Below are 115,035 nucleotides of genomic sequence, written 5' to 3' on the forward strand. Positions count from 1 at the left end.
CGACCGCTTGGACGGCGCCGCCGATGCCGTGGAGACCCCGATCGGGTTCGTCCCCACCGCCGAGGCTCTCGACTTGTCCGGCCTCTCGGAGGGCGCCCGGGAACTGGCGACCGCGGCGCTGGCCGTCGATATCGACGAGTGGGTGCTCGAGACCGCGTCGATCGACGAGTGGTACGCCACCATCGGCGGCAACCGGCTGCCCGATCAACTGCGTGCGCAATTGGCCGCGCTGAAGTCGCGTCTGGCCCGAGCCCTGTGAACGCGTTCGCGCTGTTGCCGCGCTGGTCGGACTGGAAACCCGCGCTCCGCGCGCCCGGAGCCGACCTGCTCTCGGGTCTGATCGTGGCCTTGGTGGCGCTGCCGCTGGCACTCGGCTTCGGCATCTCCTCAGGGCTGGGCGCGGCCGCCGGACTCGCCACCGCTGTCGTCGCGGGCGCGATCGCGGCGGTGTTCGGCGGCTCCCGCTTCCAGGTATCCGGGCCGACCGGCGCGATGACGGTGGTCTTGGTGCCCATCGTCGGCCGGCACGGCGCGAGCGGGGTGCTGGCCGTGGGGCTGCTGGCCGGATTGGCGCTGGTGGTACTGGCCTTCGCGGGGGTCGGGCGGGCTGTGCGCTACATGCCCGCCCCGGTGATCGAAGGTTTCACCGCGGGCATCGCGGTCGTCATCGCGCTGCAACAGGTTCCGTCCGCACTGCATGTCGCGCACGCCGAGGGCGAGAAGGTGTGGCAGTCGGCATTCGACGCGGCAGGGCAATACATCGCGCACCCGCACCCCTTGACGCCTGCGACCACACTGGCGGTGGCCGCGGTGGTCCTGGCCGGTGGCCGGTATTTCCCGAAACTGCCGTTCGCGTTGATCGCGGTGGCCGCCGCGACCCTCGCAGCGCGGGCGTTCGATCTGGACCTGACTCCCATCGGAACCATTCCCTCTGGATTGCCCGCACCGACAACAGGATTCGTACGCCTCGACCAACTCGGGTCGCTGATCGCACCGGCACTGGCAGTGGCGGCACTGGCCGCGCTCGAGTCCCTGTTGTCGGCGACCGCCGCCGACGCGATGGCCGTTGGCACTCGCCACGACCCCGACCGCGAACTGCTCGGCCAGGGTATGGCGAACATCGCCGCTCCCCTGTTCGGCGGCGTGCCCGCCACCGGCGCGATCGCTCGCACCGCGGTCAACGTCCGTTCCGGCGCGCGCACCCGCCTGGCCGCGCTGACCCACGCCGTCGTGCTGGCCGCGATCATCTACCTCGCCGCACCCCTGGTGGCGGAGATCCCATTGGCAGCTTTGGCGGGCGTGCTGCTGGCGACGACCGTGCGGATGGTGGAGACCGCGTCGCTGGCCGCGATCGCCCGCGCCTCACGCGGGGATGCGATCATCATGGCGATCACCTTCGGCGTCACCGTCGCCTTGGACCTGGTGACTGCGGTCGCGGTCGGCGTCGGTATCGCCACGGTGCTCGCCTTGCGGTCGGTCGCCAAAGAAGCTCGGTTGCAGCAGGTTCCGCTGACGAATCCGGCCGACGAGACCGGGTACTCGGCCGAGGAGACCGGCCTGCTGCACGATCACATCGTCGCCTACCGCATCGAGGGGCCCCTGTTCTTCGCCGCTGCCCACCGGTTCCTGCTCGAACTGGCCGACGTATCGGATGTGCGCGTGGTCATCCTGCGCATGTCCGGAATCACCGCCCTGGACACCACCGGCGCGCTCGTGCTGAAGGATGCCATCGGCAAACTCGAGCACCGCCACATCACCGTCCTGATGTCCGGTCTGCGCCAGGATCACCGACGCCGCCTAGCCGCGATCGGCGCCCTGCCCACTGGTGGGGACGCGCACATCTTCGCCCACACCCCCGACGCCATCCACCACGCCCGGGGACCCGCAATTCATCGATAGAGGGCGTCGATGCTGTCGGCGAGGTTCTCGACGACGATCTTGCGGCGCAGTTTCATACTCGGCGTGAGATCACCGGCCTCGACGGACAGTTCGTGGTCGATGATGTCGAATCTCTTGATCTGTTCCCAGCGATCGAGTTGGGTGTTCAGGCGATCGACGTAGCCGGCGATCACCTCGTGGGTTCTTTCGTCCCGCGCGATGTCGGGGAGCGGTTTGCCCGCTAGACCGTGCTTACCGGCCCATTCGGTGATGCTCTGGGCGTCGAGGCCGACCAATGCGACACAATAGGGCCGCGTCTCTCCGTAGACGATGAATTCCGCCGCGTACGGACATATGCCTTTGAACGTGGCGGCGATCGCGGACGGCGCGACGTACTTGCCCTGTGAGGTCTTGAACAAGTCTTTCTTGCGGTCGGTGATGTGCAGGAATCCGTCTGCGTCGATCTCGCCGATGTCGCCGGTGTGGAACCAGCCGTCCGCGTCCAAAGCCTCGGCGGTGGCTTCGGGGCGGTCGTGATAACCACTCATCACACCGGGACTGCGCAGCAGGATCTCGCCGTCCTCGGCGATCTCGGCCTCGGTGCCGGGAAACGGCTTGCCCACGGTTCCGAACCGGTATGCACCCGGGCGATTGATGAACGAGGCGGCGGCGGTCTCGGTCAAACCGTACCCTTCGAGAACGACGAGGCCGATCGCGTCGAACCACTGCGCGACATCACGGTCCAAGGGGGCGGCCGCCGAAACGAAATACCGCAGCCGACCACCGAAGCGTGCGCGGATTTTCGAGAGCACCAGCTTGTCGGCGACTCTGTACCGCCACAAGACCGGCAACGACGGATCTTTGCCGGCCTGCCTCGCCCGCGAAACCTCCAGACCGACGCCGACCGCCCAATCGAAGACCTTCTTCTTGATCCCGCCTTCTTCGGCCATTGCGCTCTCGATCCTGGCATGCGCCTTCTCGAAGATGCGCGGGGCGGCCGCCACGATGGTGGGGTGCAATACCGCCAGGTTCTCCACGATCTTGTCCACCCGGCCGTCGATCGCCGTGGGAAAGCCGATCAGCGGCGCGAGCGCCAGCATCACCTTGCCGAACGCGTGGGACAGCGGCAGCCATAAGAAGTTCAGGTCGTCCGGGCGGAGAACGTTCACGGCATCGATCGCCGCGGCGCTGTACGTCCATGCGGAATGCGGCAGCCGAACCCCTTTCGGAGTGCCGGTCGTCCCGGAGGTGTACATGATGCTGCCCAGGTGCTCGGGCCGGATGCCGCGGATGCGATCGACCACCGCGCCGGGGGACGCGGCGAGCAGTCCGCGTCCGCGCTGCTCGAGCTCATCGAGCGTGATCACCCAGTTTCCGTCGCCTTCGCCGTCGAAGATCACCACCTGTCGCACGTCGGGCAACTCGGCACGGTGCTCGATCAGTTTGCCGACCTGCGACCGATCCTCGGCGAGGACGACACGGCTGCCCGAGTTGGCCACGATGAACGCGACGCCAGGGGCGTTGGTGGTGGGGTACACGGTGGTGGTGGCCGCACCAGCGCACATCACGGCGAAGTCGGCGAGCACCCATTCGTATCGCGTGGACGATATGAGGGCGACCCGGTCCTCGGCTCGAATTCCGAGCGCGATCAGCCCGGCGGCGATGATGTCGACGCGCTCACCGAACTGTTTCCAGGACACGCTCGCCCAGCGACCATCGGAAAGGAATCGGAATGCCTCCGTGGCGGGAGTCTCCGCGATGCGGTCGACCAGGAGCTGCGCAACCGAGGTTGCCCGGTGCTCGATCTTGCTGAGATCGGGAGGTTCCTCGGCATTCCAGAGGAACTTCATCGCCTCATTTTACAAACTCTTTCCGGGACCCAGAGCCGAGACTGCCTCCCGAACCTCTGATCGCGCAGCACCCGGCCGGGCGCGGCGACGCCGGGTCCGATGCCGTCGGCAATCGCGATTCGGGACCTTCGTCCCTCGCGGTGCACCGTCCAGCTCACGAGACTCGAAAACGGACGTCTCTATCCGACCGAACAGAGGTCTCGACAATGCCTGACGACCCCATGGTGATCGATCGTGCCGGTCTGGATCGTCTGGTGGACGTGCTGCGGGAGCGGGGATACCGCGTGATCGGGCCACAGGTGCGCGGTGGCGCGATCGTCCTGGACGAACTGGACTGCGGCGGGCGACTCCCCGCCGGGTGGGGTGTGGAAACCGCGCCCGGACGGTATCGGCTGCGTCGCCGCGACGACGTGGCGGTCTTCGCCCATTCGGCCGGACCCGGCTCCTGGAAACAGTTCCTGCATCCGCCGCGTCGCAAGATAGCCCAGTTGGGGCCGGACCTCGAGCCGGAACCCGTGGCGGACGCACCGGTCCGGTCCGCGTTCCTGGGCGTCCGCGGGTGCGACCTCACCTCGATCGCGATCCTCGGGCGCGTGCTCGGCGGCGGGACGTACTCCGATGCTTCGTTCGTCGACCGCAGGAAAGATCTCTTCATCGTCGCGGTGAACTGCACAGAACCCGGTGGGGTGTGTTTCTGCGCGTCGATGGGTACGGGCCCTGGGGTCTCGGCCGGATACGATCTGGCTCTCACCGAGCGAATCGATGTCGATGGCCACCGGTTCCTCGTCGACGTGGGCAGTGCGGACGGAGCCGAAATCCTCGCCGAGATCACCGCACGCAGTGCCGACGCCACGGAGGTCACCGACGCCCGTGCGGAGGTGTCCGCGGCGGCCGACCGGATGGGCCGGACGATGCCCGAGGTCGACATCCGCGCTCTGCTGCGCGACTCGCGGGAGTCCCCGCACTGGCAGGATGTCGCGAGTCGCTGCTTCACTTGCGGGAACTGCACCATGGTGTGTCCCACCTGTTTCTGCACCACCACCGAGGACGTCACCGATCTCACCGGAGACCACGCCGAACGCTGGGAGCACTGGTCGTCGTGCTTCGAACTGGACTTCTCCTACCTGCACGGCGGCAGCGTGCGGCAATCCGGCGAGAGCCGCTACCGGCAGTGGATCACCCACAAGCTCAGCACCTGGCACGACCAGTTCGGCAGTTCGGGGTGCGTCGGCTGCGGACGGTGCATCGCCTGGTGTCCCGCCGAGATCGATCTGACCGCCGAGGTGGCCCGGCTGGCCGAACTGGCCGAGGAAACCGACCATGCCGACCGGTGAGGAATTGTCCGGGTTCGGGCAGTTGGCGGCGCTGAGCGAGAACGAGCTGCGCACACTGGCCCGCGCCGGGCGTGACGTGGCCTTCCCCGTCGGCCACCGGATGATCACCGAAGGCGGGCAGGCCGACCGATGCTGGCTGATCGGACACGGCCGAATACTGCTGGACGCCCAGGTGCCGGGGCGCGGAGCCGTTGTCCTCCAGACACTCGGCGGCGGCGATCTGCTCGGCTGGTCCTGGCTCGTACCACCGTATCGGTGGCATTTCGGCGCGGTGACCGCCGAACCGGTCGAGGCCGTCGAATTCGACGCGCGAATATTGTCCGAACTGGCCGATCAGGACCCGCGATTCGGCCGCGCGCTGGCCATGATGCTCTTCGAGGCGCTGCTGGAACGACTACAGGCTACCCGGGCGCGGCTGCTCGACCTCTACCGCAACCCTACCGAAACGTGCGCCGCCGCCGCAGCGCGCGGCACGGCCGGACGAGGCGCCCGATGAGCGTCGACACGCAGACCCGCACGGTGCCGTACGGCGACACGATGCTGCCTTACCGCGTGATAGACCGTGTCATACAGACCCCGGACACCGTGACACTGCGCCTGGAGCCGGTGCGGGATGCCGCGCGACGTTTCGGGGCGGGGCAGTTCATGATGCTCTACAGCTTCGGTGTGGGCGAGATCGCGATCTCGATCAGCGGGAATCCCGCCGCCGACGACGGCATCCTCGAACACACAATCCGCGCGGTCGGAGCGGTCAGCGCGGCGTTGCACGACACCGAGATCGGCGGCCGGATCGGCGTCCGCGGTCCGTTCGGCACCGGGTGGGACCTGGCGTCAGCGATCGGAGGAGATCTGGTCATCGTGGGCGGCGGCGTCGGGCTCGCGCCGCTGCGATCAGCGGTGCTCACCGCGCTCGCCGCCCGGTCGGACTACCGGCGGATCGTGCTGATCAGCGGAGCCCGCACCCCGGCGGACATGTTGTTCCGTGACGACCAGCGACGGTGGCCGACGGCGGGTTCGGTCGAACTCGAGCAGACCGTCGATCGCCCCGCGCCGGGCTGGCGAGGCCGCGTCGGCTTCGTCACCGAGCCCCTGGCCCGCCTGACCGTGGACCCCGGCAACACCACGGCCCTCCTCTGCGGCCCGGAGACGATGATGCGCTTCTGTGCGCAGACTCTCCTGCGCAGAGGGATCTCCGCCGCCGACATCCAAGTGTCCTTGGAGCGCAACATGCAGTGCGGTGTCGCGCGATGCGGTCACTGCCAACTCGGCCCGCTGCTGTTGTGCCGGGACGGACCCGTGGTCGACTACGCGACCGCCGAGCCACTCCTGGCGGTGGGTGAACTATGACCGAGACACCGACCCTCGCGGTGTGGAAGTTCACTTCCTGTGATGGGTGCCAGCTCACCCTGCTCGACTGCGAGGACGAACTGCTCGCCCTGGCGAGCCGGGTGCGCATCATCCATTTCGTGGAAGCTTCCAGCACCATGGAGCCAGGCCCTTACGATGTGTCGCTGGTCGAGGGCTCGATCACGACCGAGGAACAGCGCCGCCGCATCGTGGAGATCCGCGAGCAGTCCAGGATTCTGGTGGCGATCGGGGCATGCGCTACTCATGGCGGGATCCAGGCGCTGCGCAATTTCGCTGACGTCACCGAGTTCACCTCGGTGGTGTACGCCAGCCCGGAGTACATCGCCACCTTGGGCGCCTCCACCCCGATCTCCGCGCACGTACCGGTGGACTTCGAGCTCCGTGGCTGCCCGATCGACCGGCGTCAGCTTCTCGACACCCTGTGCGCGTTCCTGGCCGGCCGCGCACCCGACATCCCGAACACCAGCGTGTGCACCGAGTGCAAACGCCGCGGCACCACCTGTGTGATGGTCGCCGAGGGAATTCCCTGCCTCGGCCCGGTCACGCAGGCGGGATGCGGCGCCCTGTGCCCGGCCTATCACCGCGGGTGTTTCGGTTGTTTCGGTCCGATGGCGAAACCCAATATCCACGCGCTACTTCCCATACTGCGCGTCAACGGCATGGAACCCGCCGACATCGACCGCGTTTTCGCCACTTACGCCGCAGCCGCTCCGGAGTTCGCGAACAGGGACGGCGATGATTCAGCGTAGGCAGCTGAAGGTCGGCTCGCTGGCTCGAGTCGAAGGAGAAGGCGCGCTGCGCGTCGTCATCGCGGACGGGCAGGTGGAAAGCGCCGAGCTGAACATCTATGAGCCACCGCGATTCTTCGAAGCATTTCTGCGCGGACGCGCCTACACCGAGCCCCCGGACATCACCTCCCGCATCTGCGGGATCTGCCCGGTCGCCTACCAGACCAGCGCATGCAACGCGCTCGAACAGCTTTGCGGCGTGGAGCTGGACCGCCCACTGGCCGACCTGCGCAGACTTCTGTATTGCGGCGAATGGATCTCCAGCCACGCCCTGCACATTCACCTACTGCACACTCCGGACTTCCTCGGCTACCCGGACGCCATCGCGCTCGCCACCGACCACCGCGAACTCGTCGAACAAGGACTGGCGACGAAGAAGGCGGGCAACGCGCTGCTGGAACTCCTCGGTGGCCGGGCCATCCATCCGGTCAACGTCCGGCTCGGCGGCTTCTACTCGGTCCCGGAACCAGCCGATTTCGGTCCCGTGATCGAGTTACTCCGCAACGCGCGCGACTGCGCGGAGCGAACGGGACGTCGAGCGGCTGCCTTCGAGTTTCCCGAGCTTGAACTAGATTCCGCCTTTCTCGCCGCCACGGTACCGGACCGATACGCCATCGACACCGGGACTGTGCACACCAGCACCGGGCTCCGGCTCTCCGCGGCGGAAGTTCCCGTGCACGTGCACGAGCACCAGGTACCGCACTCCACGGCCTTGCACGCCATGCTCGACGGCGAACCCTATCTCACCGGACCACTGGCCCGGTACACGCTCAACTACCACCAGCTGTCCCCGAGCGCCCGCCAGGTCGCGGCCGAGATCGGCCTCGGCACCGAATGCCGTAATCCGTTCCGCAGCATCCTGGTTCGCGTGGTCGAGGTCGTCTACGCCATCGAGGAGGCGCTGAGTCTCATCGCCGCCTACGAACGCCCCTCCCGTGCGGCGGTGCCCGTAGCGCCCCGCGCCGGAACCGGCCACGGGGTGAGCGAAGCCCCCCGTGGACTGCTCTACCACCGCTACGAGATCGACGATCGCGGCATCGTGCGCGCGGCCACGATCATCCCACCGACGTCCCAGAACCAAGCCGTCATGGAGGACGACCTGCGGCGCGCGGTCGCGGACAATCTCGATCTCGACGATGCCGCGCTCGCAGCGGTATGCGAGCGCGAGATCCGCAACTACGATCCGTGTATCTCCTGCTCGGCGCATTTCCTGGACATCGACGTGGTGCGCCGATGACCGAGCATTGGGCCGTGGTCATCGGCGTGGGCAACGCCTACCGCAGTGACGACGGAGTCGGTTCGGCCGTCGCACTCCAGATCGAAAGATTGGACATTCCAGGAGTTCTGGTAACCCTGTCGGACGGTGAACCCATGAGCGTCGCCGATCTCTGGGCCGGTATGGACCTCGCCGTGGTGATCGACGCTGTGCGCTGTGAGCCGTCGGCTCCCGGCCGGGTACGTCGCGGTGGTATCGATCTGCTCCGGCACACCCGCACCGTCGCGTCCTCTCACACGCTGGGGATCCAGGACGCGTTACCGTTGAGTCGCGCGATCGGCCGCGTGCCCGGCCGGATCGTCGTCATCGCGGTGGACGCGGCATGCCTGGACCTTGGGATCGGCTTGTCGGAGCCGGTCGCCGCCGCCGTTCCACACGCGGTCGAAGCCGTCCGCGCGGAACTGCGCAGAGCCGCGCCGGCGAATCACCCGCACCGGTAACTCGGATCAGTGTGCTGGGCGCCGGACCGACCTCGATTCGGCGATGCTCGGTCCGGTCGTCATCTCGAACGGACCACGATCATCGGCACGTCGATCGAGTGCAGCAGCGCATTGCTGGTCGACCCCAGTACCGTGCTCGCGAAGCCGCCTCGCCCGTGCGTGCCCACTACCACCAATTGCGCGGTCGCCGACGTGTCCAGCAGGGATCGCGCCGGGCGATCCGCGGTGACGATACGCCGCACGGGAACATCGGGGTAGCGTTCGCTCCAGCCGGCGAGGCTCTCCGCCAGCACCGCCTCCGCCGATTCGCGGGCTTCGTCCCATGCTCGGATCGGCACGTCGGGACCGCTGGTGTCGCTCCATGCGTGCAGCGCCACCAGCTCCACTTTCCGCCGCGATGCCTCCTCGAAGGCGAGTTCGACGGCGGGCACGCTGTTATCGGTGCCGTCGACGCCGACGAGCACGGGTTGACGGGCCGATACCGGGTCGATCGCCGACATTCCATGGATCACCGCGACCGGGCACAGCGCGTGATGAGTGGTCGCGGTACTCACCGAACCGAGCAGTCCGCGCTGGAACGCGCCGAGCCCGCGGCTACCGACCACCAGCATCCGTGCCTGCGCGGAGCGCTCGATGAGCAGCGGAATGACCAGTTCGAAGCTCACCTCGGTGGTGATCGCGGGCTCATCCCCGGGCGCGGCTGTGCGCGCGACCCGCGCGGCCTCGGCGAGGATGCGTTCGCCGTCCCTGCGCATCCACTCCAGGTCTGCCTCTCCCAGCGAGATACCCGGCCCGAAACCGGTCGGTATGGCCATGGACGTGATGATGCGCAGCGGGCAACGGTGCAAAGCCGCTTCGGCGGCCGCCCAGGCCACCGCTTGATACGAACTGGCCGAGCCGTCCACCGCCGCCAGGATCGACGAGTTCGGTGGGGCGAGGCGCGAGGACTCTTCAGTGGACATGCCGAGTTCCTTTCAGGGCCGGGTTCACTGCCTTACGCGGTGGCCGGGTGGCGGGCGGGAGATTCGTTCCGATATCGCCGCCCACCTCTTCCGACGACCGGCGCCATCAGCTTCGAGGATCGCGCTTCGGGCGGATCGTCGACAGAGACAAAGGTCATGCGTCGGACGGGACATCAGACCCCGCCTCGACCGCCGCGCGAAGCCGCCACCTCGATCGGCAGCGTGCGCGAACACGGCGCTGGCCGGTACTCGAGGTGAGCCAGGAAGACCACCGCCCGGCCCGCCATGGCGAAAGTCCCACGGGAATGGTCGATTCGCCTCTGTTGCCGTCTCTCTCCGCCGCCCTACCGTCGGAGACCTCACCCGGTAGAGCGCAGAGGAGAACATCGTCATGCGCGCGCGAATAGTCTACGAATCGATGTTCGGGAACACCGCCGCGATCGCGGAAGCCATCGCCCAGGGACTGCGTGAGCATGTCGAAGTGGAAGTCGTGAACGTGGTGGCGGCGGCGGAAGTGTGCGCGACGGTGAACCTGCTCGTGGTCGGCGGCCCTACTCACGCGTTCGGGCTCAGCCGCCCGCAGACCCGCCGCGACGCCGCCAAGCTCACCAATGCTCCGGTCGCGACCGCCATCGGTGTCCGGGAATGGCTCGCGGCCGCACTGCCGGTATCGGCCGGCCACCGCGCGCTGGCTTTCGGCACGAAAATCGCCGAACCGCCCTGGCTGGCGGGCTCGGCCGCACGCGGTATCGGGAAACGACTGTCCCGCTTGGGCTATTCGCTCGCCGATCAGCCGGTGGATTTCCTCGTCGCCGATACGACCGGCCCGCTCATACCGGGCGAGCTGGACCGCGCTCGGGTGTGGGCGGCCCGAATCGCCCACACCGAACTCGACCGAAGGATGCACCACACCTGACGGTGTGTCGATGCGATTCAGTGTTCGCGGTGACCATCCCGACTATTCACCCCGCGAGTCCGGGTACCGAGTCCATCAGCCGGACCGTCTCCCCTGGCGTCAGGCGTGTGGTCTGATCCCGGCAAGTGATCTCGATAGGCGGTGACGGGCCGGGATCGGAGCTGATCTCGACGCCTTCACCGCTGACCCGGACGGTCAGCCGATGACCGCGATAGATTACCGGGAAACACAGGGCGCCGAGGGACTCCGGCCAGTAAGGGCAGAACACCAGCCGGTCGCGGCGCAGCTCCATGCCGGTGAAGCACCGTTGCAGCAAGTCGACGCTGCCCGCCATCGCCGCGAGGTGAATTCCCTCCGCGGTGGTGCCGCCCTGGATATCGGCGACGTCGGAGCCGAGCACCTGATCGAAGAACTCCACGGCGCGATCCCGGTTGGCCCGCGCCAGCACCCACGCGTGCACCAGCGCGCTGAGTGTCGAGCCGTGCGACGTGCGCGACAGGTAGTAGTCGATGGTCCGCGGGATCATCTCGCCGGGCAGGTCGTATCCGAGATGGGCCAGCAGTTCTCGGAGTTCGTCGGCGGACAGCAAGTAGAAAAGCATCAGCACATCCGCCTGTTTGGCGGCCCGGTAGCGGTTGACGTCGTCGCCCTCGGCGTCGAGTATCCGGTCCAGCCGCTGGATGTTCCCGTAGCGCCGCCGGTAGTGGTCCCAATCCAGCTCGGCCAGTCGCTCGTATCCCTCGAACTGGCTGATCACTCCGTCATGGAACGGCATATACATCCGCCGAGCCACGACCGGCCAGTGCTCCGCTTCCGACGGCTGCACCGACAACTTCTCCAGCAACTCCGACCGCTCGCGCGGAGCCAGCAGGGCGAGCGCGTCGATCGCGCGCAGGATCACCCAAGCCGCCATCACGTTGGTGTAGGCGTTGTTGTCGATACCGGCCTCGGGCGCGTCCGGATAGCCGGAATGAAACTCGTCGGGGCCGATCACGCCGCGGATGGTGTAGCGGTCGCGCCCGGCGTCGTAGGCGGCCAGGCTTGACCAGAAACGGGCGATCTCCACCAGTAGCTCCGCGCCGCACTCGACGAGGAACTCACCGTCTGCGGTGGCTTGGTAGTACTGCCAGACGTTGTAGGCGATCGCGATACCGATGTGGTGGGCGCGGCGGCTCGGATCCGGATTCCACGCGCCGGACAGCGGATTCAAGTGCAGCCGCTGGCTCTCCTCGCGGCCGTCGCTGCCGGACTGCCACGGAAACATCGCACCTACCAGCCCCGCTTCCGCGGCTGCCCGCCGGGCCTCGGGCAGGCGGCGATAGCGGTAGCGCAACAGGGAGCGGGTCAAACCGGGGAAGCGCGGATTCAACACCGGGAAGACGAACAGCTCGTCCCAGAACACGTGCCCGCGATACGCCTCGCCGTGCAAGCCGCGCGCGGGCACACCCACATCCATGTCCGTCGTGTTCGGCGACAGCGTCTGCGCCAGATGCAGCAAGTGCAGACGCACGGTCCGCGTCGCGTCTCGCGCACCGTCCAGATCGATGCGCAGCCGCGCCCACAAGTGCTCCCACGCCACGACATGGCCCTCGAACAGATCCGCGTAACCGCCTGCGCCGGTGATCGTCCGGGCAGCTTCTTCCTCGGGACCCGCGGCCGCGTTGTCGCGGCCGGTGAACACCGCCACGATCTTCTCCACCGTCACCGGCTCGCCGGCTGCGATGTCGACGGTGTACTCGTGACCGATTGATCCGTCTCGATCGATCAGTTCCCTCGCAACGCAGGCCGGTTCCCCGCCGCGTCGCAGCGTGCTGCGCGTCGCGATCGCCACCGGTATGGCGGATGAGTTGGTCCGCACCGCGAGCAGCACCGAATCGCCGGACAGGGCTACCGCGTCCTCGACGGTCAGGTGCGTGCCGGAGAGGGCGCTGTAACGCTGCACCAGATGATTGCGTACCCTTCCTTCGATCGCCGAGCGGATTCGAACGGTGCCCGACCAATTCTCGGGGGTGATCGTCACTTCCAAGGCCCCCAGATGCGGGCAGTGCATGGCGACGAAGCGGCGTTGCGATACCACGGTGATCCGCCCCGAGACGTCGCGAAAGCGGAACCGGCGTACCAGTTCGGCGCGGCGCAGATCCAGTTCCTGGCGGTATGACACCAATTCGGCGGTATCGAGGTCGAACCAGTCGCCGCCATCGATCTGAAAGGTCACCGGAAGCCAGTTCGGCAGATTCACCAGACTCTCGTTGTCGATGACGTGCCCGGCGATCTCGTCGGAGAGCCGGTTGTACACCCCGGCGACATAAGTACCCGGATAGTGGACCGCCCCCGCGACGGTTTCCGGCGCAGCCCCACGGGTGGCGAAGTAGCCGTTTCCGAGCGTGCACAGCGCCTCGCGCAACTTCTCCTCGGTCGCGTCGTACCCGTCGAAGGTGAGCGTCCACGACTCCGGCACGACGGCATCCGGTTCGGCCCGCGACAATTCCGCCAGCCGTTCGAGAAAAGCGCGCACCTGTTGTGGTCCGCCGACCGAGTAGCGGGCAGCGGTGTGCCGGTCGCCGGTCTCTTCGGCGCGCACCACGATGGCGATGCCGTCGGCTTCGACGGCATCGAAGGCGTCCTCGTCGGTCAGGTCGTCGCCGAGATAGATCGGCAACACCGGGACGGTGAGACGATCGAGGATCCACCGCAACACACTACCCTTGTCCCAGTCCACATCCGGTCGCAATTCGGTGACCCGACGGCCGTGCGTCACACGCAGGCCCGCCGCGTGCCCGGCCTCGTGTACCGCGGCGATCACCCGCCCGACGTTCTCGGTCGCCACATTGCGGTGATGAACCGCGACCGCGAAGCGCTTGTGCTCGACCAGCGCTCCCGTGATGTCGGCCGATCTCCGGCGTAGTTCACCCGCGGCTTCGGCGAGGGCCCGCTCCGCTCCCGGCATGGCGTCGTGGACATGCCGGGTACCGTCGGGGGCCATCAGTTCGAAACCGTGGCTACCGGCATACCAGATGCCGTCGACACCGACGCGGTCGCGCAGGTCGTCCAGATCACGGCCGCTGATGACCGCGACCGGGCACTGCGTGGCAAGCGTCGTCAGCGCCGCGGCCACGCCGTCGACGGGTTCGGCGGCGGCGGGATCGGTGACGATCTCGGCCACCGTGCCATCGAAGTCCAGTACGACGGCCGGCTTCTCGCCACCCAGCAGATCCACGATGCGCGACCAGTACGCCATGGCGTCGGGGATTTCCGATATCCGCCGGAAGCCGCCACGCAACCGCACCTGCGCCAGGTCGGCGACGACGAAGTCCGCCCCATGCGCCAGGAGACGATCGACGCCCGCGTGCCGGTCGAGGCCGACAACCAGTGCGAAACCTCCACTGCGGCCGGCTGCCACCCCCGCCTCGGCGTCCTCGACGACCACCGTCCGGTCCGGTTCGGCACCGAGCCGCCTGGCTGCCTCGAGCAGCATCGACGGATCGGGCTTCCCCGGCAGGCCCAGCTTCTCGGCATCGATGCCGTCCACTCGCACGGTGAACAAGTCGGCGACGCCGGCTGCCGTGAGCACTTCGGCGCAGTTACGACTGGCGGAGAACACCCCGGTACGAATGCCCGCGTCGCCGAGGCGCCGCACCAGTGTGACGGTCGATTCGAATACCCGTACTCCCTCCCGCGCGACTTGCGCCAGAAAAAGGTGATCTTTCCGGTTGCCCAGCCCGCATACCGTCTCAGCCGTTTCCGGATCGGAGGGTCTTCCCCAGGGCAGTGCGATTCCACGTGCGGCGAGGAAATCGGCGACACCCCGATAACGCGGTTTGCCGTCCACGAAGCGTAGATAGTCGTCCTCGGTGAACGGTGAGCGGTCCTGTCCGGCGCCCGCGGGGCGTTGGTTCAGGAAGGAATCGAACAATTCCGTCCAAGCCGCGGCGTGCATCGATGCGCTATCGGTGACCACCCCGTCCATATCGAAGATCACCGCGTCGTGTCTGCGTGCGTCGATCGGCGGGTCCGCCGTGGCACCTTTTCCCACGCATCCAGCCTGGACGGACCGAAGCCTCCCGTCTAGGGGCCGAGGTCCCATGGCACTCGACCGACCGGGGACCACCTGCGACGAGATTCGGGACCTACGACTCCTCCGGACGCCACCTCTCGATCCCTACCGTGGCGGTATGAACGTGCCACCGTCCGGGGAAACCATCGAGAAGGCCGTATCGCTGGCCGGGCGGGCGCCGTCGCTGCACAACAGCCAACCCTGGCACTGGACATTCGACGGCCGAACCTTGCGTCTGTTCGCGGTACCCGAACGCATGCTTCCGGCGACGGACACCTCCGGCAGGCAAATGCTGATCAGCTGTGGAATCGCTCTGGATCATCTGCGCGCGGCGATGGCCGCGGCGGGCTGGCGCGTTCATGTTGCCCGCTTCCCCGATCCGAACCGCCGCCAACACCTGGCCAACATCACCTTCCAACCGGCTCCCATCATCACTGACGGCGACCGTGCTCGCGCCCACGCCATCCTGCGACGACACACCGACCGGCTGCCGTTGCAGGCGCCTGTCGGATGGCCCGACTTCGAAACCGTTCTACGCTCGACCTTCGATCCCTCCGACGCCACACTCGACGTGCTGGGTGACGACTGCCGCCCCGATCTCGCCCGCGCCTCGGAGATGAGCGCCGCGCTCCGCCGCTACGACGCCGGATACCACGCCGAATTGCAATGGTGGACCGGGCACACGATCGGCGACGCCGGTGTGCCCAGCGACGCGCTGATCTCCCAGGAGGAACGGCGGCGAGTCGGCGTGGGGCGTGAGTTCCCGACCACCACCACCGGCGACCGGCGCGGCGAGATCACCGAGGACCATTCGAGGATCCTGGTGCTTTCCACCGACGGCGACACACCCGCGGACCTGGTTCGCTGCGGTGAGGTGCTGTCGACCGTGTTACTGGAATGCACGCTCGCCGGCTTCGCGACCTGCCCGTTGACCCACCTGACCGAAGTGCCGAGCAGCCGTGCCGTGGTCCGGGAGTTGACCGGACACTCCGGCCTGCCCCAGGTGTTGGTCCGCGTCGGTATCGCACCCGAATCGCAGCCGAACGCTCCGGCGACTGCGCGCCGACCGCTCAGTGAGATCCTGGACATGCCCGAACCCGCCCGATAACCGGATCGAGTTCATCCACCGCCGTGCTCCATCCCATCCCGTTGGACCAATGTCGTCGCTGGGCACCGTGCGCCATGCGCACGCCTTGAATTCGACCCCGAGGTTTCTCGTCCGATGCCCTGGGTACAGCCGGCGTTGCCGAGTAGCGATCACGTGTTCGCAGTGAATGGAGGCCGGGTCAATACCCGACGTCGCGGCGCCGGAAACCGGCGACAGCGATCAGCAGCCCGGCCGAAGCGGTCAGGAGGATCACGACTATGGGCGTGGCGGTGACGGGGAGCAGCGGGGCTTTCGGAAGATGGGTGAACGGCGAGGCGTCGTCGAACCAGTCGGGCAGATCGAAAGCGGCCGTGAAGAGCAAGGCGACGGCGCAGTAGGCGAAGGCGGCCCAGGCCACCGCTACAGCCGCTCTCGGAGCCCAGCCGACGCCCAGCACCGCGACCGCGATCACCGACCAGACCGCTGGTAGGTACACCAACGCCACACCGGACATGCGCAGCGCCTGCCCGAAATCGGAGATCGTCAACCCATAGGTCAGACCGACGGCGAAACCGCCGACGGCCAGTATGAGTGCGCCGCCCCCCAAAGCGATGGCGAGATGGCTCGCCAGCCAGCGATACCGGCTGACCGGAGCGGCCAGCAGCGACTCGGCTCGTCCCGCGATCTCCTCCCCACGCGCGCGCAGCACACTGGCGACGCCGAACGCGGCGGTGAGCAGCGCGACGATCGACACCGTCAGGGACAGATACGAATTCACCGCGTCGGCCGCACCGCCGGGAAGGTAGGCGGCGATCTCGGGGTTGTCGGCGAGATAGTCCTCGATGCTCTCGGTGAACGAGCCGTAGGCGGCCCCCAGCGCGAATACGCCCAGGGCCCATCCGGCCAGCGAACCGCGCTGCAATCGCCAGGCCAGACCCAGCGGCGAGCCCAACGCCCAAGACGCCGTCGCGCGCCCTGTGCCGTAGGGAAGGAGCCCGGCGCCGAAGTCGCGTCGGTCCAGCAGAGCCAACGCCGAAGCGGTCAGCGCGACAGACGCGGCGGCGAACAACAGCACCGTCCACCAGCGGTCGCCGGCGTAGGGGTAGCTGCGCTGGGCCCACCCGATCGGCGATAACCAGGCGACTGCTCCGCTGCCCACATCGCCGATCGCCCGCGCCACGTAGGCGGCCGCCACAGCCAGCCCGACCGCCCCGTAGACGCTGCGCGGATTCTCGAAGATCTGCGCGGCGACGGCGGTGACAGCGGCGAACGTGACACCCACGCCACCGGTGACCACGCCCAGCAGCAGCGAGCCGCCCGCCGGAAGCCCGGTTGCGACGGCGGCGGCGAAGAGGACCAGAACGACGGCGATATCGGCCAGCCCCGCCAGTGTCAGCGCGGCGACGGCGGGTGCCCGGCGCCCCACCCGCGCCGAGCGGAGCAGTTCCGCTCGCCCGGTCTCCTCGTCCGAGCGAGTATGCCTGCCGACCAGGAACATGTTCATCAACGCGACCACGACCGCCAGATACGCGAGTATCTCGAACACGATCTCTCCGCCGATGGTCGTCAGCAATCGCGTGGGTCCGCCCATAGCGACGGCAGCCGCGCTGGCGCTCACCGTCTCGCGCAGCTGCGCGAGTTTCCGCGGTGTGTCATAGAAGCGCTGACTACCGACCGACTGGAAGGCGAGCAGCGCGGCGGCGCCGAGCAGCCAGCACGGTAGCGAGAACCGCTCGCGCCATAGCGCGAAGCGCAGCAGCGTACCTGTCCCGGCAAGCTCTCCTCGCGGTATCGGTCGCGAAATCAAAGTCGAGCTCACCGGTTCTCCTGCCCTGCAGGGGCCGAAGCGGCGCCGTAGTGGCGCAGGAAGATGTCCTCGAGTGTGGGCGGCGTGCTGGTGAGGCTGCGCACGCCGAGATCGGCGAGTACGCGCGTCACGGCGTCGAGGTGCGCGGTATCGACGTCGAACCTGGCCCGAGTACCGTCGCGGACGAGGTCGTGCACGCCCGTCACCGCGTCCAGAGCCGTCAAAGGCCGGATGGTCTCGACGGTGATCGTGGTGCGAGTCAGATGCCGCAGCTCGGACAGGGTGCCGCTCTCCACGGTGCGCCCACGCCGGATGATGCTCACCCGATCGCACAGTGCCTCCACCTCGGACAGGATGTGACTGGACAGCAGGACGGTCCTGCCCTCGTTCTTGGATTCCGCGATACAGCACTGGAATTCGGCTTCTTTGAGTGGATCGAGCCCAACGGTCGGTTCATCGAGCAACAGCAGTTCCGCGTCCGACGCCAGCGCCGCGACGAGCGCGACCTTCTGCCGGTTGCCCTTCGAGTAGGCACGCGCCTTCTGGTGCGGATCGAGATCGAAGCGCTCCAGCAATTCGGCGCGGCGGCGCTGGTCGATGCCGCCGCGCAGCCGGCCCATCAAGTCGATGACCTCGCCGCCGGTGATTCCGGGCCAGAGGAGGACTTCACCGGGCACGTAAGCCAATCGCGCGTGCAGGGCGACCGCGTCCGACCACGCATCACCGCCGAGCAGCCGCACCGTCCCGGAATCCGCACGCAGCAGGCCGAGAAGAATACGGATCGTCGTCGTCTTGCCCGAACCGTTCGGCCCCAGGAAGCCATGGATCTCACCGGTGCCCACGGTCAGATCCAGTCCGTCCAGCGCCGTTGCGGGACCGAACGATTTCCTCAGGCCGGCGATGGATATCGCAGACCCGGTCATCGCGGCGACCCCTCCCGCAACTGGGTAGCTCCAGGCCGGGCCACGTCGTCGACGTCGGCTGCGTGATCGCTGTCGCGCGGTTGTTGTCGGTACAGCTGCGCGATGTGCTCGTGGCGGCCGGGCCCGGTACCGGTGGTGGCGAGCGCCGCGGTGGCGGCGGCGATGCCCAGACGCACCGCCTCGGACAACTCGTACCCCCGAGCCAGGCCCACCACGACGCCCCCGACCATCGCATCGCCGGCCCCGATACCGCTGCGCACCCGCGCCTGGATCGGCGCGAACCATTCGTGCGATTCCCGAGTCACCACAAGCGCGCCCGCGGCGCCGAGGGACAGCAGCACCATCTCCGTCATTCCGGCGGTGATGAGGCTGCGGGCCTGCGCCAACTGTTCGGCGCGGTCGCTCAACGGATGCCCGGCGTAGTCGCCGAGTTCCCGCACGCTCGGCTTGATCAGGTGGACACCGCGGCGCACGCTGCGCAACGCGTTGCCTGAGGTATCCAGCACCATCCGCACACCGAGGTCGGCGACGAGATCGGTGAGGATCTGGTAGAAGTCCGCGGAAGCGCCCGGCGGGAGGGTGCCGCTGGCCACGAGATAGTCCGCGCCGAGCGCCGCACGTTCGACTGCGGCCAGGCAGCGGTGCTGTTCCGGATCGGTGAGCCGAGGGCCGGGAAAGACGAACCGATACTGCTCGCCGCCGGCGGTCTCGGTGACCGAGAGACTCTCCCGGGTGGATTCGGCTATCTGCACCGGTACCGGCGGCACTCCGGTGTCGCGCACCAGCTGTTCCAGCAGTCGGCCGTGCGGGCCGCCGGTGGGGAACACCGCTCTCACCTCGACACCGAGTTCCGCCACGGTACGCGCGACGTTGATGCCGCCGCCACCCGGGTCGTAACGCGGTGTCGCGCAACGCATCTTGTCCGTCGGTACCACCTTGTCCACCCGTGTCGCGAGATCGATCGCTGGGTTCATCGTCAATGTCACGATCCGGCTCACCGAAGCCTCCTCGCTGCCGCCCCATTCCCATTCCCGACGATTCGATCCCGTCCCGGACGCCTGCCGTCGGGTTACTCGTCGCGGCCCGGTACCGAATACTCTGCGCACTCATCGACGACCGGAGCAGAGTCGACCGCCCTTCGGACGCTGGGACCTAGGTCATCAGGCCGAACTCGGCACCGGATTGTCGACCGAGGGCGCCAGAGTGAACAGAGCTTCGTCTTCCTGCGCGAAATGCAGGGTGAGTACGGCGTCCAATCCATAGAGCGTGGCACGCAGATCATCGATCTGGTCCGCGCGGATTCCTTGTGGCGCGTCGTCGAGATGACGGCCGATGCGCCGGATGAGGCGTTCGATCTCGGTGTGCTCCCTACTCATGGTCACCATCGCCTCCGGATCGCGCAGATAGCCGGTCAACGCTGGATACAGTTCCGATTCCTCGGCGTGCTCATGCGGCAGTATGTCGTCCACCAGGAGTTCGAACGCGCGGCGGACCGCGGCGTCGGCGGTCGGCCCTGGACCGCTCGACAGTGCGTCGGCGGCCTGCCGCACGGACGCGCGTGCGGCCCGCAGTCTGCCGTGCTCACGCGCGAAACGGGTGACCAACGGCTCGATCGCCGCGGTCGGCCGACCGCGATGTACCCGCAGAGCGCGTAACGCGTTCAGGATCACCGCGACATCGATGCCCTCCTGCAAGAGCGCGCCTGCCGCGGGCATCAGCAGTCCGAACGCCGCGGCGATCATCGCCGCCAGTGACATCGCCATCCCGGCCGTCGCGCTCTGTACCGCCAAACGATGTGATCGCTGAGCGATCTCCACCGCGTCGGCGAGCCGGTCGATGCGGTCGTCCACGATCACCGCGTCGGCGGCCTGCACCGCCGCCGTCGACCCGCGCGAGCCGAGGGCGACGCCGACGTCGGCGGCCGCCAGCGCGGGCGCGTCGTTCACTCCGTCGCCGACCATCACCGTCACACCGTTGTGGCGTTCGGCCCCGATGGCCGCGATCTTGTCGGCGGGGTCGGCGTCCGCGACGACTTCGGTGAGACCGAGCAGGTGAGCGACCTCGGCCGCGTTGTCCACTCGGTCGCCGGTGAGCATGAGCAGTCGTCGAAGACCCGCCGAGCGCAGTCTGCGCATCGTTCGCTCCGCGTCGACGCGAATGCGGTCGCGCACCATCAGCGCGGCCATCGGCTGTTGATCGACGCACACCCACACCACGGCGGCCAGATCCAGCCGCGCCCGCCGCATCGCCGCCAGTGCCCACGGCGCCGGCTGCGCCTGCGCCGGAAGCCGGCCGACCCGCACCTCGCGGCCCTCGACCGTCCCGCTCGCCCCCTGCCCCGGTTCTTCCGACACCCCTTGCGCGACCGCCCGCTCTATACCGCGTTCCGCCGCCGCGGCGACCACCGCACGCGCGAGCACATGCGGCGAGAACTCTTCCACCGCCGCTGCCTGGCGTAGCACCTGCTCGGCGCGGACGCCGGGCGCGGTGACGATGTCGAGCACCTCCGGCCGTCCGACGGTCACGGTGCCGGTCTTGTCCATCGCCAGGCATCGCGCCTGCCCCAGAGTCTCCAACGCCGCACCGTCTTTCACCACCACACCGGCCCGCGCTGTCCGCGACATCCCGGCCGTGATCGCGACCGGCACCGCCAGCAGCAGCGGACAAGGGGTCGCCGTGACGACCACCGCGACCGCCCGTACCGGATCCCCCGTGAACAGCCAGGCGGCGCCCGCGACCGCGAGAGCCAGCGGTAGAAACCACACCGCGACGCGATCGGCGAGCCGCACGGTAGGAGCTGCCGCAGCGGCGGCCTGTCGCGCCAGTGTCACGATGCCGGCATAGGTGCTGGCCTCGACCGTCGCAGCGGCTCGGATGTCCACGGCTGTGCCCGCGTTGACCACACCGCTGCGCACCTCGGTATTCGCCCGTCGGACCACGGGTACCGACTCCCCCGTCAGCGCCGATTCGTCGAAGACTCCCGCGGTGCTGAGGACGCCGTCGACCGGCACCGTCTCACCGGGCAGTACCACCACGAGATCCCCGGGCGAAATCGCTGTCGCGGCGATGGTCTCGATGCCGTCGCGGCGACGGCGATGCGCCTGGGCCGGGGCTCGGCGCAACAAGGCGGACAGGTCGCGTCCGGCGCGGCGGCCCGCGTACGCCTCCAGCACCTGCCCCGTGGCCACCATGAGCGCGATCAGAGCACCGGCGAAGTACTCACCGACGACCACCGCGCCGACCAACGCCACCAAGGCGAGCAGGTCCGCGCCGTAGCGCCGTTTCAGGAGATCCGACAGCACCCATGCGGTCGCGGGAACGAGCGCGGCCACCGTGGCCACCAGCCACATCAGTTCAGCGACCTGCGCGCTCGACAGATATATCGCGAGGCCTGCGGTGACCAGCACAGCTATCACGCAGACCAACACGAGCGCACCGACCATCCGGCGACGCGCGGCACGCGATTCGCCGTCGGGCGTCGCAGCGGCGGCCGGTGCATCCGCGTGGTCAGGCAGACGCGGCATGAACTCTCCGATCATCTCGTGCCGGTGCTACGCCCGGCCGCCGTGAGCTACGGAAGGCGCCGCTCCGGCTCGGGCAATGTGACTCCAGTCTGTCCCCCTGCGGCGGATCACGGCAGGTCCACGGGTCGACGATCGTAGGGGAGATGGTCCCGGCCTGATCGGACGAACGACCTTCGCGCCCGGCGCTCACAGACGACATCGCACGGCACGGTATGCCAGGGCGGGGCAGGCCATTGGACCCTAGGCAGCGCAGGCCGGCCCCGGCCACCCTGTAGATCAACTCGTCTACCAGAGGGAGTCGTCATGCTCGATGCCTCGGCCCTGCGCACCGCCCTCCACGCCACCCACGAATCCTTCGCGCAGCTGCGCGAGACGCATACCGGGCTTGTGGTGCTGTGCGGAGACCGCGCCTACAAGGCCAAGAAGCCGGTCGTCACGGACTTCCTCGATTTCGGCACGCCCGAGAAGCGCGAGCGAGCCTGCGTTCGCGAGGTCGAGTTGAATCAGCGCCTGGCACCCGACGTCTATCTCGGCTTGGCCCACCTGACCGACCCCGAAGGCGGCGCCCCGGAACCCGTCATCGTGATGCGCCGGATGCCGGACGCACTGCGCTTGTCCACCATGCTCACCGACTCCGCCCGGCCGGCACCCGGTCTGTCCGCGCTGGCGGAGACTGTCGCGCGTTTCCACGCGGCGGCGCGGCGCGGCGCGGACATCGACCGCGCGGGCACACCGGCGCGGCTGCGACGACGCTGGGACACGCTGTTGCGGCCCCTGCGCGAACGCCCTCCAGCGGCGAGCGATCCAGCACTCCTCCCCTGCACCGAGCACTTGGCGATGCGCTTCATCGACGGCCGCACCCCCTTGCTGGCGCAGCGCATCGCCGAGGGCCGCGTCGTCGACGGCCACGGCGATCTGCTCGCGGAAGACATCTTCGTCCTGCCCGACGGCTTCCGCATCCTCGACTGCCTCGATTTCGACGACGAGTTGCGCTGCCTCGACGGCCTCGACGACGCCGCGTTCCTCGCGATGGACCTGGAATTCCTCGGGCATACGGAAGAATCCACCTTGTTCTTGAACGAATACCTGCGCGCGGCGGGCGATTCGCCTCCGCCATCGCTTCGGCATCATTACATCGCCTACCGGGCGACGGTCCGAGCGAAGACCGACAGCATCCGCGCCGAGCAAGGCGATCCGGAAGCCGCGGCACGCGCCGGGCGGCATCTCGCACTCGCCGTGGAGCACCTGGAACAGGGTGCCGTGCGTCTCGCGCTGGTCGGCGGCCTGCCCGGCACCGGGAAGTCCACCGTGGCGGCCCGTTTGTCAGCGGCGACCGGCGCCGTCGCGATCTCCAGCGACAGCGTCCGCGCCGGTCTGCGCGCCACGGGAGCCATCGAGGGCGCCGCGGGTGCATTCGGCGCGGGTGCCTATCGACGCACGGCGAAGGAAGTGGTGTACACGCGTATGCTGGCGCGGGCCAGAGACCTGCTCGAGCACGGCGTCTCGGTCGTCCTCGACGCCAGCTGGACCGACGCCGACCAGCGCACCCGCGCCGCCGCTGTGGCCGACGAGACACGCAGCGATCTGGTATCGCTGCGGTGCGCCTGTCCACGCGCCATCGCCGCCGAACGACTCCACGCCAGGCCCCGAGGTGACTCGGACGCGACTCCCGCTATAGCGGATGCCCTAGCGGCTGAGGCAACGCCGTGGCCCGAGGCCATCGAGCTCGACACCACCCGAGCGATCGAGCACTCGGTCGCCTTGGCGCTCAACGCCTGGCGCGGCGCGCCATATCCGGCCCCGGTCGCTGTCAGCCGTAGGTGAGCGAATTCAGCAGCAGGCGCCTGCTTGCCGGATGGTGAACCCCGTGGCGGCCCAGCTGCGCGCCGGCGGAGGACAAAGGACCTTCACATAAGGGTCTTCGTCACCGTCCGCCGACCGAACCGTATCCAGCAGACTGAGTGTTATGGATACCGCGGAGTCCGCTGGTCCGGCGACAATGCGCAGCATCTTCGCCGCGCGGCTCTCGCCCCAGCACACCCACATGTCACAGTCGGATCTGTTCTCCTGGAACATGGAGCGCGATCCGGTCCTGCGCTCGACGATCGTCTCGGTGCTGGTGCTCGACACCGAGCCGAATCAAGACCGCCTGCTGCGGACGATCGACCTCGGCACCCGGATCGTCCCCAGGCTGCGACACCTGCTCGTCGCCGCGCCGCTCGGCCTCGCCCCGCCACGGTGGGCGCTCGACCTGGATTTCGATCTGTCCTGGCACGTGCGACGATCCGTGTTACCGGAACCGGCGGACATGAGCGCGGTGCTCGAATTCGCGCGAACCGAGGCCATGACCGGGTTCGACCAGGCCCGCCCGCTGTGGCGCGCGACGGTGCTCTGCGGTTTGGACGGCACGCGATGCGCCTTGGTGCTGACGGTGCACCATAGTCTCACCGATGGCATCGGCGGCATCCAGATCGCCACGGCTCTGCTCGACTTCGATCGTATGGGCACCGACCATGGTCATCCGCCGGAGCCGAAGGCCGACTACCCGAACACGCTGCGCGACATCATGGCGTGGAACTTCGCCGTCGGCTCGGAACTCGTTGTGAGCGGCGTTCGTTCGACACCGCCGACGGTACGGCGAGTGCTGCGCGATCCGGTCCGGGCGGTGCGCGACGGCGCCGCTCTGGCTGGTTCGCTCGTCCGCTTGGCGCGGCCGATCACCACGACGCTGTCACCTGTGATGACCAGGCGGGGTCTCGGTCGGCGGGTCTCGGTGCTCGACGTGCCCCTCGAAGGACTGCGCGGCGCGGCGCGTGCCGCGGGCTGCACCTTGAACGACGCCTTCCTGACCGCCGTGATAATTGGATTGCGCACATATCACGCCAGGCACGGGGCTACGCTCGACCAGCTGCGGGTCACGATGCCGATCAGTCTGCGCACCCCCGGCGAGCCGCTCGGCGGCAACCGCATCACCCTCGCTCGTTTCGCCTTGCCGGCCGGCATCGCCGCGACCGCTGACCTCATGCGTGCCGTCGACTCCGCGGTTTCGGGTTGGCGGCGGGAACCGGCGATTCCGTTGTCCGGTGTCGTCGCGGCCACGCTGAACCGACTGCCCGCGAGGGTGCTCACCGAGATGCTCAAACACGTGGACTTCGTCGCCTCCAACGTCCCCGGCTCCCCGGTGCCGCTCTACATCGCCGGGGCGCGCATCGATCGCATGTACTCCTTCGGCCCCACCATCGGGACCGCCGTCAACGTGACGCTGACCTCGCACGCGGGAACCTGCAACATCGGAGTCAACGCCGACACCGCGGCCGTCCCCGACACCGAAACGCTGACCGAGTGTCTCGCCGAAGGCTTCGCCACCGTGCTCCGACTCGGCAGCGAGCACGCATCGGAAGCCGCGGGCGTAGCCCGGTCGTCGTACACACCCCGAACGACCGGTGTCTAGTGGGTCCGGTGACCACCGCGAAGCGCACGCTCGAGAGGTGGCTTCGATGAAATACGTGGCGGCGTCGCGGTGACCGGCCTGGTCGAAGCGGAGACCGGTCTGCGGATCGATCCCACCGAGCGGATCGATCTGCTGCTTCGCGATCTGCGTGGCAGCCGCCGCGGCCTAACCACGCGCGAGGCCGAACGGCGACTGATCCATTATGGGCCCAACATCCTGCGGCGACGCGGCCGCCGAAGCCCGCTGCGTGAGCTGGCACGCCAGTTCACCCACCCGCTGGCGCTGTTGCTGTGGGCGGCGGCCGTGCTCGCGGCGGCGGTCGGCATCGTCCCGGTCGCGATCGCGATCGTGGTCGTCATCATGATCAACGCGGGCTTCGCGTTCGCGCAGGAGCGGCACGCCGAGCAGGCGGTGGAGGCGCTGGCCGCCTTTCTGCCGCCGCGAGCGAAGGTCGTGCGGGACGGGCAGGTCGCCGAGGTGGGGGCGATCGGTGTCGTACCCGGCGATGTCCTGGTCATCGCGGAAGGTGACCGGATCTGTGCGGACGCACGGCTGCTCGACGGCGGCATCGAGCTGGATCTGTCCGAGCTGACCGGGGAATCGGTGCCGGCCTACCGCAGCGCCGACGCCGTCGACGCCGGAGTTCCGCTGGCGCAGGCCCGTGAACTGGTCTTCAGCGGCACCTCGTGCACCGAGGGTGAAGCTCGCGCGATCGTCTTCGCCACGGGCATGCACACCGAACTCGGACGCATCGCGGCGTTGTCCGAACGCGTCGAACGCGACGAGAGCCCTCTGGAACTTCAGGTGCGCCGCGTGGCCTGGTTGATCGCGCTGATCTCCGTGCTGCTCGCCGCGGCGTTCATTCCGGTCGCGATGCTCGGCGCCGGACTGTCCCCGGTCAATTCCGTGGTCTTCGCCGTGGGGCTCTTGGTGGGTAACGTCCCGGAGGGTCTGCTACCGGTGATCACCCTCGCGTTGGCGATCGGCGTGCGCGACCTGGCCCGCCGCGGGGCGGTGGTCAAGCGCCTCAGCGCTGTGGAAACCCTCGGCTCCACCGACGTGATCTGCACCGACAAGACCGGCACCCTCACCGAGAACCGCATGCGCGTCGTCGTGATCGATACCGCGACCGGGTCCCACACCCCTGAGGCCACCTCCGGAAAGCGCGACCCCACCTTGGCCCGGGTGACCGAAGCGATGGTCGCCTGCAACAATGCGCGTCGCACCGAAACCGGATCCCTCGTCGGTGATCCCACCGAACTTGCACTGCTGGCCGCGGCGTCAGCACTGGGCGAGCAGGTCCTCATCGAACTACGAGAGCGCTCCCGGCAGCGGCTGTTCCATTTCGACCCGATACGCAAAAGGATGTCGACCGTCGACGCGGACGAGACCGGTCGGCTGCGCGTGCACGTCAAAGGAGCCCCGGAGTCGCTGCTGCCGCTGTGCACCGCGGAACTCGGTTCCGACGGCCGCATCCGATCACTGAGCGAGCAACGCCGCGCGCAACTCGCCGAGCGCGTCGATTCCCGCGCCGAGCAGGGGCTGCGGATGCTGGCCGTCGCCGACCGCGATGTCGCCGCTCCCGCTGCGCCGCAAGACCGGGACCAAGCCGAGCGGGACCTGGTCCTGCTCGGCCTGGTTGCGATGGAGGACCCACCCCGGCCCGAGGTCGCCGACGCGGTAGGGCAGTGCCACACTGCGGGCATCCGGATCATCGTCATCACCGGCGACCACGGATTGACCGCGGCGGCGGTCGCCGGACAGATCGGTATCACCCGCGGACCGCCGACAGTGATCACCGGTGCCGAACTCGACCGGATGAGCGAGGACGACCTCGACCGGTTGCTGGCGGGACCGGCGGAACTCGTCTTCGCGCGGTCCTCACCCGAGGCCAAACTGCGCATCGCCGACGCGCTGCGCGCCGCAGGCCACGTCGTCGCCATGACCGGCGACGGCGTCAACGACGCGCCGGCACTACGCCGCGCGGACATCGGGGTGGCGATGGGCCGCTCCGGTACCGACGTGGCCCGCGAGGCCGCCACGATGGTGCTCACCGACGACAACTTCGCCACCATCACCGCCGCCATCCAGGCCGGTCGGCGGGTCTACGACAACATTCGCAAGTTCATCTGCTACATCTTCGCCCACACCACACCCGAGGTGACACCACTGCTGGTGTTCGCGCTCTCCGGTGGCGCGATCCCGCTGCCGCTGACCGTGATGCAACTGCTGGCCTTCGACATCGGCACCGAGACACTTCCGGCACTGGCGCTCGGACGAGAAGCGGCCGAACCCGGCCTGATGCGCCGGCCGCCCCGCAAGCGCAGCGAATCGGTGATCCGCACACCGATGCTGCTGCGCGCCTGGCTGTTCCTCGGAGTGATCGCGGCGGTGCTGGCCATGGGGGGCTTCTTCTTCGTGCTGCTGCGGGGTGGCTGGCACCTCGGAGATCCCACCGGCCCGGGAACGCCACTGCACCACACCTACCAGCAGGCGACCACGATGACCTTCTTCGGCATGGTCGCGGGTCAGATCGGCACCGCGTTCGCCGCGCGGACCGACCGCGCCTCGCTCCGCTCGATCGGCGTCCTGTCCAATCGCCTGCTGCTGTGGGGCATCGCCTTCGAACTCGCCCTCGCCGCGACGATCATCTACGTCCCCGTGCTGCAGAGCCTGCTCGGCACGGCCGCCCTGACCCCTGCCATGCTCGCTTTCACACTGCCCTACCCGTTCATCGTGTGGGGCGCCGACGAACTACGCCGCTGGCTGCTGCGCCGCCACCGGCGGTGACGATGGTCCCCCGGGCGGGGGCACGAGTCCTCTCATCGGAGACCGCGCCGGCGAGGAAGATTCTCGGCATGGACCAGGACAAACATCACGTCGCTGTCGTCTACGCGACCGAACAGGGATCGACCCGCGATATCGCCGAATTCATCGGCACCGAGCTGTCGGGCCGCGACGCCATCGTCGAACTCGCCGATATCGACCACGCGCCCGAGCTGTCCAACTTCGACACCCTCGTGCTCGGCAGCGCGGTGCACAACATGAAACTCCTCCCTTCCGTCGCCGACTACGTGCACGCCCACCAGGACGAGTTGGTGGAAAAGGACGTGTGGCTGTTCAGCGTCGGCCTCGCCCCGGCACTGCGCGGCCCGATCGGCAGCCGCCTCGGGCGATTGGTCCCGAAGAAGATCGCCGCACTGCGCGATTCGGTCAAGGCGCACGACTACCGCGCGTTCGCCGGACGGTACGACAGCGACGGCATCTCCCTACGGACCCGCATGCTCTACCGACTGCTCGGCAAAGGCCGCTACGGTGATCTGCGTGACTGGGCAGCGGTCCGCTCGTGGACCGACACCATCGCCCGCAGTCTGCGGCTGCCGTCGGCCCGTTCCACCACCATCACCCCATGACGAACGCGTCCGGCGACTCGGCCCCCACCGAGCCGGATGGCACCTGGTGATCCGGCTTGCGCGGCCGTGGTGGACGCGCATCACGTCGCCGGACCCACGCACGCACGTTGATATTCCGATTGATCGGAGCCGTTATGGGCGACTATGTGGCCGACCTCGCCGATCTGCGGCTGGCGGACGCCGACCGCGCAGGAGGCAAAGGCGCGAATCTCGGTGAGCTGGTGGCGGCACATCTGCCGGTGCCGCCGGGGTACGTGATCCTCAAATCGTGTTACGAGCAGGTGATCATCCACGGACCGCACGGCGCCGAACTCGACGCCTTGCACGACGAGGCGCTGCGAGCCGCCGCGCAGAGCGCTCGCTCCGACGACGCGGAACTCGACGACCTGTGCGCCCGGATGCGCAAGCTCGTGCACCAGACCCCGATGGCGGCAGCCGTGCGCGACGCCGTGCTGGCCGCCTACCACCGGCTCGGCGAATCCGTTCCGGTCGCGGTGCGCTCGTCCGCGGTCGGCGAGGACAGTGCGACCGCCTCCTTCGCGGGAATGAACCTGTCGCGCACCAATATCCACGGTGACGACCGGCTCATGGAGGCGGTCGTCGACTGCTGGGCATCCCTGTTCACCCCGCGCGTACTCACCTATCGCGCCCGCCGTGAGATGCACGAGCGTCCGGATATCGCGGTGGTGGTGCAGCGCATGGTCGCCGCGCGCAGGTCGGGCGTGGCGTTCACCGCGGACCCGGCGACCGGCCGCCGCGATCGCGTGGTGATCGAGGCGGCGCGCGGGCAAGGCGAGGTGGTGGTCTCCGGCGCCACCGAGCCCGACACCTACATGCTCGACGCCAAGGGGCCCACTCTGATCGCCGCTCGCGCGGGCCACCAGGAATACGCCATCGTGCCCGGACCCGACGGCGACCAGCGGATCCGGCTGAGCGACGACCAAGCGGCGGGCCAAGTGCTCAGCGAGGACGAAGCCATGTCGGTGACCCGAACGGCTCTACAGGTACAGCAGTTGCACGGGGGCCGCCCGCAGGATGTCGAATGGGCCTTCGACGACGAGCGCCTGTGGCTGGTGCAGGCCCGGCCCATCACCACGCTGGCCGCGCGACCCGAGGGAAAGCCCGAGGCGCGTGCGGCGGCCACGGCTGAGGTTCTACTGCGCGGCCTCGCCGCCGCACCGGGGCGAGCCAGCGGCGCCGTACGCATCCTGCGGTCGCCGTCGGAGGGCTCGACACTGCGCGCCGGCGAGGTCCTCGTCGCGACCATGACCAACCCCGACTGGCTGCCCACCATCTCGCGAGCATCCGCCCTGGTCACCGACAGCGGCGGAATGACATGCCACGCCGCGATCGTGGCACGCGAACTGGGCGTGCCATGCGTGGTCGGCACCCGCACGGCGACCACAACGCTGACCGAGGGCGCCGTCGTGACCGTCGACGGCTCCGCGGGCCAGATCCGGGCGGGGCGCTCGCAGCCGGCACAGACCGAACCTCGCCCGTCGGCGCCGACCGCCGCGACGGAACCGACCGCGACCCGCATCTACGTCAATCTCGCGCTACCGGATGCCGCCGAACGCGTCGCGGCCACCGACGTCGACGGCGTCGGATTGCTGCGCGCGGAAACGCTGATCACGCAGGCGCTCGACGGACGTCATCCCCGGGATCTGATAGCTAGGGGTGAGAAGGAACTTTTCGTCGAACGTCTGTCGGAGCCCTTGCACCGGATCGCTATGGCGTTCGCCCCCCGGCCGGTGATCTACCGGGCGACCGATCTACGCAGCAACGAATTCCGTGATCTCGCCGGTGGAGCAGTCTACGAACCGGACGAGCGCAATCCGATGATCGGGTACCGCGGCTGTTATCGCTACATCCGCGAACCGGAGGTGTTCGCGCTCGAACTCACCGCGCTCGCTCTTGTCCGCGAGAAGACGCCGAATCTGCACCTGATGATCCCGTTCGTGCGCACCCGATGGGAACTGGCGGCCTGCCTCGACCTCATCGACGGCAGTCCGCTGGGCCACCAACGCGGATTGCACCGCTGGGTGATGGCGGAAGTCCCCTCGGTGGTGCACTGGCTGCCCGAATACGTCGGTCTGGGCATCGACGGCGTCTCCATCGGCAGCAACGACCTCACGCAGTTGATGCTCGGCGTCGACCGTGACTCCAGCACATGCGCCGAGTTGTTCGACGAATCCGACCCCGCCGTGCTCGACGCTATCGGCAAGATCGTCCAAACGGCGCGGCGGCTGAAGATCACGGCCTCGCTGTGCGGGCAGGCCCCCTCGACACGCCCCGAATTCGCCGAACACCTGGTACGAATGGGCATCACCTCGATATCGGTGACGCCGGATGCCGTTCCCGCGGCTCGTCGGGCGATCGCCTCCGCCGAGCGGCGAGTTCTGCTCGAACGGGCGCTCGCCACGCGGGAGGCTCGTCCTCACAACCCCCGTCACCGCTGACGCACGACGATGATCGGGCACTCCACCGAATGCAGCAACGCCGCGCTGGTGGAACCGAGCAGCATACCGGTGAACCCACCGCGGCCATGGCTACCCACCACGAGCAGCTGAGCCTCGTCCGATTGATCGAGCAGGGACCTAACCGGCCGGTCACGGACCAGGACACGTCGCACGGCGACATCCGGGTACCGTTCGCCGCATCCGGCGAGATTCTCCGCCAGCAACGCGTCCTCGCGTTCCCGCACAGCGTCCCACCCTGGCACGAGGTCGATGCCACTCGAATCGCTCCACGCGTGCAGCGCGATCAGACCGACCTTGCGTCGCGATGCCTCATCGAAGGCGAGTTCGACGGCGGGCACGCTGTTGGTGGTCCCGTCCACCCCCACCAGAACGGGTTTGCCCGAGGAAAAGGCATCGGTCGCCGACGTCGAGCGCACGACCGCGACCGGACAGTGCGCGTGCCGGGTCATCGCCGTACTCACCGACCCGAGCAACTCACGCCGGAACGCACCGAGGCCGCGGCTGCCGACGACCAGCATCCGCGCGCTCCGGGACCGGTCGATCAAGTCGGGGATGATCGGTGCGACGGTCAACTCGGTGCTGATCGTCAGCGCCTCGCCCGCCGCGGTCGTCCTGGCTACGCGAGCGGCTTCCGTGAGCACCCTTTCGCCGTCCTTGCGCAGCCACTCCACATCGGCTTCGGTGAGCGTGGCCCCCGGACCGTATCCCGGCCGCACAGGGACGGAGGTGACGATGTGCAGCCGGGCGCGATGCAGGGCGGCGTCGGCCGCCGCCCACGCCGCCGCGTGGTATGAGGTGGCCGAACCGTCGACAGCCACCACGAGCGGCGGGTCGATCGGACCGGCGGTTTCCGTCGAGTGCTCCGTCATCGCGTTCTCCTCGGTCCCAGGTCGGACGTGCCGCATCCGTGGCGATCGGTTCCTCCGATCATGTCTCCGGCGAACCCAGCGGCTGCACCACCTCGGCGAGCGGGCGGCGTGGCGTGGGCGGAACCGGGTCGGCGCTGGTGACCGCGTAACCGGCACGGATGATGATCTGCGGATATCCGGCGTCGTCCAGAACCTCGGCGCGAATGCGTCTCCTCGTGTCGGCCAACTCCATCGGCTCGCTCAGCGGACAGGTCGCAAGGCCGAGTGCCGTGGCGGTCAAAAGCACCGCGCTCGCGGCCTCCCCGGCGCGCAGCTGGGACAATCGGTCGTCACTGGTGGTGCTCAGCAGCAGCATCCGATCGGCGGCATCGATGTCGCGCACCACAGCCTGTGGCAATCCCGGGTTCGAGAAGGGACGCACCGTGGGATCGGCTTCGGTCAACACCGCGTTGCGCGCGGGCACCCCTTGCGGCGCCGCGTGCCTGCCGCTCCACTGCGCCAACTCGGCGCCATAGGAGACGTCACGGGCGTGTTGCCAGGCCGCTTGTTCGAACGCGCGCAGCAACTGGGTCCGCGCCGGTTCGGCGTCGACATCGTGCACGAGTACCCCGGTGGCCAGTCCGGCGTCGATCATGGCCGCGATATGCGCCGCCGGTACCTCCCACGAGCTGAAGCGGCGGCGATCCGTGCCGCGCCTGCTGATGGCGCGGGCCAACTCGACGTCCTCGGGACCGCAAGTGGTGCGACGGAACTCGATCGACGCGAGGTGTTCGGGCGCGGCCGGATTCGGTAGCCGATGGATCATCGTCTCCCAACCCTCCGCACGAGCGGCGACTCGGAAATGATGCAAGGCCGCACCACAACTGAGCAGCAGATCGCGTCCGTCGGGATCGGTGTGCGGCAGTCTCCGGCTGTCGTCGGCGTACAGATGCACCGACTCGTGTCCGACCCTCCACAGCCACGGCTGGGTGTTGTGCACCGATGGCGCCCGAGACGCCAGCGCCAACGCGGATCGGAGTGTCTCGGGGTCTGGGTGTGTTCGCGGCATCGCTCGCCCTCTCATCGGGAGCCGTCCGGCAGGCCCGGAACCTGCTCGGCGGTGCGCCACCGCCGAGCAGGCTGGTTCGCGGCAGCGGATTCGTCCAGCGCTGCGGGCAACCATGAGGGTCGATCACCGTTCGGCCGTGCTGTCCGTTTTTGTCGGCTGTGATTCAGCATCGCGCGAACCAGCAGCACAGGTGACGGGCCGAAGGTCATCGAATATCAGGTCCTCTGACCACGATCGGCCCGGCGGTGTATCGGCATCGTGTGTCCTGGGGAACGGCCGGAACCGGCCCTCGGCGAACCCGAGATTCGGCCGGTCACGGCCCGGTCGGAGCACACTCTCGACGAAGGTCATCGGACGTTCCCGCGGGGCCATCGGACCCTAGACCGCTCGACGACATCGGGACGACCCTGGTGTCGCATCGATGCCGGGATGCGCCGGCCGAGGCAGGAAAGGGCGAACAGATGTCTACCAGCAGCAATCCTCCCGTCCTCGTCGGCGTCGACGGCTCGCCTGTCGCGCTTGCGGCGCTACGCTGGGCAGCTGTCGACGCTGCCCGGCACAACGTACCGCTGCACCTCGTCTACGCGATCGGCGTTCTCGGTGTATTCGGATCGGGCTTCGAGCTGGAACAGTTCGACTTCGACGGTTATCGGCGAGGCGGGCTGGAAGCGCTCGAAACCGCCCGCGCGACCGCCGTGTCCGAATCCGCGTCGATCGCCGAACTCGAGATCACCACCGAACTGGTGGACGCGCCTCCGATCCCGCTGCTGCGCGATCGGTCGAAGACCGCGCGACTGCTCGTGCTCGGCACCCACGGGCTCGGCACCGTCAACCGCAGGCTCCTGGGCTCGGTGAGCACCGCACTGGCGCGGCACGCCGCATGCCCAGTCGCGGTGATTCCGGAAACAATCGCGCCGCCCGACGGGCCGGTGGTGGTCGGCGTCGACGGCTCACGCAGCAGCGCGCACGCCGTCGAGATCGCTTTCGACGAGGCCGCTTTCCGCGGTGCCGAACTCGTCGCGGTGCACACTTGGTCGGATTTCCTGCACTTCGGATCATCCGAACAGAGGCAGGAGGAGGGTGAAGAACTGCTCTCGCGGAGTATCGCCGGATTCGGTGAAAAGTATCCGGAGGTCCCGGTGCACCGCATCGTGACCGTGGACCGACCCGCAGAGCGGCTTCTCATGGTCGGCGAGAAAGCTCAGCTGATCGTCGTCGGCAGCCACGGTCGCGGTGGTTTCCCCGGGATGACGCTCGGCTCCGTCGGTCAAGCCGTCCTGCACGCGGCCGACGTTCCCGTGATCATCGCCAGATCGGCGAGTTGACGAAGACGGAGCCGGGGCGAGCCACTCTGCGGCCAGCCCATCGGTCCCAGGAACACCCTGGTCGGCAACTCGTGGGCGATCCGGGTGTCAGAGCGGAATGTCGCCGTGCTTCTTCGGGGGCATGGCGACCATCTTGCGCTCGAGCAGTCGCAGGGCGGAGACGATCTGGTCGCGGGTGTGCGAGGGCGGAATGACCCGCGTCCACGTAGCCGCGCTCGGCGGCGACGTACGGGTTCACGAGCGTGTCCTCGTACTCGTTCTGGAGCGCGAGCCGCAGCGCATCGACGTCCGCGCCGTCTTCGGCGGCCTGCTGCAGCTGCTTGCGAGGTCTTCTTCGGTGAGCGAGTCCTCGATCGGGTCGGTGGCCGGGAACCGCGGCGCCTCGGCCCGGTTGTTGCTGGGCAGGTAGGACAGCAGGTCCTTGACGTGATCCAGGGCGTCTTACTCGCCGGAGGCGACGTAGTGCTCCACGCCGGACCGATGAGTTCCGAGCGCGTAGGAGGTCTACCCGGTCATGAGGAAACTGATCTACGGCTTCGGCGTGTCCCTGGACGGCTACATCAACGACCGGGACGGCAGCATCGACTGGACCGACCCGGACGAGGAACTGCACCAGTTCCACAACGACCGCTACCGCGAGATCGAGATCTCGCTGCACGGCCGTCGCCTGTACGAGCTGATGGCCGAGTACTGGCCGCACGTGCCCGAGGACGCGCCGCGCATCGAGCGCGAGTTCGGCAGGCTCTGGATGGACAAGCCGAAGGTCGTCTTCTCCCGCACGCTCACCGATGTCCACTGGAACAGCACGCTGGTCAGCGAGAACGCGGTCGAGGAAGTCCGCAGGCTCAAGGCTGGAGGCGATGGCGTCATGGAGGTCGGTGGCGCGAGCCTGGCGGCCTCGCTGATGCCACACGGGCTGATCGACGAGTACCAGCTGTTCGTCTTGCCCGTGGCGCTCGGCGGCGGCACACCGATGTTCCCGTCGCTGGACACGCGCATCCGGCTCCGACTGGTCGAGACGAGGCACTTCGACACCGCGGTGATGCTGCGCTACCTCGCTGAGTGAGGTTCGTTCGACCGCAGCAGCTCTCGCTGTGCAAGCGAGTCGGCTCGGTGGGCCCACGGGCTCCGCAAAATCCGTTGGCGAGCCACCGAGACCCTGCTAGCCTTCCGGAAGCCGTGCCAGAGAACGAGGAGGTGGTACCCGTGAACACAGTATTCACATGGGTGCTCCCCTCTGGGGTCACGGTCGGGCGATAGGTCGTCCGGGAGCGCCGCTCGAGAGCACTCCCGAAAGGCACGACCATGCACTTCACTTCCGAACAGCGCTTCGACGACGGCGTCCTCGAACGCGAATTCACCCTCGGCGAGATTCCCGGCATCCTGTGGACGCCTGGATCCGCATCCGCACCGGCGCCGCTGATCCTGATCGGCCACCCCGGCGGACTGCGTCAGATGTATCCGCGACTGGTGGCCCGTGCCAGGCACTCCGCGGCGGAGGGCTTCGCCGCGGCCACCATCGAGCTCCCCGGCAGCGGTGACCGGCCCCGGTCGGCCGCCGCCGAGCAGGCCCGCGCCGACCTGCGTAGGGCGGTGGAGGCGGGCGGACCGGTCGACGACGAGATCGTCGACCGGCTCGTCCTCCCACTGGTCGAAAAGGCGGTTCCGGAATGGCGGGCCGCCCTGGACGCCCTCCTTTCGCTGCCCGAGATCGGCGGCCCGGTCGGGTATTCGGGAGGGGTGATCTCCATCGGCATCCGGCTGGCGGTGGTCGAGCCGCGAATCTCGGCCGCCGTCCTGTTCGCCGGCAGTTTCGTGCCCCGCAGCATGTTCGAGGAAGCCCGGCAGATCACCATTCCGCTGCACGTCCTGCTGCAGTGGGACGACGAAGGAAACGACCGGCAGATGGCCCTTGACCTGTTCGACGCCTTCGGCTCGAAGGAGAAGACGCTGCACGCCAATATGGGCGGGCACACCGGCGTCCCGCAGTTCGAGGGGGACAACGCAAACCGGTTCTTCGCCCGGCACCTGAGGTGAGACCGGACCGTCAGGCCGCCCAGCAGACGATAGGAGCTGTCGGCCTGGCGCCGCTCATCTAGGGCAGGTCCCCGGCTCTTCTCGATGGCGGTGGCCGACAGATGCACAGCCGGCCCCGACCGCGCCAGTACCGGTCATCAGCGGTACCGGCCGGTCGGGGCGCGCTGCACAGGTATCGGCGTCGGGACGGTCCAGCCGATGGGGTCGTATGTTCAACGGTCGACGACGTGACCGGGAGACGAGTACCGCGGACAACGATTCATGGTGTTCGCAGCAGTGTGCGCCTCGATCTCGACCGCACCGATGAACTCCGGGTGGATTCGTCGTCGATGTCTTTGGATGGGCCGAATGATCTCATGGCCTCCCATGGGGGCCTGCAGGTGATCGCGCAGAAACGGAGAGGAATCCAAGCATGACGAGACCGTTTCGATTCGGGGTCGTTGCCCCGTTCAGAACCGACCTGCCGACGTGGCCGGCCCGCGTGCGTCGCATCGCCGACAGCGGCTACTCGACACTGTTGATGCCCGACGTCCCGCAATGGCAACCGGCACCCGGCCCCGCGCTGGCCACCGCCGCGGCCCTTACCGACCTGCGCGTGGGCACCTGGGTTTACGCCTCCCCGCTACGCCCGGCCTGGATGACGGCGTGGGAGGCCCACTCGCTGTCCGAGCTCACCGGCGGCCGCTTCGAGCTGGGCATCGGCACCGGCAGACCAGGGATCGAAAACGAACTCCGGGAGAGAGGACTGCCAGCCGTCCCGCCGAACGAGCGGCTGGCCCAAGTGCGTGAGACCATCATGGCGCTGCGAGACCTCGACGGCCCCGACTGTCACACGCCCGTCGTGATGGCCGTACGCGGTCCGAAAGCCCGTGCATTGGCAGCCGAGGTCGCGGACACCGTCACCTTCGCACTGATGCCGGATGAGTCCCGGGCCGAAGTCACACGGCTGGCACACGACGTCCGCGCGCTCGCAGACCTCGAACTCGCCCTGCACGTGCCGATCATCGGCGACACGGTCGCGCCGTTCATGGCGCCTCCCGACACCGATCCTGCCGCCCTTCCACCGGACTCGCTGGCCGTGCTTCCGGCGGACCCGGCGGCCGCCGCCGAGGAAATCCAGCGGCGACGGGAGGAGATCGGCTTCTCCTATTTCGTCTTCGGCGCCGACTCCGCCGAGAAGTTCGCTCCGCTCGTCGCCGAACTCGCCGGGCGTTAGTCGGGCGAGGAATGACTCCCGAGATCGACCACACCGCAGTCGCGGCCGTATCGAGTGTGTTCTGTAGGGTGGCGATCCAATGGTGACCGAAGCCGGGGGATGTGATGGCACGCAGACGTTTACGACGATTCGCGATCATCACGACGGTGGCGTGGGCGGCCGCCATGGTCCCAGCGGCGCCGGGCGGGGCCGCCCCTGGTTTGGTCTCAGCCGACGCTGTGGTCGTGTCTGTGCCTGCACCTACCGGCGGCAACCCTGTCGGCGTGGCCGAGCTTCATCTCACCGACCCCGGCCGGTCCGACCCGTGGGACGAAGGCCGCCGGGAGGTCCTGGTTCAGATCTGGTATCCGGCACAGGACTCGGGTACTTCCGCGACGGCGGCCTGGATGTCACCTGGCGGGCGGGAGGAACAAGCCGACTACCTCGCCGAACTCGGCGTCCCACGACAACGCTGGTCGCTGGGCGCGAGTCACAGCTACCCGGATCGACCGGCACGCGAAGGAGCCGGCAGGTTCCCGATCCTGTTGAACTCCCCTGGAATGGGCGATGCCACTGGCTGGAGTACCGCCCAGGCCGAGGACCTGGCCAGCCACGGGTATGTCGTGGTCGCGATCAACCATACGCACGAGGCGTTCTCCGTCCATTTCCCCGACGGGCGGGTCGAACATACAGTTGTCCCGCTGGATTCGCCGCTAGAGGTTCTGCGGGATGTCCTGCTTCCGACGCGGGTGGCTGACACCCGCTTCGTGCTCGATGAACTCTCGGCGGCCGCCACCGGACAGGGATCGCGGGCCGGTGGGCCCCTGCCTACCGGATTGGCCGAGCGCATGGACATGACAAAGGTAGGGATGTTCGGGCATTCGCTCGGTGGCTCGACCACGGTGCAGGCTTTAGCCGACGAACCCAGAATCCGCGCCGGCATCAATTTGGATGGACCGATCCTGGGATCGGTCGCCGCGGAAGGGACCGACAAGCCCCTGCTCATGCTCGCCGGTGGCGCCTCTCCCTGGTACGGCCATCCGGGCTGGGAGCCGTACTGGCGCAACAACACCGGCGTGAAGCTGCCCCTTCAGGTGTCGGGCACCGAGCACATGTCGTTCTGCGACCAGCAGACGATCCTGCCGCAACTGACCGCTGCCGGGCTGCTCTCGGCAGAAACAACGACGAAAGCAGTCGGCAAGATCGACTCCCAGCGGTCGATCGACTTGCAACGGATCTATCTGCGGACCTTCTTCGACGCAGTCTTCGGCCAGAACAACGTCAGCGTCGTCGACGCGATCACCGCCCTGGCCCAACCCGAAGTCCTCCCCCACCTGTAGCGGCCGCGTCCCAGCGAACCAGGAGCTGTCGACGCGGACGCGGATGCCATCGGTGCCGCGCAGCGATCGGCGAACCTCAGTCGGTGACCACTTTGATGATTGTTCTGCCTCGAGTGCGGCCATCGGGGCTGAAGGCTTTGGGGGCCTCGGTCAGGGAGCGGACTGTGGTGACGAGAGGGACGAGCCTGCCCTGGTGGAGGCGGGTGGCCAGTTGGGCGAGTTGGTCGCGGTTGGGTTCCACGACGAAGAAGATGGCTCGGCCGTCCTGGGGGTGGATGGTGGGTGGACCGGCGATGGTGACGAGGGTGCCGCCAGGGCGTAGGAGCGCGGTGGACCGGTCGCGGATGTCACCGCCGATCACGTCGAGTACCACGTCGACCGCGCCGGCGTCCTCCCAGGCTCCGCCGTCCAGGTCGATGAACTCGTGGACACCCAGATCGCGGGCCGTGCCCTCGTCGGAGGCTCGGCCGGTGCCGATGATGCGGGCTCCTGCCTCATGGGCCAGTTGTGCGGCGACGGAGCCGACTGCGCCGCCGACTCCGTGGATGAGGACCGTTTGGCCTGCTTTCAGGTGAGCGTGGTCGAACAGGGCCTGCCAAGCCGTCAAGCCGGAGATCGGTAGAGCGGCCGCGGCGACGTGGTCGACGTCGGCCGGGAGCGGGGCCAGGTTGCGGGCCTCCACGGCGGTGCACTCCGCGAGCGCACCGTCGCGGGCCCAGTCGGTCACGCCGAAGACGCGCTGCCCTACCGTGAGACCAGTGGTTCCGTAGCCGAGCTCGGCGACGACGCCTGAGAGTTCGTGACCGGGGACGCTGGGGGTGCGGTCGCGGCCGGCGCGGTCGGTCCACGTGCCCGGCCAGTCCAGCTCGCCGCGGGTGAAGCCGGCCGCGTGGACTCGCACGATGACATCGTTCTCGGCGGCGTGAGGGTGGGGCAGATCGGTCAGGGTCAATCCGGCGACGCCGGCTTCGCGGTCGCGGACTGTGATGGCTCGCATGGCGATCCTTCCGGGAGTCGTAGGACTGATCGGTTTCGACGGTACGCACTCCGGTCCGCCGGCGGCGGGCCACTGGCGGGACTCTCTGGGTCGGCAATGAATGTCCACGCCCGTGCCGTCGCAACGGACCAGGGCCTCCACGCCGTACTGTCGAAGCATGAGCGATCTGGACGACCTCGTGATTCCCGAGACGGCCACCTCATCGGCCGCCTTGGAGGTGGCCTCCGCTTACCACTGCGCCGCCTTGCTGAACCACTCGCACCGCGTCTATGTCTGGGCGGCTGCCTACGGCAGACAGCAGGGCATCCGGTACGACTCCGAGCTGCTGTTCACGGCTGCGATGCTCCACGACATCGGCTTGGCGCCGGAGTTCGACAGCCACACGGTCTCCTTCGAGGAGGCAGGCGGCCATGTCGCCCGGGTGTTCGCCGCCGGGGCCGGTTGGCCGAGCGAGCGCCGCGAACACCTCGGCGAAGTCATCGCCAGGCATATGGGGCCCGACGTGGACGTGGCCGACGACCCGGAAGGCCACATGCTGTCGCGGGCGGCGGCGTTGGACGTCGTGGGACAGAACATCGACGATTTCAGCCCCGCCTTCCGTGCCGAAGTACTCCGGCGGTACCCCCGGCTCGGGTTCGCCGACGAGTTCCTCGCCCGCTTCCAGGTCCAGGCCGACCGGAAGACCGGCAGCTCCGCCGCGCGTGCCGTTCAATCGGGCCTCGCCATGAGGATGGCCGCGAATCCTTTGGACGCCGATTCCGGGCATACGCACGATGAACGGTAGGGCAACGTCCGCGTATCTCAGTCGTTTCGAGAATGACTCGTCGTCGACGCCGTAGAAGTGGATTGTCACCATTCCGAGCACGGAACGCGCACTGTACGCAACGACGGAATATCGAACATCCAATAGGTGAAGCAACCCCGGCAGTTCGACTTTCCACGTACGGAGTAACACGGCATGGCGGAGTGCCGTGCCTGCTAAACTGACCGCGTAGGCACCGCCGCGAGGCGGTCGGTATATATGCCAGATCCGCGGCGGTCGCCGCTGGCGGCGGTACGCTCCGCGCGGAACTTCGTTGCGCCTCGCGTCGACTGCGATTCTGATGAAGAAGCCCGCCATCTCGGAGTCTTGACAGTGCCACTGGAGCCATCCTGCTGGAGACGGAGGCGACATGACGACAGGTGATCGGGATTGGTCCGAGCCGGCGGCGGTGGCCATTCCGAAAGAAGGATACTTCGAGCTGGAAAATGGCCGGTACGGACCGATATTTCCCCGTACACCCGCCAATTACGGATTCTCGATCATCGCGAAGGTCAAACCCGGCCGTGAGGCGGCGATCCGGGAGTACGGTAAACAGCTCGAGGCCGCGGTCGAGGAAGACCCCACGGTGCTGGCGCCGCTGCGGCTGCACTACCTGCGGTGGTTGCTGTTCGACATCGGTGACGGGCTGTACTTCCAGTATCAGGGGATCTTCGACACCGACTTCGACAAGTACGTCGAGGACGCTGTCGCTCTGTTCTCGTCGACAGGTATCACAACAGTATTCGTCAACCTCGAAGGCTTCCCCGAGGACTGGAGGACCGATATCGACGCCGTCGTCGAATTCTTCCGTGAGCATCAATGCCCGAGCTTCCTGGAGTACGGCGAGTACCCGTATGTGACCGGGGAAGAGATCAAGAAGGCACTGCGGATGAAGGCGGCGTTCTCCGACATGCTCGACCAAATGCAGTAGCACCACGAGGTCCTCGATGCTCGAAGTCGACGATATCCAGCACATCGTGCTGACCCGCGTCCCCGCGCTGACCGGTCGCTACGAGTTCTTGTCGTTCGCCGGTGGCGACGGTGCGCGGGCGTGGTTGTCGGCCATGGTCGATCAGGTCGCCTCGGCGGCAGACGCGCAGCGGGGTGCGAGCACCGACCGCCGATGGGTGACACTCGCGTTCACCTGGACCGGGCTGCGCGCACTCGGTGTGCCCGAACCATCGCTGGCGACGTTTCCCGAGGAGTTCCGGCAGGGCATGGCAGCCCGGGCGGACATCCTCGGTGACGTCGGGCTCGACCACCCCGACCACTGGGTCGGTGGATTGGCCGGTGACCAGCTACATGCGATCGCCATCCTGTTCGCCCACGACGACGCCGAACGCGCTCGCTGTATTCGAGCGCACGACGAACTCCTCACCCGCTGTGCGGGAGTGACGGTGCTCTCGTCGCTGGATGTGGCGGCCGTTCCGCCGTTGGAGTACGCGCACGACCATTTCGGCTACCGCGACCGGTTGTCGCAGCCGGTGATCGAAGGCTCCGGTGAACAGCCGACGCCGGGCACGGGCGCTCCGATCAGAGCCGGCGAGTTCCTCTTGGGATATCCCGACGAGGCAGGCCCTCCCGTCGGATTGCCGCAACCGCAGCGGTTGTCGCGCAACGGCAGCTACATGGCCTACCGGCGCCTGCAGGAACATGTCGGGCGCTTTCGCGATTTCCTCGCCGAGCACAGCGACACCCCGGATGAGCAGGAGTTGCTGGCCGCGAAACTGATGGGTCGCTGGCGAAGCGGCGCCCCGTTGGTGCTCGCACCCGAGAAGGACGACCCCGAACTCGGGGCCGACATGCAGCGCAACAACGATTTCAACTACAAAGAGATGGACCCCTACGGGTACGCGGCACCCCTGGGTTCGCATATCCGCAGGCTCAATCCCCGCGATACCGCGGTGAACATGCAACGTCGGCGTCTGATCCGCCGGGGCGCCACCTACGGACCGCACCTGCCGGAAGACGTTCCCGAGGACGGCGCCGAACGTGGCATCGCGGCCTTCGTCCTGTGCGCGAGCTTGGTGCGCCAATTCGAGTTCGCCCAGAACGTGTGGATCAACGACAAAACGTTCCACGAACTCGGCAACGAGCGCGACCCGATCATCGGCAATCAAGACGGCACTCTGGAATACAAGATTCCGCAACGTCCGATTCGCAGAACCATCAAGGGATTACCGGCGTTCACCACTCTCCGAGGCGGCGCGTACTTCTTCCTGCCCGGTCTCCGCGCACTGCGTTACCTCTGTACCGACGGCGAGGTAGCACCATGAGCACCATCTCTCCGGCGCGCACCTACAACCAGTGGCAGCTGCCGCGCCCCCACACGTCCGGCAGACGCCGATTGAGTATCTACTGGACCTGGAGCTATCCCTGGGAAGCCCAGCGCGACCCCGCCGGGCTGGACAATCGTTTCTCCACCATGACCGAAGTGCGCCAAGCCACCTGGCCGGCCTACGAGACACCCGAATACGACACCGCCCACTTCCTGCAAGGCATCGCGGGAACGCTGGAGCTGTTCCACCGTTCCACGCTTACCTTTCAGCAGGTCGCCGCGGAGGCCACCGGCCATCCCGTCGCGGTCTACCAGCGCATCGATCAGGCCGGGTTCGAACTGCCCATCGACGAACGCGTTTTGAGCGACACCGACACTTTGATGATCTTCGGCCTCGACCACGTGGCCGGCCAGGCAGCAGCCTCCCCGGCCGAGATCGCGGCCATCGACGAGTGGCTGCAACGCGAAGACACCTGCCTGCTGCTGGCACCCCACCACGACGTCGGCTGCACCGACGACCTCCGGCAACGCCGCGTCGAGCACGAGCACCACCGCGACCCACTGGTGCCACGGCAGCAACGCTTCAGCGCCTACACCCGCTCACTCATGAAAGCCTTCGACGTTCCGGTGCACAACATGTACGGACTGCGTCCCGCCGTCGTCGAGGACACGAAATCCATTGCCCCGCTGACCACATTCCGCGACCTCGATGCCCTGCATCTGCTCGACGACGTCACCACGTTGAACTTCCATCCCCACCTCCCGCACTATCACCTGACCGCACCTGCCAGCGAGTCCGTGCGGCTGCTCGCCCGCCAGCCCGTCGACCGCGAACGACCCCATCCGTTCACCGCCGAGGGCAATACCGAGTTCAACGCCCTGATCTGGCTGCCGCCCACCGAACGACGCGCCGGCGACATCGTGATCGTCGACTCGACCAATTTCACCACGTTGTTCGGAGGGACCGAGAGCCTCGTCAACTTCTGGCGCAATGTCGCACTCATGAAGTGACACCGCATCAAACCCCGCACCGCCCACAGAACCGATCAGAAGAGGTGAACGGCAATGTCAGCAACCGATGAGCATTCCGTCAAGCAGGCAGTCGCCGCCACGACGTCGATCGGCGCAGCGGTTCTTCTGCTCGCGGCCGGCGTCCTGTCGATCTTCCAGGGCATTTCCGCACTCGACAAGGACGACATTCTCGTGTCCGGGCCCAATTACACCTATGAGTTCAGTGCCGCCGGCTGGGGCTGGATCCATCTCGTTCTCGGGATCTTGATCGTGATCGCCGCAGTCGGGCTGATCGCGGGAGCCATGTGGGCGAGGGTGATAGCGGTGTTTCTCGCCGCGTTGTCGATCCTGGCCAACTTCCTCTGGCTGCCGTACTACCCGTGGTGGTCGACCGTCGTGATCGCCTTGGACGTCGTAGTGATCTGGGCGGTGACGACCTGGCGGCCCGGCCGGATCTGACCTGGATGGGATCGAGCACTTCAGCCGGCCACGGTCGGCGCCCGCATCCCGTCTCCTTTCCGCGGAGGAACACGACGCCTCTGGCCGCGCCGGTTGTCCGTCGGCTCACACTCGGGCTGCGGCATCGTCGTCCGTTCCGGGCTCTCCCTGTTGCCGGACGCGGGCGGGACGAATCAGCAGTTCCAACGCGAGTAACGCCAGCAGTGCGCCGAGGATGATCCACACCACTACGAGCCCGGTGGGGTAGCGCCAGAACACCAGCAAGAGCGCGGCAACGCCGAGGATCGTCCAACGCAGCGCCGAGCGGGCTCGGAAAGCCCACTTCTCCACCCGGTTCGGCGGACGAGATCGCCGCAGCCGCTGCACCGCGTCCATGCCTCGACCGAATCCGCGGCGCACCGCGCCGGCCGAGGCCGAGTTTCCGCCCAGGTATGCGCCCAATGCGATCGCCAGGCCGAGCACGGCGATGCCGCGCAGCGCCGTCCGCAGCGGCACGAGGACCGTGTCGATGATCGCGGTGGCTGCCTGCGGCGACAGGACGTCGGCCGGGATCTCGTCCAGATACAGTGCGCGGGCCACGGCCAAGGCGATGGCGAGGATCAACATTCCTGCCGCCAGCGCGAGCCCGACGAACGCCGAGGCGAGCTTGCGACGACCGGGAGGAGCCGCGGCGATCGCGGCCACGGCGGCCGCGATCGTCACCCACGGCAGCACGGCAGAGGCTTTGTCGAGATTGTCGACCGCCCGCTGCGCTCGGACCAGTTCCGGGGATCGGAACAACACGAATTGCTTGTCGACCGCGGGGATCTTCTCGGCGAAGGTAAAGCCGCGGGCGAGCAGCCTGGCTTTGACGTTCTCGATCACCGTGCGCAGGGAGATGGCGACCGTGCCGTTCTCGTCCACCGTCACCGACTCGGGGCCGACGTGCCCGGTGGCCACCGCCACCAAGGCGGTGTGCGCGGCGCGGTTGGCTTGTAGCCACAGGTCTTCGAATTGGTCGCTGCGCACGAAGGACAGCGCGGTGTCGTGGACGAACTCGCGGGCCTGCTGCGTGATCACCGGCGCGAGCCCCTCGACCGCGCGGTCCACCCGTGGCCGGTCCGCTGTCGCAGGGGCGGCGTCGGTGATGGCGGCGAGCGCCTGTGCGGTGAGACCCTCGATGTCAACGCGGGCGAAGATCTCCTCGGTGATCGTATCGGAGACCTCGGTCTGCAGTACCGGATCCGAGGCCAGCGGCGCCACTGTGCTCAGATATCGATCGGTGTCGAGGACCTCTCCGCGCACGAACCGCGACACCACCGTGGTCATCGCCAGAACAGCGACCAGCACCGTCAAGATCGTCACCGCAGTCCAGCGCCACCCATGCCGCGGCGACCGGCGCACGCCGCCGCGCCCTTTCACCCGCAGTGTCGCCACCTCGGCACGCAGCCGCTCGAGCTCCGCGCGTTCGTCGGCGGTCAACTTGCCGCCGGGTGCGTCCTCTCGCGCATCCGAAGCCATCGGTACCCCTTACTCCGAGAACGGACACGGGCAGTTCGCCTGCGTCACCGAGCCGACGGTCTCGGTGCCTGCGCACCTGCTCTTCGTCGGTTGCGTCCACCGCGGCAACCGTCGTCGCGGGGCGGGTTGGCGGCGCCGCCCCGTCTCGGGCGAGGGCGGCGCCGCCCGGTCTCGGCGGAGCGATCCGCCGAGGGCATGGTGAGCTGAACGTTCCAGGGTCCGATGGCTCCACGACCACGGTGCCGAGGACGGCCGGAGTCGGCGACAGCGGATGGTGCGGCGGTTTAAAACTTTCGAGGCAAGATATTCGAATAAGAGGATGCGCTGATTCACGCCGGGGCGGATCCCGTCAGGCGTCCGCCTCCAGTAAAGAAACAGCGACCCGGTGACGATCAGGGGCGTACGCTGGGACCGACATTAGCACCACTCAGCCGATGAGTCCGAGGTTCTTCTCCAACGGCAAGCAATTGATATGCGAAGCAATTCATGCCGGTTCGGTAAGAGAGCCGGATCGATTCGGCTCCCTTTCTCGTGACAGGAAGAGGGCTATTGTGACCGGAACCGATATCGATGCGTTAGGTCCCATCGATTATCTCGTGATCGAATTCCCTGCCGACCGGCCTCCGGACGGGTCGGCCCTGCCGTTGCTGCGCGACCTCGTCGATCGGGGCATCATCCGGGTGTTGGACTTGGCGTTCGTCCGCAAGGACGCCGACGGCGCACTTTTCGGAGTCGACATAGCCGACCTCGGTCTCGAAGGGGACGTCGATATCACCCTCTTCGCGGAGGCGGGTTCGGGCTTGCTCGACGACGCCGACCGCAAGGAGGCGGGCAAGGCGCTCGAGCCGGGATGCTCCGCCGCGATCCTCGTCTACGAGAACAGGTGGGCGGCGCCCTTCGCGTCCGCGCTGCGCCGCAACGGCGCCGAACTGGTGGCCACCGGACGTATCCCGGTGGAGAGCATCCTGTCGTCCCTCGAAGTCGCCGAAGCGGGGAACCGATGATGGCACGATCATCGTCACCGGCCCGACAGTAAGGAGAGTGTCATGCCCGGACTGCTGCGTGGCGTAGCCCGCACCGCCATGGTCGCCGGCACCGCCACCGCCGTCTCCAATCGCGTCTCCCGCCGACAGGGACAACGCTGGGCCGTGCAGGATGCCCAGTACGCCGCTGACGTGCAGTCGGCGCCACCACAACCGGCGCAGGCGCCGCGATCCGGCGAGGGTGTGCCGATGGACCGGATCACCGCTTTGAAGGAACTCGCCGAACTCAAAGCGCAGGGTGTGCTCACGGATGCCGAATTCGAAGCCGAGAAGGCCAGAATCCTCCAGTCCTGAGGAAACTTCTTACACGGCAGCGGAAGCGTGCCGGGGCAGCAACGCCCCGGCGACGAATCCTGCCGCTCCGATCGCGGCCAAGACGATCATCGCAGCGGCGTAGGCGTGGCTCGTGAGCCCGGCTACGAGGATGGTTCCCGCGATGGCGGTGCCGAGCGAGGAGCCGAGATTGGACACGCTGCGCGACAGCCCGGAGATCTCGCCCTGCTGGTCCTCGCCGAAACTGGACTGGACGACATTGACCGCCGGGGTCAGCATGACACCGAGTCCGAGGCCGATCAGCAGCAGGCCGGGCGCGAACGCCCACGGATGCACCAGCGTCCCGGCCAGCGCGAGCAGGACGCCGATGCCGGCGATGGTCACGAGAAATCCCGCCATGATGAGGGTGCGCTGCGCGCGCCGCCGCGCCAGCCGTGCGGCGGCCAAGGACGACACCAGCAACCCCAGGGTGGCCGCCGTGAAGATCACACCGGTCTGAATCGCGTTGTATCCCCGGACGACCTGCAGGTAGGCCGCCACGACGAATGATGTTCCCATCAGCAGCAGCCACTGGATGTGTTCGGTGATCAAACCCAGGTTGGAGGTGCGGTTGTGGAACAGGCCGGTCGAGATGAGGGGTTCGCGTCCGGATCGCTCCCGGGCACGGATGTGGAGAAAGAAGCACCCCAGCGCCACCACGCCGAGCAAGAGCAGGAGCAGCATGACCCAGCCGTTGTCGTCGGCCGCCAGGATGCCGGTCACGAGCAGGACCAGACCGGCCGCCGACAGAACCGCGCCACCGATATCGAAGACCCGGGTCGGATCCGGCGGCAACGGGTCGGCGATGCGCCGGCCGAGCAGCACGATCAACGCGACCACCAACGCTTGGAACGCGAACGCCGCCCGCCAGCCGAACGCTGAGGTGATGACTCCGCCGAGCAAGGGGCCGGCCGCCGCACCGATCCCACCCAGCGCCATGATCGCGCCGAAGGCCCGCGCCCGCGAGGTGGTTTCGGTGAACAACAGGGTGGTGAGGATATAGACGGGCGGGATCAGCATCGCGGTGCCGAGGCCCTCCAGAATCGAGTTGCCGAGAATCAGCACACCCAGCCCGGGAGCGAGCGCACTCATCACGGCGCCGACACCGTAGATCGTCAGGCCCAGTTCGAAACAGCGTTTGCGGCCGTAGCGGTCGGTGAGCTTGCCGCCCGGAATCATCAGCGCCGCCATGACGAGCAGGAAGATCGTGATGACGATCTGCACGCCCTGCGCGGTGGTGTTCAAGTCGGCGCTGATGTCGTTGATCATCACGTTCATGTTCGAACCGGCGAAGCTGCAGATGAATTGCGCGAGCGCCAGCGGAACGAGCGCACCGCGGGGAGGGCTGGCCGCACCGGGACCGGGCATCCGCGTGTTCGGCCTATCCGGATGTCGTCGCGGGCCGGGCTTCGGCGCGGTCGAGTTGTTCATCCAGGGCCATGGCGGCCGCGACAAGTGCCAGGTGGGTGAACGCTTGCGGAAAATTGCCCAGCTGCTCGCCGGAAGGACCGATCTCCTCGGCGAAAAGACCCACGTGGTTGGCGTAGGTGAGCATCTTGTCGAAGGCATACCGGGCTTGACCCACCCGTCCGGCACGGGCGAGTGCTTCTACGTACAGGAAGCTGCAGAGATTGAAGGTGCCTTCGACACCACGCAGACCGTCCGGAGATGCTTCCGGGTCGTAGCGGTAGACCAGGCTGTCTCTGACCAGTTCGTCGTCCATCGCGTCGAGAGTGCTCAGCCATACCGGATCCCGCGGCGAAAGAAATCCCATTCGCGGCATCAGCAGCAGTGACGCATCCAGCACATCGGTGGCGTAATGCTGTACGAACGCCTGCCGCTTCGCGCTCCAGCCGCGTTCGACGATCTGGGCGAACACCGCGTCCCGCGCCTGCGACCACCGGGCCACATCGGCCGGCCGCGAGTAGTCGGTGGCCATACGGATACCTCGATCGAACGCCACCCACGTCATCAGGCGGCTGTAGGTGAATTCCTGCTGCCCGCCGCGCGTTTCCCAGATTCCCTCGTCGGGCCGGTCCCAGTGCTCGGTCAGCCAGTCCATGAGGTTCGCGAACGACCGCCAACCCCAGATCCCACCGATGTCCGAGGACTGGGCCAGGGCATCGGCGGCCTCACCGTAGATATCGAGCTGGATCTGGTCGGCCGCCCCGTTCCCGACCCGCACCGGCGCGGACCGGCGATAGCCCTCCAGATGGTCGAGCACCTCCTCTTCGAGGCGGGGGTCGCCGTCGATCCGGTACATGATCTGCAGCGGCTCGCCGGATGCCGTGTCGTCGGCCTCGAGGCGATCGCGCAGCCAGCGCCGGAACGCCAACGCCTCTTCGGTGAAGCCGAGATCGATCAACGCCCGGACCGACAAGGAGGCATCGCGGACCCAGGTGTAGCGGTAGTCCCAGTTGCGCTCGCCGCCGATCTGCTCGGGCAGACCCATCGTGGCCGCGGCGATCGGCGCGCCGGTGGGGTGATAGGTGAGCAGCTTCAAGGTGATCGCCGATCGATTCACCATATCCCGCCACCGGCCCCGGTAGGTGGACGAACGCAGCCACGACTGCCAGAAATCCCGGCACTGCCCGAAGGCGGTGGAGATGTCCTCCCGCGATGGATGCGGCGGAGCCGTACCGTCGCTCGCCATGCTCGTCAACACCAGCACGGCGGTCTCCCCCTCGGAAAGCGTGAAACGAGCCGTGATGTCGCCGTCCTCGGCTTGCAGCAGTACCGGGTCGGTGGCCTGCAGATGCAAGTCCGTGCCCGGGCCGTGGAAGACCGCAGCCCGATCGCCGAGTCGTTCGAGGGTGTGCGCGGCGCGCCCGTAGTCGAATCGCGGGCGGCAGGTCAGCGTGAGCGGCAAGCTACCACGCACCACCCGTGCCACCCGCACCAACCGATGCCGGTCGGTGGGTGCGGAATCGAGGATCGGCACCATGAAATCGGCGACCTCACCGACCCCTTCGGGAGCCATGAACCGAGTGACCAGGATCGCCGTGTCCGGCAGGTACAACTGGCGGATCGCCATTTCCTCGGTCCCGACATCGGCGGCCAGCCCGCAATGTCCGCCCCGCTCACTGTCGAGCAGCGACGCGAAGACGCTCGGCGAATCGAACCGCGGCGTGCACCACCAGTCGATCGTGCCCGCGGAGGAGACCAGGGCCGCAGTCTGCAGATCGCCGACGATGCCGTGCTCGGCGATCGGTGGGTAGGCGTTCACATCCACTCCTTCGTACCGGGAATCGGGCATGACCGAACGGCCCAGAGTGGCTCGCCCAGCGTGCGCACCTCCCTCTCCGGGAGCCACTGTCTCTCACAGTGTGCGCCGCGCCACCGCCGAATGCGTGCGGACCGACGAAAGTAGATCGGTTCGCAAGCGAATCTGCGGCGAATCGAATGATGGTCTCCATCGACACAGAAAAGCCGTCTCGACCAGGATTCGAATCCGAGCGTGGTGAGCGTCGCGCGACAATCAACTGGATCAGCAACCATCCAACGAACTCGGTCCCTTCGATAAGACACCGGTGTGGCCGCTGAACCCTGTGAGGGCTGATGGAAGGCAACAGACACGAACTCTTGCACGGACCCTTGTTCTCCCGCAGCGTTCCACTCGACCGCGGGAACGCGGCCAGCAGGATCAGCGCGTACATCTACGGGAACGTCCTGATCCTCGCGGCCTTGATCCCGGTCACACCGTCCGCCGAGGATGTCGGCATCCTGGTCGTCCTCGGGATCGCCCTCTCCACCTTCATCGCGCATTCCTTCGCCGAAGGCGTCGGTCGATCGGTGCGCCAGAGCCATGCGCTGTCTCCCCAGGAACGATGGGCGGACCTGCGCGACTCCTTGCCCATTCTCAGCTCGGCAGTGCTGCCGTGTGTGATCCTCGCGGCCGCGGCGATCGGATGGATCGAACCACGCACCGCGCAGCTGCTCGCGGAGTCGGCCATACTGGTGCGAATCGGCGGGATCGTCTTCGTCATAGGCCGACTGCACGGCGAGCGGCCGCACCGTTCGACGCTGATCGGCTCGGTGCTCTTGGTCTGCGCCGCCACCGCCGTCGTGGCGGTGAAGGTCATCCTGACCCACTGATCCGCACACCCTCTTATTCGCGCGAGACTCGCAAGAATGGGCCGAAGTCATGACAGAGCGAAACGATCCCGCTGTCGCGGAGTCCGACGAGCACACCGACGCGGCCGACCGATCGACCAGCGCCGAGCGTGCCGAATACGGCAGATCCGTACAGCGCCGGGCGCCGTCCGGCCTGCTGGCCGAATTCGAGCCCAGCATCGATCGGGATCCGCTCGGGCTGCTCGAAACACAGGCCGCGACACGAATCCCCGAACTCGTCCCGGTGCGGTACGGGCGAATGGGCACAGCTCCTTTCGCGTTCTATCGCGGTGCGGCCGTGGTCATGGCCGCGGATCTCGCACATGCCCCCACTACGGGTTTGATCACTCAACTCTGCGGCGACGCCCATCTGAGCAACTTCGGACTGTTCGCGACGCCGGAACGCAATCTCGCCTTCGACCTCGACGACTTCGACGAGACCTATCCCGGCCCGTTCGAATGGGACGTCAAACGACTGGTCACCAGCCTCGCGGTCGCCGGGCGCGACAACAACCACAGCGGCAGACAACGCAGAAAGTATCTCCGTGCCTGCGCCGCCGAGTACCGCGAAGTCATGATTCGCCAGTCAGCCCGCGGAGAACTCGCGGTCTGGTACTCCCATATCGACGCCGTGACCCGATTCGACGAATTACGCGAAGTCCTCGATCCACCGACGAGGAAACGCATAAAGAAGACGATCGACAAGTCCTGGGGCCGAGACAGCGTCCAGGCCCTGTCCAAGCTGACCACCATCGTGGAAGGGCAGCCCCGGATCACGAGTACGCCGCCGCTGATCGTTCCGGTCGAGGAGATCTTCACCGGCGCCGACGCCGAGCAGTTGAACCGTGCGCTGATCCAACGGCTCGATCAGTACCGCGACACGCTACAGTCCGACCGGCGCGCCCTGTTCGACCGATTCGAGTACGTGCAGGCGGCGCGCAAGGTGGTCGGGGTGGGCAGCGTGGGCACCCGGGCATGGATCATCCTCCTTCGCGGGCCGGGCAACGACCCGCTGTTCCTGCAGGCCAAGGAGGCCCAGCCGTCGGTCCTCGCGCAGCATCTCGACGGACCGTCGTTCACCAACCAGGGCGAACGTGTCGTGGCAGGGCAGCGGCTGCTGCAAGCCGCCAGCGACATCTTCCTCGGCTGGCAGCAAGGCGCGGGCGAAGACGGAGTGGTGCGGGACTTCTACGTTCGTCAACTGCGGGACGGCAAAGGATCCGCCGACATCCAGACCATGTCCCCCGAACTGATGACTCGCTACGGCCGACTGTGCGCGTGCGTGCTGGCCTACGCCCACGCCCGCTCCGGCGACCGGTTCTCGATCGCCGGTTACCTCGACGCGGACGACGACTTCGCGGACGCGATGGCCGTGTTCGCCGAAAGTTACGCCGACCGGAACGCACGCGATCACGCCGCGCTGCGCGAGGCGATCGGGAACGGCACGATCACCGCGTGGCGGGAGGTGTGAGGATGAACGGCAGAGCATCGGCCGCCCGATCGAGTTCGCTCGTGCTGGTCGTGTTGGCGTCGGGGCAGTTCTTGATGACGCTCGACAGCTCCGTGATGAATGTTTCCATGGCCACGGTCGCCCAGGATCTCGGTACCACGATCACCGGCATCCAGACCGCCATCACCCTGTACACGCTGGTGATGGCCGCGCTGATGATCACAGGCGGCAAGGTGGGCGCCATCCTCGGCCGCCGCCGGACGTTCGGATTCGGCCTCGTCGTCTACGGTGCAGGCTCGTTCATCACCGGGCTCGCCCCGAACCTGCCGATTCTGCTGCTGGGGTGGTCTCTGCTGGAGGGAATCGGAGCCGCCCTGATCATGCCCGCGATCGTCGCTCTCGTCGCTGGGAATTTCGCACCCGAACGCCGGTCCGCGGCCTACGGCCTGGTGGCGGCGGCGGGAGCGATGGCAGTCGCCGTCGGCCCACTGCTCGGTGGCGCCGTGACCACGTTCGCGTCGTGGCGGTATGTCTTCTTCGGCGAAGTGGTCATCGTCGTGTTGATCCTGCTGGTGCTGCGCCGGATCGAGGACGCTCCCGCCGAGCGTGTCCGGCTGGATGTCATCGGGTCGCTGCTGTCGGTGATCGGCCTCGGCACAGTCGTCTACGGGGTGTTGCGGTCGAGCGAATGGGGCTGGGTGCGGGCCAAGGCCGGCGGACCCGCCGTGCTCGGTCTGTCGCCGGTCATCTGGCTGCTGATCGGTGGCCTGCTCACGCTGTACCTGTTCCTGCGGAGACAGACGTATCTGGTGGATCGGGGCCGCGACCCGCTGGTGGATCCGGGACTGTTGCGGAATCGGCAACTCGTCGGCGGGTCGGGCATGTTCTTCGCGCAGTTCGCGGTTCAAGCCGGGGTGTTCTTCTCGGTGCCGCTGTTCCTGTCGGTGGTGCTCGAACTCAACGCGCTCGAGACCGGGGTACGCATCCTTCCGTTGTCGATCGCGCTTGTCCTGGCCGCGGCGGGCATCCCCCGGTTCCGACCGCGGGCCGACCCCCGCCGGGTCGTTCGGCTGGGTCTGGGCGCGATGATCGTCGGCGTTCTGATCCTCGCCGCCGGGATGGACCCGGGCGCGAATGCGGGCGTGGTGTCGATCCCGATGCTGTTGATGGGTCTGGGGCTGGGCGCGTTGGCCTCCCAGTTGGGCGCCGTCACCGTATCGGCGGTGCCTGATTCGCGCAGCTCCGAGGTCGGCGGACTACAGAACACCGCCAGCACCCTCGGTGCGTCGCTGGGCACCGCGCTGATCGGTTCGATCCTGATCGCCGCGCTCACCTCGACCGTCGTCGCCGGCATCGAGAACAACCCGGCGGTTCCGGCGTCCGTGCGAGAGCAAGCAACCACGGAACTCGCCGCCGGGGTGCCGTTCCTGTCCGACAGCCAGCTGGCGGGCGCGCTCGACAGCTCCGGTGTCGACGACGCCACCGCGGACGCCATTTTGGCGGTCAACTCAGACGCCCGTCTCGAGGCGCTGCAAGTGGCATTCGCCGTGACCGCTGTGCTGGCGGTCGCGGCATTGTTCGGTACCGGTCTGTTGCCTCGCCGACCGGCCGCTCCGCGCGGCGGAGAGGATGGACGCCCGTCAGGAAAAGCCGAGTCCGGCGCGGAGCGCTGACAGACCCACATCGGCGGCCTGGCGTCGCATGCCGCGGCCGGTGCGTCATTCCCGGTCGTCGTCGGCTTGCCCGCGCAGATAGTGACCGATCGCGGTTTCGTCCAGAGCCAGCGCCTTGACGATCGCGGCCGCGCCCACGATCACCACCGACAGGACGAAAAGCCAACTCACCGACGTGAAGGCCAGTCCCAGTGGACCGAAATGCTCTCGGGCGTTCGTCGTGATCCGAGGCAAGAGGACCCGGCCTGCCGCGTGCACCGCTGTCAATCCGATCGCGGTGAGCGCCCCGGAGACCCACAACAGACGGCCCGTCAGCGCTCCCTTCGTCAGAAGGAAGGGAGCGAGCATCCACACGAACATCCAGATGACCACCTCACCGAGTAGTGCGAGCAGCCTGCCTGCGTAGCGGATCTGCGTGAGGTCGCGGATCTGCCCCACCAGCCCGGCGGCGAGAGCGACAGCGAGCAGCGCGGCCAGCCATCGCCAAGCCTCTCGCGGACCGATGGCGGGCACTTTCCAGACCGCCTCGTACATGCGCGCGAGAGCCCGTGCGAACGACGTGCCGCCGAGCAGGACCATCAGCAGGCCCACCGCACCGAACGCCGCTATCGCCGGGTTGGCGGTAAGCGATCCGCCGTCGGCGGACACCGCTGCGGAGTCGAAGCCGAACTGGTCGTTGATCGTCTCCGCAGGCGCATGCCAGCCACTGAAGACGGATGCGGCGATCATCACCGGCAAGACCGAGGTGAAGATCTGCGCGGCCAGGGCCAGCGACCGGTCCACGAGCTGGATTTCGGCGAGACCGTCCATCACACGGCGCAGCGTCCGTCCAAATGGCGTTCCGCGCAGCCAGCCGGTCGCGACCTGGGTGCGCGCGAGAGATACTTCGCGAGCCAATGCCACCGACAACTTCACGGACCGCACCGCGCTCACTGTCCTTTTTGCTCGTTCCGTCAGGAATTGTCGTGCGAACTCGTCTCGGTGGAGACGAATCGAACGCTACGCCCAGTTCCCCGCGACCACGTCTACTTGATCGATTCCAGTGGCCGAACCGACTTCATTTCGGCCGGGACACCGAAACCACGTTGCGAATGCCCCACCTGTGCCAGGATCACTGTGCGAGGCGTCACCGATCGACGTGCCCGGCCGGACCGGAGTCCGGCCCTGCGGAAGCGCCGATGTCCAGGCGTCGAAGGACGCGAACGGAATTCTCCAGCGCATACAGGAGTAGGCCGATGAGATCCAAAAAAAGCGTCAGTGGAATCGCGATGGCCGCGGTGGTTTCGATCATCACCGCAGGGTGCGGGTCGGACGACGGATCGAATCCGGCGACACCGACGGATCAGCGGACGCACGGTTCGCGGACCTTGGGGGCGACGGCGTCCTCTGTCGTGGGCTCGGCCCTGAATACCGCACAGCAGAAGATCCAGGACGTGATCAACGCGGCAATCGCCGCCGTGCCGATCACCTTCGACAGCGGCAGCTCCGATCTCGGCCCCGGTGATGTCGCCACCATCAAAGCGGTCGCGATCCCGCTGAAAGGGAACGAGACGAAAATACAAATCACGACATACGCCCGCGACGCCGACATCGTGGCCGCCAGATCTCTGGCGAAGGCCCGGGGCGACAATATCGCGGCCGAACTCGAGGCCGAAGGGATCGATCGGGCGCGCGTCGCTGTTCGAGCCGAGGCCAACCCGACGGCGCCGGATGTTCAGGTCGACCAGGCGCAGATCACGGTGGTCGCCGAATAGGACGTGGAGCTACGACCCCGGAAACGGGTGGTCGTGGCCGAAACCGTTCCACAACCACCCGTGTGCGCAGCCGAACCCGTCAGGGCTCGAGGTCGACCACGCCTTTGCCGCTGGAGATGTCCAGCGGCACCGAGACTTGGTCGTGAGCGATCAGCCAGGCGTCGTCGATCTTCCGCATTCCGTAGGTGACCCGGACCCACATACCGCTCGTTTCCGCTCCGTTCTTCAGCGTGCCGCTGAGACGAGCGAAGGCGTGCCCGAAGGCCACATCCCCGCCCACGGTGAACGTCAGGTCGCGAACCTCATAGGTCACCTTCTCGAAGAACTGGAACACTTTCGCCCAATTCTCCAGTTTCGCCGCTATCCCGACATGCTGGAGCGGCGGCTCGACATCGAAGGACACGACATCGGGCGTGTACAGCCGCTTCAGGGCATCGAGGTCCTTGACCCGCAGGCCTTCGACCGCCTTGTCGATTGTTCGGCGCAACTCGACTTCATCCAGCTCAGCGCGTGACTGGATGTCATTGTTCCCGGTCATGATCGCCTCCTCAGGAATGGGCGAGAGTGGTTTCGGCGTCCGCGCGAAGCGGTGCGAGCGCAGCGCTCCAGGAGATGATCTGATCCAGCGTTTTGTCCAGGGCGGCGGCATGGTGTTCACGCGGTGTGAAGGTGGTGTGGTTCTCGAAATCGGTGAGCACCGAGATCGCGACCTGATAGCCGACGACGGCCATGCCCAGCGTGCTGCAGACCGTCCGCAACTGCACCACCGCGCGGGCGCCGCCGTTGACGCCGTAGGAGACGAATCCGACCGCCTTGTCACCCCACTCCGCGAACAGGTGGTCGAGGGCGTTCTTCAACACGCCGGGGACTCCGCCGTTGTACTCCGGGGTCACTACCACGAAGCCGTCGAACGGGGCGATCCGTTCGGCCCAGGCGCGGGTATGCGCGTTGACCGACGGACCGAACATCGGCGCCACCGGCTCGTCCAGATGCGGTAGCGGGTGGTCGCGCAGATCGATCAATTCGAACTCGGCGTCGTCGCGCTGCGACGCCGCCTCCAGGACCCACCGGGCGACCTGCGAGCCGTTGCGGTTGGGCCGGGTACTGCCGAGGATGATGCCGATTTTTAGTGTCACGACCTACCGACGACACAGCCGTCCGGAATGTCAGGCAGCCTCACAAATCGGGTCGCTGATCCGTCGATTCTGTGAGTGACACACCGACCGAAGGAGCCGAGCATGACCGACCCGCACCTGCCCGCGGTGATCAGTGAACGACGCCAGCTGATCAATCTCGCCTACCGGCTGCTCGGCTCCCTGGCCGAGGCCGAGGACGTGGTGCAGGAGACCTATGCGCGCTGGTACGCGCTGCCGGAGCGGCAGCGGCGGGAGGTGGCGGCGCCCGGCGCGTGGTTCACGACGGTCGCCAGCCGGATCTGCCTCGATCTGCTCGGCTCGGCGCGGGCAAGGCGGGAGAATTATGTGGGCGAATGGATTCCGGAGCCGGTGCCCGGCCGGTCCGAGTGGCTCGACGGGCCCGTCGATCCCGCCGACCGGGTCACCCTCGACGAGTCGATCAGCATGGCCTTTCTCGTCGTGCTGGAGTCCATGACTCCGGCCGAGCGGGTGGCGTTCGTGCTGCACGACGTCTTCCGTTACTCCTTCGCCGAGATCGCCGAGATCGTCGGGCGCACGCCCGCGGCTTGCCGCCAGCTCGCCTCCAGCGCCCGCCGCCGCATCGATACCTCGCGGAACCCGTCGAACACCGAACGAAGCGAGGTGGTCCGGGATTTCAAACGCGCTTGGGAGGCCCGGGATATCGGGGCTCTGATCGGCCTGCTCGATCCGCAAGCGACCGCGAGAGCCGACAGCGGCGGCCTGGCACCGGCCTTCCTCGACCCGATCGACGGCGCCGAGCAGATCGCCCACGTCTGGATGGAAATCGCTGCCAGGGGCCCCGCGGTGACCCTGCTGGAGCGCACGGTGAACGGCCAGCCCGGCCTGGTCGCACTGCTCGACGACGCCATCGTCTCGGTCTACGCCTTCGACATCGTCGACGGCCGGATCACGCACATCTGGGCGATCCGGAATCCGGAGAAACTGCAGGCATGGACCGTGGGCTGAAACGGCGGACGGCGAGGTACGAGCTCGGCTACAGCATCGCTGCCGGAACGACCGAGATCAGTCCGCCGTCGACGAGGATGTCCTGCCCGTTGATGTAGGACGCTTCGTCCGACGCGAGGAAGGCGACCGCCGCCGCTACCTCCTGCGGGGTTCCGACCCGGCCTGCGGCAACCGTGGTCGCGATCGCGGACTCGATCCCGGCCGACGCTTCGGCTCGGAAGGCCGGGGTGTCGATGTACCCGGGGCTCACGGAGTTGACGCGGATGCGCCGGGTGGTGAGTTCGGCGGCGAAGGTTCGGGCCAGGCTCTGCACCGCGGCTTTGCTCGCGGTATAGAGCGCGGCGGCCGGTGCGCCGCGATACGAGGCGAAGGACGCGTTGATGACGATCGCCGCACCGTCCGGCAGGAGGGGCAGCGTCTTCTGGACGGTGAAGAACGCGGCCTTGAGGTTGGCGTCGAGAACACGATAGAACTCGGCTTCGGTGACCTCCTCGATGGTCTGGAACGCGCCGATGCCCGCGTTCGCGAACACCACGTCCAATCGGCCGAACCGGTCGCGGATGGTCGTCACCAAGGCGTCGAGGTCGGTGAGATCGGTTGCGTCACCGGCGATTCCGAGCGCCCGATCCCCGAGTTCACCGACCGCGGCGTCGAGCCGGGCCTTGTCGCGCCCGGTGACGATCACCTGCGCTCCTTCGGCGATGAGCCGGTGCGCGGTGGCCGAGCCCATGCCGCTGGTGCCGCCGGTGATGAGTGCGATCTTGCCGTTGTATCGGGAGCTGTCGTGCGTCATGGGTTCAGCGTGCCGACACGGCCCCGGCGCGAACAGTGCGCGTTTATGGTGGGTGTGGGACCACCACCTTGCGACCGTCAGGCGGGCGAGGTGACGCGGTGACGGTGCAGCCGTTCCAGGCGCTCGCCGGTGTCGGTGCCCGGCCGCGGGTTGTACAGCACCAGTTGCCACGCGGGATGGTCCGCGACCGTCAGCGTCGTCGCGTCGAAGAACAAGTCACCCAGGTCGGGATGACGCAGCGCGTTCACCGCCTGCGCGGGAACTCCGACTTCCTGCCGCTGCCAGAGTTCGGCGAATTCCGGGCTCACCGTACGGAGCTTGTCGACCACCCTGCGGAAATCGGCGTCACCGGGACAAATGGCCGCGCTCGCCCGGTAGGCGGCAACGACGGCGGGTGCGTTCGCCGCCCACAGTTCGTCCATGGCTCGATAGCGCGGATTGGTGAAATAGGTCAGCAGGCAATTGTGTTCCCCCTCGCCGTAGCCGAACACCACCCGCGCGGCGTCGTTGTACGTCAGCACATTCCAGTAGCGGTCGCGCAGCACCGCGGGCCGCCCGTCCCAAGCGTCGACCAATTGCCGCACTTCCGGCGTGACGGCTGTGACCGGGGCGCAGTCCAGAGGAGGCGGATTGAGTCCGGCCAACAGGTACAGATGAATGCGTTCCGGTTCGCTCAGCATCAGGACCCGGGCGATCGCGTCGAGCACCTCGTCGGAGACGGTGATGTCGCGCCCCTGCTCGAGCCAGGTGTACCAGGACACTCCGACCCCGGCCAGCACGGCGACCTCTTCCCGTCGCAATCCAGGCGTGCGCCGACGGCCCGTCGCCGGAATACCGGCATCCTCCGGCCGCACCCTCGCTCGCCTGGCGCGCAAGAAGTCACGTAGCAACTCGCGGCGGCGCGGCACGGCTTCGCTGGTCATGAGCCACGGTAACAAGGGCACCGCGGGTCGTAGGCGCCGGTGCACCGCACCGTTATCGTTTCCCTGACGAAATCCTCGCCCGCATCCGCGCCTGTGCGAGGCGGGGCGCGCAGCGGGATACCGTCATGACCAAAACGAACGGGAGGTTCAGACGTTTATGGCGATCGACGGTCTCGGACGGTACGGAGTATGGCGCGGCTACCGGGGATTCACCCCCGCGGAGGCCGCCGAACTCGAGGGACTCGGCTACAGCGCGCTGTGGCTCGGCGGTTCGCCGCCCGCTGATCTGCCGGTGGTCGAGTCGCTGCTCGAGGCGACGGAGACGCTGATCGTCGCCACCAGCATCGTGAACATCTGGACGGCGCCGGCGAAGACGGTCGCCGAATCGTTCCACCGGATCGAACAGCGCTTCCCCGGCCGCTTCCTGCTCGGTGTCGGCGTCGGGCATCCGGAGGCCAACAAGCCGTACCGGAAACCGTACGACGCGCTGGTGGAATACCTCGACGAGCTCGACGCGGCCGGGGTGCCGAAACAGCGGATGGCGCTGGCCGCCCTCGGGCCCAAGGTGCTCGAACTCTCCCGGGAGCGCACCGCGGGCGCGCTGCCGTATCTGGCCCCACCGGAGCACACCGCCCGGGCGCGCCGGATCCTCGGCTCCGCGCTGCTGGTCGCGGAGCAGAAGCTCGTGCTCGACGACGATCCGCAGCGGGCGCGCGAAGTCGGCAGGCAGATGGTGGACATGTACCTCGGCCTGCGCAATTACGTGTCGAATCTGCGGCGTCTCGGCTTCTCCGAGGACGATGTGGCCAAACCGGGCAGTGACCGGCTCATCGACGTGCTCGCGGTGCACGGCACGCCCGTGGAGGTCACCGGGCAACTGGTCGAGCATCTGAACGCGGGCGCCGACCACGTCGCGCTGCAGGCATTGGGTGCGGACTATCTCGGCTCGCTGCGCCAGCTCGCGCCGCTGCTCACCGCAGCCGAGTGAATCGCCATGACGGTGCGGCCGGTCGGCCGCACCGTCAGGAGTCGACGAGGTTCAGGCGCATCCCTCGAGGGTGGCGCGCGCCAGTTCGGCGATGACATCACCGATTTCGCGGCGGGCGCGCATCGCACGGAGCTGGCGTCGGGCGCCGTTTCCACGCTCGTCCAGGGCCGCGATCGTCTCGGTGACGAAGGTATGGTCGCCGAAGTCGCGCAGGGCCTGCTCGTTGTGATCGACGAGTTTGTCCAACAGGGCCCGGTGCGGGACCACGCGCCCTTCGACCGGATCGAGCCCGTCGCCGTCCAAGCCCGACTGCGCGGCGTTCCAATAGGCGGCGCGGAGCACTTCGGCAGGGACGGGTGGCGCTGGCTCACCCCGCTCGATCGAGCGCAGACCCGTGGCAACGGTGGCCCGGATCAAAGCGGCGAGCAGCGCGGCTTCCTCCGCGGTGGCAGGCACGTCGCTGACCCGGATCTCCACGGTGGGAAACGATTCCGAGGGCCGGATGTCCCAGTACACCATTTTGTTGTCCAATATGCTGCCGCTGGCGAGCATCATGGCGACGATCGCGTCGTAGTCGTCGACGGAAGGAAAGTACGGCGGTGGTCCCGCGCTCGGCCAGCGCCGCCAAAGAATGCTGCGCCAACTCGCGTAGCCGGTCTCGCTGCCACGGTAGATCGCGGAATTGGCGGTCAATGCCAGGAACACCGGCAACCACGGACGCACGTAATTGCCGACCAATATCGCGGTGTCGCGGTCGGGCACTCCGACGTGCACGTGGCATCCGCACAATCCTTGCTCATGAGCGATCATGCCGAAGGTTTCCCCTATCCGCCGATATCGAGGCGTATCGGTGACCGGAAAGCCCTCGGGAACGGTCGGTGGCACGGCGACAGCGAGCAGTCGAGTGTCGTTGTCGGCCGCGCATTCGGCGACGGTCCTGCGCACTGTGCGTAATTCCGTGAGCAGGTCTCCGATATCGGTGTGCACCGCGCTGCTGGTTTCCACCTGACAGCTGGTCAGCTCCAGTTGCAGGTCGACATCCGCCTTCTTCGCCGCTTCGGCGACCCGGATGTTGTTCGGTGCGGGAGCGCCGGTTTCGGGATCGGTCAGCAGGAATTCCTCTTCGACACCGACAGTCGGTACGCTATCCATGGCTGTGCGTCACGCCCTTCGACTCTCGGTCATCGATCGGGCATTCATCCGCTGCCCCAAGCATTCTCACGTCCACACCGGTCCTCCTTCACCACAACCCCTTCGGACTCGATGTCGAGCCCGCATTCACCAGCTCGCGCGCCGACACGGTCCACGGGGCGAACTTCCGGCTCCGGCGAGCAGTGTCCGACCTGCGCATCGACGGCGCGAACAGAAGGTGTTCGGGCTGTACCCCCGGCATACGAGCCCAAACAGTTCCGGTGTCTTCGGCGAGGCAGGCCACGGTGCCGCGCCTGCGCGACGAAAGGGGGCGATTACTGCTTGCGTACGACCAATTCCAGCGCGATGTTGTCCGGATCGCGGAATTCCAGAATGTACATCGGACCGAGGTCTTTCACCCCCGCGTGCGCGATGCCGAGTTCATCGAGCACGGCAGCCGCCGCATCGAGATCCTCCCGAGTGGCGAGGGCGAAGGCGAGGTGGTCGAGCCCCACTCGATCTTCGTCGAACTGATCGCTGGCGACCGGGCGGAGTCCGAGCAGCGCGTCACCCATCTGGTAGATCACTCCGCCGAAGAGGAACCCGAATCGCGCGCGGGTGGCTTCGTCCGCGTCCGCGGGACACTCCCAAGCGATCGGCCATCCGAACACGGCGTCGTAGAACGCGCGGGATCTGTCGATGTCGGTCACTGTCAGGCGGACATGGTCGAACGAACTGGTCGAAATCGGCATGGTCGAGATCCTGTCACGATCACAGGACGCCGCTCGGACGACCCGACCGCCCGGTGGCGAGGCGACGGCTGGGAGCGTTTCAGCGCTCGGGCCGGTCCACGTGCTCGGCACCGGCGCGCCCGCCGCGACATCATCGCCGCGCAGGAGGCGGGCCGATTCGAACCGATGGACCCGGATCTCCGTTCGGTCCGCGACGATCTCGGATCAGCAGGTGACCTCACCGTGGGCGGCTTGATCGAACGACACATGCACATGGTCGTAGTGATTGGCGGTCGGGCTTCCGCGGTCTTCCAGGTAGGACCAACCGCTGCCGTCGTTGTAGCGCTGCCGCCAGATCACGTAGGTCACCCCGAAACGCTGCTGATTGGCGAGTACGAATTCGGCGATCGCGTCGCCGCGCGCCGGATCGGGCGTCATGAAATCGAGCGCCAAGCCCGCGCCGTGATCGCCGTCGCCACGGCCGACGGCGCCGCCGACATCGGCGACGGCGAAAGTCTTCTTGAGCAGGTTGCCCACCTGCGCCACGTGCGGCCGTGCGCCGGCGAGTTCCGTCGAACACGGGACGGGGGGCGGCGGCGGGGGCGGATGCTGCTGGGCAGCCTTGGCCGACGGGAATGATTGCCCGGCCGCGGCCACTGCCGGCGCTTGCTGTGCCGTCGACGGCACGGTGGCCGGCGCCGGATCGGTTTCGACCGCGGACGAAGGCGAATCGACGGCGGCATGCCGAGCCTCCGGGGCAGTTCCCATCGCCGCGCACAGCACGACGGCCAAGGCCGCCACGACGCCACACGCAGCCAAAACGGTGAACTTTCGGCCTGCGGCTCGTTTGCGGTGTTGGCCAGACATGATGTCGATACCGATTACTGTCGGGGATAGGTCACCGACACATTACGAAATGGTCGCGAAAATGTCACGCCAAGGTCGTGGGCGGGCGGAAATGCGCCCGGCGGCGACATCGGACTCTCGGGCGCCTGCCGCGCGGGGGCGAGTGCGCGAAGGCAGTCGCACACCATCGTCGGGGCAAGTCGGGAATGTGGAGCTGTCCTCGCGCCTCGGCTCCTGCCCAGAGGTAAACTTTGGCTGGCTCCCGGGTATCCGAAGGATGAACGCGACGGAGCGACTATGACGATTTCACCAGGCAGGACATCAGCGCCCGCACGGCCGACGCGACGGTAGCCGGGGCTGTCGATGGGCGCTGCCGCGGACGGCCGACAACGAATGATCAGTCGACGATTTCGATGACCCCTAAGCGCCACAGCATCGCGTACAGCTCCCGCAATGGCACGGCCAGCACCTGTGTCAGTGCGCCGGTCAGCGGATCGGAGCCGCCACGTCGATCAGTCGTCATCACATAGGACACCGTGCGGATGCCAGGCGTCGACTTCTCGAACAGACCATTACCGGGAGGCAACAAATGGCCGAAAAATCATCCACCGGCCACCGGAATGCCGTCGATCAGGTGCTGGCTGCGCAGGGTTTCGCGATGGACCTGCCGGTCGTCGGCCGGATCCGTATCCCGCGGCCCGAGCAGTTGGCGTACTACGGCGCACTCGGCGCGCTGGCTGCCGCGGAGATCATCGAATGGCCCGTCGCGGTGGTCCTCGCGGCCGGTCACTGGCTGGCGCAGGATCAGCACAATCGCGTCGCGCACCAGATCGGTGAGGCTCTCGAAGAGGTCTAGAACCCACCGCTTCGGCCGCTATCGTGTGCTCACTGCTGTCGATCGGACATGTGAGGAGAACCGATATGGGGCGGCTTGTCCCTGGTGCATTGGCCGCGGCGGTGTGCGCGGGATTGAGCGGTGTCTGTGTGGCCGGCCTCGCGCCGACCGCCGCCGCCGCACCTTCGATCTACGAACCGAGCATCACCCCGTGCGGTCACCTGTTCACGACGCCGCTCGAACCCGCTCGCGCAGGTGCGAGCACCTATTGGAGCCCGTTCGGCACCGCCGACATCGTCTGTTATGACGTCGGTTCGCTGCCGGTGAGCTACTACCAGCGCGATCCGGCGGGACAGTGGCACGCGATGAACCAGTTGATTCCCGGCCACTACTTCATCAACATCGTCGGCTACGGCCACCTGCCCGCGTAACGGCGCCGGAACGCGAGCAGGTGGAAGGTCCGCGCGTCAGGTGGTCGCGGTCAGCACGTGGTCGTCGGCGGCGCCGTCCAGCCGTGCGCCGACCTGAGGGTAGGTCGGATACTCGATGCCCGAGATGTACTGCACGGTCCGCACCACCTGGCACGAGTAGCCGAACTCGTTGTCGTACCAGACATAGAGAATCGCGGTGTCACCCTCGACGATCGTGGCATTGGCATCGATGATCGACGCGGCGCGCGATCCGATGAAGTCGCTGGAGACCACGTCGGTGGCGGCGGTGTAGTCGAGGTTGCGGCTCAACGGCCCGGCCAGCGAAACCCCGCGCAGGTAGGCGAGCACCTCGCTCTTGGTCGTCTCCCGCCGCAGCTGCAGGTTCAGGATCGCGACGGACACGTCCGGGGTGGGAACGCGAATCGAGTTGCCGGTGATCTTGGCCTTGAAATCCGGCATGGCCTTCGCGACCGCGGACGCGGCGCCCGTTTCGGTGAGCACGAGATTGAACGGCGCGGAACGACCGCGACGATCCGCCTTGTGGAAGTTGTCCAGGAGGTTCTGGTCGTTGGTGAACGAGTGCACCGTCTCCACATGCCCGCGGATGATGCCGTACTCGTCGTCCATCGCCTTGAGCGGCGGGACGATCGCGTTGGTCGTGCAGGAGGCACACGAGAAGATCCGCTGGGAAAGATCCAGGCTGCGATGGTTGACGCCGTGCACGATGTTCGGGATATCGCCCTTGCCTGGCGCGGTGAGCACGACCTTCGCGATGCCAGGGCGCAGATGCTGCGACAGCCCGTCGCGATCGCGCCACCTGCCGGTGTTGTCGATCAGGATCGCGTTCGTTATGCCGTAGGCGGTGTAATCGATGGTCGTCGGATCATCGCTGTAGATGAATTTGATCGTGTTCCCGTTCGCGGTGATCGTGTCATTGCCGGTGTCGACCTTGATCGTGCCGTTGAAGTGGCCGTGGACCGAATCCCTGCGCAGCAACGACGCACGCTTGCTCAGATCGTCGTCACCTCCTTTGCGCACCACCACGGCACGCAGGTTGAGCCCGTTGCCGGATCCGGCCTTCTCGATGAGCAGGCGAGCGACGAGGCGACCGATGCGCCCGAAGCCATAGAGCACGACATCCCTCGGTCCGGGTGACTGAGCCTTGTTGCCGTTGGTCACCTCGGCCAGCACCGCTTCGGTGAACTCGCGGATCGAAAGTCCGTGATCGTCGGCACGATAGGTCATGACCAACTGGCCGAGGTCGATCTTGCACGGCCCCAGGTCGAGTTCACCGAGCACTTGCAGGAACGGAAGGGTCTCGTCCACCGACAACTCTTCGCCTGCGATCTGCCTCGCGAACCGGTGCGTGCGCAGGATGCTGATCACCGACTTGTTCACCAGCGACCGGCTGTGCAGCAGGATCGTCACGCCCTTTCGCCGATACAACGTGCCGATGATGGGAATCATCGCCTCGGCGGCGGCTTCCTGGGCGTTCCAGCGGTCAAGTTGTTCGGTGCTCAACGTGGGTTCCTCGGATTCCTCGATTTAGTCGTGCATTGATGCTAATGAGGGCCGCGATATCACCGAGGCCGGATCCCTGGCGGTGAGGTCGCCAGGTGGAGTCGCCGATCGCGCGCTCCCAGCGGCGGGCGCCTACCCGATATCGACCACTCGGGCCCAGCCGGGCGGCGCCTCCGGAATGTAGTCGGGATCGTGTTCACGCCAGGAACCGGCGTGCTGCCGACGGAACAGGCCCACCACCGTCCGGCACGGTGGCCGTCTGGACGGCCATGGCGTCTGGCCGTCGGTCAAGACCACGAGGACGTCGGGGTGGGGATGGGTCCGCACTGCCGTGGCAATGCCGGTGCGCAGGTCGGTACCACCGCCGCCGACCAGCGGTATGCGCTCGGCACGGCACAGCGGATGGACGATCCTCGCCGCCGCGTCGCACGACAGCACGGTGACCAGGTCGCGGCGCCCGCCCACGGCACGGGCGATGGCGGCCACTTCGAGCAGCGCGCTGCCCAGCTCGGTGTCGCTGACCGACCCCGATGTGTCGATGAGCACCGAGACCCGAGGCGGTGTTCGCCGTAGACTCGGCAGCACCACGCCCGGTACCCCAGCCGAGCGCCGTGCCGGCCGGCCATAGGTGTAGTCCTCCCCCGCTCCGGCGCCACCGACCGCTGAACGGATAACCGCTCCCAGCAGATCCCGCCATGGTTGCGGTGGGTGGAAGGCCTCTTCCGCCCAGCGCCGCCAGCCTTCGGACGCGTTTCCCGGACGGCCGATGATGCCTTGCGCCACCCGGAACCGGACGGCGTCTCGTTCCTGTTCGCTGAGGCCGTCCGCACCGTCCGGTCCCAGCTCCCACTCGCGTTCCGATCCGTCCGCGCCGCTGCCGCAGTCGAGCCAGGCTATGCCGTCCGTATGCGGTCCGAGCCGGAACATGCGCAGGTAGTCCTCCATGAGCTCCCCTTCGGGCAACCCCAACGACGCCGGTGTGACAGCGTCGCCCGGCCTGGCCAGACCGTCGCCGAACGCGTCGTCGTTGATCTCGCAGTCGGCTGCGATGTTCATCCGCAGTCGTTCCGCCGGGCGGGTCAGGTCGTGTCGCCGGGCGAATCGGTCGCTGCGGCCATGGTGGTCGCGCAGCAGATGCGACACCTCGTGCACCCACACCGAAGCCAGGTCCTCCACCGAAATACGGTCGACGAACGCGGGCGAAACGTAGCATCGCCAGTGCCGGTCGACGCCCATGGTCGGTACTCGGCGCGACTCCACGACGTGCAGGGCGAACAAAGCGGTCGCAAGATAGGGCCGGACCCTGGCGGCCTGCAAGCGGGCGGCGAAGAGTTTGTCGCGGTCCAGCGCACCGGGCGCGTTCGCGGTCATCGGCCCGCCTTCGCGGCGACACGGCCCGCTGCCCGATCCGCTTCCTGGGACACCGATGCCACTGCGGCGAGTCGCTCGATCGCAGCGGGCACGTCCCACTCATCCCGGCGCAGCGTGGCGAGAGTGGTTGCCGGAACGACGATCAGATCGGGGGCTCCGGTTTCCGACGCCTTGACCAGAAGCGCCCATGCCGCATCCCAGCGGGACTTCTCCGGGCGTTTGCGGACTGCCGCCACCACGCCGTCGAGCACGGCCTGGCGCAGATCCCCACGCTCGGGCAAGACAGCGCCCGCCGGATCGGCGAGCAGTGCCTCCGGGTCGGGGAGGTCCATCCGGTCGAGGGCCGCCAGCAGTTCGAAACCGGGCCCGTCGCCCACAGCGCCCCGGACCAGCAGGGAAAGCACGTCACGGGAGGAATCGGCCGCGGTGGCGAAGGCGATCAGCCGCAGTGTCATCTCCCAGCTTCGAGGCGACGGCCACGCACCGCCCCGGCGCGTTTCGGTGCTGGGCAGCTGATGCACGAGAGCGGGACGGGCCGCGAGCAGCCCGCACACCGCACGGCGTGCGAAAGCCACGGCCTCGCCGAGCTTTTCGGCAGCCAGCCGTGGCAGCGTCGCGTGCGGCCAGGTCCCGCCGAGGCCGCGGACCACGACGTCGTGATCGTGGGTCCATTGCAGATGCACGAACCGGTTCGCCAGCGGCGGGCTCAGCTCCCAGCCGTCGGCCGCCGATGAGCGCGGGTTGGCCGCGGCCACGATGCGCACATCGGGCGGCAGTCGCAGGGTGCCGATCCGCCGCTCCAGGACCAGACGGAGCAGGGCGGCCTGCACCGCGGGCGGTGCGGTGGACAACTCGTCCAGGAACAGCAGTCCGCGACCGGCCCGGACGAGTCGTACGGCCCAGTCCGGCGGAGCCATCGGGACGCCGTGTTCCGCGGGGTCGTCTCCGATGATGGGCAGGCCCGAGAAGTCCGATGGCTCGTGCACACTCGCGATCACCGTGGTCAGCGGAAGGTCCAGATCGGCGGCGAGCTGGGTCAGGGCGGCGGTTTTCCCGATTCCCGGTTCACCCCACAGCAGAACCGGTAGGTCGGCGGCCACGGCCAGCGCCAAAGCCTCCAGTTGGGGGTCGGGGCGCGGTTCGGTGGTCACCTCGCGCAGCAGAGTCAGTAACTCGTCGGCGACATCGAGTTGGGTGGGGCGGACCGGATCGGCGGACGTGCGGACAGCAGTAAGCATGCGTGATCACCTCGAGGTTGGCGGAGTCGAGTGGAAGTGGGGCGAGGATCGCCCGGTCAGTGCGAAGTCGCGTTGCGCGGGTGCGCGCGACGATCGCGTGGGCGGCGCATCGGTGGGATGCGGCCGATTCCGAGTTCGGACAGGCCGGACTTGAACAGGCCGTAGGTGATGCGCCGTCGCGCGGACGTTTCGAGTTCATCGCGCAGAGCACCGTCGCGCAGTATCGCGTCGGGACCGAGCAGTCCTCCCACGATGGCCAGCGCACCGGCGGTGTCGCCATGGTCCAACCGCTCCCGGACACCGGCGAGACAATCCGGATGACGGTGCGCCTCGTCGATAGCCCGCAGGCAAGGCAACGGAGTGCCGGTCAGAGCGACCAGCAGTTCCTCCCGCCGGATCTCGGCCTGGTCGTGGTCGAGCGCGGACAAGACCCCGTCGACCAGCCCGATCCGGTGCTGTTCTCCCCTGCACCGCACCAGGCGCGGTGTATCTGCCCGGTCGGGCAGGCGCGGCGCGTCGCTCGGCGAGTAGTCGGGTACCAGCGCCGGGGCGACCAGCGGATGCAGCCGATCGGCCGCTATCGCGCCGGTACGGATCAGCTCCAGATCGGGCAGCACCCAGGTCGCCGCGTCGGGCAGGACGGGCAGTGCCGAGACGCCGCCGAGCGGGTATTCCGCCGCGATCCGCACCGTGGGCGGCACGGCGCCGTCGTCCGCGTCCAGGTACAGAACCAACCGTTGCCGGGCTCCGAACCGCACGACGAAAGCACCGCCGCGCCGTCCCTCGGCCTGGTGCAGAATCTCCGCCTCGGCCGCCCATCGGTCTACGGCGCAGCGCCTGACCTGCGGCACCGTGGCGAGCAGTTCGGGATCGAGGACCGGACGGTCATTCGCCGGTTGCGCGGCCCCGGACCGTAATCCCAGCTCATCGACCCTGCGCGCATCCCACAGGTGACGATGGAGATCCAGGCGGAAACGCCGATCGGGACGAGGATGCGGATGCAGGCCGGCCCCGGCAGCGGATCCGTCCCACAGCGCGAGGCTGATCCGCTGACCGGCATCCGCCCAAGCCGGGGCCGTCCGTGCGACAAGGTGCATCGGGGGTGCGCCGCCGCACAGGTCCGGCTCCGCGTCGTACCGAGCCAAGGCGATGGTCAGACCCGGTCGCAACAACCCATCGGGAGCGACCCTCGGCATATGCCAGCGCAACAGGTCAGGAGCCAAATGCCGGAGATCGGCTCGGATTCGAGCCGCGAGTGCGTGTCCGTGACTACGCGTCACCGACCGCAAACTGAAATCGATATCGAAGCCTGCCGCGGCGCACGCGCCCGCCCAGTCCCCCACACGACGGCGGGCGGTAGCAGTCTCGATCATGGTAGGCGGCACGGCGAATTCACGCACACGCAGCCAGAAGGAAAGGCGGGAGTCGTCCCCATTCGCGATGTGAGTGAGCATCAGCACTCACCTTGTGCGAATGGAACCCCCAATCTTCGAACAGAAGGAGTCGTCATCGCGTCGATCATAGCGCCCCGCATCGGCCCCGGCCAGCCGACGCAGTTCGGCTGCCGCCCCGTCGCTTCCAGCTGATCCGGATGCGGATGCGACAAGTCGGCCCACGACTGCCATTCGAGCACAATCACTTTCGGCCCGGACGGGTGGCGACATCGGCCACGCTGTCGGCCAGCGCGCCGTGGAATGCCGCCTGCTCGATGACGTTGTTCCCGAAGAAGACAGGAAGCGAAGGGGCCTTGCCGGATTCGGCAAGGCCCACCGGTCGGCGTAGCCGATCGGCTATCGCATCGGCGCGGGTCCGCATTCCTTGCCCATCACGTCGGGCAGGTGCGCCCAACCGGATGAGCAGCTCACGACCTCGCCGCCGTTCACGAGGAACGGCTGCGTGATCTCTCCGCTCGCCGGTGCGCCGTTGGACGGCGTGCACTCCATAGCGGTCACCCTGCCCTCCCACACCGGCGAATGGGACGAACAGTTGTAGTTCCACATCTCCTGCGCGGATGCGGTCGGCGGACAGAACAACAGTGCCGCCGCGGCGGCGAAGAACGGGGGAAGCCCGAGACGAACGAGGCGTGTGGCTCTCATGACGATCTCCTTGTCCTGGTTCCGTGCGGTCTGGATTCGTAACCGTCCCGGACGACAGCCCGGGTGGTAGCGAGCAGAAACTGCGTGGTTGCTCAGGAGAGAACGTGCACACTGCGAGAAGGACGCTACGCCGGAGCCGCCACGACCCGGGGCGAAATCCGGTCGCTGTGACCATCCGGATATCCGGCCGCCGATGCTGGTGGAAGCCGGGCACGCAGATGACCTTCTGCCCTGTCGATCGCTCCGCCGCCGTCGAATGATGATCGGAGTAGCGAGCACGTCGCCGTAGTGGAAGGGAGACGCATCATGACGACCGCGCGGACGATCATGCGGCCCGACGTACAGCACATCAATGTCCGAGACACCATGGAAACAGCCGCCCAGCGGATGCGGCAGCTCGACATCGGCGCATTGCCGATCTGCGATGGCGAATGCCGTCCCGTCGGCATCGTCACCGATCGCGACATCGTCGTGAAGGTGGTCGGCATCGGCGCGAATCCGAAATCCACCACCGCCGGCGAATTGGCACAGGGCGCCGACCGACTGCACACCGTCGATATCGACACCGACGTGCACGACGTGCTGCTGCTCATGGAGCAACAGCGGATCCGTCGGCTCCCGGTCACCGACAAGGGCATGCTGGTCGGCATCATCACCGAGGCCGATCTGGCGCGAAATCTGTCCGACAGCACCGTCGGCGAATTCGTGGAGGCGGTCTGCGCGGCCCATCTGCCCGCCACCGAGAAAGTCTGAGCTGAACGGAATCACCGGAATGGATGGGGATTATGCGGCCAAGGTGGTGATGCAGTAGGAAAGTCGGGCCGATATCATCGATATGCGACCTATTCACGATTCTGATCCTCCATAGCGAACGCAATTCATCCGTGCGGGAGGTGGTCGGTGAACGGCATAGCGTTCGGTCGCTACCGGTTGCACGAACTGATCGGTGAGGGCGGCATGGGCCAGGTATGGCGGGCCTACGACACCGCTACCGACCGCATCGTGGCAGTCAAGTTGCTGCCCGAACGGTGCGCCGTCGATCCCAACTTCCGGGAACGCTTCCGACGCGAAGCCCACGACACCGCTCAACTGCGCGAACCGCATGTGGTCCCGATCCACGGCTACGGCGAAATCGAAGGCCACCTCTACCTCGACATGCGCTTGATCGACGGCGCCGACGCGAGGACCCTGCTCAACCGCGACGGCGCCATGGAGCCGGAGGCGGCGGTCGCCGTGATCACCCAGGTCGCGGCGGCTCTGGATGCGGCACACGCCCAAAGTTTGGTGCACCGCGACGTCAAACCATCCAATCTGTTGGTCACCGACAGCGGCTTCGTTTATCTGATCGACTTCGGTATCGCGCGTTCGGCCGGTAATACCCCGCTGACCAGCACCAGCACGATGATCGGAACCTTGGCCTACATGGCGCCGGAGCGATTCACCAGCGGCGTCGCCGACGCTCGGTCCGACGTGTACGCCCTTACCTGCGTGTTGTGCGAATTCCTGACCGGGATCCCGCCCTACCCGAGCACCAGCACGGAACAACAGATCGCGGCGCACCTGACCGCCGCTCCCCCGGTGCCGAGCATGCGGCGCCTCGACCTGCCGGTCGGGTTCGACGATGTCATCGCCCGGGGCATGGCGAAAGATCCGGACGACCGCTATCAGACCGCCGGAGAGCTGGCGTCCGCCGCCGCTGCCGCCCTGACCACCGCTCCCGTGGTAGCCGACGGAAGCATTCCCGCAGCCGACCCCGCATCGGTCCCGACCGTCCTCGGTGGTCACAGCGTTCGGCCCGCTACGCAGCCGCCGGTTTCCTCCCCGGAGCCGAGCGCCGAGCAGAACTCCACTGTCGACGCGCGATCCGCAGCGAAGTCGCCCGGCCTGCAATCCACAGACGGCCACGTGGCGCCGCGACGTAGACGGCCTGTCATCCGGGTTACGGTGGCGGTGGCCGCGGCGTTGATCGCGGCGGCGCTGGGTGCGGGGATCTGGTGGCTGACCCAGCCGTCGAAGCCCCCGCTCGCCTTCGACGGCAAATACGAGGTCACCTACACACCCCGGACCCTCAACGGGAAGCCGGACAACGGGCCTCCGAAAACCCGGACGTGGTCGGTCCGATCCGACTGTCCATCGCACGGCGAACGCTGCGTCGCCTCGATAACCAGCCAGAGCAAGTCCGAGCCGGAGACGGCCCCGACCAAATTCTCCGCGGACTATCGCGATGGCGCGTGGATGATCACCAGGGAGCTACCGTCCTATTCCGACCCCGATTGCGAGAATCCGATCACCAAGGCGCCGCAGAACGTCGAGGCGTGGCAGCGACTCGAATTCCGGCCCGGCGCCCTGCCGTGGACCGGAACCTACCTCAGCTTCGTCGGCGGTCCCTGCGCATTCACCCAGCAACAGGAGATGAGGATTTCGCGTGTCGGCGAGGCCGACCCGAAGGTCCCTGTCGTGCCACCGGAAACCCTCCCCGATCGCGCCGATGGCCGACCCGTCGCAGTGATCAGCGGCGCCTACGACGTGACCATCACCTACACTGCGACACTCGACGTTCCCAAACCCCCACCACCGAGTAAGTTCCGCCAGCAGTACTACACCCTTTGCATGCGCGACGGCGAGCGCTGTGCCGCGACGACGCAAACAGATCACGGCACAGATACCGCCACAGATCCTCGCGCCGCCTTCGCTCCCATGTTCGTGCTCGAAAACGGGGCTTGGCGGGCCGGCTACAGCATTCCCTATCCCTGCTTCGCGGGATCGAACGAGCCGCACACCAACGCGACATTTCATTGGGAGTTGTTCCCGTCCGATGTGGGACCGGACCCCACCGAATTCCTCACCGGCGCATGGACCCGCGAGAAAGGTGACCCCTGCCCCGAGACCGCCGACGCAACTGTCGAAATGCGGCGCGTCGGCTCCGGCGGTGGGCGGCCGGCCGTCGCACGCGCCGGTGCCGACCAGCAGACCCATCCCTCCTCGGCTCCGGAGATCATCGCGATCCGCAGCTCCGGGTTTTCCGTGTTCCACCGGTTCCGGCGGCGGTCGTGACTGATTGTCGGCACGACCAGCGGATATTGCTGCGACACAACGTTTTCCACTTCAGCAGGTGGTAGGAGCGGGCTCTCCACGAACTCGGGCGTCGAGCCACAGCGACACCGCTGGCGCGCCCAGTACCGCGGGGGCCACGTGCTCGAGTGCGGACGGCAGCGCCACCGAGCTCACCAGGTGCGTCTGGATCCGCACCCCCGCCGCACACCAGCGGCGGACCGTGTTGTCGATGGCACCGATCGGGATCTGCCGGTCGTCCGGCGAATGCCATTCGAGAATCGGGGTCCGCGGCACCCCACCGTAGAGTTCGAGGCTGTTCTCCTCCACCACCGACCGGGCGCCGCGGCTGTCCACGATCGAGGTGTCGGTGAGGTATTCCCGAGCGCTGCCGTCGACCCCCTCGGTGAGGATCTCGCTGCTGCAGCTGTCGGCCATGTCTCGAGCGACCGCGAGACCACGCGGGTTGAGATACGAACTGATCGGAAGCCGGTCCGGGTACTCCCGCTCCAGACCGATCGCCGCGGCCATGGCCAACCCGAACGAAGGATGCTTGTCCATGCCCAGCGCCTCGGCCATCGTCACCAGATTCATCGGGGCGCCGCCGATGGCCGCGCCCGCGAGTTCCAGCTCCGGTGCGTAGGTCGGCTGCAATGCGGCCGCCCATGCGGTGGCCAGGCCACCGCCGGAGTAGCCGGCCAGCACCGCCGGTCCGTTGTCCGCGGCGAGTGCGGGCAGGCGCTTCACCGCACGGATGCCGTCCAGGACGATCCGGCCGCCCAACCGCGCGGCCCCGAGCGCGAACTGCGGCCCGAGGTGATCCGGCAGTGCGACACTCCAGCCCCGCGCCAGTGCCAGGTTCAGGATCGGCGTGGTCACCGCCAGGCTCGGATCGCCGCCGTAGAGCTGGTGCGATATCGCGCAGTCGGTGCCGAGCGCATTGATGAAGTGCTGATACGACAGCAGCGGCCCGCCGGGCCGACTGCCGAAAGGGGTGAGGAGGGTCGTCGTCGCCGCGATCGGCGCCCCATGGGAGTTGGTGGACCGGAATTTGACCAACGTGACAGTGGATCCGGGGAAGGTCGCCAGCGGCGGCAGTGCCCGCACACCGAGCACCTCCCCTGGTTCATATGCCGCGAGATCCGCCGGAGCCGCATAAAACGGGTCCGGGTCGGGCCGCGGATACAGCGGTTGCGCGGTTGCCGTCGTCGCCAGCAGCAGCCCGAGTGCCACACCGCCGATCGCGCTGCGGACCAGCGCCGGACCGCTGCGCCTGCCGCCGGGCAGGGGAAACCGCCGGATCACGATCTCGACCTCCACAGTTCGCGGCGTTTGTCGACCAGCCAGCTTTACATTCAAATCTGCCACGGCTGGCAAACCTTCGGCGACACGCCGGACGGGGAGCTGAAACGCCTTCGACCACGTCGCCGATCGGGCCGTGTCCGTGGTCGAAGGCTCTGGCTACACCAGTGGACGGCTGCTCCGAGTTCGGTGCCTCGGCCCTGCCGGTGGCCGGTCGAGACCGTACCGCTCGAGTATCGCAGCGTCGATGGTTCGGGTCCGCTGAGCTCTATGGATGTTCGGTTCGCTGCACCTGTTCGTTGATGAGGGTGTCATCGTCGGCCGGGGGCTCTGGGTCATGCCATTCTTCTGCCCGGCTGGAACGATTGCCGCGTAATGTGCCCTCCAAGTCGTGGGCCAGCGCGTCATCGTGCACGGGACCGTGCTTGCTACTTCCTCGTTCCATGATTCTTTCTCCTGTGTTCGATTGCTGGACATGCGCTAGCGGTGGCGCAAAAGGGTGGCGACCCCTTCCCGGGGTACGACAGCACCTTCGACGGGCACGATCGAGCCGCCCTGCAGCAAGGTGACCACCGGCAGCGCTTCGTCCGCGCGGTAGGCGCGCGACGACGTCGCATCGTCCTCGATCCATCCCGCCGCGGTGATGCCGCGAAGCAATTGCGGATCCAGTTCGACGGATCGGTCCCCCACTGTCTTGGCATCGATCAGCAAGGTATCGGCATTCGCCGCCAGCAGCGCCGAGACCGTCTCGGGCAGCCCCTCGACGGCCAGGCCGTCGGCCCTGCCGCGTGCGGTGTTCAATTGCTCGACGACCTGCCCCTGCTGCTGCCGTGCCTGCGTCAGCACCGCCTGCTCGACCTGCGCTTCGAGCGCGGCGGTATCCACACCCGCGGCGCGAGCCCCTGCGTCGACCTCGACGACCCGAGCGGTTGGCGGCGACTCGAGCGCTCTGGCCAGCGCGGAGCGAGCGCCGACCTCACCGACCAGCACGATGATCCGCGCGCCGACCCGATCCGCGAGATCACGGACCGCCGTGGCGACCTCCTCGACGTTCCGCCGGATCATCTCCTCGACGCGGCGACGCATCGACAGATGCGCCCACCCTCCGCCGTGACGGATCTTGTGCACCGGATGGGCGGTGCCTTCGGCGGTCATCTCGATCAGATTCTCGTCCTCGTCGACGCCGTACAGGTCGCAGCCGACACGATCGACCACCGCGATCACATGCGGCACCGCACGGGACTGCTGCTCGATCAGCGGCAGCAGATAGGGAAGCGCCGACACCCGCACGATTTCGCGTGCGGGCGGCTCCGGGAGCACATGATCGACCAGCAGGCTGTCCGAATCGGCGATCAGCACGCGCCCGGCACGCCCGTGCCCCGGCACCTCGCTTATCGCGTCGTCGAGCAGTTCCAGCGTCTTCTCCGGAACGTATTGGGCGGCCAGTCGCTCGCGGATCGAGCGCCACCGTAGCGCTCTCTGATTCTCGGCGTCTTCGGTGTTGTGCGAGGCGTCGATGCAGAGCGAGACGAACGGTCCTCGCCGTTGCGCTATTTCTCTGAGTTTCATGCCGTACACGTCCTGCGACTACCCGGCTCTGCGTCGACGAATCCGCGCTCGCGAACGCGCTCGTACTGCTTGCGCACGGCGGTTTCGCCGGGTCCGGCCCGGGTAGTCGCACCATCGACAAGGAGGTGAGAGCCGTGGCCGAAACCGACGTCGACGACGAGCTGTGGGAGGAATTCCACCGCCTGGTCAATATGTCGTCCCGGCAGTTGCGCGATTGGCTGCGCACCGAAGGAGCAGGCATCGGCAGCGAAACGGAACCCGATCGCGCGGGACCGGCGATCGGCCGGGACATCTTGGCGGTTCTCGGTAAACGCCGTACCGACCTGAATGCCGACGACATCGCGGTGATGCGCCGAGCCGTCGACGAGATCACCGCGGTGCGGGGCGAGGACGCGGAGCGCGAGCCGCGCGCGGGCGAAGACGACTGGCGCCGACACCTGATGTCACTGGGACACGATCCACTCCAGCCGTCGTGAGTTGCGGCGCCGGGGCCTGGCCGGCAGGGAACTCGGCCGCCGGTCGACTCGGCACCGTGAGGGTCGCCGGGCTCAGGTCGACCGCGATTCGCTGGGCGTATGCATGGCGTCGAGGGCCTCGATGACCTCGCGACACCAGTCCGCCCAGGCGCGTTCGGTGCCCAGGCCGGCCTTCAGAACCAGATGCCGCATCGCATCGGCGTCGTCGCCGACGGCCGAGAAATCACGTTCTTCGATCTCCCGGTAGGTCGCCAACGTCCTTTCGTGCACGTCGAGATGGTGTGTGACCACCGCGCGGACACCTTCGAAGTCCCCGGTGGCGGCCGCGGCGCGCAACCTGATCAGCAATGTCTCGCGCTGCTGTGGCGGCTCGTCGACCTCACTCACCCAACGGTGCAGCGCGGCAGTGCCCGCCGGTGTGATCGAGAAGCGCCTCGGCTGACCACGCCCTGGCGACTGCGGCGAAACCTCGGCGACCAAGCCGCCGCCGCTGAGGCGATCCAATTCGCGATAGATCTGCTGGTGGGTGGCCGACCAGAAGTAACCGAACGCGCGGTCGAAGCGCCGAGCGAGCTCGATGCCGGTCGAGGCCCGTTCGGTCAACGCGGTCAGGATCGCGAACTGTAGTGCCACCGCCCCATGGTAGAGAGCGCCGCCTGATTCCACGTACCTGCGAGCGAAGGGCACAGCGCGGTCTGGACAGCACCGCGTAGCACGGCCCCTGGACCCGATGACCTTCGCGAGTGATGGGCGACACATGTTTATGCAACTTATTGCAGTAAGGCGGTGGCGTCGATAGCTTCGTCGTAGCGCAGCGCCATTCGGCCCGAATCGCCGCGAGACAACCCTTCCGAACTCTCGAAGGACCCCATCATGGCCCTACCCGCCGCTCTCTCCGGTCGCCTGACGCTGCCCGTCGTGGCCTCACCGATGTTCATCTCCTCCGGACCGGAGCTGGTGATCGCTCAGTGCCGGGCGGGGATCATCGGATCCTTCCCGGCGCTCAACGCCCGTCCGGCGGCACTGCTGGAGGACTGGCTGGCCCGCATCACGGAGGAGAACGCCTCGTATGCGGCAGCCAACCCCGACGCGACCGTCGCGCCGTTCGCCGTCAATCAGATCGTCCACCGGACCAATGACCGCCTCGAACACGACATGGACGTGATCGTGCGGCACCGCGTGCCCATCGTGATCACCTCGCTGGGCGCACGCCCGGAGATCAACGACGCCGTCCACTCCTACGGCGGGATCGTCCTGCACGACGTGATCAGCAACGAATTCGCTCGCAAGGCAGTCGAGAAGGGCGCCGACGGCATCATCGCCGTGGCCGCGGGCGCCGGCGGCCACGCCGGGACCCAGTCGCCGTTCGCGCTCGTTCAGGAAATCCGTGCGTGGTTCGACGGGCCGGTGCTGTTGTCCGGCGCGATCGCCCACGGCCGTTCCATCCTCGCCGCCCAAGCCGCGGGCGCCGACTTCGCCTACGTCGGTTCGGCATTCCTGTCGACCGCCGAGGCGGTCGCGGCGGCGGAGTACAAGCAGATGATCGTCGACTCCAGCGCCAAGGACATCGTGTACAGCAACTTGTTCACCGGGGTCCATGGCAACTATCTGCGCGGCAGCATCGTCGCCGCCGGTCTGGACCCGGACAACCTCCCCCACTCCGATCCGTCGGTCATGAACTTCGGCTCCGGCGGCAATGTGAGCGCCAAAGTATGGCGGGACATCTGGGGTGCCGGGCAGGGCATCGGCGCGATCACAGAAGAACTCACCGTCGCGGATCTGGTGGCCCGTTTGAAAGCGCAGTACGACGAAGCGCGCCAGGATCTGGCCCGCAAGACTCGCATGCCCGCCGCTGCCGTGCAGCCGGCTTGATCCGGGCGAGAGACGCAACCGGCACGTTGTGCCCGACGGCGCACGGCCGTCGGGCAGCGCGAGCCACGATGATGTGATGGTCGTCACGACAAACGGTTGTCGAGAACGCGGCGCCGGCTCCGTCCCAGGGATGCGAGCAGCCATGAGGGCCGCGCGACGAACAAGGAGGACGACCATGAAGTACCTGCTGCTGAAGCACTACCGCGGCGCCCCGGCTTCGGTCAACGACGTGCCGATGGACAAGTGGACGCCGGAGGAGTTCGACGCGCACGTGCAGTACATGCGTGACTTCGTCGCCCGCTTGGTGGAGACCGGAGAGTTCGTCGGCGAGCAGGCACTGACGCCGGAGGGTGCGTGGGTGCGTCACGACGGCGAGGGGCGGCCGCCGGTGACCGACGGCCCGTTCGCCGAGACCAAGGACCTCATCGCCGGGTGGATGATCATCGACGTCGAGTCCTGGGAGCGTGCGGTCGAGCTGGCCGGAGAGCTGTCCGCTGCCCCCGGCGCGGGCGGCAAGCCGATCCACGAGTGGCTGGAGGTGCGGCCGTTTCTCACAGCGACGCCCTTGGCGACCGAGTGAACGAGGCGCTGCTGCGAGAGCTCGTGCCCGCGGTGATCGGTGTCCTCGTCCGGCGTGGCGCGGACTTCGCGTCGGCCGAGGACGCCGTGCAGGAGGCTCTGGTCCGGGCGTTGGAGACCTGGCAGGACGATCCGCCGCGCGATCCGCAGGCGTGGCTGGTCGCGGTGTCGTGGCGGAAGTTCCTCGACGCCGCCCGCGCAGAGGCGGCGCGGCGGGGGCGGGAACTCGCCGCGGACGCCGAGCCGCCCGCCGGTCCGGCGCAGGCCACGGACGACACGCTGCGGCTGTTCTTCCTGTGCGCGCACCCGGCGCTGCCGCGGGCGGCGGCCGTCGCGTTGACGCTGCGTGCGGTCGGTGGGCTGACCACCCGCCAGATCGCCGAGGCCTACCTGGTCCCCGAGGCCACGATGGCGCAGCGGATCAGCCGGGCCAAGCGGCGGATCGCAGGGCTGCCGCTGGACCAGCCGGGTGATCTCGGCACGGTGCTGCGCGTGCTCTACCTCGTCTTCAACGAGGGGTACGGCGGGGATGTGGACCTGGCGGCCGAGGCGATCCGCCTGGCCCGCCAGCTCGTCGCTCTTACCGACGAACCCGAGGTCGCCGGCCTGCTGGCGCTGATGCTGCTGCACCATGCGCGGCGCGCGTCACGCACCGGCCCCGGCGGTCGCCTGGTGCCGCTCGCCGAGCAGGACCGCGGTCTGTGGGACACGCGCCTGATCGTCGAGGGCGTGGAGATCCTGCAGGCCGCACTGGCCCGCGACCGGCTGGGTGAATACCAGGCGCAGGCCGCGATCGCCGCCCTGCACGCGGACGCGCGCTGCGCCGCCGAGACGGACTGGGTACAGATCGTCGAGTGGTACGACGAGCTGCTGCGCCGCACCGGCAGCCCGGTCGTGCGGCTCAACCGCGCGGTAGCGGTCGGCGAGGCCGACGGCCCGGGGGCAGGCCTGGCGGCGTTGGCCGGAGTGCGTCCCGACTTGCCCAGGTACGCCGCGGTGACGGCGTACCTGCACGAACGCGCGGGCGATCTGGAGCGCGCCGCCGAGCTGTATGCCGAAGCGTCTCGCGTCGCCACCAGTGTGCCCGAGCGCGACCACCTCACCAGGGAAGCCGCGCGAGTGCGCCAGCTGCTGCGGCCGTGAGTGCACCGCGGGGACCCTACTGCACGCTGATCGTGACGGTCCTCGTCCGCGTCTCGGCGGGCAGCTCGGTGGTGTCGACCATCAGCACCTCGCCCGAGTCCTGCGCGCCGTCGGCCAGGAGCTTGGCTTTCAGCCCGAACGGCGGCCGGTCGCCGGTGGCGGCCTCGATGCCGAAGTCGCTGTCGGCGGCGATGTAGAGGGTCTTGCCGCCGTCACGGGTGGCGACGCCCTCGATCTTGTCGTGGCCGAAGAACTCGCCCGCGGCGTTCAGGCCGTCCAGCAGGCCGCCGAGATCCAGGGCGGACGTCTTGGCGACGGGGGTGATGCCCGCCTTCCGCAGTGTGGCCACGCCGTCGGCGGTCGGCACCGCGCCGACGAGGAGTTCCAGCGGCTTGCCATCGACCAGCAGGCCCAGCTGCGGATCATATTGCGCGCCTTGTACCTTCGCCTGCGGTCCGACATCGGTGGCACCGGCGATGTCGATCGTCCACAGCTTCTTGTTCGCCTTGGGCGGTTTGTCGCCGTCGCGCTCGTCGACCAGGAAGGTGGTGTCGGTCAGCGCCGTGATCTCGGAGACCGCCAGCTTCTGTTTCGGCTCCTCCAGCGGATACACGAATTCCTTGACGTCCCTGGTCTTCAGATCCACGGTGACGATCCGGGTCATGGGCACCTCACGCGCCGAGGCGACACCCGGCTCGCTCAGCGCGCTCTGCACGATGCCGACCAGTGTCCTGCCGTCCGGTGTGATGGTGAGACCCTCCATGCCCTGGTTCGGGGTGCGCAGCGAAAGTTCCTCGGGCAGACCGCGCCCCGGCGCCAGCCGCTCGAGCTCGGTGCCGTCGGCGTCGAAGTGCACGAGGAACGGCCCGTACTCGTCGGACACCCAGAAGGTGCCGTCGGCCAGCGCGGCCAGGCCCTCGCTGTCGATGCCGTGATCGGTGGGAGGAAGGACGGCGCCGTCGAGGCCACGCATGGTCTCCCCCGTGCTCGCGGAGGTGTCGATCAAGCCGTTGAACGGCTGGCCTGTCGAACTCTTCAGGGGAATGGTTCTGTCCAGCACCGCCGTGCTGCCGACCATCTTGAATTTGGCGATTGCGGGCGTGAAAGCCGGTATGGGCGTGATTTTCTCGTTCTTGCCCTTGCCGTCTACGTTCGGACCACGGTCGGTGAGACCGTAGAACTCGTCGGCCGATCCCGGCACCGGCGTGAACGCCGATCCGTAGCCGCTGCCTTGCACGCTCACTCCGCCGAAGTCACCGAGCGGCGGGATGTCGGTGGTGAACAGCTTCACGGCGTCGGTGGTGGTCACCGTGATGCTGTCGGACCCGGTGTATCCGGCCGCCGGTGTGTACACCACCGCGCCATCGGCGCGGCGGCTGATCGTGCCGTGCCGTGGATCGGCGACCGCCACCGCGGCGCTGCCCCCGGTCGCGGCCAGTAGATCATCCAGCGAGATCACCAAGGGTTGATCCTTGGCGGCGGTGAAATCCGCCGGGCTCGACGGCGAGCAAGCCGGCAGCGCGGCGGTCGCGCACACGGCGGCCATGACGAGTGCGCTTCGGGTACTGCGGTGTGTTCTCACCAGCGATGCGTACCGTCCGAGCCCGGCCACCAGGTGGCGTCGAGCTGAACGTGAGCCGTCGTTCCCCACAATCATCCGATCATTCTGCGGTGTTACCAACGCTGACGAGCGTGGATATCGCGACACCGGAGCATGCGCTGAGCCGTCACCGGAGTAGGGCGCTCGGCGCTTCGAAGTGTCGTGTCGTCGCCCGTGGAGACCTACGGTGGAGATATGACCGCCTTGGAGTATCGGCATGTGCTGGTCGCGCGCGACGGCGACACGGTGCGCATCACCATGAACCGGCCGCGGCAGCGCAACGCGCTGTCGGGCGAACATCTGGGCGAGTTGCTCGCCGCGTTCCGGGCCGCAGGCGAGACCGACGCCACGGGGATAGTGCTCGGAGCGAACGGCCCGGTGTTCTCCGCGGGGCACGACTTCGCCGACGTCGCCGCTCGCGACCTGCTCGGCGTCCGGGAACTGCTCGTGCTGTGCACCGAACTCATGTCGGCCATCCAGTCGGTGCCGCAGGTGGTGATCGCCCGGGTGCAAGGCCTGGCCACGGCCGCGGGCTGCCAGTTGGTGGCCTCGTGCGATCTGGCCGTCGCCGCCGAATCGGCCGGTTTCGCGCTCCCCGGCGGCAAAGGCGGCTGGTTCTGCCACACGCCCGCGGTGCCGGTGGCCCGCGCCGTCGGCCGCAAACGGCTGATGGAACTCGCCCTCACCGGCGACCCGATCGATGCCCGCACCGCCGAACAGTGGGGCCTGATCAACCGAGCGGTGCCGGACGCCGAACTGGACACCGCCGTCGACGAGTTGCTGGCCCGCGCGACCAGGGGCAGCCGGGCCAGCAAAGCGCTGGGCAAACGCACTCTCTACCGCCAACTCGACCGTCCCGAAGCGGATGCCTACCCCCTCGCTCTCGAAGTCATGGCCGCCGCCGCTCAACTTCCCGCCGCCCGCGAAGGGATGGCGGCCTTCCTGGCGAAGCGTCCACCTGTATGGCGGGATTAGCGCCGTTCCCCGGCCCCGTCAGAGGCGGGCCGTTCAGCGCTTGAAACGTCCGGCGAACCCGCGCAGGGGCAGATCCGCGCTGGTGATGATGCCGGGGTGGGCGGCGACGACGGATCTGATCGCATTGAGGGCGGGCAGGCCGGTGACGGTCATGCCGATCGAGGCGAAGCTCTCGGGGTCGGACAGATCGGTGCCCGCGCGCGGAATGATCATGTGTTTGCTGTAGATGTTCGGATCACCGGTGATCTGAGTGATGTAGCAGCCCTTGATTTTCCAAGACGGATCGGTGTGCGGCGTCATCTGCCATTCGAGATGGCTTTCCACGCGCGGTACGCCGTCGACCAATCCTTGGTACTTGATGTAGCTGGCGCCGAGCGAACCCTCGGGCAGGAAGTACCAACCCAGGTCGACATCTTTCGTGCACGCGCCGAGTTCGTAACCGAAGCGCACCTCGTCGAGTGCGAGGTCGAAGGCGTCGGCCATGAGATAGACCGAGTCGGCGAACACCGCGGTGTACTTGTAGAGCGAGTCCGGGACGGTCGGGTCATCGACCTGGCGGCCGTAGCCGACGGCTTTCCACGTGTCGACGGAATGATGGCAGGAGACATCGACCGATTCCGTGACGGTGATGTTCTCGATGTCGGCGACGTCGGCGCTGTGCACGATGCCGAGTATCTGGCACAGGCCGGGATTCATGCCGGTGCCGTAGAAGGTCGAGCCACCGCGCTCGCAGGCGGCTTGGATGACCGCGCTGACCTCACGGCCGGAAGGATGGGGATGGTTGGTGTCGCGGTGGAATCCGGTGATCCAGTCCGCGGTGGTCACGACGTCGATTCCCGCCTCGAGAACCTTCTCGTAGAGGTCCTCGTCCGGGAATACCCCGTGAAAGGTGAGCACGTCCGGTTTCGCGGCGATGATCTGCTCGACCGAGCCCGTGGCGATCACCCCGATCGGTCCGATGCCGACGATCTCGCCCGCGTCGCGGCCGATCTTGTCCGGCGAATAGCAGTGCAGTCCCACGAGTTCGAGATCGGGGTGGTTGCGGATCCGGCCGATCATCTCGGTACCGAGGTTGCCGGTCGCGACCTGGAATACCCGGATCTTGTCGGAGGCGCTCATGACATGGGCCTTTCGGGATAGAACTGCGCCGCCCACTCACGCAACGCCTTGAACCCGGCGAATTCCTTGCGCGACAACGCGGGCGGATCCGAATAGCGCTGGTGCGCCCAGATATCGACGTCGGCCTCGAACTGCTGGATGACGAAGCCTGCCATCGTTTTTCCGTACCGGGTGATCTCGGGGCCGTCGTACCCGGCCTTTCGTCCGATCCACACGGTGAAGCGGACGTCGGAGGTGTATTCGTCCACGGGCGTCACCGCGGGCATCGTGCGGTTGTCGACCATGCCCCAGCTCTTGGTGATCGAGCAGCCCAGTCCCGCGTTGATCGATTCGACCCCGCTGTTGACCTGGTCTGCAGCCACGTTCTCGTCGAAAGCGATGGTGAAGTCGACATACGACACGGGGCCGGAGAAGTCGTGACGGGTGAATTCCGGGATGAACGGTGTCTTGTGCACGAACTTGAAATGCGCGAAATCGACGCCGTTCTCCATGACGTACTGGGGATGCAGTTCCAGACCGGGCCGGTAGAGCGTGGCCGCGGGCACCGGCGGGTAGTAGTCGGCGGCGGTCTTGCCGTCACCGAAGGCCTCGAACACGTCCGGGATTTCGAAATAGGGGTCCCGTCCATCGATGTCGTGCCATATCCACACCGCTTCGTTTCGCTCCACCACCGGATAGCTGCGAATCCGGCGGCCCTTGTTCGGATGGCTCTCGTACGGGATGCAGACGTTGCGCCCTTCCCCGTTCCACTCCCAGCCGTGGAACGGGCACACCAGATGCTCGCCCACCACATGACCGCCGTAGCCGAGGTGAGCGCCGAGGTGCTCGCAATAGGCGTCGAAGACCGCCACCCGGCCGGATGACGAACGCCAGGCGACCATCTCGCGCCCGAAGTACTTCATCTTGTGCACCGCGCCGACCTCGATCTCGCCGCACCAGGCCACTTGGAACCAACCCGTCGGCTGCATCGACAGCGGTGGTTTTGCCATCTCGATCCTCCAAGCTCCCGAGGGCTCGGCTCCTGAGCCTTCCCGCGGCGCCTTGAGCGTAGAACCCTCTGCGAAAGAATTCAAGAGGCTTCTACGAAACTGGAAGGCCCTGATCAGGGCCCGATAGACTCGGTTCTCGTGACGGAAGCGGCGGTAAGCGGGCGACGCGCCAACAAACGCGGGGTTCGTTCCCGGGAAAGCATGCTCGAGGCGGCGATCGCATCGCTGGCCACGGGCGACCCCGCCGCGGTGTCCGGTAACCGGATCGCTCGCGACATCGGCGCGACCTGGAGCGTGGTCAAGTACCAGTTCGGCGACATCGACGGTCTGTGGGCCGCGGTCCTGCGCCACACCGCCGACAAACGCGGCGACCTGCCCGCCGGGATCAAACCGGACGGGACGCTGCGCGAACGGGTGACCGCCATGATCATGGCGATGGCCGTAGGGCTGCGCAAGCCCGAATCGCTTGCCATCGAAACGCTGCGCGCTGCGCTCCCCCGCGAGCACGCCGAACTCGAACGCGACTACCCGCTGACCGCCGCCGAACTGGCGTCCTGGAAACCGCACTGGGACACCGCGTGCGAGAAAGCTTTCGCCGACCTCGAACTCGACCCGGTCAAGGTGCGGCAGGTGGCCGCGCTCATCCCTGCGGCCATGCGCGGCATCACCTCCGAACGCACCCTCGGCACCTACGGCAATCTCGACGACGCGCTCGACGCCCTGATCGGCGGAATCGTCGCCTACCTCGAAGCCTGACCGCCCGGTCGGCCACACGGCTGCTATGGTCGACGGACAGCGATCGGAACGAGGAAGTCGAACATGGCAGGTGAACTCGACATCTCGGGATAGGTCCCGAGTCTGACGGCCACCGGTAGCGCGCTCGCAGCGCCGCCGTCGTGGCCATGTCGTCGTTTTTCACCATCCTTCCTCGCGCGGTATCGATCCCGCGCATCCACCCGACTTCGAGGTAGCCATGTCCGCTGCGTACATCATTTGTTCCGACCTGTCGTTCTCCTGGCCGGATGACACTCCGGTCTTCGATGGACTGTCCTTCGGCGTGCCCGGCGGACGGACCGGGCTGGTGGCCCCGAACGGCGCCGGGAAGAGCACCTTGCTCCGTCTCATCGCCGGTGATCTTCGGCCCAGGGGTGGGGGCGTTTCGGTCCGGGGAGCCCTCGGCTACCTCCCCCAGCATCTCCCGTTGACCGGCGATCTGACCGTTGCCGAAGTCCTGGGGATCGCGCCGATCCTCGCCGCGCTCGACGCCGTGGAGTCCGGCGATACCAGCGAGGAACATTTCGCCACCATCGGTTCCGACTGGGACATCGAGGAGCGCACCCGCGCCCAGTTGGCACGCCTCGGCCTCGGCCACCTGTCCCCCGACCGACGTCTGCACACGCTCAGCGGTGGGCAGGTCGTCTCACTGGGGCTCGCAGCGCAACTGTTGCGACGGCCGGAGGTGCTGTTACTCGACGAACCGACCAACAACCTCGACTCGGAGGCCCGCCACCGGCTCTACGATCTGCTCGCTGACTGGAACGGCTGCCTGCTGCTGGTCAGCCATGATCGCGCGCTGCTCGACCGCATGGACCGCATCGCCGAACTCGATCGCGGCGAGATCCGATTCCACGGTGGCAATTTCACCGAGTACGAAGCCGCTGTGCGCGCCGAGCGCGAGGTCGCCGAGAAGAACATCCGCAACGCCGAGCAGGAGCTCGAGCGCGAGAAGAGGGAGTTGCAGCAGGCGCGGGAGCGGGCCGCGCGTCGCGCGAGCAACGCCACGCGCAACCTGGGCAACGCCGGATTGCCGAAGATCTTCGCGGGAACCATGAAACGCAACGCCCAGGAGTCGGCCGGGAAAGCGAACGAGACGCACCTGGCGCGCGTGGGAGCGGCGAAGAATCGGCTCGACCAGGCCGAACGCGCGCTGCGCGAGGAGCAGCGAATAGTGGTGGAATTGCCCGACACCGAAGTCCCCTCTGGGCGTATGGTTTTCGTCGGCGAGCGCATCGACTTCGAGTACGAGAAGCAGCCCATTCTCACCGGCGTCGATCTGATCATCCGCGGCCCCGAAAGGATCGCGGTGACCGGGCCGAACGGCGTGGGGAAATCGACTCTGCTGCGCGTCATCCACGGTGATCTGGCCGCGCAGCGCGGGCAGATCACCCGCGCCGAGGGCCGCGTCGCATATCTGTCGCAGCGGCTGGACCTGCTCGACCCCGACCGCACCGTCGCGGAGAACCTGGCCGTGTTCGCGAAGAACATGCCCGAGTCGCGGCGCAGGAATCTCCTGGCGCGGTTCCTGTTTCGCGGCTCACGAGTCGATCTGCCGGTCGGGGTGCTCTCCGGTGGCGAACGATTGCGCGCCACCCTGGCGTGCGTCCTGTTCGCCGAACCGGCGCCGCAACTGTTGCTGCTCGACGAACCGACCAACAACCTCGACTTGATCAGCGTCGGCCAGCTCGAGAGCGCGCTGAACGCCTACCGCGGCGCCTTCGTGGTGGTCAGCCACGACGAACGCTTCCTCGCCGAGGTCGGGGTGCGGCGCTGGCTGCGCCTGTCCGAAGGCAGGCTGCACGAGGTCGGCGCACCAGGGCCGGTCGTCTGAACGGGGTAGGGGGAGCAGCCGCCTGTCGGCGCAGGCGGCTGCGAACTCTCCCCCGGCGAAGCGGCGGACGCGGCGAGGATTTTGCCGCGTCAGCTTTTCATCGGATCATGGCCCCAGTTCATCAGCGAATAACGCCATCTACTGTTCTCGATGTCCCCCGAAGGTCGCTGCTCGAGATGGCGATGCGCATATCCGATCACTTTGCGCATGTGCGCGTAATCGTCGCCGGACGGTTCCTTTTTCTCGAGGATGTCCACGATGCGCCGACCGCTGGCGTGCCCGGTCGACTCGCCACCGCCTTCCGGTTTCTGCCCCACCGACTTCGATTCGTCGGTGTCGAGCCACCGGCGCAGCTCCGCCGGCGTCATGTTGACGATCTGGTCGAATTGCGTGCGCGTATCTTCGTCGTCCGTCGTCGTCATGGTGCGGCTCCGAATTCCATGTCAATCGTCGTTCGGACGCAGCGCGCCGGGCTTGTGCACCGCATCACGACCGCTTTTCGCGCTGCGGACTCGATACTGCGGCTGCTCTTCGGAGGCCCGTACGGTCCGTCCGGCCGCCTCGGTATCGGACGTGATCACTTCTTCGACCGTGCCCTCAGCGGTACTGCCGTGGCTGTTCCATTCGACTTCGTCACCTTTGCGGAAAGATTGCTTACCCATGCCGTGTCCCTTAACATCCACGTATTCAACGAGGTTGTTGTACCCGGGTTACGGCCGGGGAAACTGATAGCTGGATAGCCCGTCTAGTGCTGGCCCGGATCAGTACCGTTCGACAGCAGGCGGCGTCAGCGTCGAGTCGCGCAGCGGTCCGATCGTTTGCTCGAACGCCTTCTGCCAGGAACCGTCGGCGATCATCTGCTCGATCGCGTCATTGAGCTTGGTGCGGGTCTCCTGATCGCCCTTCTTCAGGCCGATGCCGTACTTCTCGGTGGTGAACGTGTTGCCGACCAGCTTCAGTTCGCCCGACGCCTGCCCCGCGAAACCGGCCAGGATGATGTCGTCGGTGGTCACCACGTCGACCGAACCGCGCCGCAACGCTTCGATGCACTGCGAGTAGTTGTCGAGTTCCACCAGCTGAACGTCTTTGGCGTGATGGTCCTTGACGTATTGCGCCGGCGTGGAGCCCTTGACCGAGCAGAGCTTCTTGTTGCCGTTCAGCGACTCGACACCGGTGATATCGGTGGTCTCGTTCTTCACCAGCAGCGCCTGCCCGGCCACGAAGTACGGTCCGGCGAAATCCACTTTCTGCTTGCGCTCGTCGGTGATCGAGTAGGTGGCGACGACGAAGTCCACCTCGCCGTCCATGATCATCTTCTCCCGCTGAGCGGTCGGCGCTTCCTTGAAGGTGATGCCGTCGGGCCGTACACCGAGCTTGCTCGCCACATACTTGGCGATCTCGACGTCATACCCTTGGTAGGAGCCGTCCGCTTCGCGAAACCCGAGGCCCGGCTGATCGAATTTGATGCCGATGGTCAGCTTGCCGTCCCGCACATGATCGGCTGTGGTCGCGGCTTCACTGCCACCACCGCAGGCGGTGGCGACCAAGGCGACGGCGATCGCTCCGATACCGAGGCGAAGTGTACGGTTGATGCTCATCGAATTCGGCTCCTTTCACGGCGAGCTGTCAGGCTGGCACCGACGACACGTCATCTTTCCCGGAAACTCCGAGCGCCCGGCTCCACCGTCCTCCCGCCAGTGGAAAGGGTGTTCCGCCCGTAGGAGAGCCGAATGGCCGCCGGCCTATCGGTCGCGCGCAGCCAGCATCCAGCCGAGGTGAGCGAGGCGCCCTCCTCGACGACCTCCGCAACTCCGGCACTCGTTCGGCCGGCGCCACCGTGCGCCAGGTGCCGTCTCGCGAAGAAGCCCTGCCCCGAGACGCTGCGCGCGGCGGTCGCGCGGGCCCGTGAGCTCACGCGGGTGCGCAGGCAGCGGCCGCGAAGGGCTGACGGGGCGATCGGGGCGAGGAGCGAACCGCTCAGGGGGCGATCGGTGCGAAGGGGCGCGTTTCATCGTGGCCGAGACGCACCACACCAGCCGACGATTCCTCGACTTCGTTCCACGCTCCGGGCAGATCGCGCAGCGGCTCGGAGACCACGAATCGGGCGTCCGCCCCCAGCGTGCGGAGCGCTTGCACTTCCGGGTGCAAGGCACGCACTTTCGCCACATCGTTGGAATAGAACAGCGATCGCGACCGCCGTTCGGTGGAGTACCGGAAGAACCACATGGACTCGCCGTCGGTGGTCGCGACGGTCATCTGCACCGGAGCCTCGACCTCGTGTGCGCGGCCGACGTCCTCGATGAAGCCGACCGCACGGGCGACCGCGCCGAACGGATCGTCGACGAGCCCGAAGGTCAGGGCCAGGAAGAAGAACAACTCCGAATCCGTGGAGCCCTCGATGTCGGCGAACAACAAGGGATCGACCGCCGTCGCCAAATCGCGCTTGCACTGCCGGAACCCGCGCAGCGCTCCGTTGTGCATCCACAACCAGTGCCCGTGCCGGAACGGATGACAGTTGCTGCGCTGCACCTCGCTGCCGGTCGACGCCCGCACGTGCGCGAAGAACAGCGACGTCTGCACCTCCGCCGCGATCTCCCGCAGGTTACGGTCGTTCCAGGCCGGTTCGACGCTCTTGAACACCGCCGGACGCGGGCCCGCGCCATACCAGCCGATCCCGAAGCCGTCACCGTTCGTGGTCGTCGCACCGAGCTGAGAGTGCAAGCTCTGGTCGATCAACGAATGCACCGGCCGGAACAAGAGGTCCTCGGCCCAGATCGGCTCACCCGAATAAGCCATCCACCTGCACATCCCTCGATTGAAGCAGACCGGGCGGTATTCAGCTACCGCATCGCCGCAGCCGGTGCGTCACGCCGGGTACGAACGGGTTTCCGTCGCCTTCACCGCGGCCCACAGCCGCTGACCCGGACGCAGGCGCAACTCGGCGACGGTGGCCGGGGTGATGTCGGCGAGCACGGGTGGGACCCCGTCCAGACGGATCCGGGTGACGTGCGCGTGTTGCTCGATGCCGGTGATCGTGACCGGCCAGCTGTTGCGGGGGCTGCCGACGGGTTGTTCGGGATGCAGGCCCACCGCGTTCGGGCTGAAGGCCACATGCACCCGTCCGTGCGCGGGTTCGGCGATGGTGATGACGCCGCCGCCGTCCAGGTCGACAGTCGTACCGCGCGCGGTGCCACGGTAGAGATTGAGGCCCATCAGAGTGGCCACGTAGTCGGAGCGCGGGCGTGCGGCGACCTGCGCGGGCGGTCCTTGCTGGACGATCGCGCCGTCCTCGAGGATGACCAGCCGGTCGGCGAGGACCATCGCGTCGAGGGGGTCGTGGGTGACCAGGACGGTGTGGCCGGGGTAGTCGCGCAGGTGGTGGGCGAGGTCCGAGCGCACTTGGAGCTTGGTGCCCGCGTCCAGCGCCGCGAGCGGCTCGTCGAGCAGCAGCAGCTGTGGTTCGGTGGCCAGCGCGCGGGCCAGGGCCACCCGTTGCGCCTGCCCGCCCGACAGCGCCCGGGGTTTGCGATGCGCGTAATCGGCCAGTCCGACCCGTTCGAGCCATTCGTCGGCCCGCGCCCGCGCGGCGGTGCGCCCGCAGCCGCGGGCGCGCAGCCCGAAGGCCACGTTCTCCAGCGCCGACAGGTGCCCGAACAACAGATAGTCCTGGAACACGACGCCCACCCGGCGGCGTTCGGCGGGCACGAACGCCGCCGGCGGCGCATCCCACGTGGTTCCGTCCAGCCGGATGTGCCCGCCGGTGAGCGCGATCAGCCCCGCCAATGCTCGCAGAGCGGTGGTCTTGCCCGCCCCGTTCGGCCCGAGCAGAGCGATCACTTCGCCCGGCGCGGCGACAAGGGGTAGCTCGAGCGCGAATTGCCCGCGAACGATCCGCAGGTCGGCCGCCAAGCTCATACCGCCCCCTTGATCCATCGTTCGCGCAACGCCACGAGGACGGCGACCGAGACGGCCAGCAGCACGAGGCTGAGCACGATCGCCGCGTCCGGATCGGTCTCCAGCGCGAGATAGACCGCCAGCGGCATGGTGGTGGTGCGGCCGGGGAAGTTGCCGGCGAAGGTGATGGTGGCGCCGAACTCACCGAGCGCGCGGGCCCAGCACAGCACCGCGCCCGCGACCACTCCCGGCAGCACCGACGGCAGCGTGACCCGGCGAAAGGCGTACCAGCGAGTGGCGCCGAGCGTGGCGGCCGCCTCCTCGAAACGCGGATCGGCCGCCCGCAGGGCTCCTTCGACGGAGATCACCAGGAAAGGCATGGCCACGAAGGCTTCGGCCACGATCACCCCGGCGGTGGTGAACGGCAGGGAGACGCCGAACCATTCGTAGAGATACCGCCCGAGCAGGCCGCGCCGTCCCAGCACCAGCAGCAGTGCGACACCGCCCACCACGGGCGGCAACACCAGCGGCACCGTGACCAAGGCCCGGATCAGCCCGCGCCCTGGCAGTTCGGCGCGCGCGAGCACCCAGGCCAGCGGGATGCCCAAGACCACGCAGATCACCGTGGCCGCGCTCGCACACCACAGCGAGAGCCGCAGCGCCTGGCCGACTTCGACGCTGAACAACCGAGCCGGCATGGCCGACCACGGCGCGCGCGCCAGCAGCCCGATGAGCGGTACGACCAGTAATGCCAGGCCGCAGGCCGCGGGCAGCATCAGCGCGACCGGCCGCCGCCCCAGCACCGCACGCCGCCGCGAAGGCGCCATCACGGGGTGTCGAATCCCGCCGCGGCGAAGACCGGCCTGGCCTGCTCCGATGTCACGAAGTCGACGAACGCCGCGGCGGCCGCCGCGTTCGGCGCGTGCGCCAGCGGCGCGATCGGGTAGTCGTTGACCGCCTTGCCGGACTCGGGGAAGTCGATGCCATCGACCTTGCCGCCCGCGGCCTCGACGTCGGTGCGGTAGACCAGCGCCGCGTCGACTTCACCGAGCGTGACCTTGGTCAGCACCGCTTTCACGTCCTGCTCGCGGGTATCGGGTCGCGGTGTGATGCCCGCGGTCTCCAACACCGTCTGCGCTGCCGCGCCGCAGGGCACCTGCTCCGCGCACAGTGCGAGCTTCGGCTCGGTCCTGCCGAAATCGGCCAGGCCGGTGATGTGGCCCGGATTGCCCTTCGGCACCGCGATCTCGAGCCGGTTACGCGCGAAGGTGACCGGCGCGGCGGTGACCTCACCCTTGTCCCGGACCTGCTGCATGTTCTTCGGCGCGGCGGAGGCGAACACGTCGGCCGGTGCGCCCTGATTGATCTGCTCGGCGAGCGCGGAACTCGCGCCGAAGCTGTAGATCACCTCGACGCCCGGGTGCGCGGCCTCGAACTGTTTGCCGAGTTCGGTGAATGTCTCGGTCAGCGACGCGGCGGCGAACACGGTCACCCTGCCCGAGACGTGCCCCGCGCCGGTGTGTTCGGTCGCGTCGTCCGAACCACAGCCGGTCGCGCTCACGACAGCCAGCACGGCCGTGGTGGCGACACCCAGATTGCGAATCATCCTCGACCTCGTCAACTTTCCGGTATTTCCACGACGACGTGCGTGGACTTCACCGACGCGACAGCGACGCTGCCGACCTCCAAACCGAGCTCGTCCACCGATTCCCGGCTCAGCAGCGACACCAGCCGGAACGGTCCGGCCTGCATCTCCACCTGCGCCATCACGGTGTCCTTCACCACCCGGGTCACGATTCCGCGCATCCGGTTGCGGGCCGACGCCGCGACCGTCACACCGGGCTCCGGCGCCTCGGCGTTGGCCCGCAGGAACTCGGCGAGCTCACGGCCGCTGACGCCCTTGCGGCCGTTGTCCAGCTGAATCGCGGTCAGACGGCGTTGGTCGATCCATCGACGCACCGTGTCGTCGCTGACGCCCAGCAACGCGGCGGCTTCACTGATCCGTAGATTCGACACGAGTGACAGTTTATTGCCGCATACGCGGTATAGATAATCGATCCACTCCGCGATGTCGACTACTCCGGCGCCCGACCCTCGCCTCGGCACGGGGTCGCCGTCATAACCGGACGGCGTGGTCGATGTACGGCTTCGCGGTGCGACGGCGTCCGCCGTGTAGATGGCCGACCGAGCGTCGCCGCCGGTGCGGCATTCCGCTGGCTATACCGTCGTGGTACGCCACCGCTCGCGCAGTCGTGGCGCAACGGCCGACCAGAAGGACCCCGAGCGACATGCCGACATCGAAGAAGGCGACTCCGGACGCCTGCACGCGGGCGCTGGTGGCCGCCTGCCGCGCGGAGATCCCGGCCCTGACCGATCGGCTGATCGCGGAGATCTTCACCGACAACCCCGAATGGACCGACTACTCGCGGGTCGCCCGCGCGGATCTGGTCGATGGCTGCCGCCGATACGTGACCCGGATCCTCGACCTGCTGGGCGCTCCGACGACCGCGCTCGACGACGACGTCGCCGCGTCGATCGGCCGCCGCCGCGCCGAACAGGGTGTGCCGCTGGAGGCCATGCTGCGCACCTTCCGGCTCGGCGGACGGATCGTGTGGGAAGCCCTGCTCGACCAGGCGGACGACCTCGCTCCCGGCGAGATCCGCGCGGCGGGCACCGCGTTGTGGGCCGTGATCGATGGGCTGTCCACGGCGCTGGTGACCTCATACCGCAATACCGAACTGGAGCAGTTGCGCAGCGACGAGCGCCGTCGGCACGCCCTGATCGAGGACCTGCTCGCGGGCCGGGCGAACGACACCACCTTCGCCGCGCGCGCCGCCCGGGAGCTGAACCTTCCTGCCGGTAGTGACTATCTCGTCGTCGTCGCCTGCGGCGCGGGCGAGGCGATGCACACCGGCACGGAGGCCGCTTTGGCCGCGGTCGGCATTCGATCGGTGTGGCACGATCGCGTCGACTCGACGGTGGGGTTGATAGCGGTCGAGCGCCACGACGTCGCCGCGGTGTTGCGCCGGATCGAACCGCACGTGCGCGGCCGAGCGGGCGCCTCACCCGCGGTCGGCGGCTTGGCGCGGATCGGCACCGCGCACGGCTGGGCGCTGCTCACCCTGCAGACCTTGCCCGACGACGCGACGGGGCTCGTGCCGCTGCACGAGCGCTTCCGACACGCGCTGCTGATGCGTTCGACCGATTTGACCGACATGCTCGTCGCGCACACCCTCGGTCCGGTGCTCGCCCTGCCCGCCGCCGAGCGCGTGACGTTGCTGGACACGCTCGCGGCATGGTTGGCGCACGACTGCTCGGCGGCCCACGCCGCGAGCCGGTTGCACTGTCACCGCAATACCGTCATCAACCGCCTGCACCGGGTCTCGACCCTGCTCGGGCGTCCGCTCGAAGGCCAGCGCAGCTATGTGGAACTGTCGCTGGCCCTGACCGCCCTCGACCTCGTCCGGATACCGGAGAGAGCCTGAGCAGGTTGGGCGCTGCGCCCAATTGGGCGAGTGCACTACTGGGCTTCGTGGTGATTGTTTGTGCACTCCGCCACGGCAACACTCGATAGCGATGATCCGCCCCACAACCGGAGGCGGATCGAATCATCGAGGACGAGGAGCACCACGAGTGCCGGATTTCGATCTACTGGTGGTCGGCGGCGGCCCCGGCGGGTACGTCGCCGCCATCCGCGCGGCCCAGCGCGGCTTGCGCGTCGGCTTGGTGGAGAAGGAGCGCCCCGGCGGCGTGTGCCTCAATTGGGGCTGCATTCCGACCAAGGCGATGCTGCGGTCCGCCGAGATCTTCCAGACCGTCGCGGCCGCAGCCGATTTCGGCGTCTACGCCGACAACGTGCGCTATGACTTCGCCGCGGTGCGTGAGCGCAAGGACGGCATCGTCAAGCAACTCACCGACGGTGTGGCGAGCCTGCTCGCCGCGAACGGTGTGACGGTGATCGAGGGACACGCCCGTTTCACCGGACCGACCAGCGTCGAGGTCTTCGAGGCGGGACAGTCGCCGATCTTCCCCGGCGGCCCCCGCTACGCCGCCGCTCCCACAGCCACCGCCACCCGGACCATCACCGCGAGCGATGTGATCATCGCGACCGGATCGGTGCCGGCGCGGCTGGCGATTCCGGGCGCGGACCTGCCGGGCGTCATCACCTCCGACGGCGCGTTCGGGCTGACCGAGGTGCCCGAACGCCTGGTCGTCATCGGCGGCAGCGCGGTCGGCGCGGAATGGGCCAGCCTGTTCGCGAGTTTCGGCAGCCGGGTGACCATCGTCGAACTACAGGACACCCTGGTGCCGCTGGAGGACGCCGACGTCGGCGCCGCCCTGCAACGGTCGTTCACCAAGCGCGGCATCACCGTGCTCACCGGCTGCACCGTCGAGGCCATCGCGCGGACCGACGCGCTGCGGGTCACCGTCGCTGGCGAACACGCCGGTGACCTCGACGCGGACGTGGTGCTGGTCGGCGTCGGACGCCGTCCCAACACCGCCGACCTGGGCTTGGACCGCGTGGGCATCGACACCGACCCCCGCGGCTTCATCCCCGTCGACCAGCAGCTGCGCACCGGCGTAGAACACGTCTACGCCATCGGTGATGTCACCGGGCGCGCCCTGCTCGCGCACGTCGCCTCCCATCAGGGACTCACCGCCGCGGACGTGATCGCCGGTCACTCGGCGCACCTGGACTACTCCGCGATCCCGGCCGCCACCTTCACCCACCCGGAGATCGCCAGCGTCGGGCTCACCGAGGCGAAGGCACGCGCCGCGGGCCACGACGTCGTCACCGCGCGGTTCCCGTTCGCGGCGCTGGGCCGGGCCAAGACCTTCGGCGAAACCGAGGGCTTCGTGAAGATCGTCGCCGGACAGCGTCATCGCGAAGTGCTCGGGGTGCACATCATCGGCCCGTCGGCCAGCGACCTGATCACCGAAGGCGCGTTGGCCATCTCCCTGGAGGCGACCCTCGACGAACTCGCCGACACCATCCACGCCCACCCCACCCTCGGCGAGATCGGCATGGAGGCGGCCATGGCCGGACTCGGCCTGCCCGTGCACATCCCGCCCCGGAAGCGTTGAGGAGCCTGCCGTGACCACCAGCACCGCATCCCGTAAACCGAGCCGCAAGACGGCCGCACGCGCCTCCGCCCCGGTCGCCGGCGACCACGCCGTACCCGCGCGGACGCGGAACGACGCCGCTCCGGTGGACGCGCGCATCGCCGCGGAGGATTCGGACAGCCTGCGCGGGCTGTTCCGCGACATGCTGTTCGTACGCCGATTCGAGGAGCGCACCGCGCAGAGCTACCAGCAGGCGAAGATCGGCGGCTACTGCCATCTCAACCTGGGTGAGGAAGCCACCGTGGTCGGGCTCGGCGCGGCCATGCGCCCGACCGACTATCTGTTCACCAACTACCGCGAGCACGGTTACGCGCTGGCCAAGGGCATCGAGCCCGGCCGGGTCATGGCGGAGCTGTACGGCCGCGCCACCGGAACGTCCAAGGGCTGGGGCGGTTCCATGCACATGTACGACACCGCGACCCGCATGCTGGGCGGTTACGCCATTGTCGGCGGCCAGGTTCCGCTGGCCGTCGGCGCGGCGCTGGCCATCGACTACCGCGGCGAGGACGACGTGGTGGTGTGCCAGATGGGTGAGGGCACGACCAACATCGGCGCGTTCCACGAGGCGCTGAACATCGCGGCGCTGTGGGATCTGCCGGTGGTGTTCCTGGTGATCAACAACCAGACCGGGATGGGCACCACGGTCGAACGCTCCTGCGCCGAACCGGATCTGTGGAAGCGCGCCGCCGCCTATCGCATGCGCGGGGAGCGTGTCGACGGCACCGATGTGCTCGCCGTCCGCGATGTGGCCGGTGAGCTGATCGAAACGGCCCGGCGCGAGAAGAAGCCCGCGCTGCTGGAAGCGGTCAGTCACCGCCTCAAAGGCCACTCCGTGGTCGACCCGGCGAAATACCGCACCGAAGACGCCGTCGCGATCGCCAGGAGCAACGATCCCATCGTGCGCTGGCGCGACGCACTGCTCGCCGCCGGTGTGCTGGACGATCGGTCCGTGGCCGAACTCGAAGCGGACGTGACGGCCGCGGTCGCCGCGGCGGTCGAATTCGCCGACGCGAGTCCCCATCCGGAGCCGTCGAGCCTGTTCGACTACAACTACGCGACACCCGTGGCGGGCGATTCGCGCCGCCTGCCCGCCGACCCGCTGTTCACCACCTAAGGACATCACCGTGGCTGTCATGACCTATCGCGAAGCGCTGCGCGAGACCCTCCGGGAGGAGATGCGGCGCGACGACGACGTCTTCCTCATCGGGGAGGAGATCGGCGTCTTCGAAGGCTCCTACAAGATCACCGCGGGACTGCTGGCCGAATTCGGCGAGAAGCGGGTGCGCGACACTCCGATCGCCGAGGAGGGTTTCGTCGGCGCGGCCATCGGCGCCGCCATGCTCGGACTGCGCCCGGTCGTCGAGATCATGACGATCAACTTCTCGCTGCTGGCGCTGGACCAGATCGTCAATCACGCCGCGAAGATCTACGGCATGTTCGGCGGGCAGACCAGCGTGCCCATGGTCATCCGCACTCCGGGCGGCGGCGGGCAGCAACTGGGGGCGACGCATTCGCAGAACGTGGAGTTGTACTACGCGTTCGTGCCGGGCTTGAAGGTGGTCGCGCCGAGCACTCCGGCCGACGCGCGGGCGCTGCTGAAAGCCGCCATCGAGGATGACGATCCGGTGCTGTTCCTGGAGAACCTGTCGCTGTACAACACCAAAGGCGAAGTGCCGGAAAACCTTCCGAGCGCCGAGATCGGCAAGGCCGCGGTCACCAGAACCGGCTCCGACATCACGCTCATCGGCTACTCCCGCATGGCCACGATCTGCACCGAGGTCGCCGAACGACTCGCCGCCGACGGATTCTCGGCCGAGGTCATCGACCTGCGCAGCCTTCGTCCGCTCGACCGCGCCACCCTCGTCGCGTCCGTCCGCAAGACCGGCTGCGCCGTGATCGGCGAGGACGACTGGCTCACCTACGGCATCGGCGCCGAGGTCGCGGCCTCCATCTCCGACGGCGCCTTCGACTACCTGGACGCCCCGGTGCGCCGGGTGGCCATGGCCGAGGTGCCACTCCCCTACGCCAAGCCGCTCGAACGGCTCGCCCTGCCGTCGGCCGACTCGCTGTACACCGCCGCGCTGGAAACCCTCGCGGCGGTCGGCAAGCGACGCTGAGACACCAGAGGACGCATCCATGCCCGAAATCACCATGCCCCGCCTCTCCGACACCATGGAGGAAGGCGTCGTCGTCTCCTGGCTCAAGCAGGTGGGCGATCCGGTCGAGCGAGGCGAAATCCTCGCCGAAATCGAAACAGACAAAGCCCTGATGGAGCTCGAGGCCTACGACAGCGGCGTCCTCGAGCAGATCCTCGCCGCGGAGGGCGCGCGGGTGCCGATCGGCACGCCGATCGGCCTCATCGGCGACGGCAGCGGCACCACCGCGAGCGGCTCCGGTGGTAGCGCACCCGCGCCGGCCGCGACCGCCTCCGGCGAGCAAGCTGCTGCGGAGAAGGGCTCCGGGCCGGCCTCGAACCGCGTGGTGCCCGAATCCACCGCCGACGCTCCGGCAACGGCGGAGCGAAAGAAGGCGTCGCCGCTGGCGCGCAAGATCGCCGATGAACTCGGCGTGGACATCACCACCGTCACAGGCACCGGCCCGGGTGGACGAGTCATCCGGCAGGATGTCGAATCCGCCCAACGCACAGGCGAACTCGAACAGCCGGGGGAAGCCGCCGCCTCGCCCGAGCCCCCGGCTCCGGCCCCAGGCGACTACGAGGAACTTCCGCTGACCACCATTCAGCGGGTCTCGGCCACGCGGCTCACCGAGAGCAAACAGCAGGCGCCGCACATCTATCTCACCACCGCGATCGATGTGACCGAACTGTTCGGCTTCCGCGCACAGGTCAACGCCACGCTCGCGCAGGCAGGCGGGAAGGTCAGCGTGAACGACCTGCTGTTGAAGGCCGTCGCGGTGACGCTGCGGAGCAACCCTTCGGTCAATGTCTCCTTCGCGGGTGACAAACTGTTGCGCCACCGCGGAATCCATCTCGGCATGGCGGTCGCGACACCGGCAGGCCTTCTCGTCCCCGTGCTGCGCGACGCCGATCGCAAGAGCGTGTCGGAGATCGCCGCAGACAGTCGCGACAAAGCCGAACGCGCCCGCGAGCGCAAACTGCGCAGCGACGAGATGAGCGGCGGCACTTTCACCATCTCCAACCTGGGCATGTTCGGCATCGAGCACTTCACCGCCGTCATCAATCCGCCGGAGGCCGCCATCCTCGCCGTCGGCGCGGCCACCGACGAGCTGCGGCTGGACGACGGCCAGGTGGTGACCCGCAAGATACTGCGGGTCACCATGTCCGCCGACCACCGCGCCATCGACGGAGCCGTGGCCGCGCGGTTCCTGCAAGAGCTGAAAGACCTGCTGGAACATCCGCTTCGGATCGTGACCTGAGGGCGCTCAGCCCACCGCCTTGCGCACCAGTTCACCGATCCTCGCCTCCTCGACGGCGGTCACCTTCGTGAGCGCGAAGTACGTCGGCCACATGGCGCCGTCGTCGAGGTCGGCGAGGTCGTTGAAACCGAAGGTCGCGTACCGCGACTTGAACTTCTCCGCGCTTTGGAAGAAGCACACGACCTTGCCGTCCTTGGCGTAGGCGGGCATGCCGTACCACAGCTTGGGCGACAGTTCCGGAGCGCTGGCTCGGACGACGGCGTGCAACCGCTCGGCCATGACGCGATCGGATTCGGCCATCCCGGCGATCTTGGCGAGCACGTCCTGCTCCCCGTCCGCCTTCGTCGCGCGCGAACCGCGGCGCGCGGCCGTCTTCAGCTCCTGGGCGTGCTCTTTCATCGCGGCGCGTTCCTCGTCGGTGAACTTCACCGCGGTCTTCGTCTCGGCGCCGGTGCGGGTGGCGGACTTCTGCGTAGTCATGAGTCTGGTCTCTTTCGTTTCGGAGGGGGTGGATTGGATGCTGGTCACGCTGCTCATCGGTCCTGGATCAACCCGAGGACGTGGCCGTCGGTGTCGGTGACGGTGGCCACCAGGCGGCCGCCGCCGACGTCGTGCGCCGACTCGGCCACGGTGGCGCCCGCGGCGGTCAGTTCCGCCAGCTTCGCCTCGATGTCCGGCACGTGCCAGTACGCCACCGGCGCGGTCATGCCCTGCGGTCCGCCGTTCGGCACCAGCCCGATGTGCTGCCCCTCGGCCTCGAAACCGACGTAGTAGGGCGAGTCGGTCTGCGGCTCGGTGCCGAGCAGGGCGGTGAACAGCGCCTTGGCCGCCGCCAGATCGGACACCGGATGCAGCACGGTCTTGATGCCCTGGGTGGAAGAGCTGGTCATGATCACTCCTGAATTCGTCGGTCTGGTCGTCCTCGTGGTGCCCGTTCTGTCGGGCGAACCGGACGTGTTCACAGCTTCTCTCCCGGCACAGGCAACCCACATCCGTGGTGACCACGGAACCGTCCACTGATCGCGCACGGACCGCCCACGGCCGCGGCACCCACCACCACGGAAACAGACCGCAGAGTTCGAAGATGACGCGATAGGGCAGAATTGCCGCCATGGCGGCGACAGTGGAGATCTCGGCTCGGGAAGCCGAGGTGCTGGCGCTGGTAGGGGACCATCTCAGCAACGCGGAAATCGGGGCGCGACTGTTCATCTCCGTGCGCACCGTGGAAAGCCATGTCTCCTCGCTGCTGCGCAAGCTGGACGTGCCCGATCGCCGCGCGCTGGCCCAGCGCGCGTCCGATTCCGCTCCCGCCGACCGGCCGCACCCGGCGCCGGTGCTGCCGACGCCGCTGACCTCCTTCATCGGCCGTGGCCGGGAGCGCGCCGAGCTGACCGAGATGATCCGCGCGCACCGGCAGGTGACCGCGGTCGGCCCCGGCGGAGTCGGCAAGACCCGGCTCGCGCTGGCCGTCGCCGCGGACATGGCCGCCGAATACTCCGACGGGGTCTGGTTCGTCGACCTGGTACCGGTCGCGGCCGCGGATACCCGCGTGGTCGCCGGTACGGTCGCCCTCGCCCTCGGCCTCGGCGAACAGCCCGGCCGCGGCATGGACGAGTCGGTGCCCGCCGCGCTGGCCGACCGGCACGTCCTGCTGGTGCTGGACAACTGCGAGCACGTGCGGGACGGGGTGGCCCCGTTCATCGAGCGGCTGCTCGCGACGTGCCCGCGATTGACGGTGCTGGCGACCAGCCGGGCCCGGCTGATGGTGCCGTTCGAACGGGTCTACACGGTCGCTCCGATGTCGTTGGCGGGCGACGGCGACTCCGACGCGGTCGCGTTGTTCATGGACCGCGCCGCGGCCGGCGGCTGGCCGCCGAATCACGCGCTTCGCGACCAGGTCGCCGCCTTCTGCGCGCGACTCGACGGCGTGGCGCTGGCGATCGAGCTGGCCGCCGCCCGCTGGACCACGCTCGGGTTGGATGGTCTCGAAGCCGGGCTCTCCGATCAGCTGCGCATGCTGGCCGGGGGCCCGCGCGCCGAGGACCGGCACCGATCGGTGCGCGCGGCGCTGGACTGGAGTCACGCCCTGCTGGAGCCGGAGGATCGAGTACTCCTGCGCCGGGTGTCGGTGTTCATGGGTTCGTTCACCGTCGAGGCGGCGGCGCAGGTCGCGGCGTCGGAGAAAGCCGTCGTCGCGGACGGATTGGCCCGGCTCGCCGAGCAGAGTCTGCTGGCGGTGACGCCCCGTCCGGGCGGGACCGGTTACCGGGCCCTGGAAACCATCCGTCAGTACGGCATGGAGCAGTTGGCGCAGGCCGGGGAGCTGGCCGACATCCGGGCCGGGCACCTGCGCTGGTGCCTGGCCGAGGCCGCCGAACTGTCGGTGGTGGGAGCGGATTGGCGGGCACGGTTCGACGCGATGGCCGATGATCTCCGCGCCGCGCTGGCATGGGCGGCCGACCAGCCCGCCCAGCGCGTGGAAGCCTTCCGCTCGGCGCAGCACCTGGCGCAATTGTGCTTCACCCGCAATCTGATCGGCGAATCCCAGATGCGCTACGAACAGGCGGCCGCACTCGCGGAGGACTCGGCCGCCGCCGCTTCGATGCTGCGCCACGCCGCCGCGGCGGCCGGATGCCAGATGCGAGGGGACGATATGCACCGCCTGACCCGCGCGGCCGCCGACGCCGCGCTGGAGTCCGGCGACTCCGCCTGCGCCGCCCGCGATCTGGCGACCGCCGCCGCCAACGCGTACCGGTTCGCGAGCAAGTTCGTCCGTCCTCTGTCGCCGGAGGAGGCGAGCACGCTCATCACCGAGGCACGGCGGCTCGCCGATGATGATCCGGCCGCCCAGGCCGCCGTGGCGCTGGCCGACGCCGGACGAGCGCTCACCGATGCGCTCACCGCCCAGTCGTCATCCGGCAACGTCGTACCGGAGACCATCGCGTGCGCTCAACGCGCGGTCGAACTCGCCGAACGCACAGGTGACCCGCTGGCCCGATCCGCGGCGCTCGACACGCTCGCGGGCGCGCACAGCTTGGCCGGTGACACTTTCGCCGCGGCCGCCGTCGCGCGCGGCCGCATGGCGCTGCTGAGGTCCACCCCGCATTCTCCGGACGGCGCCCATGAACTGATCGACGCGCTCGGCGAGGCCGCCGAAGCCGAACTCGGCGCGGGTGATCTGCGGGGCGCTCGGCGTTGGGCGCAGCGACTCGCCGACCATCCGCTGCTCGCCGAGGTCGGGCATCGTGCGACGAGCTGGCTGCTGGTGACCGACGCGCTGGCTGGCAATGTCGAGGAGATACGCGCCAACAGCATCCGGTTCCTCGAGTCGTGGCATCGGGCCGGCAGCCCCGTCCAGTCGCTTCTCGGCCCGGCGGTCGCGGGTGTGGCGATGATCCACGACTTACGCGGCGACCACGACGCTCGGGCCGAATGGGACGCTGTCATAACCAGGCTCGGCACGCCGCCGGGGCATACGCACGGCTACGGCGCGGTCTTCGACGCACTCGCCATGATCCACCACGGGCAGGTGCGCGAGGCGCTGGATCGGATGTCCTCCGATCCGGGCGAGGTGTGGAGATGGGTCACGTGGATCTGGCTGCACTGGTACGTGGCGTTGCGGGCCGAAGCCGCCGTGCTCGCCGGGGCGCCCGATGCGGGCGACCGCGTAGCCGAGGCCAGGACCATCGTCGCCGGCAACCCCATCGCGGGCGCCATCGTGGAACGAGCCGCGGCACTGCACGCCGGTGACCGAACGCGGCTGCTCGCCACGGCGGCCGCGTTCGACGCCGCCGGATGCCGTTACCAGTCCGCGCGGACCGCCGTGCTGGCCGGTGGCGAGCACGCTGCCCGCGGCGCGGCCGCCCTCGCCGAACTCGGCCTCACACCGATGGCCCCGATCAGCTGGTGAACCGCCGGGCACGGGCCTCGCTTACTTCTCCCGTCGTGACCAGCGAAGGAACAATCGCCGGACACGCTCGCCGAGACCCGGCACAGGTTGCGGCCGCGCATCGCCGGTTTCGTCGACCGCCGATGCCGCCTCGGCGAATCGGGCATGCAGTTGTTCGCGTACCTGGTCGGGGGTGTAGGCACGGCGGCGGCGCTCGGCGCGCACCACCACGACACCGGTCGCAACCACACCGGCCACACCCGCCAATCCCACTGCCTTCCACCACCTCATACCGCATAGGCTACGACCATGACGGGGACGGGCATCGATCTCGACCGGGCGGTCGAGATCACCAGGACGGGTGACATCTGGCTTTTCCGTGGCCATTCCACGGCCGACCGGGTGATCCGCATGACGACGAACAGTCCGGTGAACCATGTCGGCATGTCCGTCGTGATCGATGACCTGCCCGCGCTGATCTGGCACGCGGAGCTGGGACGCTCCCTGCCCGATATGTGGTCGGGCACCGCGCACCGCGGCGCCCAGTTGCACAACCTGCGCGATGCCGTGCTGGTGTGGGCGCACCGCTACGGTCAGCAGGCGTGGTTGCGCCAGTTGAACCCGCCCGCGACCCGGGAGATGGAGGACGGCGCGCTGCGCGCCATCGCACGGCTCGACGGCACTCCGTTTCCCTCCACCGCGGGCTTGGCACGGCGCTGGCTGCGTGGGCGTGCCCGACTCCCCCGCCGGAAGGCGAATCGATCGACCACCCGTGAGCTGGAGAACGCGTACTGCGCCGAAATCGTCGCCGCGACCTACCAGGCGATGGGACTGTTGCCGCAGCACCGCAGCCCCGACTGGTACGACCCGGGCCGCTTCTGGAGCGGAGACGGGCTGCGACTGTCCGGCGACTACGCGCTGAGTGGCGAAATCGCCGTCCGCACACCGGATCCCGCGGATTCCTGAGCACGGGATCGGACCGCACCAGGCTGGCTCCAATGGCCGACCCGCTGCACTTCGAAACGCACGCCGAGATCTACGACCGCGCCGGACCGCCTTACCCGGACGCGCTGTGGTCGCGGTCGACCGAGCGCGGATTGCTGCGTCGGGGCGTGCGGGTGCTGGAACTCGGCGCAGGAACCGGACTGGCGACCGAACCGATGCTGCGGGCAGGAGCCTCGGTCACGGCCGTGGAACCCGGCCGCTCGCCGGCCGAGCGCCTGCGCCTGCGGTGCCCGGATGCCGATGCGCGCGTCGCGGGAGCGGAGGTGGTGCCGTTGCCGACGGCGGCCTTCGACCTCGCCGTCGCCGCGACGGCGGTGCCGGGTTACTTCGGAGCCTGCGAGTTGTACTTGTTGGTGTAGAACTTCGACGGCTCGAACGAACCGGTGATCGCGCCGGTATCGCGCAGCCAATCCTCCCAGCGCAGGAAGTCGGCGTCGACGATCGCGCCGTTGACGGCGGGAACCCCGACCGAAAGCCAGTACTTCACCGACGCAGCGTCCTCGCCCGAACGCTTCCGCTTCTGGATGATTTCGGTGAACTTCGCGACGACCTGGTCACGAGGGGTGGTCTTCTGCCACTCGATGGCCTTGGCGACCCCGTCGACGAATGCCCGGACACTGTCGGGATTCTTGGCGATGAAGTCGTTGCGGAATACATACTGGCCGCCGTTGAACGGGCCGAATTCTTCGTAGTCGGTGAATACCGGACGCAGGCCGCCGTTGGCGATCGCACGCTGCTGGAACTGTCCGCTCAGCGCTGCGACGTCGACCTGGCCGCGCCGCACGGCGTCCTCGGTGTTCGGCGGGGGCAGCACGACCAGCTGCACCGACTTGATCTGCTGTTCGGTGAATCCGGCCTTCTTCAGCGCGGTGTGGATATCCGCCTCGGACTGACCACCCAGCGTATTCACGCCGATCTTCTTGTCCAGCAGATCTTTCGGAGTCCTGATCGGACTGTTGTCGGGCACATAGAATCCGGTGAACGTCTTCTCATCGGAGCCGTAGTAATTCACCACCGCGGTGATCGGCGCGCCGCCCTGCGCCAGTTTGGCGACCGCGCCCCCGAACGCGCCACCGAAGTCGACCTGCCCGGTCGCCGCCGATTGGATGTCCTGCGGGCCGCTGATGGTATTGCCCTGCCATTCGAGCTTCACTTTGCCGTCGAAGAAGCCGAGATCCTCCGCGAGCTCGGGAATGACGACTTGCGAAGCCCAGCCTTGATACCGCAAGACCGGCACGCCGCCGGAAGTGCGGACTTCACCACCACCGCACGCGGTCGAAAGCATTGCCACAGTTGTGGCGACTATCGCGCCTATCAGAAATCTGCCGCGCGCTATCACGCTCATACTCTCCCTCGATACATCCGCCGACGCGCCATCGCGTCGCAGTGCAGCGATCGTTGAGCATTCGCTATTTCATGTCCATAGTTGTCTTCGGGGAGATTCCAAAAGGACGCCGACCGGGAAACCGCGGCGGGCACCTCGTCGTGCCCGCCGCGGTGCGGCGCACAGCGGCGCTCAGGCGCTGCGCGTGCCTTCCAGCGGCCGTGTGACGGCGGACTTCTCGGCACGGCTGAAGGTCAGCACCCCGTCTTCGAGCGCGCCCTTGCGCAGCAGCTTGCGGTCGCGGAAGTAGTTGTTGATCACCTGCCACGGGCCGTTGGTGCCCTGGCGCGGCATCACCGCGTCACCGCGCTGGATATAGCCGGAGGTCAGCGCCCCGCCCATCACCGAGTCGGCGCCCCGGTCGCGGTCGGTGGCGACTGCCTCGACCCGGGTGAAACCGTTCCTCTTCATGTGGTTGAGCACCCGGCAGAAGTATTCGGCCGCCAGGTCGGCTTTCAGCGTCCAAGACGCGTTGGTGTAGCCGAGCACCATCATCGCGTTCGGCACGCCGTCGAGCATGGCGCCCTTGTAGACCACTCGCTCGCGGGTGACCACCGGTTCGCCGTCGATCTCCAGTGTCATGCCGCCGAGCATCTGCACACTCAGACCGGTGGCGCTGATGACCAGGTCGGCGGGCAGTTCCTCACCCGAGACCAGGCGGATGCCGTTCTGGGTGAAGGTCTCGATGCGGTCGGTGACGATCGAGGCTTTGCCGCTGCGCAGCACTTTGAACAGGTCACCGTTGGGCACCACGCACAGCCGCTGGTCCCACGGGTTGTAGTTCGGCGTGAAATGCCGCATGTCGATGCCGGGGCCGACCTGCATTCGCACGGCGGCCAGCAGCAGTTTCTTGGCCGCCTCCGGGTTGGTGCGCGACAGTTGGAAGCTCGCGCGCTGCAGAGCGATGTTGCGCGCCCGGCCGATTCGGTAGGCGAGCTTCTCGGGCACCTTGGCGGCTTTCATCCCCACCGCCACCGGGTCGTCGGCGGGCAGCGCGGTGATGTAGGTCGGCGAGCGTTGCAGCATGGTGACGTGCGCCGCCGCGTCGCTCATGGCCGGGATCAACGTGATCGCGGTGGCGCCGGAGCCGATCACCACCACACGCTTGCCGGAGTAGTCGAGGTCTTCGGGCCAGTGCTGAGGGTGCACGATCTGGCCCCCGAAGTCCTCCTCACCGGGGAACTCGGGCCGGTAGCCGTTGTCGTAGTCGTAGTAGCCGGTGCAGCCGACGAGGAAGTCGCTGGTGTAGATCTCGGTCTCGCCGGTCCGCTCGTCGAGCGCCTCCACCGTCCAGGTGGCCTTTTCGCTGGACCAGCGGGCCGTGGTGACCTTCCGGCCGAAGCGGATGTGCTCGGTGACGCCGTACTCGGCCGCCGTCTCCTCGATGTACTGGCGGATGTGCGGGCCGTCGGCGAGGACCTTGGTGCCGTTCCACGGCCGGAAGCCGTAACCGAAGGTGTACATGTCGGAATCGGAGCGGATGCCGGGGTAACGGAACAGGTCCCAGGTGCCGCCGATGGCGCTTCTGCGTTCCAGGATCGCGTAACTGCGTCCGGTCCGCTCTTTGGTGAGATGGCAGGCCATGCCGATTCCGGACAGCCCAGCGCCGATGATCACTACGTCGACATGCCGCGTCATTGAGGTACTCGTTTCGTCCGGTCCGCCTCGCACACCTGAGGGTGCGTGCTGAGGCCAGATTACGTGTTATTCGTGGTTACGTCTAGTCCGAATGGTGACACGGATCGGCACCGGAATAAAAACCGGCCTGGTTCCAAATCGTGACCTCGGCCGGTCCAGCGCCCAGCATGGATCACTGCGGCGCGCCCACAAGGCGCACCGCCCGATCTGTCCCGCTACCCGAGGCGCCGCGGGCCCGTGATGGCTACGGCGCCGGTTCGGGTGGCTTCGCGTGCGCGCTGGTCACCACGGTGGCTCGGGCGCGGTCCCCGGAAGGGAGTTGGCTCGTATGAGTCTGTCGTTCCACTGGTTTCTCCCCACCTACGGCGATTCCCGCGGCCTGATCGCGGGCGGGCACGGCACCTTCATGTCCGGCGACCGACCGGCCAGCCTGCGGTACCTGAACCAGATCGGCGCCGCCGCCGAGGACAACGGTTTCGAGGCCGTACTCACCCCCACCGGCGCGTGGTGCGAGGACGCGTGGCTGACCACCGCGATGATGGTGGAGACCACCGAGACGCTGAAGTTCCTGGTGGCCTTCCGTCCCGGCCTGATCAGCCCGACGCTCGCCGCGCAGATGGCGGCCACTTTCCAGCGGCACTCCAAGGGCAGGTTGCTGCTCAACGTGGTGACCGGGGGCGAGCCGCACGAGCAGCAGGCCTACGGCGACTTCCTGGACAAGACCCAGCGCTACGCACGCACCGGCGAATTCCTGCACGTGGTGCGCGAACTGTGGAACTCCACCGAGCCGGTGACCTTCGAGGGCGAACACATCCGGGTCGATCGGGCTCTGCTGAGCAACCGGCCGGACCCGGTGCCGCCGGTGTTCTTCGGCGGTTCCTCCGAACCGGCGGGCCCGGTCGCGGCCCGCTACAGCGACACCTACCTGACCTGGGGCGAGCCGCTGCTGGCGGTGAGCAGGAAGCTGGAATGGATCCGGCGTCTGGCGGTGGACCACGGCCGCGTCCTCGACTACGGCCTGCGCGTTCACGTGATCAGCCGCGACACCTCCGAGCAGGCCTGGGCCGAGGCCGACCGCCTGCTGGCCGGCATCGATCCCGCCGACATCGAACGGGTGCAGGCCAATCTGGCGCGCAGCGAATCCGAAGGCCAGCGGCGCATGCTGGAACTACACGGCGGCAGCACCGATCGGCTGGAGATCGCGCCGAACCTCTGGGCGGGCGTGGGCCTGGTCCGCGGCGGCGCGGGCACCGCGCTGGTCGGCTCGCACGCCGAAGTCGCCGAACGGCTGGCCGAATACGCGCGCCTCGGCATCACCCACTTCATCCTCTCCGGCTATCCGCACCTGGAAGAGGCGTACTGGTTCGGCGAGGGCGTGCTGCCGATCCTGGAGCGCAAGGGCCTGTGGCGCCATCCCAACCGCACCACCCGCGTGGCCGCCTCGACGCCCTTCGCGACGTCATCCAGCAGCTGAGAGCAACACCCCAGTTATTCCCACGCGCTGCGACGCGGCGAGAATGGTCTATCGGTCCGGCACACCGGCCGCGACCGATGGACCATTCCGAGGGAGTCATGACCACCGCTTCAGCCCGGCGCTGGCGCCGCCGCCTGCCCGACACCGCGACCGAGGCGGGCGCGCCCACGCTGGCGCGCAGACTCGGCAGGCTCGATCTCACCGCCATGGGCGTCGGCACCATCGTCGGCGCGGGAATCTTCGTCATCACCGGTGTTGCGGCCGCGGAGAAGGCCGGGCCCTCCATCGTGCTGTCGTTCGCCCTGGCCGGAACGGTGTGCGTGCTGGTGGCGTTGTGCTACAGCGAACTCGCGGCGATGGTCCCGGTCTCCGGCAGCGCCTACACCTACACCTACGCGACCCTCGGCGAAGCGCCGGCGTTCCTGGTGGGCTGGAACCTGCTGCTGGAATTCGTCATCGCCGGCGCCGCGGTGGCGATCGGCTGGTCCGCGACCACTGTGTCCGCACTCGACTCGCTCTTGGGCATCACCATCCCGCATGCCCTCGTCGCGGGACCCGCCGAAGGCGGCGTGGTGAACCTGCCCGCCTTGCTGATCGTCGCCGCCGTCGTCGCGGTGCTGGTCGGGGAGGTGTCGTTCACCGCGCGCATCACCAAGGCGCTGGTCGCGGTGACCATCGGCGTTCTGGTGCTGGTGATCGCCGTCGGCGCCCCGCACGTGAGCGTGGACAACTGGACACCGTTCGCGCCGTTCGGGGTCGGCGGGATCATCGGCGGCGCCGCCATCGCGTTCTTCGCCTTCCTCGGTTTCGACGTGGTCGCCGCCTCGGCGGAGGAGGCCCGCAACCCGCGCCGCGACGTGCCGTTCGCCATCATCGGCACGGTGCTCATCGCCACCGTGCTCTACGCGCTGGTCAGCGCCGTGCTCACCGGCATGGTGCCGTTCGCCACACTGAACAACAGCGCGCCGATCGCCACCGCGTTCGGGGCGGTGCGCATCGGCTGGATCGGCGACGTCATCGTGATCGCCTCGATCATCGCGCTGACGAAGGGCCTGCTGCTGATCGTGTACGCGCAGGTGCGGTTGATGTTCGCGATGTGCCGCGACCGGCTGCTGCCCTACTCCCTCGCGACCACGGGCAAACGGTCGACCCCGGTGCGCCTGACGCTGCTGCTGGGAGCGCTCGGCGCGGCGATCGCGGGCCTGCTGCCGATCGACATCGTGGTCGAACTGGTGAACATCGGCGCGCTGTCGGCGTTCGCAGTGGTGTGCGTGGGCGTGCTGGTGCTGCGCAGGGTCGAACCCGAGCGCGAACGCCCGTTCCGCACCCCGCTGGTGCCCGTGGTTCCGCTGCTGGCGCTGATCGGCTGCGTGCTGCTCGCGACCACGCTGGATGCCCTGACCTGGGTGCGATTCGGTGTGTGGGTCCTGGTCGGCATCGCGGTCTACCTCGGATACGGACGCAAGCGCTCCACCCTCGCCGAGACCGCGCCCAGCGCTCCGCCGACCGGCCCCTGACTCACCCCGCGACGAAGAACAGTCCGGCGCCGTAGGCGTCGCGCGCGGAGACGTGGAAACCCTCGTCCGTCTCACGAACCGGCACATTCGCGTTCCGGATGACCTCGCGGGCGACGGCGAGATCGCGCACGGCGATGGTCATGGCGGCCAGGTACGACGGTGCGGGTGCCGGTTCGCCCGGCAACACAGCGGCGACCTGCGACGCGCGCACCAGTTCCAGCCGGCCCGAGCCCATCTCCAGCACGGTCAGCGGTGCCTTGTGCACGGCGGCGACGTCGAGAATGCGGGAGTAGCGTTCGACGACCGCGTCGAAGTCGGCATCGGCCACGACGATCAGCACGGCGGCGATGGCAACGGCGCCGTTCGGGTGCGACAGGTAGCGCGGCTGGTGCACGTAGCCGCGGGTGAGATGCTGGGCGACGCCGAGCAGCGCCTCCGGTGTCGAACTCGGGTCCACGTGCACCGCCCGCGCGCGGACCGTGCGCACGCCGTCCTCGGTCTCGACGTCGCGCTCCAGGTCGAGCACACCGGTGGCGCGCAGGCCCGCGGCCAGGAGTTGCCGCCGCGCCGACTCGGCGTCACCGGTCTCGAGGTTGAGCAGACGAAAACCTTCGTATTCGTCGGCCATCGCCTTGGTATGCCAGGGGTCCGGTGCGGACTCGTCCACTATGCCGAGCAGCTCGAGGTAGGAGCCGCCGAACAGCGCGCACCGGTTGGCCGTGCATCCCGGCGTCGGCGGTTCACCGGGTCGCGCGCTCAGCAGATGCCGCGAGCGGGGACTCAGCGTGAATCCGAGGTCGAGGTAGCGGCGTTCCAAGCCGTCCAGATCGCGGGTCAGGATTCCGGTGTGGTGGATGGCGTCGATCGGTTTCTGCATGCCGACGATGCTCGTGCGGCACCCGCCGCGCCGCCCGTCAGCACGGACGATTCGCCGGATTCCGGCACTGACCTACGCTGACGTGGTGGATTCGGTCACTTTGGACGGCGTCGACCGAGGCCTGCTGCACGCGTTGCAGCTCGACGGCCGTGCGCCGTTCAGCAGGCTCGCCCCGGTGCTGGACGTCTCGGAGCGCACGCTGGCCCGCCGCTACCGGCGGCTGCTGGACACGGGCGGTTTGCGGGTGACCGGGGTCGCCGACACCGGCCGGGTGGGCCACAGCGAGTGGCTGGTCCGTCTTCGCGTCCGACCGGATGCCACCGCGGCCATGGCCCGCGCGCTGGCGCGCCGCGCCGATACCGCCTGGGTGACCGTCATCGGCGGCGGCACCGAGCTGACGTGCCTGTTCCGCGTGCCCGGCGACGCTCCCCTGCCCGAACTGGCCCGCCATCCGGCAGTCGGCGCGGTGGACGCCCAGCGTGTGCTGCGGCACGTCATGCGACGACGCTGGCGGGGACGGATGTCGGCGCTGTCCGCCGAACAGAGCGCGGCGCTCGGCACACCCCACACCGGTCCGGCCGCGACCGTGGCGCCGAGCGAACTGGATCGGCGGTTGCTTCTCGCGCTTGCCGCCGATGGACGGGCAGCGTATCCACGGCTGGCGCGAGCTGTCGGTCGGTCGGAATCCGCCGTGCGGCGGCGAGTGGAGGAACTGCGCCACGCCCGGGTGCTCGGTTTCGACGTCGAGATCGATCCCGCGCTGTTCGGGTTCACCGTGCAGAGCCTGCTGTGGCTCACGGTTTCCCCCGCCCACCTGCTCGCCGTCGCGACCACGCTGGCGGCCGATCCGGAGGCGGCGTTCGTCGGCGTCATCACCGGACCGCACAATCTGCTGGTGTGCGTCGTCTGTCGTGATGCCGACGACCTGTTCCGCTACACCACGGAGCGGATCGGGGCGCTGAGCGGGATCGACCGGATGGAGATCAGCCCGGTCAGCGGATACGCCAAGCGCGCCGCGCCGCCGCGATACACCTGACGCCGGCTTGCATTCGCTGCTGAATTTCCCAGCGGCACAGTCTCTTACCCGGCACCGAGTGCATCGGCGGTTCCACGTGGATCACGACGGCCACACCCACAGTTCGGACGATCCCGCCACTCGCGCGGCGGAGTTGTGAATCACAACAGCCGCACCGGCACGCCGCGGCACGGGCGGTTAGGGTCGGTCAGGTGACCTGGACCGCGGGCTTCGACTTGGACATGACGCTGATCGACTCGCGGCCGGGCGTCGCGCGCGCCATCGACCTGCTCGGCGTCGAATTCGATCTGCCGCTGTGCGGGACGACCTTCGCCGATCGGCTCGGCCCGCCGCTGGCCACCCTGCTCGTCGAGGCGGGCGCGCCGGAGGATCTCGTTCCGGCGCTGGTGACTCGCTATCGCGCGCTGTATCCGACGATTGTCTCGAGCATCCCCCCGATGCCGGGCGCACAGGCCGCGCTGGCGGCCGTCGAGGCCCGCAACGGCCGAGTGCTCGTGGTCACCGGCAAGCACGCCCCGCTCGCGCAGCTGCACATCGCCGAACTCGGTTGGCGCGTCGATCATCTCGCGGGTGACCTGTGGTCGGCGGGCAAGGCGGCGACGCTGCGCGAACAGGGCGCGAGTTTGTTCGTCGGCGATCACGTCGGCGACATGAACGGCGCACGCGCCGCGGACGTCTTCGCGGTCGGCGTCAGCACCGGGCCGTGCACGGCGGACGAACTGCGCGCGGCGGGC

The 115,035-nt window shown here is 67.9% G+C and carries 106 protein-coding genes and 1 pseudogene (2 of these 107 running past the window's edge); 56 read left to right on the plus strand and 51 right to left on the minus strand.

Annotation, left to right across the window (positions count from 1 at the left end; all coding sequences use genetic code 11):
• Together U3653_RS17995 and U3653_RS18000 are read left to right on the plus strand one after the other, a co-directional pair.
• Positions 1-259, plus strand: partial view of a phosphoenolpyruvate carboxykinase (GTP) gene (locus U3653_RS17995; RefSeq protein ID WP_323124256.1) — the 3' end only. It extends 1,574 nt beyond the left edge of the window; only the last 259 of its 1,833 coding nucleotides appear in the window; its start codon lies beyond the left edge, outside the window; the stop codon is at positions 257-259.
• Positions 256-1,899, plus strand: a complete 1,644-nt coding sequence (locus U3653_RS18000) for a SulP family inorganic anion transporter (RefSeq protein WP_323124257.1) — start codon at positions 256-258, stop codon at positions 1,897-1,899. Before U3653_RS17995 ends, U3653_RS18000 begins: the two co-directional genes overlap by 4 nt.
• On the opposite strand, the gene U3653_RS18005 is transcribed toward U3653_RS18000, so the two are convergent.
• Complete coding sequence (locus tag U3653_RS18005; protein ID WP_195081311.1) at positions 1,890-3,728, minus strand: AMP-dependent synthetase/ligase; 1,839 nt, start codon at positions 3,726-3,728, stop codon at positions 1,890-1,892. The genes U3653_RS18000 and U3653_RS18005 overlap by 10 nt on opposite strands.
• A gap of 206 nt (positions 3,729-3,934) precedes the next feature.
• On the opposite strand from U3653_RS18005, the gene U3653_RS18010 reads away from it, so the two are divergent.
• Genes U3653_RS18010 through U3653_RS18035 form a run of 6 tightly spaced genes read left to right on the plus strand, consistent with a single transcriptional unit; the run spans position 3,935 to position 8,934 of the window.
• On the plus strand, positions 3,935-5,062 hold the full coding sequence (locus tag U3653_RS18010) for a 4Fe-4S dicluster domain-containing protein (protein WP_195081310.1): 1,128 nt from the start codon (positions 3,935-3,937) through the stop codon (positions 5,060-5,062).
• Positions 5,049-5,558 carry a Crp/Fnr family transcriptional regulator gene (locus U3653_RS18015; protein ID WP_195081309.1) on the plus strand — a complete coding sequence of 170 codons (510 nt, stop codon included), beginning with the start codon at positions 5,049-5,051 and terminating at the stop codon, positions 5,556-5,558. Before U3653_RS18010 ends, U3653_RS18015 begins: the two co-directional genes overlap by 14 nt.
• A complete protein-coding gene (locus tag U3653_RS18020; protein ID WP_195081308.1) occupies positions 5,555-6,409 on the plus strand; it encodes an FAD/NAD(P)-binding protein in 855 nt (284 codons plus the stop codon). Before U3653_RS18015 ends, U3653_RS18020 begins: the two co-directional genes overlap by 4 nt.
• Positions 6,406-7,179 (plus strand): NADH-quinone oxidoreductase subunit B family protein, encoded by a 774-nt coding sequence (locus tag U3653_RS18025; RefSeq protein ID WP_195081307.1) that lies wholly within the window; start codon positions 6,406-6,408, stop codon positions 7,177-7,179. The genes U3653_RS18020 and U3653_RS18025 overlap by 4 nt, the downstream gene beginning before the upstream one ends.
• Positions 7,166-8,455 (plus strand): Ni/Fe hydrogenase subunit alpha, encoded by a 1,290-nt coding sequence (locus tag U3653_RS18030; protein ID WP_195081306.1) that lies wholly within the window; start codon positions 7,166-7,168, stop codon positions 8,453-8,455. Before U3653_RS18025 ends, U3653_RS18030 begins: the two co-directional genes overlap by 14 nt.
• Positions 8,452-8,934, plus strand: a complete 483-nt coding sequence (locus U3653_RS18035) for a hydrogenase maturation protease (protein WP_195081305.1) — start codon at positions 8,452-8,454, stop codon at positions 8,932-8,934. The genes U3653_RS18030 and U3653_RS18035 overlap by 4 nt, the downstream gene beginning before the upstream one ends.
• Positions 8,935-8,993: 59 nt before the next feature.
• On the opposite strand, the gene U3653_RS18040 is transcribed toward U3653_RS18035, so the two are convergent.
• Positions 8,994-9,896, minus strand: a complete 903-nt coding sequence (locus U3653_RS18040; protein ID WP_195081304.1) for a universal stress protein — start codon at positions 9,894-9,896, stop codon at positions 8,994-8,996.
• A 391-nt stretch (positions 9,897-10,287) separates the two neighbouring features.
• Between U3653_RS18040 and U3653_RS18045 the strand changes: the two genes are divergently transcribed.
• On the plus strand, positions 10,288-10,812 hold the full coding sequence (locus tag U3653_RS18045; protein WP_195081303.1) for a flavodoxin domain-containing protein: 525 nt from the start codon (positions 10,288-10,290) through the stop codon (positions 10,810-10,812).
• Between the two features lie 46 nt (positions 10,813-10,858).
• On the opposite strand, the gene otsB is transcribed toward U3653_RS18045, so the two are convergent.
• Complete coding sequence (gene otsB, locus U3653_RS18050; RefSeq protein ID WP_195081302.1) at positions 10,859-14,896, minus strand: trehalose-phosphatase; 4,038 nt, start codon at positions 14,894-14,896, stop codon at positions 10,859-10,861.
• A gap of 88 nt (positions 14,897-14,984) precedes the next feature.
• On the opposite strand from otsB, the gene U3653_RS18055 reads away from it, so the two are divergent.
• On the plus strand, positions 14,985-15,974 hold the full coding sequence (locus U3653_RS18055; RefSeq protein WP_195081301.1) for an Acg family FMN-binding oxidoreductase: 990 nt from the start codon (positions 14,985-14,987) through the stop codon (positions 15,972-15,974).
• Between the two features lie 178 nt (positions 15,975-16,152).
• On the opposite strand, the gene U3653_RS18060 is transcribed toward U3653_RS18055, so the two are convergent.
• From U3653_RS18060 to U3653_RS18075, 4 genes are all read right to left on the minus strand, one after another.
• Positions 16,153-17,772 carry an ABC transporter permease gene (locus tag U3653_RS18060; RefSeq protein ID WP_323124259.1) on the minus strand — a complete coding sequence of 540 codons (1,620 nt, stop codon included), beginning with the start codon at positions 17,770-17,772 and terminating at the stop codon, positions 16,153-16,155.
• Positions 17,769-18,683 (minus strand): ABC transporter ATP-binding protein, encoded by a 915-nt coding sequence (locus tag U3653_RS18065; RefSeq protein ID WP_195081300.1) that lies wholly within the window; start codon positions 18,681-18,683, stop codon positions 17,769-17,771. The genes U3653_RS18060 and U3653_RS18065 overlap by 4 nt, the downstream gene beginning before the upstream one ends.
• Positions 18,680-19,681 carry a 1-phosphofructokinase family hexose kinase gene (locus U3653_RS18070; RefSeq protein ID WP_195081299.1) on the minus strand — a complete coding sequence of 334 codons (1,002 nt, stop codon included), beginning with the start codon at positions 19,679-19,681 and terminating at the stop codon, positions 18,680-18,682. The genes U3653_RS18065 and U3653_RS18070 overlap by 4 nt, the downstream gene beginning before the upstream one ends.
• A 162-nt stretch (positions 19,682-19,843) precedes the next feature.
• Positions 19,844-22,207: a heavy metal translocating P-type ATPase gene (locus U3653_RS18075; RefSeq protein WP_323124260.1), complete on the minus strand. Its 2,364-nt coding sequence runs from the start codon at positions 22,205-22,207 to the stop codon at positions 19,844-19,846.
• 303 nt (positions 22,208-22,510) lie between these two features.
• Here U3653_RS18075 and U3653_RS18080 point away from each other — a divergent pair, with 303 nt between their 5' ends.
• From U3653_RS18080 to ppsA, 5 genes are all read left to right on the plus strand, one after another.
• Positions 22,511-24,031: a bifunctional aminoglycoside phosphotransferase/ATP-binding protein gene (locus U3653_RS18080; protein WP_195081298.1), complete on the plus strand. Its 1,521-nt coding sequence runs from the start codon at positions 22,511-22,513 to the stop codon at positions 24,029-24,031.
• Between the two features lie 142 nt (positions 24,032-24,173).
• Complete coding sequence (locus tag U3653_RS18085; protein ID WP_435406573.1) at positions 24,174-25,658, plus strand: wax ester/triacylglycerol synthase domain-containing protein; 1,485 nt, start codon at positions 24,174-24,176, stop codon at positions 25,656-25,658.
• A gap of 69 nt (positions 25,659-25,727) precedes the next feature.
• The gene (locus tag U3653_RS18090; RefSeq protein WP_195081297.1) at positions 25,728-28,448 is read left to right on the plus strand and encodes a cation-translocating P-type ATPase; all 2,721 of its coding nucleotides are present in this window, start codon (positions 25,728-25,730) and stop codon (positions 28,446-28,448) included.
• Positions 28,449-28,516: 68 nt separating this feature from the next.
• Positions 28,517-29,071: a flavodoxin domain-containing protein gene (locus U3653_RS18095; protein WP_195081296.1), complete on the plus strand. Its 555-nt coding sequence runs from the start codon at positions 28,517-28,519 to the stop codon at positions 29,069-29,071.
• 134 nt (positions 29,072-29,205) lie between these two features.
• Complete coding sequence (gene ppsA / locus U3653_RS18100) at positions 29,206-31,530, plus strand: phosphoenolpyruvate synthase (protein WP_195081295.1); 2,325 nt, start codon at positions 29,206-29,208, stop codon at positions 31,528-31,530.
• On the opposite strand, the gene U3653_RS18105 is transcribed toward ppsA, so the two are convergent.
• A complete protein-coding gene (locus U3653_RS18105) occupies positions 31,521-32,420 on the minus strand; it encodes a universal stress protein (protein WP_195081294.1) in 900 nt (299 codons plus the stop codon). The two genes, ppsA and U3653_RS18105, sit on opposite strands and share 10 nt — an antisense overlap.
• Positions 32,421-32,478: 58 nt before the next feature.
• Entirely contained in the window at positions 32,479-33,426 is a 948-nt protein-coding gene (locus U3653_RS18110) for an Acg family FMN-binding oxidoreductase (protein WP_323124261.1), read from the minus strand.
• 503 nt (positions 33,427-33,929) lie between these two features.
• Here U3653_RS18110 and U3653_RS18115 point away from each other — a divergent pair.
• The gene (locus U3653_RS18115) at positions 33,930-34,793 is read left to right on the plus strand and encodes a universal stress protein (RefSeq protein ID WP_195081292.1); all 864 of its coding nucleotides are present in this window, start codon (positions 33,930-33,932) and stop codon (positions 34,791-34,793) included.
• 87 nt (positions 34,794-34,880) lie between these two features.
• On the opposite strand, the pseudogene U3653_RS18120 reads toward U3653_RS18115, so the two are convergent.
• Positions 34,881-35,118: pseudogene (locus tag U3653_RS18120) on the minus strand (carboxyl transferase domain-containing protein); the annotation flags it as partial.
• A 189-nt stretch (positions 35,119-35,307) separates the two neighbouring features.
• Between U3653_RS18120 and U3653_RS18125 the strand changes: the two are divergent.
• The 4 genes from U3653_RS18125 (at position 35,308) to U3653_RS18140 (ending at position 39,365) form a co-directional block, all read left to right on the plus strand.
• Positions 35,308-35,859 (plus strand): dihydrofolate reductase family protein, encoded by a 552-nt coding sequence (locus U3653_RS18125; RefSeq protein WP_195081291.1) that lies wholly within the window; start codon positions 35,308-35,310, stop codon positions 35,857-35,859.
• Between the two features lie 239 nt (positions 35,860-36,098).
• Positions 36,099-36,830 (plus strand): dienelactone hydrolase family protein, encoded by a 732-nt coding sequence (locus tag U3653_RS18130; RefSeq protein ID WP_195081290.1) that lies wholly within the window; start codon positions 36,099-36,101, stop codon positions 36,828-36,830.
• Between the two features lie 412 nt (positions 36,831-37,242).
• Entirely contained in the window at positions 37,243-38,046 is an 804-nt protein-coding gene (locus U3653_RS18135; RefSeq protein ID WP_195081289.1) for an LLM class flavin-dependent oxidoreductase, read from the plus strand.
• Positions 38,047-38,309: 263 nt separating this feature from the next.
• Complete coding sequence (locus U3653_RS18140) at positions 38,310-39,365, plus strand: alpha/beta hydrolase family protein (RefSeq protein WP_195081288.1); 1,056 nt, start codon at positions 38,310-38,312, stop codon at positions 39,363-39,365.
• 76 nt (positions 39,366-39,441) lie between these two features.
• Here U3653_RS18140 and U3653_RS18145 read toward each other — a convergent pair whose 3' ends face one another.
• Positions 39,442-40,362: an NADP-dependent oxidoreductase gene (locus tag U3653_RS18145; protein WP_195081287.1), complete on the minus strand. Its 921-nt coding sequence runs from the start codon at positions 40,360-40,362 to the stop codon at positions 39,442-39,444.
• Between the two features lie 157 nt (positions 40,363-40,519).
• Here U3653_RS18145 and U3653_RS18150 point away from each other — a divergent pair, with 157 nt between their 5' ends.
• The 5 genes from U3653_RS18150 (at position 40,520) to U3653_RS18170 (ending at position 44,912) form a co-directional block, all read left to right on the plus strand.
• Positions 40,520-41,146: an HD domain-containing protein gene (locus U3653_RS18150; protein WP_195081286.1), complete on the plus strand. Its 627-nt coding sequence runs from the start codon at positions 40,520-40,522 to the stop codon at positions 41,144-41,146.
• Between the two features lie 388 nt (positions 41,147-41,534).
• On the plus strand, positions 41,535-42,095 hold the full coding sequence (locus tag U3653_RS18155; RefSeq protein WP_195081285.1) for a hypothetical protein: 561 nt from the start codon (positions 41,535-41,537) through the stop codon (positions 42,093-42,095).
• Positions 42,096-42,111: 16 nt separating this feature from the next.
• A complete protein-coding gene (locus U3653_RS18160) occupies positions 42,112-43,440 on the plus strand; it encodes a Dyp-type peroxidase (protein WP_195081284.1) in 1,329 nt (442 codons plus the stop codon).
• Complete coding sequence (locus U3653_RS18165; protein ID WP_195081283.1) at positions 43,437-44,453, plus strand: hypothetical protein; 1,017 nt, start codon at positions 43,437-43,439, stop codon at positions 44,451-44,453. Before U3653_RS18160 ends, U3653_RS18165 begins: the two co-directional genes overlap by 4 nt.
• Positions 44,454-44,507: 54 nt before the next feature.
• A complete protein-coding gene (locus tag U3653_RS18170; RefSeq protein WP_195081282.1) occupies positions 44,508-44,912 on the plus strand; it encodes a DUF7144 family membrane protein in 405 nt (134 codons plus the stop codon).
• A 105-nt stretch (positions 44,913-45,017) separates the two neighbouring features.
• Here the strand turns inward: U3653_RS18170 and U3653_RS18175 are convergent, their stop codons facing one another.
• Complete coding sequence (locus tag U3653_RS18175; RefSeq protein ID WP_195081281.1) at positions 45,018-46,412, minus strand: hypothetical protein; 1,395 nt, start codon at positions 46,410-46,412, stop codon at positions 45,018-45,020.
• Between the two features lie 551 nt (positions 46,413-46,963).
• Between U3653_RS18175 and U3653_RS18180 the strand changes: the two genes are divergently transcribed.
• Together U3653_RS18180 and U3653_RS18185 are read left to right on the plus strand one after the other, a co-directional pair.
• Positions 46,964-47,416: a DUF6325 family protein gene (locus U3653_RS18180; protein ID WP_195081427.1), complete on the plus strand. Its 453-nt coding sequence runs from the start codon at positions 46,964-46,966 to the stop codon at positions 47,414-47,416.
• A 42-nt stretch (positions 47,417-47,458) separates the two neighbouring features.
• Entirely contained in the window at positions 47,459-47,749 is a 291-nt protein-coding gene (locus U3653_RS18185) for an SHOCT domain-containing protein (RefSeq protein ID WP_195081280.1), read from the plus strand.
• Between the two features lie 9 nt (positions 47,750-47,758).
• Here U3653_RS18185 and U3653_RS18190 read toward each other — a convergent pair whose 3' ends face one another.
• Both U3653_RS18190 and U3653_RS18195 read right to left on the minus strand, forming a co-directional pair.
• Positions 47,759-49,135, minus strand: coding sequence for an MFS transporter (locus tag U3653_RS18190; RefSeq protein WP_195081279.1), 1,377 nt, complete (start codon positions 49,133-49,135; stop codon positions 47,759-47,761).
• A gap of 13 nt (positions 49,136-49,148) precedes the next feature.
• A complete protein-coding gene (locus U3653_RS18195) occupies positions 49,149-50,993 on the minus strand; it encodes a glycoside hydrolase family 15 protein (protein ID WP_195081278.1) in 1,845 nt (614 codons plus the stop codon).
• A gap of 332 nt (positions 50,994-51,325) precedes the next feature.
• On the opposite strand from U3653_RS18195, the gene U3653_RS18200 reads away from it, so the two are divergent.
• The 3 genes from U3653_RS18200 to U3653_RS18210 are packed head-to-tail and all read left to right on the plus strand — an operon-like array spanning position 51,326 to position 55,003.
• Positions 51,326-51,862: a hypothetical protein gene (locus tag U3653_RS18200; protein ID WP_195081277.1), complete on the plus strand. Its 537-nt coding sequence runs from the start codon at positions 51,326-51,328 to the stop codon at positions 51,860-51,862.
• A gap of 49 nt (positions 51,863-51,911) precedes the next feature.
• On the plus strand, positions 51,912-53,351 hold the full coding sequence (locus U3653_RS18205) for a DUF2252 domain-containing protein (RefSeq protein ID WP_195081276.1): 1,440 nt from the start codon (positions 51,912-51,914) through the stop codon (positions 53,349-53,351).
• A gap of 2 nt (positions 53,352-53,353) precedes the next feature.
• Complete coding sequence (locus tag U3653_RS18210; protein WP_195081275.1) at positions 53,354-55,003, plus strand: MFS transporter; 1,650 nt, start codon at positions 53,354-53,356, stop codon at positions 55,001-55,003.
• Between the two features lie 45 nt (positions 55,004-55,048).
• Here U3653_RS18210 and U3653_RS18215 read toward each other — a convergent pair whose 3' ends face one another.
• Together U3653_RS18215 and U3653_RS18220 are read right to left on the minus strand one after the other, a co-directional pair.
• Positions 55,049-55,927: a hypothetical protein gene (locus tag U3653_RS18215; RefSeq protein ID WP_195081274.1), complete on the minus strand. Its 879-nt coding sequence runs from the start codon at positions 55,925-55,927 to the stop codon at positions 55,049-55,051.
• Between the two features lie 202 nt (positions 55,928-56,129).
• On the minus strand, positions 56,130-56,294 hold the full coding sequence (locus U3653_RS18220; protein ID WP_195081273.1) for a hypothetical protein: 165 nt from the start codon (positions 56,292-56,294) through the stop codon (positions 56,130-56,132).
• Positions 56,295-56,394: 100 nt separating this feature from the next.
• Here U3653_RS18220 and U3653_RS18225 point away from each other — a divergent pair, with 100 nt between their 5' ends.
• Entirely contained in the window at positions 56,395-56,757 is a 363-nt protein-coding gene (locus tag U3653_RS18225) for an OmpA family protein (RefSeq protein ID WP_195081272.1), read from the plus strand.
• Positions 56,758-56,836: 79 nt separating this feature from the next.
• On the opposite strand, the gene U3653_RS18230 is transcribed toward U3653_RS18225, so the two are convergent.
• The gene (locus tag U3653_RS18230) at positions 56,837-57,295 is read right to left on the minus strand and encodes a YybH family protein (protein WP_195081271.1); all 459 of its coding nucleotides are present in this window, start codon (positions 57,293-57,295) and stop codon (positions 56,837-56,839) included.
• 10 nt (positions 57,296-57,305) lie between these two features.
• Positions 57,306-57,893 carry an NADPH-dependent FMN reductase gene (locus tag U3653_RS18235; protein ID WP_195081270.1) on the minus strand — a complete coding sequence of 196 codons (588 nt, stop codon included), beginning with the start codon at positions 57,891-57,893 and terminating at the stop codon, positions 57,306-57,308.
• A gap of 102 nt (positions 57,894-57,995) precedes the next feature.
• Here U3653_RS18235 and sigJ point away from each other — a divergent pair, with 102 nt between their 5' ends.
• Positions 57,996-58,880, plus strand: a complete 885-nt coding sequence (gene sigJ, locus U3653_RS18240) for an RNA polymerase sigma factor SigJ (RefSeq protein ID WP_195081269.1) — start codon at positions 57,996-57,998, stop codon at positions 58,878-58,880.
• A gap of 28 nt (positions 58,881-58,908) precedes the next feature.
• Here sigJ and U3653_RS18245 read toward each other — a convergent pair whose 3' ends face one another.
• Entirely contained in the window at positions 58,909-59,673 is a 765-nt protein-coding gene (locus U3653_RS18245; RefSeq protein ID WP_195081268.1) for a glucose 1-dehydrogenase, read from the minus strand.
• Between the two features lie 77 nt (positions 59,674-59,750).
• The gene (locus tag U3653_RS18250) at positions 59,751-60,596 is read right to left on the minus strand and encodes a helix-turn-helix transcriptional regulator (RefSeq protein WP_195081267.1); all 846 of its coding nucleotides are present in this window, start codon (positions 60,594-60,596) and stop codon (positions 59,751-59,753) included.
• A 157-nt stretch (positions 60,597-60,753) separates the two neighbouring features.
• Between U3653_RS18250 and U3653_RS18255 the strand changes: the two genes are divergently transcribed.
• Positions 60,754-61,584, plus strand: coding sequence for an LLM class F420-dependent oxidoreductase (locus U3653_RS18255; RefSeq protein WP_195081266.1), 831 nt, complete (start codon positions 60,754-60,756; stop codon positions 61,582-61,584).
• Positions 61,585-61,635: 51 nt separating this feature from the next.
• Here the strand turns inward: U3653_RS18255 and U3653_RS18260 are convergent, their stop codons facing one another.
• From U3653_RS18260 to U3653_RS18275, 4 genes are all read right to left on the minus strand, one after another.
• On the minus strand, positions 61,636-62,736 hold the full coding sequence (locus U3653_RS18260; protein WP_195081265.1) for a glutamate--cysteine ligase 2: 1,101 nt from the start codon (positions 62,734-62,736) through the stop codon (positions 61,636-61,638).
• Positions 62,737-63,050: 314 nt separating this feature from the next.
• Positions 63,051-63,467: a VOC family protein gene (locus U3653_RS18265; RefSeq protein WP_195081264.1), complete on the minus strand. Its 417-nt coding sequence runs from the start codon at positions 63,465-63,467 to the stop codon at positions 63,051-63,053.
• 204 nt (positions 63,468-63,671) lie between these two features.
• Complete coding sequence (locus U3653_RS18270; RefSeq protein ID WP_195081263.1) at positions 63,672-64,313, minus strand: VldE C-terminal domain-containing protein; 642 nt, start codon at positions 64,311-64,313, stop codon at positions 63,672-63,674.
• A 376-nt stretch (positions 64,314-64,689) separates the two neighbouring features.
• Entirely contained in the window at positions 64,690-64,815 is a 126-nt protein-coding gene (locus tag U3653_RS18275) for an Rv1535 domain-containing protein (protein WP_323124262.1), read from the minus strand.
• Between the two features lie 66 nt (positions 64,816-64,881).
• Between U3653_RS18275 and U3653_RS18280 the strand changes: the two genes are divergently transcribed.
• Positions 64,882-65,148, plus strand: coding sequence for a hypothetical protein (locus U3653_RS18280; protein ID WP_195081262.1), 267 nt, complete (start codon positions 64,882-64,884; stop codon positions 65,146-65,148).
• Positions 65,149-65,213: 65 nt separating this feature from the next.
• On the plus strand, positions 65,214-65,558 hold the full coding sequence (locus U3653_RS18285; protein WP_195081261.1) for a hypothetical protein: 345 nt from the start codon (positions 65,214-65,216) through the stop codon (positions 65,556-65,558).
• A 36-nt stretch (positions 65,559-65,594) separates the two neighbouring features.
• Here U3653_RS18285 and U3653_RS18290 read toward each other — a convergent pair whose 3' ends face one another.
• The 6 genes from U3653_RS18290 to U3653_RS18315 all read right to left on the minus strand — a co-directional run bounded on the left by U3653_RS18290 (position 65,595) and on the right by U3653_RS18315 (position 71,784).
• The gene (locus tag U3653_RS18290; protein ID WP_195081260.1) at positions 65,595-67,079 is read right to left on the minus strand and encodes a glyceraldehyde-3-phosphate dehydrogenase; all 1,485 of its coding nucleotides are present in this window, start codon (positions 67,077-67,079) and stop codon (positions 65,595-65,597) included.
• Between the two features lie 132 nt (positions 67,080-67,211).
• A complete protein-coding gene (locus U3653_RS18295; RefSeq protein ID WP_195081259.1) occupies positions 67,212-68,450 on the minus strand; it encodes a vWA domain-containing protein in 1,239 nt (412 codons plus the stop codon).
• Positions 68,447-69,688 carry an AAA family ATPase gene (locus U3653_RS18300; RefSeq protein WP_195081258.1) on the minus strand — a complete coding sequence of 414 codons (1,242 nt, stop codon included), beginning with the start codon at positions 69,686-69,688 and terminating at the stop codon, positions 68,447-68,449. Before U3653_RS18300 ends, U3653_RS18295 begins: the two co-directional genes overlap by 4 nt.
• 56 nt (positions 69,689-69,744) lie before the next feature.
• Positions 69,745-71,142, minus strand: a complete 1,398-nt coding sequence (locus tag U3653_RS18305) for a hypothetical protein (protein ID WP_195081257.1) — start codon at positions 71,140-71,142, stop codon at positions 69,745-69,747.
• A gap of 181 nt (positions 71,143-71,323) precedes the next feature.
• Positions 71,324-71,458 (minus strand): hypothetical protein, encoded by a 135-nt coding sequence (locus U3653_RS18310; RefSeq protein WP_324722402.1) that lies wholly within the window; start codon positions 71,456-71,458, stop codon positions 71,324-71,326.
• A gap of 20 nt (positions 71,459-71,478) precedes the next feature.
• Positions 71,479-71,784, minus strand: coding sequence for a hypothetical protein (locus tag U3653_RS18315; RefSeq protein ID WP_195081256.1), 306 nt, complete (start codon positions 71,782-71,784; stop codon positions 71,479-71,481).
• 306 nt (positions 71,785-72,090) lie between these two features.
• On the opposite strand from U3653_RS18315, the gene U3653_RS18320 reads away from it, so the two are divergent.
• Both U3653_RS18320 and U3653_RS18325 read left to right on the plus strand, forming a co-directional pair.
• Positions 72,091-72,537, plus strand: coding sequence for a CBS domain-containing protein (locus U3653_RS18320; protein WP_195081255.1), 447 nt, complete (start codon positions 72,091-72,093; stop codon positions 72,535-72,537).
• A 147-nt stretch (positions 72,538-72,684) separates the two neighbouring features.
• Positions 72,685-74,838 (plus strand): serine/threonine-protein kinase, encoded by a 2,154-nt coding sequence (locus U3653_RS18325; protein WP_195081254.1) that lies wholly within the window; start codon positions 72,685-72,687, stop codon positions 74,836-74,838.
• Between the two features lie 51 nt (positions 74,839-74,889).
• Here U3653_RS18325 and U3653_RS18330 read toward each other — a convergent pair whose 3' ends face one another.
• From U3653_RS18330 to U3653_RS18340, 3 genes are all read right to left on the minus strand, one after another.
• Positions 74,890-76,140 (minus strand): lipase family protein, encoded by a 1,251-nt coding sequence (locus U3653_RS18330; RefSeq protein WP_195081426.1) that lies wholly within the window; start codon positions 76,138-76,140, stop codon positions 74,890-74,892.
• Positions 76,141-76,405: 265 nt separating this feature from the next.
• The gene (locus U3653_RS18335) at positions 76,406-76,582 is read right to left on the minus strand and encodes a hypothetical protein (RefSeq protein ID WP_323124263.1); all 177 of its coding nucleotides are present in this window, start codon (positions 76,580-76,582) and stop codon (positions 76,406-76,408) included.
• A gap of 35 nt (positions 76,583-76,617) precedes the next feature.
• Positions 76,618-77,706: an Rv2629 family ribosome hibernation factor gene (locus tag U3653_RS18340; protein WP_195081253.1), complete on the minus strand. Its 1,089-nt coding sequence runs from the start codon at positions 77,704-77,706 to the stop codon at positions 76,618-76,620.
• Between the two features lie 134 nt (positions 77,707-77,840).
• On the opposite strand from U3653_RS18340, the gene U3653_RS18345 reads away from it, so the two are divergent.
• The gene (locus U3653_RS18345; RefSeq protein WP_195081252.1) at positions 77,841-78,182 is read left to right on the plus strand and encodes a DUF3140 domain-containing protein; all 342 of its coding nucleotides are present in this window, start codon (positions 77,841-77,843) and stop codon (positions 78,180-78,182) included.
• A gap of 72 nt (positions 78,183-78,254) precedes the next feature.
• Here U3653_RS18345 and U3653_RS18350 read toward each other — a convergent pair whose 3' ends face one another.
• The gene (locus U3653_RS18350; protein ID WP_195081251.1) at positions 78,255-78,815 is read right to left on the minus strand and encodes a PadR family transcriptional regulator; all 561 of its coding nucleotides are present in this window, start codon (positions 78,813-78,815) and stop codon (positions 78,255-78,257) included.
• A 240-nt stretch (positions 78,816-79,055) separates the two neighbouring features.
• Here U3653_RS18350 and U3653_RS18355 point away from each other — a divergent pair, with 240 nt between their 5' ends.
• From U3653_RS18355 to U3653_RS18365, 3 genes are all read left to right on the plus strand, one after another.
• Positions 79,056-80,054, plus strand: coding sequence for an NAD(P)H-dependent flavin oxidoreductase (locus U3653_RS18355; RefSeq protein WP_195081250.1), 999 nt, complete (start codon positions 79,056-79,058; stop codon positions 80,052-80,054).
• Between the two features lie 175 nt (positions 80,055-80,229).
• Complete coding sequence (locus tag U3653_RS18360; RefSeq protein ID WP_195081249.1) at positions 80,230-80,634, plus strand: YciI family protein; 405 nt, start codon at positions 80,230-80,232, stop codon at positions 80,632-80,634.
• Positions 80,631-81,776 carry an RNA polymerase sigma factor gene (locus tag U3653_RS18365; protein ID WP_195081248.1) on the plus strand — a complete coding sequence of 382 codons (1,146 nt, stop codon included), beginning with the start codon at positions 80,631-80,633 and terminating at the stop codon, positions 81,774-81,776. Before U3653_RS18360 ends, U3653_RS18365 begins: the two co-directional genes overlap by 4 nt.
• Before the next feature lie 16 nt (positions 81,777-81,792).
• Here U3653_RS18365 and U3653_RS18370 read toward each other — a convergent pair whose 3' ends face one another.
• Positions 81,793-83,358: an esterase-like activity of phytase family protein gene (locus tag U3653_RS18370; RefSeq protein WP_323124264.1), complete on the minus strand. Its 1,566-nt coding sequence runs from the start codon at positions 83,356-83,358 to the stop codon at positions 81,793-81,795.
• A gap of 213 nt (positions 83,359-83,571) precedes the next feature.
• On the opposite strand from U3653_RS18370, the gene U3653_RS18375 reads away from it, so the two are divergent.
• A complete protein-coding gene (locus U3653_RS18375) occupies positions 83,572-84,351 on the plus strand; it encodes an enoyl-CoA hydratase-related protein (protein ID WP_195081247.1) in 780 nt (259 codons plus the stop codon).
• 33 nt (positions 84,352-84,384) lie between these two features.
• On the opposite strand, the gene U3653_RS18380 is transcribed toward U3653_RS18375, so the two are convergent.
• Both U3653_RS18380 and U3653_RS18385 read right to left on the minus strand, forming a co-directional pair.
• Complete coding sequence (locus U3653_RS18380; RefSeq protein WP_195081246.1) at positions 84,385-85,470, minus strand: NAD(P)H-dependent amine dehydrogenase family protein; 1,086 nt, start codon at positions 85,468-85,470, stop codon at positions 84,385-84,387.
• Positions 85,467-86,459 (minus strand): Rieske 2Fe-2S domain-containing protein, encoded by a 993-nt coding sequence (locus U3653_RS18385; RefSeq protein ID WP_195081245.1) that lies wholly within the window; start codon positions 86,457-86,459, stop codon positions 85,467-85,469. Before U3653_RS18385 ends, U3653_RS18380 begins: the two co-directional genes overlap by 4 nt.
• 138 nt (positions 86,460-86,597) lie before the next feature.
• On the opposite strand from U3653_RS18385, the gene U3653_RS18390 reads away from it, so the two are divergent.
• Positions 86,598-87,215: a TetR/AcrR family transcriptional regulator gene (locus U3653_RS18390; RefSeq protein ID WP_195081244.1), complete on the plus strand. Its 618-nt coding sequence runs from the start codon at positions 86,598-86,600 to the stop codon at positions 87,213-87,215.
• Positions 87,216-87,432: 217 nt separating this feature from the next.
• On the plus strand, positions 87,433-89,067 hold the full coding sequence (abc-f, locus tag U3653_RS18395; protein ID WP_195081243.1) for a ribosomal protection-like ABC-F family protein: 1,635 nt from the start codon (positions 87,433-87,435) through the stop codon (positions 89,065-89,067).
• Positions 89,068-89,156: 89 nt separating this feature from the next.
• On the opposite strand, the gene U3653_RS18400 is transcribed toward abc-f, so the two are convergent.
• From U3653_RS18400 to U3653_RS18435, 8 genes are all read right to left on the minus strand, one after another.
• Entirely contained in the window at positions 89,157-89,489 is a 333-nt protein-coding gene (locus U3653_RS18400) for a DUF3140 domain-containing protein (protein ID WP_195044781.1), read from the minus strand.
• Between the two features lie 21 nt (positions 89,490-89,510).
• The gene (locus U3653_RS18405; protein WP_195081424.1) at positions 89,511-89,729 is read right to left on the minus strand and encodes a hypervirulence associated TUDOR domain-containing protein; all 219 of its coding nucleotides are present in this window, start codon (positions 89,727-89,729) and stop codon (positions 89,511-89,513) included.
• Between the two features lie 99 nt (positions 89,730-89,828).
• Complete coding sequence (locus tag U3653_RS18410) at positions 89,829-90,665, minus strand: glutamate ABC transporter substrate-binding protein (RefSeq protein ID WP_195081242.1); 837 nt, start codon at positions 90,663-90,665, stop codon at positions 89,829-89,831.
• 379 nt (positions 90,666-91,044) lie between these two features.
• Positions 91,045-91,863 carry a class II glutamine amidotransferase gene (locus tag U3653_RS18415; RefSeq protein WP_195081241.1) on the minus strand — a complete coding sequence of 273 codons (819 nt, stop codon included), beginning with the start codon at positions 91,861-91,863 and terminating at the stop codon, positions 91,045-91,047.
• Between the two features lie 69 nt (positions 91,864-91,932).
• Positions 91,933-92,982, minus strand: coding sequence for an ABC transporter ATP-binding protein (locus tag U3653_RS18420; protein WP_195081240.1), 1,050 nt, complete (start codon positions 92,980-92,982; stop codon positions 91,933-91,935).
• Complete coding sequence (gene modB / locus U3653_RS18425) at positions 92,979-93,788, minus strand: molybdate ABC transporter permease subunit (RefSeq protein WP_195081239.1); 810 nt, start codon at positions 93,786-93,788, stop codon at positions 92,979-92,981. The genes U3653_RS18420 and modB overlap by 4 nt, the downstream gene beginning before the upstream one ends.
• Positions 93,788-94,567 (minus strand): molybdate ABC transporter substrate-binding protein, encoded by a 780-nt coding sequence (modA, locus tag U3653_RS18430; protein WP_195081238.1) that lies wholly within the window; start codon positions 94,565-94,567, stop codon positions 93,788-93,790. Before modA ends, modB begins: the two co-directional genes overlap by 1 nt.
• Positions 94,568-94,578: 11 nt before the next feature.
• Entirely contained in the window at positions 94,579-94,977 is a 399-nt protein-coding gene (locus U3653_RS18435) for a TOBE domain-containing protein (protein WP_195081237.1), read from the minus strand.
• A 272-nt stretch (positions 94,978-95,249) separates the two neighbouring features.
• On the opposite strand from U3653_RS18435, the gene U3653_RS18440 reads away from it, so the two are divergent.
• The 5 genes from U3653_RS18440 (at position 95,250) to U3653_RS18460 (ending at position 101,481) form a co-directional block, all read left to right on the plus strand.
• Entirely contained in the window at positions 95,250-96,446 is a 1,197-nt protein-coding gene (locus tag U3653_RS18440; RefSeq protein WP_195081236.1) for a PucR family transcriptional regulator, read from the plus strand.
• Between the two features lie 148 nt (positions 96,447-96,594).
• The gene (lpdA, locus tag U3653_RS18445) at positions 96,595-98,046 is read left to right on the plus strand and encodes a dihydrolipoyl dehydrogenase (RefSeq protein ID WP_195081235.1); all 1,452 of its coding nucleotides are present in this window, start codon (positions 96,595-96,597) and stop codon (positions 98,044-98,046) included.
• A gap of 10 nt (positions 98,047-98,056) precedes the next feature.
• Positions 98,057-99,199, plus strand: coding sequence for a pyruvate dehydrogenase (acetyl-transferring) E1 component subunit alpha (gene pdhA / locus U3653_RS18450; RefSeq protein ID WP_195081234.1), 1,143 nt, complete (start codon positions 98,057-98,059; stop codon positions 99,197-99,199).
• 19 nt (positions 99,200-99,218) lie between these two features.
• Positions 99,219-100,202: an alpha-ketoacid dehydrogenase subunit beta gene (locus U3653_RS18455; RefSeq protein ID WP_323124265.1), complete on the plus strand. Its 984-nt coding sequence runs from the start codon at positions 99,219-99,221 to the stop codon at positions 100,200-100,202.
• Between the two features lie 19 nt (positions 100,203-100,221).
• On the plus strand, positions 100,222-101,481 hold the full coding sequence (locus U3653_RS18460) for a dihydrolipoamide acetyltransferase family protein (protein ID WP_195081232.1): 1,260 nt from the start codon (positions 100,222-100,224) through the stop codon (positions 101,479-101,481).
• A gap of 6 nt (positions 101,482-101,487) precedes the next feature.
• Here U3653_RS18460 and U3653_RS18465 read toward each other — a convergent pair whose 3' ends face one another.
• Complete coding sequence (locus U3653_RS18465; protein WP_195081231.1) at positions 101,488-101,961, minus strand: iron chaperone; 474 nt, start codon at positions 101,959-101,961, stop codon at positions 101,488-101,490.
• A 53-nt stretch (positions 101,962-102,014) separates the two neighbouring features.
• The gene (locus U3653_RS18470; protein ID WP_195081230.1) at positions 102,015-102,371 is read right to left on the minus strand and encodes a VOC family protein; all 357 of its coding nucleotides are present in this window, start codon (positions 102,369-102,371) and stop codon (positions 102,015-102,017) included.
• Between the two features lie 221 nt (positions 102,372-102,592).
• Here U3653_RS18470 and U3653_RS18475 point away from each other — a divergent pair, with 221 nt between their 5' ends.
• A complete protein-coding gene (locus tag U3653_RS18475) occupies positions 102,593-105,391 on the plus strand; it encodes an ATP-binding protein (protein WP_195081229.1) in 2,799 nt (932 codons plus the stop codon).
• Positions 105,392-105,412: 21 nt separating this feature from the next.
• Here U3653_RS18475 and U3653_RS18480 read toward each other — a convergent pair whose 3' ends face one another.
• On the minus strand, positions 105,413-105,661 hold the full coding sequence (locus U3653_RS18480; RefSeq protein ID WP_195081228.1) for a hypothetical protein: 249 nt from the start codon (positions 105,659-105,661) through the stop codon (positions 105,413-105,415).
• 18 nt (positions 105,662-105,679) lie between these two features.
• Here U3653_RS18480 and U3653_RS18485 point away from each other — a divergent pair, with 18 nt between their 5' ends.
• Together U3653_RS18485 and U3653_RS18490 are read left to right on the plus strand one after the other, a co-directional pair.
• Positions 105,680-106,336 (plus strand): hypothetical protein, encoded by a 657-nt coding sequence (locus U3653_RS18485; RefSeq protein ID WP_195081227.1) that lies wholly within the window; start codon positions 105,680-105,682, stop codon positions 106,334-106,336.
• 32 nt (positions 106,337-106,368) lie between these two features.
• A complete protein-coding gene (locus U3653_RS18490) occupies positions 106,369-106,734 on the plus strand; it encodes a class I SAM-dependent methyltransferase (RefSeq protein ID WP_195081226.1) in 366 nt (121 codons plus the stop codon).
• Here U3653_RS18490 and U3653_RS18495 read toward each other — a convergent pair.
• Both U3653_RS18495 and U3653_RS18500 read right to left on the minus strand, forming a co-directional pair.
• Positions 106,698-107,660, minus strand: a complete 963-nt coding sequence (locus U3653_RS18495; RefSeq protein WP_323124266.1) for an ABC transporter substrate-binding protein — start codon at positions 107,658-107,660, stop codon at positions 106,698-106,700. The genes U3653_RS18490 and U3653_RS18495 overlap by 37 nt on opposite strands.
• A gap of 231 nt (positions 107,661-107,891) precedes the next feature.
• Entirely contained in the window at positions 107,892-109,397 is a 1,506-nt protein-coding gene (locus U3653_RS18500) for a flavin-containing monooxygenase (RefSeq protein WP_195081224.1), read from the minus strand.
• 328 nt (positions 109,398-109,725) lie between these two features.
• Here U3653_RS18500 and U3653_RS18505 point away from each other — a divergent pair, with 328 nt between their 5' ends.
• Positions 109,726-110,871 (plus strand): LLM class flavin-dependent oxidoreductase, encoded by a 1,146-nt coding sequence (locus tag U3653_RS18505; RefSeq protein WP_195081223.1) that lies wholly within the window; start codon positions 109,726-109,728, stop codon positions 110,869-110,871.
• Positions 110,872-110,969: 98 nt separating this feature from the next.
• Complete coding sequence (locus tag U3653_RS18510; RefSeq protein WP_195081222.1) at positions 110,970-112,388, plus strand: APC family permease; 1,419 nt, start codon at positions 110,970-110,972, stop codon at positions 112,386-112,388.
• Between the two features lies 1 nt (position 112,389).
• On the opposite strand, the gene U3653_RS18515 is transcribed toward U3653_RS18510, so the two are convergent.
• A complete protein-coding gene (locus tag U3653_RS18515; RefSeq protein ID WP_195081221.1) occupies positions 112,390-113,265 on the minus strand; it encodes a VOC family protein in 876 nt (291 codons plus the stop codon).
• 85 nt (positions 113,266-113,350) lie between these two features.
• Between U3653_RS18515 and U3653_RS18520 the strand changes: the two genes are divergently transcribed.
• Both U3653_RS18520 and U3653_RS18525 read left to right on the plus strand, forming a co-directional pair.
• Positions 113,351-114,301, plus strand: a complete 951-nt coding sequence (locus U3653_RS18520) for an Lrp/AsnC family transcriptional regulator (RefSeq protein ID WP_195081220.1) — start codon at positions 113,351-113,353, stop codon at positions 114,299-114,301.
• 191 nt (positions 114,302-114,492) lie between these two features.
• Positions 114,493-115,035, plus strand: partial view of an HAD family hydrolase gene (locus U3653_RS18525; RefSeq protein WP_195081219.1) — the 5' portion only. 75 nt of this gene lie beyond the right edge of the window; only the first 543 of its 618 coding nucleotides appear in the window; its start codon is at positions 114,493-114,495; its stop codon lies off the right edge, out of view.

The organism is Nocardia implantans (genome assembly GCF_035544775.1).
GTDB lineage: Bacteria > Actinomycetota > Actinomycetes > Mycobacteriales > Mycobacteriaceae > Nocardia > Nocardia implantans.

Coding starts and splice junctions, on each gene's coding strand:
- U3653_RS18005 (WP_195081311.1), bottom strand. CDS start 3,728: ATGAAGTTCCTCTGGAATGCCGAGGAACCTCCCGATCTCAGCAAGATC.
- U3653_RS18010 (WP_195081310.1), top strand. CDS start 3,935: ATGCCTGACGACCCCATGGTGATCGATCGTGCCGGTCTGGATCGTCTG.
- U3653_RS18015 (WP_195081309.1), top strand. CDS start 5,049: ATGCCGACCGGTGAGGAATTGTCCGGGTTCGGGCAGTTGGCGGCGCTG.
- U3653_RS18020 (WP_195081308.1), top strand. CDS start 5,555: ATGAGCGTCGACACGCAGACCCGCACGGTGCCGTACGGCGACACGATG.
- U3653_RS18025 (WP_195081307.1), top strand. CDS start 6,406: ATGACCGAGACACCGACCCTCGCGGTGTGGAAGTTCACTTCCTGTGAT.
- U3653_RS18030 (WP_195081306.1), top strand. CDS start 7,166: ATGATTCAGCGTAGGCAGCTGAAGGTCGGCTCGCTGGCTCGAGTCGAA.
- U3653_RS18035 (WP_195081305.1), top strand. CDS start 8,452: ATGACCGAGCATTGGGCCGTGGTCATCGGCGTGGGCAACGCCTACCGC.
- U3653_RS18040 (WP_195081304.1), bottom strand. CDS start 9,896: ATGTCCACTGAAGAGTCCTCGCGCCTCGCCCCACCGAACTCGTCGATC.
- U3653_RS18045 (WP_195081303.1), top strand. CDS start 10,288: ATGCGCGCGCGAATAGTCTACGAATCGATGTTCGGGAACACCGCCGCG.
- otsB (WP_195081302.1), bottom strand. CDS start 14,896: ATGGGACCTCGGCCCCTAGACGGGAGGCTTCGGTCCGTCCAGGCTGGA.
- U3653_RS18055 (WP_195081301.1), top strand. CDS start 14,985: ATGAACGTGCCACCGTCCGGGGAAACCATCGAGAAGGCCGTATCGCTG.
- U3653_RS18065 (WP_195081300.1), bottom strand. CDS start 18,683: ATGACCGGGTCTGCGATATCCATCGCCGGCCTGAGGAAATCGTTCGGT.
- U3653_RS18075 (WP_323124260.1), bottom strand. CDS start 22,207: ATGCCGCGTCTGCCTGACCACGCGGATGCACCGGCCGCCGCTGCGACG.
- U3653_RS18080 (WP_195081298.1), top strand. CDS start 22,511: ATGCTCGATGCCTCGGCCCTGCGCACCGCCCTCCACGCCACCCACGAA.
- U3653_RS18085 (WP_435406573.1), top strand. CDS start 24,174: ATGGATACCGCGGAGTCCGCTGGTCCGGCGACAATGCGCAGCATCTTC.
- U3653_RS18095 (WP_195081296.1), top strand. CDS start 28,517: ATGGACCAGGACAAACATCACGTCGCTGTCGTCTACGCGACCGAACAG.
- ppsA (WP_195081295.1), top strand. CDS start 29,206: ATGGGCGACTATGTGGCCGACCTCGCCGATCTGCGGCTGGCGGACGCC.
- U3653_RS18105 (WP_195081294.1), bottom strand. CDS start 32,420: ATGACGGAGCACTCGACGGAAACCGCCGGTCCGATCGACCCGCCGCTC.
- U3653_RS18115 (WP_195081292.1), top strand. CDS start 33,930: ATGTCTACCAGCAGCAATCCTCCCGTCCTCGTCGGCGTCGACGGCTCG.
- U3653_RS18125 (WP_195081291.1), top strand. CDS start 35,308: ATGAGGAAACTGATCTACGGCTTCGGCGTGTCCCTGGACGGCTACATC.
- U3653_RS18130 (WP_195081290.1), top strand. CDS start 36,099: ATGCACTTCACTTCCGAACAGCGCTTCGACGACGGCGTCCTCGAACGC.
- U3653_RS18135 (WP_195081289.1), top strand. CDS start 37,243: ATGACGAGACCGTTTCGATTCGGGGTCGTTGCCCCGTTCAGAACCGAC.
- U3653_RS18145 (WP_195081287.1), bottom strand. CDS start 40,362: ATGCGAGCCATCACAGTCCGCGACCGCGAAGCCGGCGTCGCCGGATTG.
- U3653_RS18150 (WP_195081286.1), top strand. CDS start 40,520: ATGAGCGATCTGGACGACCTCGTGATTCCCGAGACGGCCACCTCATCG.
- U3653_RS18155 (WP_195081285.1), top strand. CDS start 41,535: ATGACGACAGGTGATCGGGATTGGTCCGAGCCGGCGGCGGTGGCCATT.
- U3653_RS18160 (WP_195081284.1), top strand. CDS start 42,112: ATGCTCGAAGTCGACGATATCCAGCACATCGTGCTGACCCGCGTCCCC.
- U3653_RS18165 (WP_195081283.1), top strand. CDS start 43,437: ATGAGCACCATCTCTCCGGCGCGCACCTACAACCAGTGGCAGCTGCCG.
- U3653_RS18170 (WP_195081282.1), top strand. CDS start 44,508: ATGTCAGCAACCGATGAGCATTCCGTCAAGCAGGCAGTCGCCGCCACG.
- U3653_RS18175 (WP_195081281.1), bottom strand. CDS start 46,412: ATGGCTTCGGATGCGCGAGAGGACGCACCCGGCGGCAAGTTGACCGCC.
- U3653_RS18185 (WP_195081280.1), top strand. CDS start 47,459: ATGCCCGGACTGCTGCGTGGCGTAGCCCGCACCGCCATGGTCGCCGGC.
- U3653_RS18190 (WP_195081279.1), bottom strand. CDS start 49,135: ATGCCCGGTCCCGGTGCGGCCAGCCCTCCCCGCGGTGCGCTCGTTCCG.
- U3653_RS18200 (WP_195081277.1), top strand. CDS start 51,326: ATGGAAGGCAACAGACACGAACTCTTGCACGGACCCTTGTTCTCCCGC.
- U3653_RS18205 (WP_195081276.1), top strand. CDS start 51,912: ATGACAGAGCGAAACGATCCCGCTGTCGCGGAGTCCGACGAGCACACC.
- U3653_RS18210 (WP_195081275.1), top strand. CDS start 53,354: ATGAACGGCAGAGCATCGGCCGCCCGATCGAGTTCGCTCGTGCTGGTC.
- U3653_RS18220 (WP_195081273.1), bottom strand. CDS start 56,294: ATGATCGAAACCACCGCGGCCATCGCGATTCCACTGACGCTTTTTTTG.
- U3653_RS18230 (WP_195081271.1), bottom strand. CDS start 57,295: ATGACCGGGAACAATGACATCCAGTCACGCGCTGAGCTGGATGAAGTC.
- sigJ (WP_195081269.1), top strand. CDS start 57,996: ATGACCGACCCGCACCTGCCCGCGGTGATCAGTGAACGACGCCAGCTG.
- U3653_RS18245 (WP_195081268.1), bottom strand. CDS start 59,673: ATGACGCACGACAGCTCCCGATACAACGGCAAGATCGCACTCATCACC.
- U3653_RS18250 (WP_195081267.1), bottom strand. CDS start 60,596: ATGACCAGCGAAGCCGTGCCGCGCCGCCGCGAGTTGCTACGTGACTTC.
- U3653_RS18255 (WP_195081266.1), top strand. CDS start 60,754: ATGGCGATCGACGGTCTCGGACGGTACGGAGTATGGCGCGGCTACCGG.
- U3653_RS18260 (WP_195081265.1), bottom strand. CDS start 62,736: ATGGATAGCGTACCGACTGTCGGTGTCGAAGAGGAATTCCTGCTGACC.
- U3653_RS18265 (WP_195081264.1), bottom strand. CDS start 63,467: ATGCCGATTTCGACCAGTTCGTTCGACCATGTCCGCCTGACAGTGACC.
- U3653_RS18270 (WP_195081263.1), bottom strand. CDS start 64,313: ATGTCTGGCCAACACCGCAAACGAGCCGCAGGCCGAAAGTTCACCGTT.
- U3653_RS18275 (WP_323124262.1), bottom strand. CDS start 64,815: ATGACGACTGATCGACGTGGCGGCTCCGATCCGCTGACCGGCGCACTG.
- U3653_RS18280 (WP_195081262.1), top strand. CDS start 64,882: ATGGCCGAAAAATCATCCACCGGCCACCGGAATGCCGTCGATCAGGTG.
- U3653_RS18285 (WP_195081261.1), top strand. CDS start 65,214: ATGGGGCGGCTTGTCCCTGGTGCATTGGCCGCGGCGGTGTGCGCGGGA.
- U3653_RS18295 (WP_195081259.1), bottom strand. CDS start 68,450: ATGACCGCGAACGCGCCCGGTGCGCTGGACCGCGACAAACTCTTCGCC.
- U3653_RS18300 (WP_195081258.1), bottom strand. CDS start 69,688: ATGCTTACTGCTGTCCGCACGTCCGCCGATCCGGTCCGCCCCACCCAA.
- U3653_RS18305 (WP_195081257.1), bottom strand. CDS start 71,142: ATGCTCACTCACATCGCGAATGGGGACGACTCCCGCCTTTCCTTCTGG.
- U3653_RS18315 (WP_195081256.1), bottom strand. CDS start 71,784: ATGAGAGCCACACGCCTCGTTCGTCTCGGGCTTCCCCCGTTCTTCGCC.
- U3653_RS18320 (WP_195081255.1), top strand. CDS start 72,091: ATGACGACCGCGCGGACGATCATGCGGCCCGACGTACAGCACATCAAT.
- U3653_RS18335 (WP_323124263.1), bottom strand. CDS start 76,582: ATGGAACGAGGAAGTAGCAAGCACGGTCCCGTGCACGATGACGCGCTG.
- U3653_RS18340 (WP_195081253.1), bottom strand. CDS start 77,706: ATGAAACTCAGAGAAATAGCGCAACGGCGAGGACCGTTCGTCTCGCTC.
- U3653_RS18355 (WP_195081250.1), top strand. CDS start 79,056: ATGGCCCTACCCGCCGCTCTCTCCGGTCGCCTGACGCTGCCCGTCGTG.
- U3653_RS18360 (WP_195081249.1), top strand. CDS start 80,230: ATGAAGTACCTGCTGCTGAAGCACTACCGCGGCGCCCCGGCTTCGGTC.
- U3653_RS18375 (WP_195081247.1), top strand. CDS start 83,572: ATGACCGCCTTGGAGTATCGGCATGTGCTGGTCGCGCGCGACGGCGAC.
- U3653_RS18380 (WP_195081246.1), bottom strand. CDS start 85,470: ATGAGCGCCTCCGACAAGATCCGGGTATTCCAGGTCGCGACCGGCAAC.
- U3653_RS18385 (WP_195081245.1), bottom strand. CDS start 86,459: ATGGCAAAACCACCGCTGTCGATGCAGCCGACGGGTTGGTTCCAAGTG.
- abc-f (WP_195081243.1), top strand. CDS start 87,433: ATGTCCGCTGCGTACATCATTTGTTCCGACCTGTCGTTCTCCTGGCCG.
- U3653_RS18400 (WP_195044781.1), bottom strand. CDS start 89,489: ATGACGACGACGGACGACGAAGATACGCGCACGCAATTCGACCAGATC.
- U3653_RS18405 (WP_195081424.1), bottom strand. CDS start 89,729: ATGGGTAAGCAATCTTTCCGCAAAGGTGACGAAGTCGAATGGAACAGC.
- U3653_RS18410 (WP_195081242.1), bottom strand. CDS start 90,665: ATGAGCATCAACCGTACACTTCGCCTCGGTATCGGAGCGATCGCCGTC.
- U3653_RS18415 (WP_195081241.1), bottom strand. CDS start 91,863: ATGGCTTATTCGGGTGAGCCGATCTGGGCCGAGGACCTCTTGTTCCGG.
- U3653_RS18420 (WP_195081240.1), bottom strand. CDS start 92,982: ATGAGCTTGGCGGCCGACCTGCGGATCGTTCGCGGGCAATTCGCGCTC.
- modB (WP_195081239.1), bottom strand. CDS start 93,788: ATGGCGCCTTCGCGGCGGCGTGCGGTGCTGGGGCGGCGGCCGGTCGCG.
- modA (WP_195081238.1), bottom strand. CDS start 94,567: ATGATTCGCAATCTGGGTGTCGCCACCACGGCCGTGCTGGCTGTCGTG.
- U3653_RS18440 (WP_195081236.1), top strand. CDS start 95,250: ATGCCGACATCGAAGAAGGCGACTCCGGACGCCTGCACGCGGGCGCTG.
- U3653_RS18455 (WP_323124265.1), top strand. CDS start 99,219: ATGACCTATCGCGAAGCGCTGCGCGAGACCCTCCGGGAGGAGATGCGG.
- U3653_RS18460 (WP_195081232.1), top strand. CDS start 100,222: ATGCCCGAAATCACCATGCCCCGCCTCTCCGACACCATGGAGGAAGGC.
- U3653_RS18465 (WP_195081231.1), bottom strand. CDS start 101,961: ATGACTACGCAGAAGTCCGCCACCCGCACCGGCGCCGAGACGAAGACC.
- U3653_RS18470 (WP_195081230.1), bottom strand. CDS start 102,371: ATGACCAGCTCTTCCACCCAGGGCATCAAGACCGTGCTGCATCCGGTG.
- U3653_RS18475 (WP_195081229.1), top strand. CDS start 102,593: ATGGCGGCGACAGTGGAGATCTCGGCTCGGGAAGCCGAGGTGCTGGCG.
- U3653_RS18480 (WP_195081228.1), bottom strand. CDS start 105,661: ATGAGGTGGTGGAAGGCAGTGGGATTGGCGGGTGTGGCCGGTGTGGTT.
- U3653_RS18485 (WP_195081227.1), top strand. CDS start 105,680: ATGACGGGGACGGGCATCGATCTCGACCGGGCGGTCGAGATCACCAGG.
- U3653_RS18490 (WP_195081226.1), top strand. CDS start 106,369: ATGGCCGACCCGCTGCACTTCGAAACGCACGCCGAGATCTACGACCGC.
- U3653_RS18495 (WP_323124266.1), bottom strand. CDS start 107,660: ATGCTTTCGACCGCGTGCGGTGGTGGTGAAGTCCGCACTTCCGGCGGC.
- U3653_RS18500 (WP_195081224.1), bottom strand. CDS start 109,397: ATGACGCGGCATGTCGACGTAGTGATCATCGGCGCTGGGCTGTCCGGA.
- U3653_RS18505 (WP_195081223.1), top strand. CDS start 109,726: ATGAGTCTGTCGTTCCACTGGTTTCTCCCCACCTACGGCGATTCCCGC.
- U3653_RS18510 (WP_195081222.1), top strand. CDS start 110,970: ATGACCACCGCTTCAGCCCGGCGCTGGCGCCGCCGCCTGCCCGACACC.
- U3653_RS18515 (WP_195081221.1), bottom strand. CDS start 113,265: ATGCAGAAACCGATCGACGCCATCCACCACACCGGAATCCTGACCCGC.